The organism is Conyzicola lurida, from assembly GCF_014204935.1.
Taxonomy (GTDB): domain Bacteria; phylum Actinomycetota; class Actinomycetes; order Actinomycetales; family Microbacteriaceae; genus Conyzicola; species Conyzicola lurida.
Window position 1 is genome coordinate 2,221,322 of sequence record NZ_JACHMJ010000001.1, and the last position, 112,478, is coordinate 2,333,799.

The 112,478-nt window shown below is 69.4% G+C and carries 110 protein-coding genes and 1 pseudogene (2 of these 111 running past the window's edge); 27 read left to right on the top strand and 84 right to left on the bottom strand.

Annotated elements, in window-relative coordinates; all coding sequences use genetic code 11:
• From HD599_RS10775 to HD599_RS10800, 6 genes are all read right to left on the bottom strand, one after another.
• Positions 1–465 carry the 5' portion of a signal peptidase I gene (locus HD599_RS10775; RefSeq protein ID WP_184237231.1) on the bottom strand. Its footprint begins 180 nt before the window's first position, so only the first 465 of its 645 coding nucleotides appear in the window; its start codon is at positions 463–465; its stop codon lies beyond the left edge, outside the window.
• Positions 462–1,193, bottom strand: coding sequence for a hypothetical protein (locus HD599_RS10780; protein ID WP_184237234.1), 732 nt, complete (start codon positions 1,191–1,193; stop codon positions 462–464). Before HD599_RS10780 ends, HD599_RS10775 begins: the two co-directional genes overlap by 4 nt.
• Complete coding sequence (locus HD599_RS10785; protein ID WP_184237236.1) at positions 1,193–2,290, bottom strand: RICIN domain-containing protein; 1,098 nt, start codon at positions 2,288–2,290, stop codon at positions 1,193–1,195. The genes HD599_RS10780 and HD599_RS10785 overlap by 1 nt, the downstream gene beginning before the upstream one ends.
• A complete protein-coding gene (locus HD599_RS10790) occupies positions 2,287–2,778 on the bottom strand; it encodes a TasA family protein (RefSeq protein ID WP_184237239.1) in 492 nt (163 codons plus the stop codon). Before HD599_RS10790 ends, HD599_RS10785 begins: the two co-directional genes overlap by 4 nt.
• Before the next feature lie 163 nt (positions 2,779–2,941).
• Positions 2,942–3,541, bottom strand: coding sequence for an alternate-type signal peptide domain-containing protein (locus HD599_RS10795; protein WP_184237242.1), 600 nt, complete (start codon positions 3,539–3,541; stop codon positions 2,942–2,944).
• Between the two features lie 253 nt (positions 3,542–3,794).
• Positions 3,795–4,217 carry a hypothetical protein gene (locus HD599_RS10800; protein WP_184237245.1) on the bottom strand — a complete coding sequence of 141 codons (423 nt, stop codon included), beginning with the start codon at positions 4,215–4,217 and terminating at the stop codon, positions 3,795–3,797.
• Between the two features lie 345 nt (positions 4,218–4,562).
• Between HD599_RS10800 and HD599_RS10805 the strand changes: the two genes are divergently transcribed.
• Together HD599_RS10805 and glgB are read left to right on the top strand one after the other, a co-directional pair.
• On the top strand, positions 4,563–6,596 hold the full coding sequence (locus tag HD599_RS10805) for an alpha-1,4-glucan--maltose-1-phosphate maltosyltransferase (protein WP_425489160.1): 2,034 nt from the start codon (positions 4,563–4,565) through the stop codon (positions 6,594–6,596).
• Positions 6,596–8,767 (top strand): 1,4-alpha-glucan branching protein GlgB, encoded by a 2,172-nt coding sequence (gene glgB, locus HD599_RS10810; protein ID WP_184237251.1) that lies wholly within the window; start codon positions 6,596–6,598, stop codon positions 8,765–8,767. The genes HD599_RS10805 and glgB overlap by 1 nt, the downstream gene beginning before the upstream one ends.
• On the opposite strand, the gene HD599_RS10815 is transcribed toward glgB, so the two are convergent.
• From HD599_RS10815 to HD599_RS18035, 3 genes are read right to left on the bottom strand one after another with little or no spacing between them, the layout of a single operon-like run.
• Positions 8,757–9,176 (bottom strand): hypothetical protein, encoded by a 420-nt coding sequence (locus HD599_RS10815; RefSeq protein ID WP_184237254.1) that lies wholly within the window; start codon positions 9,174–9,176, stop codon positions 8,757–8,759. The genes glgB and HD599_RS10815 overlap by 11 nt on opposite strands.
• A gap of 26 nt (positions 9,177–9,202) precedes the next feature.
• Positions 9,203–10,111 carry a tetratricopeptide repeat protein gene (locus HD599_RS10820; RefSeq protein ID WP_184237257.1) on the bottom strand — a complete coding sequence of 303 codons (909 nt, stop codon included), beginning with the start codon at positions 10,109–10,111 and terminating at the stop codon, positions 9,203–9,205.
• The gene (locus tag HD599_RS18035) at positions 10,108–11,874 is read right to left on the bottom strand and encodes a DUF8094 domain-containing protein (RefSeq protein ID WP_184237260.1); all 1,767 of its coding nucleotides are present in this window, start codon (positions 11,872–11,874) and stop codon (positions 10,108–10,110) included. The genes HD599_RS10820 and HD599_RS18035 overlap by 4 nt, the downstream gene beginning before the upstream one ends.
• Before the next feature lie 283 nt (positions 11,875–12,157).
• On the opposite strand from HD599_RS18035, the gene HD599_RS10830 reads away from it, so the two are divergent.
• On the top strand, positions 12,158–15,040 hold the full coding sequence (locus tag HD599_RS10830; RefSeq protein ID WP_184237263.1) for a coiled-coil domain-containing protein: 2,883 nt from the start codon (positions 12,158–12,160) through the stop codon (positions 15,038–15,040).
• A 19-nt stretch (positions 15,041–15,059) separates the two neighbouring features.
• Positions 15,060–16,112 (top strand): AI-2E family transporter, encoded by a 1,053-nt coding sequence (locus tag HD599_RS10835; RefSeq protein WP_184237266.1) that lies wholly within the window; start codon positions 15,060–15,062, stop codon positions 16,110–16,112.
• Positions 16,113–16,129: 17 nt separating this feature from the next.
• On the opposite strand, the gene HD599_RS10840 is transcribed toward HD599_RS10835, so the two are convergent.
• The 10 genes from HD599_RS10840 to rpsB form a co-directional block, all read right to left on the bottom strand.
• Positions 16,130–16,849, bottom strand: a complete 720-nt coding sequence (locus HD599_RS10840) for an alpha/beta hydrolase (protein WP_184237269.1) — start codon at positions 16,847–16,849, stop codon at positions 16,130–16,132.
• Positions 16,850–16,871: 22 nt separating this feature from the next.
• Complete coding sequence (locus tag HD599_RS10845) at positions 16,872–17,171, bottom strand: hypothetical protein (RefSeq protein WP_184237272.1); 300 nt, start codon at positions 17,169–17,171, stop codon at positions 16,872–16,874.
• 9 nt (positions 17,172–17,180) lie between these two features.
• Positions 17,181–18,923, bottom strand: a complete 1,743-nt coding sequence (locus HD599_RS10850; protein ID WP_184237275.1) for a cation:proton antiporter — start codon at positions 18,921–18,923, stop codon at positions 17,181–17,183.
• A 39-nt stretch (positions 18,924–18,962) separates the two neighbouring features.
• Entirely contained in the window at positions 18,963–19,616 is a 654-nt protein-coding gene (locus HD599_RS10855; protein WP_343062016.1) for an aggregation-promoting factor C-terminal-like domain-containing protein, read from the bottom strand.
• A gap of 47 nt (positions 19,617–19,663) precedes the next feature.
• Complete coding sequence (locus HD599_RS10860) at positions 19,664–20,218, bottom strand: DivIVA domain-containing protein (RefSeq protein ID WP_184237278.1); 555 nt, start codon at positions 20,216–20,218, stop codon at positions 19,664–19,666.
• A gap of 31 nt (positions 20,219–20,249) precedes the next feature.
• On the bottom strand, positions 20,250–21,197 hold the full coding sequence (locus HD599_RS10865; RefSeq protein ID WP_184237281.1) for a phosphatidate cytidylyltransferase: 948 nt from the start codon (positions 21,195–21,197) through the stop codon (positions 20,250–20,252).
• Complete coding sequence (gene frr / locus HD599_RS10870; protein ID WP_184237284.1) at positions 21,198–21,749, bottom strand: ribosome recycling factor; 552 nt, start codon at positions 21,747–21,749, stop codon at positions 21,198–21,200.
• Between the two features lie 87 nt (positions 21,750–21,836).
• Positions 21,837–22,550 (bottom strand): UMP kinase, encoded by a 714-nt coding sequence (gene pyrH, locus HD599_RS10875; RefSeq protein ID WP_184237287.1) that lies wholly within the window; start codon positions 22,548–22,550, stop codon positions 21,837–21,839.
• A gap of 98 nt (positions 22,551–22,648) precedes the next feature.
• A complete protein-coding gene (gene tsf, locus HD599_RS10880) occupies positions 22,649–23,476 on the bottom strand; it encodes a translation elongation factor Ts (protein WP_184237290.1) in 828 nt (275 codons plus the stop codon).
• Positions 23,477–23,505: 29 nt separating this feature from the next.
• Positions 23,506–24,537: a 30S ribosomal protein S2 gene (rpsB, locus tag HD599_RS10885; protein ID WP_184237293.1), complete on the bottom strand. Its 1,032-nt coding sequence runs from the start codon at positions 24,535–24,537 to the stop codon at positions 23,506–23,508.
• 304 nt (positions 24,538–24,841) lie between these two features.
• Here rpsB and HD599_RS18205 point away from each other — a divergent pair.
• Positions 24,842–25,255 (top strand): annotated as a pseudogene (locus HD599_RS18205) (M23 family metallopeptidase); the annotation flags it as partial.
• A gap of 108 nt (positions 25,256–25,363) precedes the next feature.
• On the opposite strand, the gene HD599_RS10895 reads toward HD599_RS18205, so the two are convergent.
• A complete protein-coding gene (locus tag HD599_RS10895; RefSeq protein WP_184237296.1) occupies positions 25,364–26,389 on the bottom strand; it encodes a tyrosine recombinase XerC in 1,026 nt (341 codons plus the stop codon).
• A gap of 176 nt (positions 26,390–26,565) precedes the next feature.
• Positions 26,566–28,668, bottom strand: a complete 2,103-nt coding sequence (locus tag HD599_RS10900; RefSeq protein WP_184237299.1) for an MMPL family transporter — start codon at positions 28,666–28,668, stop codon at positions 26,566–26,568.
• 92 nt (positions 28,669–28,760) lie between these two features.
• On the opposite strand from HD599_RS10900, the gene HD599_RS10905 reads away from it, so the two are divergent.
• A complete protein-coding gene (locus HD599_RS10905) occupies positions 28,761–29,261 on the top strand; it encodes a MarR family winged helix-turn-helix transcriptional regulator (RefSeq protein ID WP_184237302.1) in 501 nt (166 codons plus the stop codon).
• Between the two features lie 15 nt (positions 29,262–29,276).
• Here the strand turns inward: HD599_RS10905 and HD599_RS10910 are convergent, their stop codons facing one another.
• On the bottom strand, positions 29,277–30,206 hold the full coding sequence (locus HD599_RS10910) for a metallophosphoesterase (RefSeq protein ID WP_184237305.1): 930 nt from the start codon (positions 30,204–30,206) through the stop codon (positions 29,277–29,279).
• A 58-nt stretch (positions 30,207–30,264) separates the two neighbouring features.
• The gene (locus tag HD599_RS10915; RefSeq protein ID WP_184237308.1) at positions 30,265–30,660 is read right to left on the bottom strand and encodes a hypothetical protein; all 396 of its coding nucleotides are present in this window, start codon (positions 30,658–30,660) and stop codon (positions 30,265–30,267) included.
• 51 nt (positions 30,661–30,711) lie between these two features.
• On the opposite strand from HD599_RS10915, the gene HD599_RS10920 reads away from it, so the two are divergent.
• Positions 30,712–31,434 (top strand): SOS response-associated peptidase, encoded by a 723-nt coding sequence (locus HD599_RS10920; RefSeq protein WP_184237311.1) that lies wholly within the window; start codon positions 30,712–30,714, stop codon positions 31,432–31,434.
• A gap of 19 nt (positions 31,435–31,453) precedes the next feature.
• Positions 31,454–31,816, top strand: coding sequence for a hypothetical protein (locus HD599_RS10925; protein ID WP_184237314.1), 363 nt, complete (start codon positions 31,454–31,456; stop codon positions 31,814–31,816).
• A gap of 32 nt (positions 31,817–31,848) precedes the next feature.
• Here HD599_RS10925 and dprA read toward each other — a convergent pair whose 3' ends face one another.
• From dprA to HD599_RS10940, 3 genes are read right to left on the bottom strand one after another with little or no spacing between them, the layout of a single operon-like run.
• Positions 31,849–33,069 (bottom strand): DNA-processing protein DprA, encoded by a 1,221-nt coding sequence (gene dprA, locus HD599_RS10930; RefSeq protein WP_184237329.1) that lies wholly within the window; start codon positions 33,067–33,069, stop codon positions 31,849–31,851.
• Positions 33,066–34,604 carry a YifB family Mg chelatase-like AAA ATPase gene (locus HD599_RS10935; RefSeq protein WP_184237332.1) on the bottom strand — a complete coding sequence of 513 codons (1,539 nt, stop codon included), beginning with the start codon at positions 34,602–34,604 and terminating at the stop codon, positions 33,066–33,068. The genes dprA and HD599_RS10935 overlap by 4 nt, the downstream gene beginning before the upstream one ends.
• Positions 34,604–34,960, bottom strand: coding sequence for a YraN family protein (locus tag HD599_RS10940; RefSeq protein WP_184237335.1), 357 nt, complete (start codon positions 34,958–34,960; stop codon positions 34,604–34,606). Before HD599_RS10940 ends, HD599_RS10935 begins: the two co-directional genes overlap by 1 nt.
• 153 nt (positions 34,961–35,113) lie before the next feature.
• Between HD599_RS10940 and HD599_RS10945 the strand changes: the two genes are divergently transcribed.
• Positions 35,114–36,811, top strand: a complete 1,698-nt coding sequence (locus tag HD599_RS10945; RefSeq protein ID WP_343062019.1) for a long-chain-fatty-acid--CoA ligase — start codon at positions 35,114–35,116, stop codon at positions 36,809–36,811.
• Here HD599_RS10945 and HD599_RS10950 read toward each other — a convergent pair.
• The 7 genes from HD599_RS10950 to HD599_RS10980 form a co-directional block, all read right to left on the bottom strand.
• Complete coding sequence (locus HD599_RS10950; RefSeq protein ID WP_184237341.1) at positions 36,749–37,723, bottom strand: Fic family protein; 975 nt, start codon at positions 37,721–37,723, stop codon at positions 36,749–36,751. The two genes, HD599_RS10945 and HD599_RS10950, sit on opposite strands and share 63 nt — an antisense overlap.
• Positions 37,724–37,801: 78 nt before the next feature.
• Complete coding sequence (locus HD599_RS10955; protein ID WP_246376170.1) at positions 37,802–38,413, bottom strand: PadR family transcriptional regulator; 612 nt, start codon at positions 38,411–38,413, stop codon at positions 37,802–37,804.
• A gap of 144 nt (positions 38,414–38,557) precedes the next feature.
• Positions 38,558–38,881, bottom strand: a complete 324-nt coding sequence (locus tag HD599_RS10960; protein WP_184237343.1) for a DUF2469 family protein — start codon at positions 38,879–38,881, stop codon at positions 38,558–38,560.
• A gap of 12 nt (positions 38,882–38,893) precedes the next feature.
• Positions 38,894–39,538, bottom strand: coding sequence for a ribonuclease HII (locus HD599_RS10965; protein WP_184237346.1), 645 nt, complete (start codon positions 39,536–39,538; stop codon positions 38,894–38,896).
• 1 nt (position 39,539) lies between these two features.
• The gene (lepB, locus tag HD599_RS10970) at positions 39,540–40,322 is read right to left on the bottom strand and encodes a signal peptidase I (RefSeq protein WP_184237349.1); all 783 of its coding nucleotides are present in this window, start codon (positions 40,320–40,322) and stop codon (positions 39,540–39,542) included.
• A gap of 88 nt (positions 40,323–40,410) precedes the next feature.
• Positions 40,411–40,758, bottom strand: a complete 348-nt coding sequence (rplS, locus tag HD599_RS10975) for a 50S ribosomal protein L19 (RefSeq protein WP_184237352.1) — start codon at positions 40,756–40,758, stop codon at positions 40,411–40,413.
• A 165-nt stretch (positions 40,759–40,923) separates the two neighbouring features.
• On the bottom strand, positions 40,924–41,328 hold the full coding sequence (locus tag HD599_RS10980) for an MFS transporter (protein ID WP_184237354.1): 405 nt from the start codon (positions 41,326–41,328) through the stop codon (positions 40,924–40,926).
• Between the two features lie 205 nt (positions 41,329–41,533).
• Here HD599_RS10980 and HD599_RS10985 point away from each other — a divergent pair, with 205 nt between their 5' ends.
• The gene (locus HD599_RS10985; protein ID WP_184237357.1) at positions 41,534–42,124 is read left to right on the top strand and encodes a TetR family transcriptional regulator; all 591 of its coding nucleotides are present in this window, start codon (positions 41,534–41,536) and stop codon (positions 42,122–42,124) included.
• Between the two features lie 96 nt (positions 42,125–42,220).
• Positions 42,221–42,988 (top strand): type I methionyl aminopeptidase, encoded by a 768-nt coding sequence (gene map, locus HD599_RS10990; protein ID WP_184237360.1) that lies wholly within the window; start codon positions 42,221–42,223, stop codon positions 42,986–42,988.
• 135 nt (positions 42,989–43,123) lie between these two features.
• Here map and trmD read toward each other — a convergent pair whose 3' ends face one another.
• The 5 genes from trmD to HD599_RS11015 form a co-directional block, all read right to left on the bottom strand.
• Positions 43,124–43,807, bottom strand: coding sequence for a tRNA (guanosine(37)-N1)-methyltransferase TrmD (gene trmD, locus HD599_RS10995; RefSeq protein ID WP_184237364.1), 684 nt, complete (start codon positions 43,805–43,807; stop codon positions 43,124–43,126).
• 4 nt (positions 43,808–43,811) lie between these two features.
• On the bottom strand, positions 43,812–44,462 hold the full coding sequence (gene rimM, locus HD599_RS11000; RefSeq protein ID WP_184237366.1) for a ribosome maturation factor RimM: 651 nt from the start codon (positions 44,460–44,462) through the stop codon (positions 43,812–43,814).
• A 4-nt stretch (positions 44,463–44,466) separates the two neighbouring features.
• Positions 44,467–44,703 carry an RNA-binding protein gene (locus HD599_RS11005; RefSeq protein ID WP_184237369.1) on the bottom strand — a complete coding sequence of 79 codons (237 nt, stop codon included), beginning with the start codon at positions 44,701–44,703 and terminating at the stop codon, positions 44,467–44,469.
• Positions 44,704–44,708: 5 nt separating this feature from the next.
• The gene (gene rpsP, locus HD599_RS11010) at positions 44,709–45,137 is read right to left on the bottom strand and encodes a 30S ribosomal protein S16 (RefSeq protein WP_184237372.1); all 429 of its coding nucleotides are present in this window, start codon (positions 45,135–45,137) and stop codon (positions 44,709–44,711) included.
• 173 nt (positions 45,138–45,310) lie between these two features.
• Positions 45,311–46,237 carry a DMT family transporter gene (locus HD599_RS11015; RefSeq protein ID WP_184237375.1) on the bottom strand — a complete coding sequence of 309 codons (927 nt, stop codon included), beginning with the start codon at positions 46,235–46,237 and terminating at the stop codon, positions 45,311–45,313.
• 119 nt (positions 46,238–46,356) lie between these two features.
• Between HD599_RS11015 and HD599_RS11020 the strand changes: the two genes are divergently transcribed.
• Positions 46,357–47,490 carry a glutamate--cysteine ligase gene (locus HD599_RS11020; protein WP_184237378.1) on the top strand — a complete coding sequence of 378 codons (1,134 nt, stop codon included), beginning with the start codon at positions 46,357–46,359 and terminating at the stop codon, positions 47,488–47,490.
• Positions 47,491–47,503: 13 nt separating this feature from the next.
• On the opposite strand, the gene HD599_RS11025 is transcribed toward HD599_RS11020, so the two are convergent.
• The 3 genes from HD599_RS11025 to ffh form a co-directional block, all read right to left on the bottom strand.
• On the bottom strand, positions 47,504–48,307 hold the full coding sequence (locus HD599_RS11025; RefSeq protein ID WP_184237381.1) for an LLM class F420-dependent oxidoreductase: 804 nt from the start codon (positions 48,305–48,307) through the stop codon (positions 47,504–47,506).
• A gap of 9 nt (positions 48,308–48,316) precedes the next feature.
• Positions 48,317–49,186, bottom strand: coding sequence for an META domain-containing protein (locus tag HD599_RS11030; protein WP_184237384.1), 870 nt, complete (start codon positions 49,184–49,186; stop codon positions 48,317–48,319).
• 152 nt (positions 49,187–49,338) lie between these two features.
• A complete protein-coding gene (gene ffh, locus HD599_RS11035) occupies positions 49,339–50,943 on the bottom strand; it encodes a signal recognition particle protein (protein WP_184237387.1) in 1,605 nt (534 codons plus the stop codon).
• A gap of 99 nt (positions 50,944–51,042) precedes the next feature.
• Between ffh and HD599_RS11040 the strand changes: the two genes are divergently transcribed.
• Positions 51,043–51,564 (top strand): gamma carbonic anhydrase family protein, encoded by a 522-nt coding sequence (locus tag HD599_RS11040; RefSeq protein WP_184237390.1) that lies wholly within the window; start codon positions 51,043–51,045, stop codon positions 51,562–51,564.
• A gap of 71 nt (positions 51,565–51,635) precedes the next feature.
• The gene (locus tag HD599_RS11045; RefSeq protein WP_184237393.1) at positions 51,636–52,502 is read left to right on the top strand and encodes an HAD hydrolase family protein; all 867 of its coding nucleotides are present in this window, start codon (positions 51,636–51,638) and stop codon (positions 52,500–52,502) included.
• Between the two features lie 18 nt (positions 52,503–52,520).
• Here the strand turns inward: HD599_RS11045 and ftsY are convergent, their stop codons facing one another.
• Entirely contained in the window at positions 52,521–53,399 is an 879-nt protein-coding gene (ftsY, locus tag HD599_RS11050; protein ID WP_184237396.1) for a signal recognition particle-docking protein FtsY, read from the bottom strand.
• Positions 53,400–53,476: 77 nt separating this feature from the next.
• Here ftsY and HD599_RS11055 point away from each other — a divergent pair, with 77 nt between their 5' ends.
• The 4 genes from HD599_RS11055 to HD599_RS11070 all read left to right on the top strand — a co-directional run bounded on the left by HD599_RS11055 (position 53,477) and on the right by HD599_RS11070 (position 57,081).
• Positions 53,477–54,106, top strand: a complete 630-nt coding sequence (locus tag HD599_RS11055; RefSeq protein ID WP_184237399.1) for a hypothetical protein — start codon at positions 53,477–53,479, stop codon at positions 54,104–54,106.
• 61 nt (positions 54,107–54,167) lie between these two features.
• Complete coding sequence (locus HD599_RS11060) at positions 54,168–55,841, top strand: alpha-amylase family protein (protein WP_184237401.1); 1,674 nt, start codon at positions 54,168–54,170, stop codon at positions 55,839–55,841.
• A 36-nt stretch (positions 55,842–55,877) separates the two neighbouring features.
• Positions 55,878–56,459, top strand: a complete 582-nt coding sequence (locus HD599_RS11065) for a hypothetical protein (RefSeq protein WP_184237403.1) — start codon at positions 55,878–55,880, stop codon at positions 56,457–56,459.
• Positions 56,460–56,514: 55 nt separating this feature from the next.
• Positions 56,515–57,081 (top strand): histidine phosphatase family protein, encoded by a 567-nt coding sequence (locus HD599_RS11070; protein WP_184237406.1) that lies wholly within the window; start codon positions 56,515–56,517, stop codon positions 57,079–57,081.
• A gap of 7 nt (positions 57,082–57,088) precedes the next feature.
• Here the strand turns inward: HD599_RS11070 and HD599_RS11075 are convergent, their stop codons facing one another.
• The 5 genes from HD599_RS11075 to smc all read right to left on the bottom strand — a co-directional run bounded on the left by HD599_RS11075 (position 57,089) and on the right by smc (position 63,686).
• Positions 57,089–57,850 (bottom strand): ABC transporter permease, encoded by a 762-nt coding sequence (locus tag HD599_RS11075; protein ID WP_184237409.1) that lies wholly within the window; start codon positions 57,848–57,850, stop codon positions 57,089–57,091.
• Complete coding sequence (locus HD599_RS11080; RefSeq protein ID WP_184237411.1) at positions 57,847–58,635, bottom strand: ABC transporter ATP-binding protein; 789 nt, start codon at positions 58,633–58,635, stop codon at positions 57,847–57,849. The genes HD599_RS11075 and HD599_RS11080 overlap by 4 nt, the downstream gene beginning before the upstream one ends.
• Positions 58,636–58,668: 33 nt before the next feature.
• Positions 58,669–59,511, bottom strand: a complete 843-nt coding sequence (locus HD599_RS11085) for a DUF4097 family beta strand repeat-containing protein (RefSeq protein ID WP_184237414.1) — start codon at positions 59,509–59,511, stop codon at positions 58,669–58,671.
• Positions 59,512–59,588: 77 nt separating this feature from the next.
• On the bottom strand, positions 59,589–60,077 hold the full coding sequence (locus HD599_RS11090; protein WP_184237417.1) for a histidine kinase: 489 nt from the start codon (positions 60,075–60,077) through the stop codon (positions 59,589–59,591).
• A gap of 66 nt (positions 60,078–60,143) precedes the next feature.
• The gene (gene smc / locus HD599_RS11095) at positions 60,144–63,686 is read right to left on the bottom strand and encodes a chromosome segregation protein SMC (RefSeq protein ID WP_184237433.1); all 3,543 of its coding nucleotides are present in this window, start codon (positions 63,684–63,686) and stop codon (positions 60,144–60,146) included.
• A 120-nt stretch (positions 63,687–63,806) separates the two neighbouring features.
• Here smc and HD599_RS11100 point away from each other — a divergent pair, with 120 nt between their 5' ends.
• Together HD599_RS11100 and HD599_RS11105 are read left to right on the top strand one after the other, a co-directional pair.
• A complete protein-coding gene (locus tag HD599_RS11100) occupies positions 63,807–64,901 on the top strand; it encodes a GNAT family N-acetyltransferase (protein WP_184237437.1) in 1,095 nt (364 codons plus the stop codon).
• The gene (locus HD599_RS11105; protein ID WP_184237440.1) at positions 64,898–65,968 is read left to right on the top strand and encodes a GNAT family N-acetyltransferase; all 1,071 of its coding nucleotides are present in this window, start codon (positions 64,898–64,900) and stop codon (positions 65,966–65,968) included. Before HD599_RS11100 ends, HD599_RS11105 begins: the two co-directional genes overlap by 4 nt.
• A gap of 12 nt (positions 65,969–65,980) precedes the next feature.
• Here HD599_RS11105 and HD599_RS11110 read toward each other — a convergent pair whose 3' ends face one another.
• From HD599_RS11110 to HD599_RS11175, 14 genes are all read right to left on the bottom strand, one after another.
• Positions 65,981–66,919 carry an aldo/keto reductase gene (locus HD599_RS11110; RefSeq protein WP_184237443.1) on the bottom strand — a complete coding sequence of 313 codons (939 nt, stop codon included), beginning with the start codon at positions 66,917–66,919 and terminating at the stop codon, positions 65,981–65,983.
• A gap of 18 nt (positions 66,920–66,937) precedes the next feature.
• Positions 66,938–68,161 (bottom strand): MFS transporter, encoded by a 1,224-nt coding sequence (locus tag HD599_RS11115; protein ID WP_184237446.1) that lies wholly within the window; start codon positions 68,159–68,161, stop codon positions 66,938–66,940.
• 58 nt (positions 68,162–68,219) lie between these two features.
• Positions 68,220–69,101 (bottom strand): bifunctional DNA-formamidopyrimidine glycosylase/DNA-(apurinic or apyrimidinic site) lyase, encoded by an 882-nt coding sequence (gene mutM / locus HD599_RS11120; protein ID WP_184237449.1) that lies wholly within the window; start codon positions 69,099–69,101, stop codon positions 68,220–68,222.
• Positions 69,101–69,793, bottom strand: a complete 693-nt coding sequence (gene rnc, locus HD599_RS11125) for a ribonuclease III (RefSeq protein WP_184237452.1) — start codon at positions 69,791–69,793, stop codon at positions 69,101–69,103. The genes mutM and rnc overlap by 1 nt, the downstream gene beginning before the upstream one ends.
• 48 nt (positions 69,794–69,841) lie before the next feature.
• Positions 69,842–70,045, bottom strand: coding sequence for a 50S ribosomal protein L32 (gene rpmF / locus HD599_RS11130; protein WP_131415693.1), 204 nt, complete (start codon positions 70,043–70,045; stop codon positions 69,842–69,844).
• Positions 70,045–70,626 carry a YceD family protein gene (locus HD599_RS11135; protein ID WP_343062021.1) on the bottom strand — a complete coding sequence of 194 codons (582 nt, stop codon included), beginning with the start codon at positions 70,624–70,626 and terminating at the stop codon, positions 70,045–70,047. The genes rpmF and HD599_RS11135 overlap by 1 nt, the downstream gene beginning before the upstream one ends.
• 124 nt (positions 70,627–70,750) lie before the next feature.
• Positions 70,751–72,088 carry an aspartate aminotransferase family protein gene (locus HD599_RS11140; protein WP_184237455.1) on the bottom strand — a complete coding sequence of 446 codons (1,338 nt, stop codon included), beginning with the start codon at positions 72,086–72,088 and terminating at the stop codon, positions 70,751–70,753.
• 78 nt (positions 72,089–72,166) lie between these two features.
• The gene (locus HD599_RS11145) at positions 72,167–73,312 is read right to left on the bottom strand and encodes an ABC transporter substrate-binding protein (RefSeq protein WP_184237458.1); all 1,146 of its coding nucleotides are present in this window, start codon (positions 73,310–73,312) and stop codon (positions 72,167–72,169) included.
• A 90-nt stretch (positions 73,313–73,402) separates the two neighbouring features.
• Positions 73,403–74,173: an ABC transporter permease gene (locus HD599_RS11150; protein WP_184237461.1), complete on the bottom strand. Its 771-nt coding sequence runs from the start codon at positions 74,171–74,173 to the stop codon at positions 73,403–73,405.
• Positions 74,170–75,000, bottom strand: a complete 831-nt coding sequence (locus HD599_RS11155) for an ABC transporter ATP-binding protein (RefSeq protein ID WP_184237464.1) — start codon at positions 74,998–75,000, stop codon at positions 74,170–74,172. The genes HD599_RS11150 and HD599_RS11155 overlap by 4 nt, the downstream gene beginning before the upstream one ends.
• Positions 74,997–75,890, bottom strand: a complete 894-nt coding sequence (locus tag HD599_RS11160) for an ABC transporter permease (protein WP_343062023.1) — start codon at positions 75,888–75,890, stop codon at positions 74,997–74,999. The genes HD599_RS11155 and HD599_RS11160 overlap by 4 nt, the downstream gene beginning before the upstream one ends.
• Positions 75,890–76,906, bottom strand: coding sequence for a TIGR03842 family LLM class F420-dependent oxidoreductase (locus HD599_RS11165; RefSeq protein ID WP_184240556.1), 1,017 nt, complete (start codon positions 76,904–76,906; stop codon positions 75,890–75,892). Before HD599_RS11165 ends, HD599_RS11160 begins: the two co-directional genes overlap by 1 nt.
• Positions 76,907–76,935: 29 nt before the next feature.
• Positions 76,936–78,369 (bottom strand): dihydropyrimidinase, encoded by a 1,434-nt coding sequence (gene hydA / locus HD599_RS11170; protein WP_184237467.1) that lies wholly within the window; start codon positions 78,367–78,369, stop codon positions 76,936–76,938.
• Positions 78,370–78,442: 73 nt separating this feature from the next.
• Positions 78,443–79,291, bottom strand: coding sequence for a nitrilase-related carbon-nitrogen hydrolase (locus HD599_RS11175; RefSeq protein WP_184237470.1), 849 nt, complete (start codon positions 79,289–79,291; stop codon positions 78,443–78,445).
• Positions 79,292–79,391: 100 nt separating this feature from the next.
• On the opposite strand from HD599_RS11175, the gene HD599_RS11180 reads away from it, so the two are divergent.
• On the top strand, positions 79,392–80,729 hold the full coding sequence (locus HD599_RS11180; protein WP_184237473.1) for an aminotransferase-like domain-containing protein: 1,338 nt from the start codon (positions 79,392–79,394) through the stop codon (positions 80,727–80,729).
• 6 nt (positions 80,730–80,735) lie between these two features.
• Here HD599_RS11180 and HD599_RS11185 read toward each other — a convergent pair whose 3' ends face one another.
• The 3 genes from HD599_RS11185 to HD599_RS11195 all read right to left on the bottom strand — a co-directional run bounded on the left by HD599_RS11185 (position 80,736) and on the right by HD599_RS11195 (position 85,398).
• Positions 80,736–83,075, bottom strand: a complete 2,340-nt coding sequence (locus tag HD599_RS11185; protein ID WP_184237476.1) for a transglutaminase TgpA family protein — start codon at positions 83,073–83,075, stop codon at positions 80,736–80,738.
• Entirely contained in the window at positions 83,068–84,282 is a 1,215-nt protein-coding gene (locus tag HD599_RS11190; protein WP_184237479.1) for a DUF58 domain-containing protein, read from the bottom strand. The genes HD599_RS11185 and HD599_RS11190 overlap by 8 nt, the downstream gene beginning before the upstream one ends.
• Positions 84,283–84,357: 75 nt before the next feature.
• The gene (locus tag HD599_RS11195; RefSeq protein ID WP_425489161.1) at positions 84,358–85,398 is read right to left on the bottom strand and encodes an AAA family ATPase; all 1,041 of its coding nucleotides are present in this window, start codon (positions 85,396–85,398) and stop codon (positions 84,358–84,360) included.
• A 115-nt stretch (positions 85,399–85,513) separates the two neighbouring features.
• Between HD599_RS11195 and cofD the strand changes: the two genes are divergently transcribed.
• Positions 85,514–86,461, top strand: a complete 948-nt coding sequence (gene cofD / locus HD599_RS11200; RefSeq protein ID WP_184237482.1) for a 2-phospho-L-lactate transferase — start codon at positions 85,514–85,516, stop codon at positions 86,459–86,461.
• A gap of 115 nt (positions 86,462–86,576) precedes the next feature.
• Here cofD and cofC read toward each other — a convergent pair whose 3' ends face one another.
• The 3 genes from cofC to HD599_RS11215 are packed head-to-tail and all read right to left on the bottom strand — an operon-like array spanning position 86,577 to position 89,097.
• Positions 86,577–87,335 carry a 2-phospho-L-lactate guanylyltransferase gene (gene cofC, locus HD599_RS11205; RefSeq protein ID WP_343062024.1) on the bottom strand — a complete coding sequence of 253 codons (759 nt, stop codon included), beginning with the start codon at positions 87,333–87,335 and terminating at the stop codon, positions 86,577–86,579.
• A complete protein-coding gene (gene cofE, locus HD599_RS11210; protein WP_184237485.1) occupies positions 87,332–88,096 on the bottom strand; it encodes a coenzyme F420-0:L-glutamate ligase in 765 nt (254 codons plus the stop codon). The genes cofC and cofE overlap by 4 nt, the downstream gene beginning before the upstream one ends.
• A complete protein-coding gene (locus HD599_RS11215) occupies positions 88,096–89,097 on the bottom strand; it encodes a TIGR03557 family F420-dependent LLM class oxidoreductase (RefSeq protein ID WP_184237488.1) in 1,002 nt (333 codons plus the stop codon). Before HD599_RS11215 ends, cofE begins: the two co-directional genes overlap by 1 nt.
• A gap of 101 nt (positions 89,098–89,198) precedes the next feature.
• Between HD599_RS11215 and HD599_RS11220 the strand changes: the two genes are divergently transcribed.
• Together HD599_RS11220 and HD599_RS11225 are read left to right on the top strand one after the other, a co-directional pair.
• Positions 89,199–89,780 (top strand): TetR/AcrR family transcriptional regulator, encoded by a 582-nt coding sequence (locus tag HD599_RS11220; protein WP_184237491.1) that lies wholly within the window; start codon positions 89,199–89,201, stop codon positions 89,778–89,780.
• 10 nt (positions 89,781–89,790) lie between these two features.
• On the top strand, positions 89,791–90,606 hold the full coding sequence (locus HD599_RS11225) for an endo alpha-1,4 polygalactosaminidase (protein WP_184237493.1): 816 nt from the start codon (positions 89,791–89,793) through the stop codon (positions 90,604–90,606).
• Positions 90,607–90,618: 12 nt separating this feature from the next.
• Here HD599_RS11225 and HD599_RS11230 read toward each other — a convergent pair whose 3' ends face one another.
• From HD599_RS11230 to HD599_RS11240, 3 genes are all read right to left on the bottom strand, one after another.
• Positions 90,619–91,410 carry a hypothetical protein gene (locus HD599_RS11230; protein ID WP_184237496.1) on the bottom strand — a complete coding sequence of 264 codons (792 nt, stop codon included), beginning with the start codon at positions 91,408–91,410 and terminating at the stop codon, positions 90,619–90,621.
• A gap of 119 nt (positions 91,411–91,529) precedes the next feature.
• The gene (gene coaD, locus HD599_RS11235) at positions 91,530–92,018 is read right to left on the bottom strand and encodes a pantetheine-phosphate adenylyltransferase (protein ID WP_184237499.1); all 489 of its coding nucleotides are present in this window, start codon (positions 92,016–92,018) and stop codon (positions 91,530–91,532) included.
• 23 nt (positions 92,019–92,041) lie between these two features.
• Positions 92,042–92,965, bottom strand: coding sequence for a LysR family transcriptional regulator (locus HD599_RS11240; protein WP_184237502.1), 924 nt, complete (start codon positions 92,963–92,965; stop codon positions 92,042–92,044).
• 71 nt (positions 92,966–93,036) lie between these two features.
• On the opposite strand from HD599_RS11240, the gene HD599_RS11245 reads away from it, so the two are divergent.
• On the top strand, positions 93,037–93,948 hold the full coding sequence (locus HD599_RS11245) for an EamA family transporter (RefSeq protein WP_184237505.1): 912 nt from the start codon (positions 93,037–93,039) through the stop codon (positions 93,946–93,948).
• Between the two features lie 4 nt (positions 93,949–93,952).
• Here the strand turns inward: HD599_RS11245 and HD599_RS11250 are convergent, their stop codons facing one another.
• The 3 genes from HD599_RS11250 to HD599_RS11260 form a co-directional block, all read right to left on the bottom strand.
• Positions 93,953–96,130 (bottom strand): DEAD/DEAH box helicase, encoded by a 2,178-nt coding sequence (locus HD599_RS11250; protein WP_184240562.1) that lies wholly within the window; start codon positions 96,128–96,130, stop codon positions 93,953–93,955.
• 79 nt (positions 96,131–96,209) lie between these two features.
• Positions 96,210–97,331 carry a magnesium and cobalt transport protein CorA gene (locus HD599_RS11255; protein ID WP_184237508.1) on the bottom strand — a complete coding sequence of 374 codons (1,122 nt, stop codon included), beginning with the start codon at positions 97,329–97,331 and terminating at the stop codon, positions 96,210–96,212.
• Between the two features lie 79 nt (positions 97,332–97,410).
• Entirely contained in the window at positions 97,411–99,123 is a 1,713-nt protein-coding gene (locus HD599_RS11260) for an acyl-CoA dehydrogenase family protein (RefSeq protein WP_184237511.1), read from the bottom strand.
• Positions 99,124–99,216: 93 nt separating this feature from the next.
• Between HD599_RS11260 and rsmD the strand changes: the two genes are divergently transcribed.
• Positions 99,217–99,792: a 16S rRNA (guanine(966)-N(2))-methyltransferase RsmD gene (rsmD, locus tag HD599_RS11265; protein ID WP_184237514.1), complete on the top strand. Its 576-nt coding sequence runs from the start codon at positions 99,217–99,219 to the stop codon at positions 99,790–99,792.
• A 36-nt stretch (positions 99,793–99,828) separates the two neighbouring features.
• On the opposite strand, the gene thiL is transcribed toward rsmD, so the two are convergent.
• A complete protein-coding gene (gene thiL / locus HD599_RS11270; protein ID WP_184237517.1) occupies positions 99,829–100,803 on the bottom strand; it encodes a thiamine-phosphate kinase in 975 nt (324 codons plus the stop codon).
• 23 nt (positions 100,804–100,826) lie between these two features.
• On the opposite strand from thiL, the gene HD599_RS11275 reads away from it, so the two are divergent.
• Complete coding sequence (locus HD599_RS11275) at positions 100,827–101,354, top strand: DUF3515 family protein (protein ID WP_184237520.1); 528 nt, start codon at positions 100,827–100,829, stop codon at positions 101,352–101,354.
• A gap of 55 nt (positions 101,355–101,409) precedes the next feature.
• On the opposite strand, the gene HD599_RS11280 is transcribed toward HD599_RS11275, so the two are convergent.
• From HD599_RS11280 to HD599_RS18210, 10 genes are all read right to left on the bottom strand, one after another.
• Complete coding sequence (locus HD599_RS11280) at positions 101,410–102,540, bottom strand: D-alanine--D-alanine ligase family protein (protein ID WP_184237522.1); 1,131 nt, start codon at positions 102,538–102,540, stop codon at positions 101,410–101,412.
• 60 nt (positions 102,541–102,600) lie between these two features.
• A complete protein-coding gene (locus HD599_RS11285) occupies positions 102,601–104,148 on the bottom strand; it encodes a Mur ligase family protein (RefSeq protein WP_184237525.1) in 1,548 nt (515 codons plus the stop codon).
• Entirely contained in the window at positions 104,145–104,882 is a 738-nt protein-coding gene (locus HD599_RS11290; protein ID WP_184237528.1) for an alpha/beta fold hydrolase, read from the bottom strand. Before HD599_RS11290 ends, HD599_RS11285 begins: the two co-directional genes overlap by 4 nt.
• 4 nt (positions 104,883–104,886) lie before the next feature.
• Positions 104,887–105,930 carry an NAD(P)H-dependent glycerol-3-phosphate dehydrogenase gene (locus HD599_RS11295; RefSeq protein WP_184237531.1) on the bottom strand — a complete coding sequence of 348 codons (1,044 nt, stop codon included), beginning with the start codon at positions 105,928–105,930 and terminating at the stop codon, positions 104,887–104,889.
• The gene (locus HD599_RS11300) at positions 105,920–106,597 is read right to left on the bottom strand and encodes a lysophospholipid acyltransferase family protein (protein WP_184240564.1); all 678 of its coding nucleotides are present in this window, start codon (positions 106,595–106,597) and stop codon (positions 105,920–105,922) included. The genes HD599_RS11295 and HD599_RS11300 overlap by 11 nt, the downstream gene beginning before the upstream one ends.
• Positions 106,598–106,674: 77 nt before the next feature.
• Positions 106,675–108,042 (bottom strand): UDP-N-acetylglucosamine 1-carboxyvinyltransferase, encoded by a 1,368-nt coding sequence (murA, locus tag HD599_RS11305; RefSeq protein WP_184237534.1) that lies wholly within the window; start codon positions 108,040–108,042, stop codon positions 106,675–106,677.
• Between the two features lie 61 nt (positions 108,043–108,103).
• Positions 108,104–108,715: a 3-isopropylmalate dehydratase small subunit gene (gene leuD / locus HD599_RS11310; RefSeq protein ID WP_184237537.1), complete on the bottom strand. Its 612-nt coding sequence runs from the start codon at positions 108,713–108,715 to the stop codon at positions 108,104–108,106.
• Positions 108,715–110,199 carry a 3-isopropylmalate dehydratase large subunit gene (gene leuC / locus HD599_RS11315; protein WP_184237540.1) on the bottom strand — a complete coding sequence of 495 codons (1,485 nt, stop codon included), beginning with the start codon at positions 110,197–110,199 and terminating at the stop codon, positions 108,715–108,717. The genes leuD and leuC overlap by 1 nt, the downstream gene beginning before the upstream one ends.
• Positions 110,200–110,391: 192 nt before the next feature.
• Positions 110,392–110,997, bottom strand: coding sequence for an FHA domain-containing protein (locus HD599_RS11320; protein ID WP_184237543.1), 606 nt, complete (start codon positions 110,995–110,997; stop codon positions 110,392–110,394).
• Positions 110,994–112,478: the 3' portion of a transglutaminase domain-containing protein gene (locus tag HD599_RS18210; protein WP_184237546.1), read on the bottom strand. It continues 840 nt past the right edge of the window; the window shows 1,485 of its 2,325 coding nt (coding positions 841–2,325); its start codon lies off the right edge, out of view; its stop codon occupies positions 110,994–110,996. The genes HD599_RS11320 and HD599_RS18210 overlap by 4 nt, the downstream gene beginning before the upstream one ends.

Below are 112,478 nucleotides of genomic sequence, written 5' to 3' on the forward strand. Positions count from 1 at the left end.
CACCTCGCGCACCGGTTCCGGGTCGGCGTCGGAGTTGTTGTCGCCCTTGGTGGTGAACGTGGTCTCGCCGTCGGTGCTGATGGTGCGGGTGATCACGCGGTGGGAGATCACCGCGGGGCTGCCCGAGGCGATCTGGTAGGTGAGCACGTCGCCGACCCGGATCTCGTCGACCGGGGTGGGCTTGGTGACGATGAGGGTCCCGGCCGGGTACTTCGGCGCCATCGAGCTCGTCAGCACCGTGAGCGCGGTACCCCCGACGGCGAGCGGCAGCACGATCACCAGGGCGGCGAGGGCGACGACGATGACGAGCACCGCGGCGCTGACGGCCACACCGAGGTACTGCACGAGGGTCTTCTCGGCGGGTGCGCGACGTTCGTGGCGTGCGCCTCCCGCGTGCACGGCGGCGCGTCCGTCGAGCGGCAGCCGTCCGGACGCGGGCGCGACCGCTGTGCTGTGGCGGCTCACGGCCGGTCCTCCGTTCGACGGCGACGGCGACGGCCCGCGACGACGAACAGCGAGCCTGCGGCGAGGGCGGATGCCGCGACAGCGAGGGTCGGATAGACGAGGGCCGCGCCGGTGTACGCGATGATCCCGCTCGCCGGCGCCGCGGGCGCGAACCCGGCGATCACCGTGGGGTCGATCGGACAGCCGTTGGCGGCGACCGGGACACCCGGGTCGGCGAGCGCGATCGCGAGGTCGAAGTTGGCGACGGCGTGCTCGGCCTCGTCCATGCGCAGCGTGGGCGACACCGACACGACGAGCGTGACGGGCAGCGCCTGCCCCGTCTCGAGCACACGCACCGGCACGACGGCGTCGCACGGCGCCAGCGCGGCGATCGGCGTGGCGGGAAGGCCGTCCCCCGCGTCATCCTGCCCCTGCACTGTCAGAGCGCCGGCGAACAGCGAGTCCTCGGTCGAGGCGTTGGAGATGGCGACCATGGCGACCGTCGGCTCGGCACGGGTCGACCGCACGAGCAGGCTCGACTCGAGCGAGTCTCCGGGTACGACCAGGAAGCCGGCCGGGAACAGCGACGTCGGGGCGGTCGGCGACCAGGTCGCGCCTCCGTCGGTGCTGAACTCGACGTCCGCGTCGATCCCGGCGGCGGATGACGTCGTGACCGCGAGGACGGGGGGAACCGCGGCCACGACTAGTGCGGCGATAACCAGTGCGGCACGCCAGTCTCGGGGGCGCACTAGGGCACCTCGGTGAAGTTGAAGTGCTGGGAGTTGTAGACCGTCGTCCCCGGGGTCGCGTTCGTGCCGCAGGCCGTGACGGTGAACCCGGTGACGTCGGTCGACGACGGCATGTTCAGGCACAGCGTGGCGCCGAGGTTCGACGGGTTCTTGAGCACCAGTCGGAAGTCGCCGGCAGTGCCGTGGGCGACCACCATCCACTGCTGGTTGTTCGAGGCGGCGACGTCGCCGAGGGTCACCGGCTGCAGCGAGACGGCGGTGCCGATGACGTTGTTGTTCGCCGCGACGACCGGCCCGCTCGTCGTGCCCGCGCCGATGTAGATGCGGTAGTACGCGGTGGCGCCGACCTGGGCGAACCGGAAGGACTGGTTGCTCGTCGTCGACAGCGCCTTGCACGGGTAGAGGATCAACGTCGTGCCGGTCGCCACGCCGCCGCCGTTGGAGTCCATGCACTTGTCGCTCAGCGCGTGCACGACCTGGTACCAGTTGAAAGCCGTGACCTGCGTGAAGGATGCCGCGGCCGACGCCGTCCAGCTGGTGCCGACGGTCCCGGTGACGGTGACGGTCGGGCTCGTGGTGCCGGTGGTCGTGTACGTGCCCGCGCTCGTCGTCCGCATGCAGAGAGTGAGCGTCGCTCCCGCGGCAGCGGACGCGGCATCCGACGGCATCGCGGGCGGGGCCGCGAGGGTGCCGGACGTCGCGTTCGCGGCGACCGCGGTGGCGGCCGCGCAGGTGGTCCCCGCCGCCTTCCACACCTGGAGCGTGATCTGGCCGTTGAGGGTCGCGTCGCCGCCCGACGAGGTGATCCCGTACGCCAGCGGCGTCGTGCCGGTGTTCGCGACGGTGACGAGCACGGTGTCGGTGAGCGCGGACGCGGTGACGCCGGGCAGGCCGGGCTTGTAGGTCGCCGCGAGGCCGGAGATACCGGAGCTGGTGAGCGCGGTGCTCGCGGCAGTGACGCTCGCCGACTTGGCGGTGGTGCCGGTCCAGGCGGCGAAGCTCGCGGTCGATCCGATGCCGACGACGAGCACGACGGCGGCGATGACCGCGGAAGCCCGGAGGCCCGGGATGCGGGAGAGGCCGCGCTCGCGGGTCACGGCTGCGTCCCCGTGAGAGCGACGGAGAGGGACGAGGTGACGCCCTGCGCCGAGCTCGGCGCGGTCGTGGGCATGGCCACGCTCAGGCACATCGTGCTGGACGCCTGCGCGGCGAGGGTGAGGCCGAGCGATCCGGACGCGAACGCGGGGGCCGCGCTCGCGCAGGTGCCGCGGGCGACGGTGGCGGTGAGGCCGTTGGCGGCGGTGGGGCCCGCGATCGAGTCGACGCTGAGGGCCAGGCTCGTGCTGCCCGTGTTGGTCACGGTGAACTCGGCCGTCTTCGTGATGCCGGGGTAGAGGGCGGTCATGCTGATCGCGTCCCCGTTCACTGCGAGAGTGGCCGTGCCGGCCGAGATGGTGGTGGAGGTCTCGCCGGTCGCGCTGACCAGGGCGATCGACTGGCTCGAGCTCAGAAAGGCGTAGGTACCGCCGACGGCCGAGAGTGAGAGCACCAGCGCGATCGCGGCGACGAGGGTCGCCGTGATCATGCGCGGGATGGAAAAACGCCCGGCGGAGGAGAACGACGGTGCCTCAGCGCGGTGGGCTGCTCTGGCGCGTGGCATGTCGTTCGGTGTCCTTTACCGGGAGGGGAAGTCGGGGAGGGAGTGGCGGGCGCGACGAGACGGGGGGAATCGTCGCGCCCGCGGGTCGTTACTGCTGGTTGAGGGTGACGGCGAGACCGCTGAGGTTCACCGAGCCGAGCTTCGTGTTGTTCTCGAAGCCGGCCGTGGTCGATTTCGGGAAGTTGATCACGACGGTGAGGGTGACGTCGCGCGAGGTGACCCCGGCGGCGCCTGCCGTGACGTTGTAGGTTCCGGCGACGCTTCCGGCGCTGATGCCGGTTCCGGTGGCGGAGATCGACGCGGTCGAGGTGAGGTAGCTGGCCAGCGCGGTGTTCGCGGCGGTCGCGGGAGTGACGGCCGCGATCGATCCGGGGGTCAGAGCGAGGGTCGCGACGAGGTTGTTACCCGTGGCGTTGATCTTCACGGTCTTCGTGTAGGTGAAGCGGTCGCCCGGCGAGGCTACGAAGCTGGCGATCGCGGGCACGGTGGTCGCGGTGCCCGTGCCGTCCTTCTGCACGGTCCAGACGCCGTCCGAGGGCGTCGCGTCGACGACGGACAGGTTTCCGGCGACGATCGTGCCGCCGGTGATGCCCACCGAGTCGTTCCAGTAGGCGAAGGTTCCGGCGCCACCCATGAGCAGGGCTGCTCCGACGGCGGTAGCAACGGCACCCTTGACAAGCTTGTTCATTTTTCGTTCCTTCATCTGAGCATCCGCGGGATGAGTGTGGTCGCAGCAATAGGAGGCGCTCGGGGAGCGCCGTCAGATTCGCGGCCTGAAGGCCCGGTTTCCTGACACATCTGTCTGATGTGAAAGAGATTCGGTGTATTTCGGTAAACGGTTTGGTGTTTTATTGAAAAAGTTTCACCCCCTTTTCGGGGGGGCATTCACGGGTGGAAACGCGGCGGGGCTGGAGCCCCAGCCGCGTCCGCCTCCGTCGCGATCAGTCGCGGCTGACGGCGACCGTCATCTCGTCGTCGTTGATGACGACGGTGGCGCCGAGGGCGTCGGCGGCCCCGACCGGGATCGGCAGCGTCGTCCAGGTCGAGCCGCCGTCGTAGCTCCGGATTCGGCCCAGCGGAGCGCCCAGCGGACCGGAGATCGTGAGGTCGACCGTCGACGACGGGGAGATGTCGCCGTCGACCGCGTCGAGGACGGCGCCGACGACCCGCTGTCCGCCGTACTCGGCGTCGTAGCGGGTCTCCCAGGAGACGGTGACGTCCGTCACCGTGCGCGACACCGTGGCGGCGTTCGCGACGTTCTGCTCGGTGACTTCCATCACGTTGAGCGTGGCGGCGAGCGCGCCCAGTGCGGCGAGCGCCGCGGTGGCCGCCGCGAACGCGAGGGTCTGTTTGCGGGTTGGCATGGTCTTCCTCGTGGTTTTGTACGAATACCGCAACCAGACCGGTACCTCGCGGCGTCGGTCTCGCCATCCTTGGCGTTCTCACACGTTGCAAACCAGGCGCGGTTTCGGGGCCGCGCCGTACTGTCGAAGACCAAGCCACCCCGGGCGACAATGCTAGGCATCTCCCGAAATCACTACAAAGTTCTTCGTTTAAATGACCATATTGCATCTCTATGCAAAATCATCGTCCCAAAAGTGGGGGTACATACCAAGTCCCCCACAGCGCTGACAAGGCTGGGAGTCGAGACCCGGACGCACACCTAAAGGGGTTACTGTCGCAGTGTGGCGACGACAAAAACAGGCAGGGTGGCCGCGACCACCGACGTAGCAACACCGACGCAGTATGTTTCGAAGATCGGCAGGATCCCCATCCGGTTCCTGAACCCGCAGCAGCCCGAGGGCCGCTGGCCGGCCAAGGGTTTCGCCGGGGAGGTCATCCCGTTCTCCGCGACGATCTTCCGCGAGGGCCACGACCAGATCGGTGGCGCTCTCCTGCTCACCGATCCGGCCGGCAGCACCACGCGGTACCCGCTCCACCCAGGAGCTCCGGGCACCGACTCATGGCACACCGACGCGCAGGTCACCTCGGCCGGCGCGTGGTCGTACGTGATCGAGGCGTTCACCGACGACTGGGCAACCTGGTTGCACAACGCAGAGATCAAGATGCGAGCCGGCATCGACGTCGAGGTCATGGCCGCGATGGGGCTCGAGCTACTCGCCCGCCTCGCGTCATCCACCCGTAAGGCCTCGGTACGCTCCGTGGTCGCCACGGCCACCGCTTCCCTTTCCGACACGTCCCTCTCCCCCGCCGACCGCATCGCGGCCGTCGAGAACACGGCACTCGCCGAGGCCATCGCCGCCAGCCCGCTGGTCAGCCTCGTCACCCAGAGCGAGCGGATTCCGCTCCGAGTCGAGCGTCCTCGCGCCGGCCTCGGCAGCTGGTACGAATTCTTCCCCCGCAGCGAGGGCGCGAAGCAGCGCAAGGACGGGTCGTGGGTCTCCGGCACATTCCGCACCGCCGCCAAGCGGCTCCCCGCCGTGGCCGATATGGGCTTCGACGTGGTCTACCTGCCGCCGATCCACCCGATCGGCCGCAGCTTCCGCAAGGGTCCGAACAACACGCTGGTCGCCGGCCCCCACGACCCCGGCTCGCCCTGGGCCATCGGTTCCGCCGACGGCGGCCACGATGCCGTCCACCCCGAGCTCGGCACCGTCAAGGACTTCGGCTACTTCCTCGCCCAGGCGAAGAAGAGCGGCATCGAGGTCGCGATCGACCTCGCGCTGCAGTGCTCGCCCGACCACCCGTGGGTGACCGAGCATCCCGAGTGGTTCACGACGCTTCCCGACGGTTCGATCGCCTACGCCGAGAACCCGCCCAAGAAGTACCAGGACATCTACCCGATCAACTTCGACAACGACTACGAGGGGCTCCGCCAGGAGATCCTGCGCATCGTGAAGTACTGGATCGGCGTCGGCGTCACCATCTTCCGGGTCGACAACCCGCACACCAAGCCGCTCGACTTCTGGGAGTGGCTGCTGCACGAGGTCGCGGTCGACCGGCCCGACGTCGTCTTCTTCGCCGAGGCGTTCACGCGTCCCGCGATGATGCAGTCGCTCGCGGCCGTCGGCTTCCAGCAGTCGTACACCTACTTCACCTGGCGCAACACGAAGGTGGAGCTCGAGGAGTACCTGCACGAGGTGTCGAAGGTGACGAGCGCGACCTTCCGTCCGAACTTCTTCGTCAATACCCCTGACATCCTCACCGAGTACCTGCAGTTCGGCGGGCGACCCGCCTACAAGGTGCGGGCAGCCATCGCCGCGACCGCCAGCCCGAGCTGGGGCGTCTATTCGGGGTACGAGCTGTTCGAGAACGTCGCCCGCCCCGGCGCCGAAGAGAACATCGACAACGAGAAGTTCGAGTTCAAGCCACGCGACTACGCCGCGGCGGAGGCGACCGGCGACTCGCTCGCCCCGTACCTGCGCCGGCTCAACGAGATCCGCGCCCAGCACCCCGCGCTGCGGCAGCTGCGCAACCTCGATGTCCACTGGAGCGACGACGACTCGATGCTCGTCTACTCCAAGTACCTGCCCGCCCGGTTCACCGGCACGGACACGGCCGACGGCATCATCGTCATCGCGAACGTCGACCCGCACTCGGTGCGCGAGACAACCGTGCACCTCGACACCACCCGCTTCGGGATCCCCCTCGGCGAAGAATTCACCGTGACCGACCTGGTCACGCAATCGACATACACCTGGGGAGGGGACAACTACGTGCGGCTCGACGCCTTCACCGAACCCGTCCACATCCTCAGCGTCGAGTACTCGAAAGGCTCCTGATGACCCCGGCTCCCGCCCTCCCCGACCTCCACCCGGGGCTCATCTCGTCCCTGGTCACCGGTTCCCACCCGCAGCCGCACGCCACGCTCGGCCAGCACGCGTTCGCCGACGGCTTCGTCGTGCGTGCCGTGCGCCCCCTCGCCGCCGCCGTCACCGCGGTGCAGGCCGACGGCACGCGCGTGCCGCTCGTGCACGTGGCCGACGGACTCTGGCAGGGCTACGCGGCCGGCCCCGGCCAGGCCTACGTGCTCGAGGCGGAATACGCCGACGGCCCGACCTGGACGGCGGAAGACCCGTACCGCTTCGTTCCCTCGGTGGGCGAGATCGATCTCTACCTCTGGGGCGAGGGCCGCCACGAGCAGCTCTGGCACGTGCTGGGCTCGCATTTCCGCCCGCACGAGAGCGTCGACGGAACCTCGTTCTCGGTCTGGGCACCGCACGCCAAGTCGGTGCGCGTCGTCGGCGACTTCAATGGCTGGTTCGGCAACGGCCACGCGATGCGGCGCCTCGACGACAACGGCGTCTGGGAGATCTTCGTGCCCGGCATCACACCCGGCAACACCTACAAGTTCGAGATCCTCACCCAGCAGGGCGATTGGGTTACCCGCGCCGACCCGATGGCCCGCTTCGCGGAGATCCCGCCGTCGACCGGCACCAAGGTCGTCGAGTCGCTCTACACCTGGCAGGACACCGACTGGCTCGCCACCCGCGCCGGCACCGACGCGCTCAACTCCGCGATGAGCATCTACGAGCTGCACTTCGGTTCCTGGCGTCCCGGCCTCGGCTACCGCGACATGGCCGACCAGCTGATCGAATACGTCACCGAGCTCGGCTTCACGCACGTCGAGTTCATGCCCCTCGCCGAGCACCCGTTCGGCGGCTCGTGGGGCTACCAGGTCACCGGCTACTTCGCCCCGACCAGCCGCTTCGGACACCCCGACGACCTCAAGTACCTCATCGACCGCCTGCACCAGGCCGGCATCGGCGTCATCATGGACTGGGTCCCCGGCCACTTCCCCAAGGACGAGTGGGCGCTCGCCCGGTTCGACGGAGAGCCGCTGTACGAGCACTCCGACCCGCGCCGCGGCGAACAGATGGACTGGGGCACCTACATCTTCAACTTCGGGCAGTCGCAGGTGCGCAACTTCCTCGTCGCCAACGCCCTGTACTGGCTCGAGGAGTTCCACATCGACGGCCTGCGGGTCGACGCGGTGGCCTCGATGCTCTACCTCGACTATTCCCGTAACGAGGGCGAGTGGCTGCCCAACCAGTTCGGCGGCCGCGAGAACCTCGAGGCGATCAGCCTCCTCCAGGAGGTCAATGCCACCGCGTACAAGCGCAACCCCGGCGTCATGATGATCGCCGAGGAGTCGACCTCGTGGCCCGGCGTCACCAAGCCGACCGACGTCAACGGTCTCGGCTTCGGCGTGAAGTGGAACATGGGCTGGATGCACGACTCGCTCCAGTACATGGCGGTCGACCCGATGTACCGTTCGCACCACCACAACGACATCACCTTCAGTTTCATCTACGCGTTCAGCGAGAACTTCCTGCTGCCGATCAGCCACGACGAGGTCGTGCACGGCAAGGGCTCGCTGCTCGCCAAGATGCCCGGCGACCAGTGGCAGAAGCTCGCCAACCTGCGCGCCTACTTCGCCTTCATGTGGGCGCACCCGGGAAAGCAGCTGCTCTTCATGGGCAGCGAGTTCGGGCAGCCCTCCGAGTGGAGCGAGGAGCGCGGCCTCGACTGGTGGATTCTCGACCAGCCGGTGCACCAGGCGCTGTCACGTCTCGTCGGCGCGCTCAACCGTGTCTACCGTGACGAGCCGTCGCTCTGGGCCCGCGACAACGAGCAGGGCGGCTTCGAGTGGCTCGACGCCGGGGACGCGCAGAACAACGTCGTGTCGTTCCTGCGCTGGGACAACGACGGCAACCCGATCGCGGTCATCATGAACTTCTCCGGCGCCCCGGTCGGACCGCACCGCGTCGGCCTGCCGTTCGTCGGCACCTGGGACGAACTGATCAACACGGACGCCACCGAGTTCGGCGGCAGCGGAGTCGGCAACTTCGGCGCCGTGGTCGCGACCGACACCCCGTGGGCGGGCCGCCCGGCATCCGCCGAGATGACCATCCCGCCGCTCGCCGGCCTCTGGCTGAAGCTCAGGAAGTAGGGGCCGCCGGATACCGCTTGGCCCACGCCTTCGGGCGCTCGAAACGCAGCAGGAACTGCGGGCGTGGGGCAGGCGGTGTCTTCCATCCGCGGAACAGATAACCGGTGACGGGATGACGCAGGTCATAGCCCGGCGCATCCGAATACGTGGTGTACCCGGCGACCAGTTCGCGCTGCAACACACGCCCCGCCTTCTGCGCCAGGGCGATCGCGCAGAGCGTCAACACGATCGGCAGCGCGAGAACGGTCAGCCACTCGACGCCGGCCGGCAGCACGCCGACGGCGTACTCGAACACCAGCGCCGCGAGGAACACCGCGATGGCGATCCAGCGCACCACGCCGCTGCGTGCGCGCCAGACACCCGCGCTCGTGCCGGGCAGAAGAGCTGGGTCGCGTTCAGGTTTCGGCACGACCCCAGAATAACGGCGGTCGGCCGCTAGTACAGCAGTGCGGTCAGCCGGCGACGCGCCGCGATCACGCGCGGGTCGTCGATTCCGACGACCTCGAAGTGCTCGAGCAGGCGCGTGCGCACGGCGTTCTTGCCGTCGGCGTCGAGCGTCGGGAACAGCTCGAGCAGGCGCAGGAAGGCGTCTTCGGCGTGACCGCCGGAGATGTCGAGGTCGGCCACGGCGAGCTGGGCGTCGACGTCGGTCGGAGCGGCGGCCGCGGCCGAACGGATGTCCGCGGCGGTCGTGCCGTCGAGGCGGGAGAGCAGGGACACCTGGGCGAGCCCGGCGACCGCGAGGGCGTCGCGGGGGTTCTGGGTGATCGCGAGCTGGTACTCGGCGATCGCGGTGACGTAGTCGCCGGCCGCGATGGCGTCGTACGCCTCTTGGTGGTGCGGGGGCAGCGGCTCTTCGACGGGCTCGGCCTCGGCCGCGTCGCCCTCGGTGACGGGCACCGTTCCGGTGACGTTCTGCTGCTTGGCGACCTCGAGCACCTGGTCGAGCACGGCGCGGATCTCCTCGGGCGAGGGCAGGCCGACGAACAGCTGCAGCGGGCGGCCGGCGATGACCGCGGCGACGGTGGGCACCTCGGTGACCTGGAACGCCTGCACGAGCTGCGGGTTCTTGGTGCCGTCGACGGTCGCGAGCACCATGCGTCCGCCGAATTCGGCGACGAGCGACCCGAGGGCCGGCTCGAGACCCTGACCGTAGAACTCGACCAGCACCGGCACGGAGTTGGACAGTTCGAGGATGCTCGTGAACGTGGCATCCGTCGCCTCGGTGACCAGCGACGACGCGCCGCCGGCCGGGGCGGCCGGACGCGCGGGGGCCGGGTTCACGAGCGACGAGAGGTCGACCGCGCCGCGGAGACTGGCTGCAGATGGGGGAAGGTTGGTCACGGGAGCTCCGATGCGGCGATGGGGTTCTGGGCATAGCCGAGCAGGGTGATGGTCCCGCCCTGCTCGACCGACGGGACGAAGAACAAGAGCTGGAATCCGTAGGTGACGGCGAAGCCCTTGCCGCTGTCGGCCTTTCCGACGACGGCCTTGGTCGCGCCCTTCGGCTTCACGGTGGCTCCGGCCTCGACGACCTTGGCGGTGGTGATCTCGTTGACGTTCACCGAGACGATGGCGCCGGAGTCGTTGGTCGAGAGGGCGACAACGGGTCCGGTTGCCGGGGTGGTCGTCCAGTCGAGAGTGGATGTCGCTTCCAACGCCCCGCGCTCACGCAACTTGAACGGCACTCCGTAGGCCTCTTGCACGGTGTCGGTCGCGTTGTCGAACAACGGGTACGAGGCGCTCGCGTCGGCGCTCAGGAGCACGTCGGCGTAGTCGGCCGCGATCTCACCCGGCGCGATGGTGAGCAGCGGGGAGTCGGAGCGGAAGCGGGTCGCGCCGACAGAGGCGGGGGCGACATCCGGGGTGACGACTCCGGGCTGGAGCCGCATGACGTACTGCGCCTTGTAGTTCGAGCGCGGATCGTCCTGGATGAGCGTTACCGCGACGGGCGCGAGCGCCTGGCCGTTCGCGTCGGTGCCGCTGTCGGAGATGACGGCGAACACCGCCCGGGGCCAGCCGTCGCTCTGCTGCGGGAGGGTGACCTCGATCGGCCCCGAAGGGATGGCGGGGATCGCGGGGACCGTGGCGTCGGCGGTGCGCGCCGTGTAGTTGAAGGTGCGCGCCTCGAGGGCCGGACCGGCGAGGCGGGTGCCCGCGAGCTCGATGTCGAGCGCGGCATCCGCGGCCGTGGTGACCTCGGAGAGGTCGGCGACGATGCGCTTGGCCTGCTCCTCGGTGACGGCGGGCGGGCTGAACTGCTCGGCCTCCTCGGCGTCGGCCAGCGGGTCGGCGGTCGCGGACGGTTCGACGACCGTCTGACGGCCGGCCCAGAAGTCGGCGCTGCAGCCGCTGAGCGCGAGCCCGGTGATCAAAAGCGCGGGGATGATCGCGACGCGCGCCGAGCGACGGCCCTTGGCGTTGGCCTCGAGCTCCCTCGGCTTCGACTTGATCGGCTTGTAGCGCGGCTGCTTCGGGAGCTTCGGCATCTTCTGCGACTTGCGGCGCGGGCCGCGGCCCTTGCGGATGTGCGCGATCGCCCAGAAGAGAAGGAGAAGGCCGACGAGCAGCAGCACGCCCCCGGCGACCACGAAGGTGTTCGCCCATGGTGTGGTGTTGTCGACCGGCCACGTGACGCTGATCTCGGCCGGCGCCGGCTGCACGCCGTCGGTCACGACGAGCAGGGAGATGTCCTCGGGCACGTTGACGGTGAACGAGCTGGTGTTGCTGTAGCTCGCGAGCCAGAGGTCGGAGTCGACCGGGGTCGGAACCTCGGTCTCGGTGCCCTCGACCAGGGTGCTGGTGAGGCCGGCTGTCTCGGCGTCGTAGGTGACGTCGTTGTAGCTCGCCTCCCCGACCCAGGCCAGCACGTCGGTGGTGCGGCCGTACGCGGCGAAGTTGCCGTCGGAGTCGCTCAACTGCACGAACTGGCTGCGCGGGTTCGCATTGAGCGCTTCCCCGCTGATCACCGTGACGGGAGCGTCGGTGGTGATGCTCGTCGCGGCGGTGACCTCGTCGGGCGCCGCCAGAATGGTCTTCTGAGCGATGCCGAGGCCGATAAGCAGGGCCGCGACAACAAAACTGACAATGGCGAGAACAAATCGCACGGGATTACTCCTTTCGTGTCGCCCCAGCCAGACAAATCACGTGGCATCCTCACCCACTAGGCGGGTGCTCGCACTCGGGGGCGAGGGAGGATTTCCTGGAACCGGTGTCCGGGATGGCAACAGCAAAGACGATCAAGATTACCTGATGGGCGGCCCTTCGGCCTAACCACCGCTCTGAGAGTTAACTGGCAAGGCGGTGGGCGTCGGCCGTAACCGTGAACGAAGCTCGGGCACCCTGACCACTAAACTCGTGTCGTCCGGTTAATCGACAAGGAGCATTTTCGTGGCTGCTGACGACACAGACTTCGGTACGGAGATGCGTGGATACCGCAAAGAAGCGGTAGACAAAGCAATCCAAGACCTCCGGCGCGAGCTGATCAAAGCGAACGCCGACAGGGCCGAAGCCACCAAAGAGATCAAGCGTCTCGCGGCGGTGGCGGAAGACCTGCAGGCCGAGCTGGACGAGACCGGTACACCCACCTACAGCGGACTCGGCACCAAGCTCGAGAACACCCTGCGGGTCGCGGAGGAGCAGTCGACCCGGCTCATCAGCCAGGCGGACATCGACGCGGAGAAGCTGCGCAGCAGCGTCAACAACGAGATCCAGAAGCTGTCGGCGGACGCGCGCGAGACCGCCGACCGCCTGGTCTCCGACGCCACAGCACAGTCGAACCAGCTGCTCGACAGCTCGCGGTCCGAGGCCGAGCACGTGCTGGGCCGCGCGAAGACCGAGGCCGAGACGCTCATCAACGACGCGGTGCGCGAAGCCGCGTCGATCCGCGGCGCCGTCGCGACCGAGGCCGCCGAGGCCCGGTCGACCACGAAGCGCGAGGCCGCCGCCATCCGCGCCGCCGGCGAACGCGAAGTCGCCGAACTCACCGTCGTCGCGAGCCGCGAGGCTGCGGAGGCCCGTGAAGCCGCCGCACTTCTGGCGCGCGAGACCGAGCTCGGCCGCGTCGAGTTCGAGACCGAGAACGCCAAGCTGCGCGGCGATCTCGCCCGCGACGTCGAGCAGGGCCGCACCGACCTCGCCCGTGACACCGAGACCGCCCGCGTGCAGCTCGAGAACGAGACCGAGGCCGCACGCACCCAGCTCGCCAACGAGACAGAGGCCGCACGCGCCGCCCTCGCCGCCGAGACCGCGGCCACCCGCGCGCAGCTCGACGCCGACACCACGGCCGCGAAGGAAGCGCTCGACGCCGAAGCGGCCGCCGTGCGCGCCGCTCTCGAGCAGGAGACGACCGCCGCCCGCGCCGAGCTCGAGATCGAGATCACCACGGCCCGCACCGAACTGGCCAACGACCTGGCGTCGGGCCGCGCGACCCTCGACAACGAGCTCGTCACCGGACGCACCGAACTCGCCAACGAGATCGCAGCGGGAACCGCCGCCCTCGCAGCCGACAAGGCCCGCGTGGCAGCGGAACTCGAGAACGAGGTGAAGGCGACCAAGGCCGCCCTCGAGAACGAAGTCACCACGACTCGCGCCGCGCTCGAGAACGAGGTCACTACCACCCGCGCCGACCTCGCCAAAGAGGTCGACAGCAAGCAGACCGCCATCGACAGCGAGATCGTCGCCCGCCGCACCGCCCTCGACAGCGAGATCAGCGCCGCGAAGGCCGCTCTCGACAACGAGGTGACCGCCACCAAGGCCGGGCTCGAGAACGAGGTCATCACGACCCGCGCCGACCTCGAGAACGAGGTCGCTACCACCCGTGCCGAGCTCGACGCCGACGTCATCGCGACCAAGGCAGAACTCGCCGCCGAAGTCCGGAACACCCGGGCAGCGCTCGAGTCCGAGGTCAGCACCACCCGCGCCGCGCTCGAGGCCGAGGTCAGCACCACGCGCGCAGAGCTCGAATCCGAAGTCAGCACCACCAAGGCAGAGCTCGAGGCGGAGGTCATCTCCACCCGCGCCGCTCTCGAGAACGAGGTCACCAGCACGCGGACCGCGCTCGAGAACGAGGTCAGCGTCACGAAGACCGCGCTCGAGAGCGAGGTGAGCGACGGCAAGGCCAAGCTCGAGAACGAGGTCGCTACGACGCTGGCCGCCCTGGAGAACGAGGTCACCACCGCCCGCGCGGAGCTCGCGATCGACATCGCGGCCGCCCGCGCCGCGCTCGAGGCCGACATCACCGAGAAGAACGCCACGCTCGAGTCGGCCCTGACCGCCGCCCGCGCGTCGCTCGAGGCCGAGATCACCACCGCCCGCGCCGAGGTGCACGACGAGACCGTCGCCGCCCGCGCCGCCCTCGATGCCGACACGGCCGCCGAGCGCGCCGCACTCGAGCACGAGATCACCACGGCCCGCAACGCCCTCGCCGCCGACACGGCCGAGGCGCGCACGTCGCTCGAGAACGAGACGGCCGCCGCATGGGCTGCCCTCGAGGCCGACACCGCCGCGGCCCGCACCGCGCTGGACAACGACACCGCGACGACCCGCGCCGCGCTCAACAAAGAGACGACGGCCGCGCGCATCGCGCTCGAACGTGAGACAGCGGCCGCCACTGCCGCTCTCGCCGCCGAGACGGCCGAGGCCTGGACCGCGCTCACCATCGAGACCACCGAGGCGCGTGCGGCACTCGCGGTCGAGGTCGACCAGCAGCGCAGCGACCTCGCCCGCGACATCGCCCGCGAACGCGAGACCGTCGCCGGCGAGGTCGAACTGACCCGCGCGCAGCTCGCCCACGACGTGGAGGAGACCCGCACCGCCATCGCTCGCGACAGCGAGCAGGCCCGCCTCGACCTCGACATCGAACTCAAGTCGCGCCGTGACGAGGGCGAGAAGGAGGCGCTGGCGAAGCAGCAGGAAGCGATCGCCCAGACGAACAAGTACCTGAGCGAGGCACAGGCCCAGCTCGACGAGGCAAACCTCCGCGCCGCCGAGAAGCGCGCCGAGGCCGCCGCCCTCGAGGACGATTCCCGTGCGGCCGCAGCCAAGCTTCGGTCGGAGGCCAATGCCACCGCTGCCGAGGTGCTCGCGAATGCCGAGGCCCGCGCAAAGGCCATCGTCGCCGAGGCCGAAACCCAGAACACGAAACTCGTTACCGACGCCGAGGACCGTCTCGCTAAGATCAGGATCGAACGCGAGGCAGTCGCGGGATACTTCGAGAACCTCCGCGGTCTGCTGTCCCAGGCCGAAACCGTGAACGCGCCCGATCGCGACTGAGTAGCCAGGAGTACCCCGCGTGAAGATCCACAATCCGTTCCGACTCGGTCTTCTCGCGGGACTCGGCGTCCTCGTCGCGATCCTGATCGGTAGCGCCGTCGCGGATCTCGCCACGATCCTCACCTACATCGGTGCGGCGATCTTCCTCGCCCTCGGCCTCGACCCGCTGGTCACCTGGCTCGAGCGGCACAAGGTCAAGCGCCCGGTCGCGATCATCATCACCCTGGTCGGCGTACTCGGTATCTTCGCCGGGCTCGTGTTCGCGCTGATCCCCGTGATCAGCGAACAGGTGCAGAACATCAGCAAGCTCATCACGAAGACGATCATCCCCGGCATTCAGGACGCCTCGATCATCACCGGCATCGACGACGCCCTGCCCTGGCTCGAGGTCAACGACCTGATCGGGCAGGCCGGCGACTTCATCGCCGACCCGACGAACATCGGCACGATCGGCGGCGGAGTACTGCAGGTCGGCATCAACATCGCAACCGGCGTCTTCGGCGGAATCATCATCATGATCCTGATGATCTATTTCGTGTCATCTCTCGGCAGCCTCAAGCGCGGCCTGTACCAGCTGGTGCCCGCCTCGAAGCGTGCTAACTTCATCGACCTCGCCGAGCAGATCAGCGTCTCGGTCGGCCGCTTCGTCATGGGCCAGATCACGCTCGCGCTGGTCAACGGCGTGCTGTCGTTCATCGTCCTCACGGCTCTCGGCGTCAAGTACTCCGCCCTGCTCGCGTTCATCGCCTTCCTCGGCTCCACGATCCCCCTCGTCGGAACCATCTCCTCGTCGGTGATCATCTCGCTCTGCGTGCTGCTCTTCAACGGCGCCGGCTGGCAGGTCATCGTGGTCGCGATCTACTACGTGGTCTACATGCAGGTCGAGGCCTACATCCTCAGCCCGCGCATCATGGCCAGCGCGGTGAAGGTGCCGGGCGTGGTCGTGGTGATCGCCGCCCTCGTCGGAGGCACACTGTTGGGCATCCTCGGCGCGCTCATCGCGATCCCGGTCGCCGCCGCGGTGCAGCTGATCATCAAGGAAGTCGTCGTCCCGCGGCAGAACGCCCTGTAGGGGCCGAGCTGTACGAACTACGGCCAGGTCGTCGGCAGCGGCAGTGCCGCGGGGTTGAGTCGCGCGACGATCTCCGTGAGGACGCGCGTCGTCTGCGTCTCCCCCACCCACAGGTGTTTGCCGCCTTCGACGTTCACCAGTTCCACGTTCGGCGCCCCGGCGAACTTCTCGGCGGCCTCGTCCGGCCGTAGGTAGTCGTCGAGCTCGGGGATGATCGCGACGACACTCGCGTCGGACCCGGACCAGGCGGCGACCTCCGCGGGCGACGCCCGGTGCAGCGGCGGAGACAACAGGATCATGCCGTCGAGCGGGTGGGCGAGACCGTGCTTGAGCGCGACCTCGGTACCGAACGACCAGCCGACGACCCACGGGTGCGGCAGCTGGCGAGCGGCAACGAAGTCCATGGCGGCGGCGAAGTCGTGGCGCTCGTCGACGCCGTCGCCGAAAGCTCCCTGCGAGGTGCCCCGCGCCGACGTCACGCCGCGGAAGTTGAAGCGCAGCACCGCGATATCGGCGATCGCCGGAAGCCGCGCTGCGGCCTTGCGGATGATGTGGGAGTCCATGAACCCGCCGTGGGTGGGCAGGGGGTGTAGCGCGACGATCGTGGCGACAGGGGCGCCCGACAACGGCATCGAGAGTTCGCCGACGAGCGTGAGCCCGTCGGCGGTGTGCAGTTCGATGTCCTCGCGGTCGGCGGGCAGCAGTACCCCGCCCCGGATGTCGACGGCCTCGGTCACGGGAGCTCCTTCTCGCTGGTGGTCACGGTTTGATCTTCCAGCAGTGCAAGTGCCAGTGCCGGCGCGCGGCCAGATCGTTCGCCTCGCCCATCAGGCCGTCGGCGCGCCACGCGACCGTGTGCGGCGTACCGGGCGCGATCTCGAGGCCGCAGCTGGGGCAGGTGTAGTACTTGGTGGCGGATGCCGCGGCGACCGGTTGCACGTTCCACACGCCGTCGCGCTTGTCCTCGGTGCGACGACGTCCGGTGAGAACGCGGCTGATGTCGTACTCGTCGTCATCGTCGCCCGGGCGCTTGCCGCGGGGACGATTGGAACGGGGCATACGGTAAGCCTAGCTGCCGCTCGGATTGTCGATCTGTTCGAGCCGCGTCTCTTCCAGGTCGAGCATCGCCTGCGCCCGACCGAGGATGCGCGACGGGTAGCTGCCGGTCGAGCGCGCCTCGAGCAGCGCCTCGCGTTCGGCCTGGAGCACTTCCTGCCGCAGCGTGCGGTACTGCTGGTGCGGCGATTTCGCGATCCCCGCGGATCCCCCGCCGTAGTTCGCCCGCTCCCACGCCGACTCCGCGCTGAGCAGGGTATCGTGGCGCACGCGCTCGATGACCTGCTCGTCGACGGGTTCGCCCTTCGGCAAGGTGAACGTCGGGTTCTCGAGCACCGCGAGGCCGGCGGCGCTCATCTCGTCGAGCAGCTCGGCGAGTTCCCGCCGGTCGGCGACCCGGTCCGAACCACGGATGCCGCTCACCTTGATCAGCCACGGCAGCGTGCCGCCCTGCACCAACAGGGTGACGACGGCCACGGTGAAGGCGATGAGGATGAGCTGCGACCGGTACGGGATCTCCTCCGGCAGCGACTGGGCGGCCGCGAGCGTTACCACGCCGCGCATGCCGGACCAGCTGAGGATGATCCCGCCGCGCCATCCGAAGCCCTCGGCTTTCAACTGCTTCAGGTCGCCCTGCCGGCGCTGGAAGATGCGCTCGGCCCGGTCCTGACGGCGCCGCAGCTGGGGGTCGCCCTCCGCCCGGCCGCGCAGGCGGTCGAGCATGGCACGGAACTGCGACTGGCGCTCCTCGGCCTGATCGCCGCGGCGGCGCAGCACGAGCAGCAGCGGCCCGATGAAGAGGAAGCGGATGACGACGATCACCAGCGCCATCAGCAGCCCGTATTCGACCGCGGCACGCACGCTGAGGTCTTTGTCGAGCACGTCGGCGATTATCGCGCTGATCTCGACGCCCATCAGCAGGAAGACGCCGTTCTCGAGCATGAACTGCACGGTGCGCCAGTTGAGCTTCTCCGAGATGCGGGCCTGCGCCGAGAAGCGTTTCGCACTGTTGTGGCCGGAATAGAGGCCGGCGGCGACGACCGCGAGCACGCCGCTCGCGCCGAGAGTCTCGGCGGGGATGAACGCGATGAACGGCACGGCGAGTGAGATGGCGGTGTCGAGCACCGGGTCGCGCAGCTTGGAGCGCGCCCAGACCGTGACGAAACCGACCAGCAGCCCGATCACCAACGCGAGCGCGACGGCATAGGCGAAGTCGCCGATGACATCCCAGAAGGAGACGGCGCCGCCGATGGCGACGATCGCCGAGCGAAGCAGCACGAGCGCCGTGGCGTCGTTGACTAGGCTCTCGCCCTCGAGAATGGTGACCAGTCGCGGGGGCAGACCGAGCTTCTTGCCGAGCGCCGTGGCGGCGACCGCGTCGGTGGGGCTGATGACGGCGCCGAGAGCGATGCCGCCGGCCAGCGTCAGGTCGGGGAAGATCAGATACAGGATGACGCCGGTGCCGAATGCGGTGACGAGAACGAGCCCCACGCTGAGCGCCGAAATCGTGCTGAAGTTGCGGCGCAGGTCGACGACCGGCACGTTGATCGCGGCGGCGTAGAGGATCGGCGGCAACAGGCCGAGCAGCACGATCTCGTGAGGTACGACGGTCGGTGCACCCGGGATGTAGCTGAATCCGAAGCCCACCAGGATGAGGATCAGCGGGGCAGCGACGCCGAGTTTCTTGCTGAACAGACCCGCGACAACGATCGTGACGACGGCCACGACACCGAAGACGAGGCCGTTTTCTACCATGTCGTCAGACTACGGCAGCGGGATGTGGGGAGGTGACCCCTAGTACCAGCCCTTGGCCTGCGAGGTACCCCAGGCGCCGCACGGGGTGCCGTAGCGTCCGGAGATGTAGCCGAGGCCCCAGGTGATCTGGGTGGCCGCATTGGTCGCCCAGTCGGCGCCGGCGGAAGCCATCTTCGAACCGGGCAGAGCCTGCGGGATGCCGTAGGCTCCGCTGCCCTTGTTGTGGGCGTACACGTTCCAGCCCGACTCCTTCTTCCAGAGCGAGACGAGGCAGTTGTACTCGGACTCGCCCCAGCCGCGGGAGAGCACCATGCTGTGGGCGATCGCCTGGGCGGACCCGGGATCGGGGGTACCGGCGGCGGGAGCCCCGCTCGACGCCGGAGCGACGACGACGGGGGGAACGTACTTGATGACCTCGAACGCGTCGCGGGCGACGGTGGAGTCGACACCTACGGCGACGACGCTCTGGGTCTCGACCTCTTCGACGGGGGCGATCGTGATCTGGTCGTCGGTCTGCGCGGTCATCGCGAAGGCTGCGGTCGGGTCGGTGATCGCGACCAGGACGAAGCTCATCGTCGCCGCGAAGGCGAGGAACGGCAGCGGCTTGCGCGACCGCGTGCTGGTTCTCCGAGTAGCGTTTCTGGCGCCGACGGGCTGCACGGAAACGTCGAAATCTCTACGTTGGATATCCACAGTTAATCCACCGTAGCCCATCCCCCTCGGGATGTCGCCTCGAAAACTCAGCGGACTGCCAGCATCACGGTGACCACGTCGTCGAGCAACTGGTCGACCTGGGACTCGTTGTAGCCGCGGTGCGTGGCGCGGAACGCGCTCAGGCGCACCTCGTCGATGCTCATCGGCTTGCCGTGCTGGAAGTAGTCGACGAGCCGGTCGGCGAACGCGTCGACCTGCTTCACGTCGTACGCGCGGCTGAACAGGCTGACCCGCGAGAAGCGCTGTCCCTCGGGGCGCGCGAGACGGTCGAGGATGACTTGCGCGGTGCTGCGGGCCTTGCTGTACCACTCCGCGTCGCCGCCGGGAGGGGCGAAGGCGCGGTCGCGCTCACGGCTGGCGAAGGCGTCTTCGAGGCGCTCGAGGGCGGCGTCGACGTGCGTCGTGGAGTAACCGCCCTTCTGCATGGCGAAAGCAGTGGTGCGGATGCTCTCTGCGGTCACGACCGAGGGGCCGGGGAGTTCGGACGAGTAGGCACGACGGGCGTCTTCGAGGAAGTCCTCGACCTGGTCGACGTTGTAGCCGCGGCGCGAGTTACGCGTGCGGGGAAAGGTTGTACTCACGGTGAATATCCTGACACGTTGTTCTGACGAGTTAAGCGAATATGAGGTAGAGCGCGTACGCGGCAGCGGCCGACGGCAGGATCGAGTCCAGACGGTCGAGGAATCCGCCGTGGCCGGGCAGCCAGGTGCTGATGTCCTTGATGCCGAGATCCCGTTTGATCAGGGATTCGGCGAGGTCTCCGCCGGTCGCGGTGACGACCATCGTGGCGCCGAGGATGAGTCCGACCCACCACGGCTGCTGCAGCATGAAGATCGACGCGAGGACTCCGGCGACGAGGGCGGCTACGACGGAACCGGCGAATCCCTCCCAGGTCTTCTTGGGGCTGATCAGCGGGGCCATCGGATGTTTGCCGAAGTTCAATCCGGAGGCGTAGGCACCGACATCCACCGAGACGACGACGATCAGGAAGGCCAGCGTCCACCACTGGCCGCCGTCCTGGGCGGTCAGCAGGACCGTGAAGCCGCCGAGGAAGACCACATAGGACTGGATGAAGGCGCCGGCGCCGATGTCCTTGAGCAGTTCGCGCGGCGAGACCCGGAGTTTCGGAACGGCCAGTTCGGCGATCCGCCAGAGGGTGACCAGCCCGACGCCGGCGATCGTGGCCAGCCAGTGGCCGGTCGCCAGTCCGTAGAACGACGCGGGCACGATCGCCACGGCGGCGATCACCGTGGGGATGCGGGGGACGTCGCGGCCGGCGAAGCGCAGCGCGCTGGCGAGTTCGAACGACGCGAAGATGAGCAGGATGGTGCCGAACACCATGAACAGCTCTTTGACGAAAATGAGACTGATGACCAGTCCCCCGCCGAGGGCCAGACCGATCAGGATCGCCGAGAACAGGTTGCGGCCGCTCCGAGCGTTGATCTTGTCGTTCGTGGCGCGCACCTGCGCCTCGATGTCGGCAACGGTCGCTTCGAACTCGGCACGCGAGTGCGGTGATTTCCTGGATCGGTTTTCTGGACCGCCGGCGGGATCCGACATCTAGACCTCGAGAAGCTCTGCTTCTTTGCGCTTGAGAGCGTCGTCGATGGCGTCCACATGGGTCTTCGTGGTTGCTTCGAGGTCTTTCTCAGCGCGGGCGATCTCGTCTTCGCCGACTTCCTTGAGCGAGTCGAGGTCGTCCTTGGCCTTACGACGGATGTTGCGGATCGAGACCTTCGCCTGCTCGGCCTTCTCGCGGACGAGCTTGACGAACTCCTTACGGCGGTCCTGGGTGAGCTCGGGCAGCGTCACGCGCACGATCTCGCCGTCGTTGCCGACATTGGCTCCGAGGTTCGGGGCGGCGACGATGGCCTTCTCGATCTCCTTGAGCGCGGTCTTGTCGAAGGGCGTCACGATGAGCGTGCGCGCCTCGGGGTTGTTGAGCGATGCGAGCTGGCCCAGCGGCGTGGGGCTGCCGTAGTACTCGACCATGATCTTCTGGAACATGAGCGGGTTGGCGCGGCCGGTGCGCACGGTCGCGAAGTCCTCTTTTGCTGCCTCGAGGGCCTTGGCCATCTTGTCTTTTGTTTCGGCCAGTACGTCGCTAATCACGAGAGCTCCTTTGTGTCTAGTGGAGTTTACCGGCTAACAACCGGGGAATAACCCGACACCCGGGGGTGACGGGGTGCGCGGAGGCGCTTACTTGGAGACCAGGGTGCCGATACGGTCGCCGCGGATGGCCTTGGTGAGGTTGCCGGCGGGAGCCATTCCGAAGACCACCATGGGCATCGCGTTGTCCATGCAGAGGCTGAACGCGGTGGAGTCGACGACCTTGAGGCCCTGCACGAGCGCCTCCTGGTAGGTGATCTCGTCGATCTTCTGAGCGGCCGCGTTGGTGCGGGGGTCGGAGTCGTAGACGCCGTCGACGCCGTTCTTGGCGACGAGCACGACCTGCGCGTCGATCTCGAGGGCGCGCTGGGCGGCCACGGTGTCGGTGGAGAAGTAGGGCAGGCCCGCGCCGGCGCCGAAGATGACGACGCGGCCCTTCTCGAGGTGACGCTCCGCGCGACGCGGGATGTACGGCTCGGCGACCTGGGTCATCGAGATGGCGGACTGGACGCGCGTGGCGGCGCCGGCCTGCTCGAGGAAGTCCTGCAGGGCGAGCGCGTTCATCACGGTGCCGAGCATGCCCATGTAGTCGGCACGGCCGCGGTCCATGCCGCGCTGGCTGAGCTCTGCGCCACGGAAGAAGTTGCCTCCGCCGACGACGATGGCGATTTCCGCGTCAGCGGATGCCTCGGCGATTTCCTTCGCGAGGGCGGACACCACGTCGGGGTTCACGCCGAGCGACCCGCCGCCGAATGCCTCGCCGGACAGTTTGAGAAGGACGCGTCTCTTGCGCTCGGTGGTCATGGCAGCTCCCTGGGTCAGTGATCTAGTAAAGGGTATGGGGTGAGGGCAGAAAAATGGGGTCCGTGACTATTCAGTCACGGACCCCAGTGGCATTTCGGTTAGGCGCCGACCTTGAAGCGAGCGAAACCGCTCACCGTGAGTCCGGCGTCCGACAGGACCTTGCCGACGGACAGCTTGTTGTCCTTGGCGTAGTCCTGGTCGAGCAGCGAAACCTGCTTGAAGAACGCGGAAACGCGGCCTTCGATGATCTTCGGAAGCGCAGCCTCGGGCTTGCCCTCGCCGCGGCTGATCTCCTCGACGATGCGACGCTCGTTCTCGACCGTTTCGGCCGGGACGTCTTCGCGCGTGAGGTACTGCGGGTCAGCGAAGGAGATGTGCTGGGCAACGCTGCGGGCGGTGTCCGCGTCGTCTCCCGTGTAGCCGACGACAACGCCGACCTGCGGAGGCAGGTCCTTGTTGGTGCGGTGCAGGTACACGGCGAAGTTCTCGCCGGTGACGACCGCGAGGCGACGCAGTTCGATCTTCTCACCGAGGATCGCTGCTTCGCCGCCGATGAGGTCTCCGACGGTCTGGCCGTCGACGGGGGCCGCGAGGCCCTCCTCGACGGTCTTCGCGCCAGCGGCCGCAACAGCGTCGATGACCTTGTCACCGAGCGCGACGAACTTGTCGCTCTTGGCGACGAAGTCGGTCTCGCAGGCGAGCTCGATGATGGTCGTGGAACCAGCACCTTCCTTCGCGGCGACGAGGCCCTCGCTCGTGGAGCGGTCGGAGCGCTTGGCGTTGCTCTTGGCACCCTTGAGACGCAGGAGCTCGGTGGCCTTCTCGAGGTCACCGCCCGCCTCAACGAGGGCGTTCTTGCTGTCGACCATGCCGGTGCCGAGGCGCTCGCGCAGGGTCTTGAGGTCTGCGAGGCTGAAATCTGCCATCGTTTTTCCTTACTTAGAGGGTGGGAAGACTACTTCGAGGACTTCTTGGGAGCGGCCGGCTTCTTCTCGGCGGGAGTTGCCTCTGCCTCGATCTTGGCCTCGGTCGCGTCATCCGACTCGACAACGTGCTCGGGGACGATGGTCGCGTCGGCGGCGGCCTCGTTCGCGGCGGCGACTGCGTCGGCGTCGTTCTCCTCGACGGGAACGGCGGCGGCGACGACCTCGGCCACGGCTGCCTCGTCCTTGGCACCGGAGACGAGTCCGTCAACGGACTCGATCTTCTCGGCCTCGGTGGAGGGGGTCTCGGACGCCTGGAGAAGCTCGGCTTCCCACGCGGCGAGGGGCTCGACGGCTTCGCCGTCTTCCGGCTTCTGGTGACGCTGGACGAGGCCCTCGGCTGCGGCGTCCGCGATGATGCGGGTCAGCAGTGCGACGGAACGGATCGCGTCGTCGTTACCCGGGATCGGGTACTGGACCTCGTCGGGGTCGCAGTTGGTGTCGAGGATCGCGATGACCGGGATACCGAGCTTGTGCGCCTCGTCGATCGCGAGGTGCTCCTTCTTGGTGTCGACGATCCAGATCGCGGAAGGCGTCTTCGTCAGGTTGCGGATACCACCAAGGCTCTTCTGCAGCTTGATGAGCTCGCGCTTCTGGATGAGGAGTTCCTTCTTCGTGTAGCCGCGGCTCGTGTCGTCGAAGTCGACCTCTTCGAGCTCCTTCATGCGCGCGAGGCGCTTGGAGACCGTCTGGAAGTTGGTGAGGAGTCCACCGAGCCAGCGCTGGTTGACGTAGGGCTGGCCGACGCGGAGAGCCTGCTCGGCGATGGAGCCCTGAGCCTGCTTCTTGGTACCGACGAAGAGGATGGTGCCGCCGTGTGCGACGGTGTCCTTGACGTAGTCGTAGGTCTTGTCGATGAAGGCGAGCGACTGCTGGAGGTCGATGATGTGGCTTCCCGAACGCTCGGTCAGGATAAAGCGCTTCATCTTCGGGTTCCAACGACGCGTCTGGTGTCCGAAGTGGACGCCGCTGTCGAGCAGCTGGCGGATTGTTACAACGGCCATGGCCGTGCTCCTTTTCTGGCGCGCGCCTATTAAGGCTTCTCGCGCCAACTCAGTTGTTTCCACGGCCGGTCGGCCGTGAACCTGGTGCCCGGCAGGCATCCGCCGCTCCCGCGAGGGAAGGGACTGAGTGGATGCGTTGCGCGACGTGGAAGTCGCAACGGGCACGCGTAGTCGCCGTGCTTACGCACAGCGCTCCAAGAACTATAGCACCGGGCGGATCCTGCACAGGCCGTTGCGTACCCCCGTTCCGCACAATTCCGGCCCGGTACGGCCGCAGGCCACCCGCGGCATTCACTGTGGCTGGATGCGAACCCTCCCCGCGCTGCTGACGGCCCTGCTCGTCACTCCCCTGCTCGTACTGCCCGCCGCCCCCACCGCGGGCAGCTGGTCATGGCCCGTGGCGGCTCCGCACCCCGTCGTGCGCGAGTTCATCGCCCCCGAGACGCGGTACTCGGCCGGCCACCGCGGCCTCGACATCGGCACGGAATCGCCCACGGTCACCGCGCCCGCCGACGGGGTCGTGCACTTCTCCGGCGTCGTGGTCGACCGGCCGGTGCTGTCGATCCGGCACAGCGACGGCGCGCTGTCCAGCTACGAGCCCGTGTCCTCCCCGCTCGCCGCGGGAGACGGCGTCGTCCGCGGCGCCGAGATCGGCATCCTCCAACCCGGGCACTGCTCGTCGCTCTGCCTGCACTTCGGAGTGCGGGTCGACGGCGAGTACGTGTCGCCGCTGCTCTACCTCGGCGGCATGGAACGGTCGGTGCTGCTGCCGACACGGGTCATCGCGTCGGCGGCTCCGGGTGCTGCCGCAGCAGCGGCTGCCTTCTCAGGCGCGGGGGTGCGCGAGCGCGTAGCTCTCTTTGAGCCGCTCGGTGGAGACATGGGTGTAGATCTGCGTCGTGCCGAGGCTCGCGTGCCCGAGCATCTCCTGCACGGCCCGAAGATCCGCTCCCCCGTCGAGCAGGTGGGTCGCCGCGGTGTGGCGTAGTGCGTGCGGACCCGCGGGTCCGCCGCCGGGCACGGTCTCGAGCAGCTCGGCCACGAGCCGGTAGACGGCGCGGGAGCCGACGCGCGCACCACGCGCGCCGACGAACAGCGCGCTGGACGCGGCAGCGCCGGGAACGGTCCCGCGCAGCTCGCGCCAGGCGGCGATCGCGTTCTTCGCGGGCACACCGAACGGCACCACGCGTTCCTTCGAGCCCTTGCCGAGCACCCGCACGGTCAGGCGCCCGAGATCGACGTCGCGGTCGTCGAGCCCGGTGAGCTCGCTGACCCGCAGCGCGGACGCGTAGAGCAGCTCGACCATGGCGAGGTCGCGGGCGGCCAGTGCGCGGGCGGTGGCCGAGGGGCGGTCGGGGTCCGTGGAATCGCTCGCAGCCGCGGGGCTGCCTGTAGCCGCGGGGCTGCCTGTAGCCGCGGGCCTGCCTGTAGCCGCGGGGCTGCGCGGCACCGTCGGTTCGCCGGCAGCGCGACGGGCGAGCCCGCCGAGCAGGTCGTCCATCTGCGCGCGGGTGAGAACCCGGGGCAGGTGGCGGTCGGGTTTCGGGGCGCGGAGGCGGGCAGCCGCATCCGTCGGCGTGTCGCCGGTGCGGGCCAGCCAGGAGGTCAGCGCGCGGGCGGTTGCCGAGCGGCGGGCGAGGGTCGCTTTGGCGAGTCCCGCGGTCGATCCACGCCAGAGCCAGCCCCGCAGCAGTTCGAGGTCGATGTCGCGGGCCGTCGTGGCCCCGGTCTCGGCGGCGAAGCGCAGCAGGTCGGCGAGGTCGGACCGGTACGAGCGCACGGTGTGCTCGCTGAAGCCGCGCTCTGCCGTGAGGTAGAGCGTGAATTCGTCGAGCACCCGGTCGAGCTGCATGCGTCCATCGTGCCCCGTCGTGCGGCCGCCGCGCGCGAGGCGTGCCGTGACGGCGCGCGAGGCGTGCCGCCGTCGGCGCCGGGCATGCGGCCGCGGTGCGCGGGGCTTGTCGCCGCGGCGCGCGGGGCTTGCCGCCGCGGTACGCGGGGCTTGTCGCCGCCGTGCGCGCGCTGCCGCTACGGCCGCGCTGCCTCAACCGCGGTGTCGGAGTTTTCGTCCGGAGTCGCGAGGTGCGCCGGCGCGTGCAGCTTCGACGGCCACCAGAATTTCTCCCCGGCGATGAATGCCAAGGACGGCACGAGCACGGTGCGCACGAGCAGGGTGTCGAGCAGCACACCGATGCAGACGATGATGCCGATCTGGGTGAGCGTGATGAGCGGCAGCACGCCGAGCACAGCGAACACGGCAGCGAGCAGGATTCCCGCGCTGGTGATGACCCCGCCGGTCGACGACAGCGCCCGGATCATCCCGCCGCGGGTGCCGTGCTGCACGGCCTCCTCCCGCGCCCGGGTCACGAGGAAGATGTTGTAGTCCACACCGAGCGCCACCAGGAAGAGGAAGCTGAACAGGATCACATTCGTGTCGATCGCGGGGAAACCGAAAACCGATTCGAACAGCAACCAGCTCGCTCCGAGGCTGCCGAAGAACGACGCGACGACCGTGAGCAGCAACAGCACAGGGGCGACGATCGAGCGCAACAGCAGCACGAGCACCAGGAAGACGAGCGCGAGGATGAGCGGGATCAGCAGATCCTGGTCGGCCTGCTGCGCCGTGGACTCGTCGAGCGTCTGCGCGTCGAGTCCGCCGACGAGGGCGTCCGCCCCGTCGATGGACGACAGCTCGCCGCGCAGTGCCGTGATCGCGGCAAACGACTCGGGAGTCTCCGCGGCCGCGTCGAGGACCACGTCGATCTGGGTGATGTCGCCCGCGGATTCTCCGGGGGTCGCCGAATCGACCCCGTCGACGGTCTCGGCCGCGGCGACGACCTCGTCGACCGAGTCGCTGTTCGCGATCACCACGACGGGCGAGCCGCTGCCGGCGCTGAACGCGTCGGCGATGATCTCCTGGCCAACGACGGCCTCCGGCACCGAGGTGAACTTCTCGGTCTGCGCGAGCCCGACCTTGATCTGCGGCACGCCGGCGAGGGCGAGCCCGCCCAGCAGCAGCACTCCGACCACGGCGATGGCGACGGGCTTGCGCGAGACGGCGGTGCCGAGGCGGAACCACAGACCCGAGTGCGCCTTGTTCTCGGTGCCGAAGCGCGGCACGTACGGCCAGAACAGTCCGCGGCCGAACAGCACGAGCGCGGCCGGCAGCACGAAGAGGGCGAACAGCATCGCGACGACGACGCCGGCGGCGCAGGCGAGGCCGAGCGCGCGGTTGCCCGTGAGCTGGGCAAAAAGAAGGGTCAACAGACTGAGTACGACGGTGCTGCCGCTCGCGATAATGGCGGGCCCGGCACCGCGCAGCGCCTGCGCCATGGCGACGTGCCGGTCCTCGACCAGCCGCAACTCGTCGCGGTAGCGCGCGATCAGGAGCAGCGCGTAGTTGGTGCCGGCACCGAAGACGAGCACCGAGAGGATGCCCGTGACAGAGGCATCGAGCGCGATCCCCGCGGCTGCGGCGATACGTGTGGCGACGATTCCGGCGAGACCGTCGGCGAGACCGACGACCGCGAGCGGCACCAGCCAGAGCCAGGGGCTGCGGTAGGTGATGAGCAGCAGCACCGCGACCACCAGCACCGTGGTGAGCAGCAGGGTGAAGTCGGCGCCCTTGAAGACCGCGGCGACGTCGACCGCAAATCCTTCGGGTCCCGTGAGCAGGGCGGTGAGACCGTCGGGAAGATCGGCACCGGCGATCTCGCGCAGGTCGGCGGCACGCTCGGCCTGCGCCGCGACATCCGCCACATTTTCCAGGGGGACCACGACGATCGCCGCCGTGCCGTCGTCGGACACCGTGGGCGGCGGCACGAATCCGTCGAGCGAATCCGCGGCGAGGGCCGTACCGGCCGCGGTGATCGCCGCGATGTCCTCGTCGGTCAGAGTGTCGCCGTCGCGGCCGAAGACGAAGAGCGCTGTCGTGGAGTCGGCGGCCGGAAGCGTCTCCTGCAGAGCAGCGACACGCGCCGACTCGGCAGAGTCGGGCAGCCCGACACCCGGTGACGTCTCTTCGTCCGAGCCGGACCCCAGCGCGAAGATCGCCGCGGACACGGCGAGCGCAACGAGGAGCACGATCCACGAGGTCTTTTTCGCGGTGATGAAGGTGGAGAGGCGACGCATGCTGTGATCCTCGATCGTTTCTGGAAAACCGGAAGTAGTTAGATCATCTTATTACTCGACGATTTAGCCACCGTAGCGATAAAGTGGGCAGCATGCAACGAGACGATGCGCCGCTCCGCGGCGAACGCGGATCGTTCTCCGTACACCCCGCGACGGCCCTGCTGCGCGAAATCCTCGACCTCACGACGGACTTCGAGCGCCACCTCGGCCGCCAGCTCACGGTCAACCCGACGGACCTCAACGCGATGGAAGAACTCATCCGCGACGGCGCGCTGAGCCCCACCGAACTCGCGCGCCGGCTCGGCGTGAGCACGGCGGCCGTCACCACCGTCGTCGACCGCCTCACCGCCGTCGGCCACGTGACGCGGGAACCGAACCCGAGCGACCGGCGCGGTGTGGTCGTCGTACCGAATCCCGATTCCGTGCGGGCCGCGATGACGACTCTGCTGCCGCTCATCCTCGGCACCGATCAGGCGCTGGGCGACTTCGACGACGCCGAGAAGGCGACGATCACCGCCTACCTCGGGCGGGTGGCCGACGTCTACCGGGAGCAACTGCGGCCCGCGGCATCCGACGACGAACCCGCCGCCTGACCCGTACGCCGGCCGCTACGTACGCGGGTCTTCGCCCAGGTTGAACGGCGACGTCTTCTTCGAGAAGAAAGCGGTGCGCTGGTCGGGGGTCATCTGCTCGATCTGCTCGACGAAATCCGTGGAGAACCCGGTGATCTCGGTGCGCGCCCCGATCGGTACGACGGAGTGGACGAGCCGGTCGTCGTAGACGTGCACGATGTTCATCGCCTGATCGGAATTGATGCCGGAGAGCAGGCGGTCTTTCGCGGTGAGGGCGAGCGTGTAGCAGGTGGCCGCCGCAACCGAGACGGGAACGCCGGCGAACGTGCTGTGTGTCGAGAAGTGCAGGTGGCCACCGAGGATGCCGCGCACGTCGGTGCCGCGCACGACCGCCTCGAGTCGGTCCTGCCCACGCAGTTCGAGCATCTCCATCGCCCAGAGCAGCGGCGTCGGCACCGGCGGGTGGTGCAGCGCGAGCAGCGTGCCGTGCTCGGCCGGGGTAGAGAGTACGTCGGCGAGCCACTCCAGCTGTGCGTCGGTCATCTCGCCGTGGTGATAGCCCGGCACCGTCGTGTCGAAGGCGATGATGCGCAGGCCGTCGATGTCGTAGACGCGGTCCTGCGGGGCGTCGGTCGCCTCGACGTCGAAGAGCAGGCTCGAATACTGCGGCCGCTCGTCGTGGTTGCCCATCACCCAGATCACCTGGGCGCCGAGGCGCGCGGCGGCGGGCTCGACGATCGAGCGCAGCCGCGAATAGGCCTCCGGTTCGCCGAGGTCGGCGAGATCGCCCGTGAAGACGATCGCCTCGGGGCGGATCCCGGACTGCTCGAGCTGCTCGAGCGCCCGGGTCAGGTTGCCGTCGGTATCGACCTGGTCGTAGAGCTTCTTGCCGGCGCCCAGGAAGTGGGTGTCGCTGATATGCACGACGACGTGCTGAGCTGCGGGGTACTGACCGAGAGGTTTCACGCCTTCAGGGTACGCTCATCGGCCGACAATGCGACAAACTATTGCGAACGGATGGCGGTCACTCAGGTTGCAGCACGGCGTACTCACCGCCGCCGCAGTCGCCGTAGCCCTCGCCGTCGTGGCCCCATTCGATCCACCCTCCGCCCGTGGCCGGGAGCGTCTCGCCCAGACCGAACTTCCCGATGCCCTCGAGCGACACGTACTGGCCGTCTTCGGAGATGGTCGATCCCATGGGCGCGACGATCACCGCGCCGTCGAGTGAGACACAGCCGGCCTCGTTCGTTCCGAGTACGCCGGTGAGCACCGACTGCATCCTGTCCGTCGTATCGGGACCCACGACCAGAACGACACCGTCCATCGAGACATCGTCTCCGGCAGCGGCGCAACCGGCCAGCGCGAGCAGGCCCATCGGGAGGATGACGAGGGAAGCGGCGAATCGTGCACGACGGGTCATGGGCGCAGCCTAGCGCTGCGGTTGTCGGTGCCGGGGAGCATGATGGGAGTCATGTGCGGAAGATTCGCTGTCGACAAAGACACCAACGAGTTGATCGAGGAGTTCGTCGCCGCGGGCGGCGACGTGCACGACTGGGCGCCGAGCTGGAACCTGGCGCCGACCCAGCAGGTACCGGTCGTGATCGAGAGCGTCAAGACCGGCGAACTCGTGCGCCGGCTCGAGACCGCGCGCTGGTCGCTCGTGCCGGGCTGGTCGAAGTCGCTCACCATGAAGTTCCCCACGTTCAACGCGCGCTCGGAGACTGCTGCCGAGAAGTCCACCTTCTCCGCATCGGTGAAGTCGAAGCGTGCCATCATCCCGGCGTCGGGCTACTACGAGTGGCACACCGACCCCGTCACCAAAAAGAAGACGCCGTTCTACATCCACTCCGGGAATGACGAGACGCTGGCCTTCGCCGGGTTGTACTCCTGGTGGAAGGACCACAGCAAGGCGGAGGACGACCCGACGTCGTGGAACCTCACCGCCACGATCCTCACCTCCGACGCGGTGGACGACCTGCTCGACATCCACGACCGCAACCCCGTGCCGCTCCCCCGCGAGTGGTGGGGACGCTGGCTCGACCCGGCGACGGTCGGCGACCAGGACTTCGTCGACGCCGCCGTGCAGGCCGCGCTGCCGGTCGCCGGGTCCCTCGAGATCCGCGAGGTGGCACCGCTCCCGTTCCAGGGCGAGGGTCCGGAGCTGATCCGGCCGGTGACCAAGGCGGGCCAGTAGTCCCGGCTATCGTTGGACGATGATCAGCAGACGAGACGCGGCCCAGCGCCTCGACATCCCCGTGGAGATGTTGGTTCGCCACGACTTCCCCTCGAAGATGTCGTCCACCGACTTCGACGACCTCGAACAGAACCCTCCGCCCTGGCTCGTGCAGTCCCGCGCGAACCGCAGCGCCAAGGCCCGCCCGGTGTGGTTCACACTGAAGTGCGACGTCTGCGGCTACACCGAAACCGAGCGCCCGAAGAAGTGGTGGCCCGATTTCACCTACCTGAGCTGCGACGACCACAACATCGGCGACCTCCCCGCGCCCGCCGACGGCCTGCACCGCGAAGAGGTCTACGGTATCGGCAGCCGCTTCATCGGCCTGGTCGACAGCAAATAGTCGTCACCATCGCGTGACGGTCGCCGGCCCCGCTACCCCGGCACCATCACCCACCCCCTCTCCCGCTCGACGACGTCTCCATCGAGCTCGAGCCGTCCGAGCAGCGAACGCACGCGGTCGAGCGGCAGCCCCGACCGCACCGCGATGTCGGCGGCGTCCCGCGGCGAGCGCACACTCATCGCGTCGTACAGCCGCGTGAGATCCGCGGCCCGGGCGCCGTCGCCCAGATCGAACAGCGTGGGCGCGTGGTCGAGAGGGGCGAGCTCGGCCATCTGGTCGGGGTTCGTGACGCAGACCGCACCGAACTCGCGCAGCAGCCGGTGGCAGCCCGCCGACGCGGGACTCGTGACCGGACCGGGCACCGCTCCCAGCGGCCGCCCCAGCTGGGACGCGTGACCCGCCGTGTTCAACGACCCCGACCGCGCCCCGGCCTCGAGCACGACCGTGGCCCGGCTCGCCGCCGCGATCAGCCGGTTGCGCTGAAGGAAGCGCCAGCGCGTCGGCGCAGCGCCACACGGCAGCTCGGCGATCACCGCGCCCGTCTGCGCCATCTCGGCGAGCATGGTCTCGTGCCCGCCCGGGTAGAAGCGGTCGACTCCCCCGGCTAGGAACGCGACCGTGATCCCGCCGCTGCGCAACGCCGCCCGGTGCGCCATGCCGTCGATGCCGTACGCGGCGCCCGACACGATCGCGTACCCGCGGTCCACCAGCCCGGCCGAGGCCTCCCCGGTGACGGTCTCCCCGTAGCCGGTCGCAGCCCGCGCGCCGACGAGCGACATCGACCGCGGCAGCGCGGCAAGCGCCTCGTCGGTTCCGCGCACCCAGAGTGCGAGCGGCGCGTGCTCCTCGAGGTCGTCGACCCCGGCCGGCCAGCGCGGGTCGGACGGCACCAGGAGTCGCGCCCCGACCCGGGCGGCCTGCCGCAGCGGGTGCAGGGTGGCCGCGTCGGCGAGCCGCGGCATCCATCGTTTAAGAGCCGTGTCGAGATCATCGGCCGGCAGGGTGTCGTGGCCGGCGTCGGCCAGCCGTGCGTTCAGTTCGACGGGCGACCAGCCCGCACGGAGCCCGCGCAGCGCGCCACCCGCGCCGAGGGCGTCGACGACGGCAAACGCGAAGCGGTCGCCCGGCTCGGCGATGCCGCTCCACGCCGCTCGCGCGAACACCTCCTCGATGCCCGCCCGGTCGAGGTCGTGCCCGGCCACCGCCGTCACGAGCGGCACAAGATCGTTCTCGCCGAAGCCCAGGATTGTCATGAGTTCATCGCCTTCCGCAGGTAGAGGGCGCGGCCCACGTGGTCGGCGCCCGGGATGTCGCGCCCGTCGAGGTCGGCGAGCGTCCAGCCGAGCCGCAGCACCCGGTCGTAGCCGCGCATGGTGATGCCGCCGCGTTCGAGCGCCCGGTCGATGGAGGCGGTCGTCGACGGGGCGAGCCGCATCCGCGCGCTGCGCAGCCACGGTCCGGGAACGTGCGAGTTGAGCGTCCACGGCGTGCTGGCGAGCCGCGCCGCCGCGGCCTCCCGCGCCGCGAGTACCCGGCCACGCGCGACGGCGGTGGACATGCGCGGGGTGTCGTCGGCCAGGCGCAGCTGCGCGCTGGTGATGCGGTTGACGCGCAGCTGGATGTCGATGCGGTCGAGCAGCGGCCCCGAGATGCGCCCCAGGTAGCGGCGGCGGGCGGTCGGCGTGCAGGTGCAGTCGGAGTCGCGGGCTCCGTACTGGCCGCACGGGCACGGGTTGGCCGCCATGACGAGCTGGAACGCGCCGGGGAAGTGCGCGACCGAGTTGGCGCGGTGGATGCTGATCACCCCGCTCTCGAGCGGCTGCCGCAGCGCGTCGAGCACGCTGGACGGGAACTCGGGCGCCTCGTCGAGGAACAGCACGCCGTGCGACGCCCGCGCCGCCGCGCCCGGACGGATCAGCCCGCTGCCGCCGCCGATCAGCGCTGCCGCGGTCGCCGTGTGGTGCGGGCTCTCCAGCGGAGGACGCGTGGGCAGCGCGGACCCGACCGGCAGGCCGGCGAGCGACCGCAGCGAGCTCACCTCGAGCGCGTCCTCGGGGCTGAGCGCGGGCAGAAGCCCGGGCAGCCGGGCCGCGAGCATCGTTTTGCCGGCGCCCGGCGGCCCGAGCAGGAACACGTGGTGCCCGCCCGCGGCGGCGGCCAGCATCGCCTCGACCGAGTCGGCGCTGCCGATGACGTCGGCGAGGTCGAGCTGATCGTCGTGCTCCGGGGCGACGGGGAGGTGCCCGAGGATCGGTTCGACCGGCACGGGCTCGAACTCGCCGCCGTGCCAGATGACGGCGTCGAGCAGGGATGCCGCGGCGACCACCCGCACCCCGGGCACGAGCGCCGCTTCCTCGGCGTTGCCGGTCGGCACCATGACGGTCGTGAACCCGGCCGCCTGCGCGCCGACCACCGCCGGCAGGATGCCCGCGATCGGCCGCAGCCGCCCGTCGAGACCGAGCTCGCCGAGGTGCACCACCCGGTCGACCGACGCGGGATCGACCGTGCCGGCCGAAGCGAGAATGGCCAGCGCGATGCCGAGGTCGAATCCCGAGCCGTGTTTGGGCAGAGCCGCGGGCGAGAGGTTGACGGTGATCTTGTGCGGGGGCAGGTCGCACCCCGAGTTGGTGGCCGCCGCCCGCACCCGGTCTTTCGCCTCGCCGAGCGCCGCGTCGGGCAGCCCGATGAGCACGAAGAACGGCAGGTTGGCCGAGATGTCGGCCTCGATCTCCACGATCGCCCCGCGCAGCCCCAACAGGGACACCGCGTGCGTGCGGCCCACCGCCATCAGAACACCCGCTTCAGATGCTCGATCACGACGGCTCCGAACACCGGCGCCACGATCGCCACCGCGTCGATGCGCACCAGTCCGTGGTCGCCGGGGTGCGCCGCACACCACGCCGCGGCCAGCCGGCGCAGCCGCGCCAGCTTGGCCATGGTGATCGCCTCGAGGGGGTGCCCGTACTGCGTGCTCGACCGCGTCTTCACCTCGACGAACACCAGCTCGGGCCCGTCGCGCACCACCAGGTCGATCTCGCCCTGCGTGCACCGCCAGTTGCGCTCGACCAGCCGCATGCCCGCCCTCACGAGGAACTCGCACGCGAGCTCTTCGCCCCGCCTGCCGAGCTCGTCTTTCGCCGCCATGACCACCTCCGGCCATAAGACTGGCCCGCGGCATCCGTCAAGAAATGGATGAGAGCCCCATCGGTCGGGTCCGCCGCGCCGAAGCACCCTGTGGAGGAGAAGTCACTCAGCTTTGTGACGGATACTGGAGTTTCGCTCTTGGGGAAGGTCGCTGTGAACGTATACGAGAACAAGCCGTGGTTGAGCTCTTACGCACCGGGGGTTCCCGACGAGATCGACGAGCCCACCGAGTCGCTCATCGACATGCTCGACGCGAGCGTGAAGAAGTACGGACGCCGCACGGCCCTCGAATTCTTCGGCGCCGAGACCAGCTACGACGAGCTCGCCGAGCAGGTCGCCCGCGCCGCCGAGGGTCTCCGCCGTCTCGGTGTGACGAAGGGCGACCGGGTCGCCATCGTGCTGCCGAACTGCCCGCAGCACGTCGCCGCCTTCTACGCGGTGCTGCGTCTCGGCGCCATCGTGATCGAGCACAACCCGCTCTACACCGCGCGCGAGTTGCGCCACCAGTTCGAGGACCACGGCGCCACCGTCGCCATCGTGTGGGACAAGACGCACGACGCGGTCTCCGCTTTCCCGAACGACCTGCCGCTGAAGAAGATCATCTCGGTCGACATGACGACCGCGCTGCCGCTGGGGAAGCGTGTTGCCCTGCGCCTCCCGATCAAGAAAGCCCGCGAGACCCGCGCCTCGATGACCGCGACGCCCGCCGCCCGCCGCGTCTTCACCTGGGAGAAGCTCATCGACGGCCCGCGCATCCTGCGCAAGCGCCCGCGCCCCTCGGTCGACGACGTCGCCGTTCTGCAGTACACCAGCGGCACCACCGGCACCCCCAAGGGCGCCATCCTCACCCACGGCAACCTGCGCGCGAACGCGGCGCAGGGCCAGGCCTGGGTGCCGGGCCTCAAGCTCGGCAAGGAGACGTTCTACGGCGTGCTCCCCCTGTTCCACGCCTACGGCCTCACGCTCTGCCTCACCGTCGCCATGAGCATCGGCGCCAAGCTCGTGCTGTTCCCGAAGTTCGACGTGACGATGGTGTTGGATGCGGCCAAGAAGTCGCCCCCGACCTTCCTGCCCGCCGTGCCGCCCATCTACGACGCCCTCACCCGCGTCTCCAAGCGCCGCCGGGCCGGCCTCTCGCACATCCGTTTCGCGATCTCCGGGGCGATGAGCCTCCCGGTCGCGACCGTCGAGCGCTGGGAGGAAGCCAGCGGCGGCCTCCTCGTCGAGGGCTACGGCATGACCGAGACCAGCCCGCTCGCCGTCGGCAACCCGATGGGCCCGAGCCGCCGCCCCGGTACCGTGGGTGTGCCGTTCCCGAGCACCGAGATCCGCGTCGTCGACCCCGAGAACCCCGAGGTCGACCGCCACGAAGGCGAGGCCGGCGAGCTGCTGCTGCGCGGCCCGCAGGTGTTCCAGGGCTACTGGAACCGCCCCGACGAGACCGCCGCCACCCTTCTCGCCGACGGCTGGCTGCGCACCGGCGACATCGTCACGGTCTCCCCCGACGGCTACGTCTCGGTGATCGACCGCATCAAGGAACTCATCATCACCGGCGGCTTCAACGTCTCACCCTCCGAGGTCGAAGAAGTGCTGACGAGCCACCCGGATGTCGACGCCGCCGCCGTGGTCGGAATCCGCCGCGCGAGCGGAACGGAAGACGTCTCCGCCGCCGTCGTCGCCCGCGAGGGCGCGACCCTCGACACCGAGGCGCTGCGCGAGTTCGCCCGCACCAAGCTCACGGCCTACAAGGTGCCGAAGAAGATCGTCGTGCTCGACGAACTGCCGCGGTCACTCGTCGGCAAGGTCGAGCGACGCAAGGTCCGCGACATCCTCGTGGCCCGGAAGGACTGACCCGGCCCGCTCCACGAACGCGTCGACCGCGTCGAGGATGGCTGGTGCGAACCACGCGCGGTTGCGGCGTTCGGGGCCCCGTGGTTCGAGGATGCCGCGTTCCACCAGCGTCTCGATGGCGGTGTACGCCGCGGCCAGGGTCACCCCGAGGGCCGGCACGGTGAGCTTCGCGTCGATCACCGGGTTGTCGAGCACGACCGCGACGAGGTCGCGCGAGCTGGCGTGCGATCGGACGCCGACCATGCGGTGGTCCCAGTCGTCGCGAGTGATCGCGAGCGCGGAGGCGAGCGCCCGCGCGTTCTCGACCGTCGCCTCGACGGCGCGGGCGAGCACGAGCACGATCGGGTTGGCGTCCCCGGCGGCATACGCAGCGATCGCCGCGCGGTAGGCCTCCTCGTCGGCGAGCAGGCCGCCCGAGATCGGCAACGGCACGACCGGGGTGCTGAGGCGTGCCGCGAGCACGGCGCGCGCGGTCCGGGCGTTGCCGAGGAAGAACGGCCGCCGTGCCACCAGCCAGGCGTGGTCGAGCGCGGCCGGCACCAGCAGGGTGCGTCCGTCGAGCGACAGCTCGGCCGCGACGTCGCCGCCCGGATCGATCGCCTCGTGCACGGCGGCCACGTCGTGGGGCGCGTCGAGCGCGGTCAGTGTGGCCTCGAGGACGGATGCCGCGTCCCGCGCGCCCGCGGAGGCCGCGAGCCCCAGGCGGGCCAGCCCCGTCTCGCGCGCATCCGCCGCGAGGCCGGCGAGGGCCGCGCTGGCCGCGCTCTCTGCCCGCGCGAAAGTGGCGGCGAACACGGCGTCGTCGTCCGTGAATTCGGCACGGAACTCCTCGAGCGCGACGGACGCCCTACCGGAGGCCTCGAGGGTGGCGGGGTCGAGTGTCGCGGCGATGTCCGCGGGGGTGAGCAGCACGCTGTGTCCAATAGGGAAGAGAAAAGGGGAGCAACGCCATGCTAGGCGCTGCTCCCCCGGTTAGCCGCGGCCATCGGATTAGTCGGCGAGGATGCCGTAGAGGGCACGGCGCGCCTCGTCCAGCTTGGTCACTGCCTCGGCACGCTGCGCGTCGGTGGCGGCGAACCGGAACTGGTGCACCACGCCCATGAGCTTCGCGACGCTCTCGTGCAGGCCCGCGTCGGCGTCGGTGCGCTCGGTGACGCTCGCCCAGACGCGGTCGAGTTCCTCGGTGTGGGCCTCGACGTAGGCGCGCCCCTCGGCGGTGAGCTGGAACTCGGTGCGGCGGCCCTCGCCGACGCCCTCGATGAGTTCCTCGTCGACGAGCTGCTGCAGTGTCGGGTACACCGAGCCGGGGCTCGGAGTCCAGGTACCGCCGCTCCTCTCGGCGATGTCCTTGATGAGCGCGTAGCCGTTGTACGGCTTCTCTTTCAGCAGGGAGATGATCGCGAGCCGGACGTCGCCCCGGCGCTTGCGCTGCGGCCCGGGTGGCATAAAGCCGCGCGGTCCGAACCCGCCGAAGCCGGGGCCGAAACCGGGGGCGCCGGCGGCGAAGGCGCGCATGCGCTCTCCGCGTCCGAAGCCGCGAGGCGTGTGGCCCTCTCCGCGCTCGTGGCGGTGATGGTCGTTCGTGTGGAAGTCGCTGTTCATAGCGGTTCCGTCCTTTCGTCAGATTCGCCGACCGTTCGTCGGCGATGTAGTAACGATATATCGGTATCTATCGGAACGCAAGAGCAAACTTAAAAGAAAAACGCCCGGAGGCCGTCAGGCATCCGGGCGTCACTACCACGACGACTATTCGTCGAGAGCGAGTTCCTTGGGCAGCTCGAGCTCCTTCGAGCTCAGCTCTTCGACGTTGACGTCCTTGAAAGTGAGAACGCGTACGCTCTTCACGAAGCGGTCGGAACGGTAGACGTCCCACACCCACACGTCGTTCATCGTCAATTCGAAGTAGAAGTCGTGCTCGGTGTCCTGGCGCACGAGTTCGACCTCGTTCGCGAGGTAGAAGCGGCGTTCCGTCTCCACGACATAGCGGAACTGCCCCACCACGTCACGGTATTCGCGGTACAGGGCTAGCTCGACCTCGCGGTCGTAGTCTTCGAACTCGTCTTCGTCCATCGTCTGACAATCCTAAGCCGAAGTCTTGAGCCACGTGCGCCGGTGCAGATCCGTCGCGCCGAGCTCGTCGATCGCGGCGAAGTGCGCCGCGGAGCCGTAGCCCTTGTTGCCGGCCCAGCCGTAGCCGGGCAGGCGGCCGTCGGCCTCGATCATCAGGGTGTCCCTGTGCACTTTTGCCACGACGGATGCCGCGGCCACCGACGCGCAGTCGCGGTCGGCCTTCACGCGGGTCTGAACCCGCAGTGGTGCCTGCAGCGCCGGATTCAACCAGTCGTGCGACCCGTCCAGCAGGATGACGCTCTCGTTGACGAGCGCCCCGGCCTGGTGCATCGCGACGAGCCCGCGTTTCGCCGCGAGCCCGAGGGCCGCGACGATGCCGATCGCGTCGACCTCGTCGGCCGACGCCAGCCCGACCGCCGTGTGCACCGCCCAGGCGACGGTGAGCGGCTCGAGTTCCACGCGCCGCTTCTCGCTGAGCATCTTCGAGTCGCGCAGTCCGACCGGGTGTGCACCGACCGCCTGGTCGACCAGACAGAGTCCGACCGCGACCGGCCCGGCAATCGCGCCCCGGCCCACCTCGTCGATGCCGATGACGTAGCGCGCCCCGGCCCGGTGCATCGCCGTCTCGACCTCGAGGGTCGGGTCCGTCACCGCCATGTCAGTCCTTCGCGGCGTCGACACCGCGGAAGACGATGGGGTAGTTGTCGAGCCAGGTCCAGCGGTCGAGCGGCCAGGTCACCAGCACCGCGCGCCCCACGACGTTGTCGATCGGCACGAAGGCGGTCTCGGGGTCGAGGGCGTAGTGGTACGAGGAGTCGGCCGAGTCGTAGCGGTTGTCGCCCATCACCCAGAGCGAGTCCTCCGGCACGGTGATCGTGAAGTCGTTCGTCGTGGCCTTGGTGGCGTTGCCCAGCTCGGTGTACGGCTCCTCGAGCGGGACGCCGTTGACGAGCATCTGGCCGAGGTCGTTGCAGCAGGTGACGAGGTCGCCCGGCAGGCCGATGACGCGCTTGATCAGGTGGTCGTCGCTGTCGGGCGCGCTGAGTCCGACGAAACCGAGCACGGCGTCGATCCCGGCGGCCACGGGGTTCTGGTTCTTCGGCACGGGCACCCCCAGCCATCCGCCCGGGTCGGTGAAGACCACGACGTCGCCGTGGTCGATGGGTACGACGTCGGGCTCCAGCAGGTTGACAATGATGCGGTCGTCGACATGCAGCGTGTCCATCATCGATTCCGAGGGGATGTAGAACGAGCGGATCAGGAACGTCTTGATCAGGAACGAGATGAGGAGGGCCGCGAGAAAGATGAAGAGGATGTCGCGGAGGAACAGCTTCACTCCGCGCGTCTTGCGCTGCTTGTCCGTGAGACGGGGCTTCCCCGTCGTGCGCCGGCTGTCTTCGTCGGCGCTCGTCGCGCCAGCCGGCTGTAGTTCGCTTGTCATTAAACCCCTGAGCTCCCTGCCAATTGTATTCGGCAGGGAGCTCAGTAGTTCACCCGGGGGGGTGTGGGTCTCAAGTTAAGAGAGACGCTTACGCGTCGCGCTTCTCCTTGATCTTCGCCTTCTTGCCACGCAGGTTGCGCAGGTAGTACAGCTTCGCGCGACGGACGTCACCGCGGGTGACGACCTCGATGTGGTCGATGACCGGCGAGTGCACGGGGAAGGTGCGCTCTACGCCGACCTGGAAGCTGACCTTGCGGACGCAGAACGTCTCGCGGACGCCCTCGCCCGAGCGGCCGATGACGACACCCTGGAAGACCTGGATACGCGAGCGCGTGCCTTCGATGATGTTGACGTGCACCTTGACGGTGTCACCGGCGCGGAAGGCCGGGATGTTGTCCTTGAGGGAAGCCGCATCAACGGCGTCGAGAATATGCATGGTATTCACTCTCTGCAACCGCCACAGGTCGATCACTTTTTGATAATTCTTGAAGTAAGGAGGCGTGCGTCACGTGACCACGTTTCCCCTGTGGCAGAAACGTGCGGAAGCACAAAGATCAATCATCGCATAAATTGCGCGATTGCCGCCACTTCGCCGGGCGCCTCAGCGGTCGGGCAGCTCCTCGCGGGTGCCGTCCGGGTTCACGATGATAACGCGGCCCGAGGCCGGCCCGGGTTCCGGCGTTTCCGCGCGGTAGGTTCCGACGTCGATCGGATCGAGCGAGAGGGCGGCCTGCACTCGCGTACGGGTCTCGCGGAACAACTGCCAGACGGCGTTCCAAAAGGCGACGAGCGCGATCAGCACGATGACGACGGAGAGGGCGCCCGAGGTGGCGAAGCCGTAAGCGATGATGGCGATGTGCCACGCTCCGAGGACGGCCGCATCCGTCCAGGACACCGCGCGGGCTTCACGCACCGCTTTCCGTGCGGTCGTGAGACCGGCGACAGCCAGCATCACGACGAAAAGCACGGGGCAGAGCACGAGATACAGCAGGAAATCCCAGCCCACGCCGTCGAGGATGATACCACGGCCAATTAGCACCCACGAGGGCAGCACAATTGCTGCGATAAACTGCCAATAGAACAGTGCTCGACGGAGATACATGCTTTAAGGGTAGCCTCATGCTGGGCTCGACCACGAATACGGGGTAATTGCGGCAATGAAAGACCAATCGGCACTCCTCCCGAGTTTGGCGACCATTCGCACGGAACCTGTGCAGCAGCGCAGCAGCGAGCGAATCACCCTCCTCCTCGACACCGCAGCCTCCCTCATCGACGAGAAGGGCATCGACGGACTCACCACGAGCGATGTCGCCGCGCGCTCGCGCTCGTCGGTCGGAGTCGTCTACCGTTATTTCCCCAACATCCAGTCCTTGCTGCGCGCCCTCGCCGCCCGCAACATGGAGCGCTTCCTCTCCGCCACGTTCACCGTGGTCGATGAGAACCCCAGCGAATGGCTCGGCGAACTCGACCTCATCCTCGACGTCTACGCGCAGCTCTCGCGCTCCGAACCGGGCTTCCGCGCCCTGCACTTCGGCGGCGTGATCGACGAGCGGTTCATCGACAGCAACGTCAACTCGAACAAAGAGCTCGCCACCCAGATCCTGCAGTTCATGGGCGAGCGGTACGACCTCCCCACGACCGAGGACTTCGTCGTCGATCTGGATGTCGCCATCGAGATCGCCATGGCGCTGATCAACCGCGCGTTCCGCATCGACCGCGACGGCGACGAGCGGTACCTCGAGAAAGCCCGCGTCGTCGTGCGCGACGTCCTCGAGCCGTACCGCACCAATAGCGCCGCCTGACAGCACTTCTCTAAGTTTTCGGAGCTCTGAGTTTCGCACTCTGGGTTTCTGCAGCTCTGAGCTTCGGCAGCAGGTGCCGTCTAGACTGGCAGCACCATGATTGAACTGCGCACCCCCGCCGAAATCGAACAGATGGCCGTCGCGGGGGCCTTCGTCGCCAGTGTCCTCGAAGCAACCGCGGCCGCCACCGACGTCGGCGTCAACCTGCTCGAGCTCGACAAACTGGCCCACAGCATGATCAGGCAGCGTAAGGCCGAGAGCTGCTACATCGACTACCACCCCTCGTTCGGCGCGTCGCCGTTCGGCAAGGTTCTGTGCACGTCGGTCAACGACGCCGCGCTGCACGGACTCCCCCACGACTACCGGCTGCGCGACGGCGACGTCGTGAGTCTCGACTTCGCGGCATCCGTCGACGGCTGGGTCGCCGACTCCGCGATCACGCTCACCGTGGGCACGCCCCGCGACGAGGACCTCGCGCTCCTCGCCACCGTCGAGCTCGCCCTCGAGGCGGGCATCGCGGCCGCCCAGCCCGGCGGCAAGATGGGCGACGTGTCCGCTGCGATCGGCCAGGTCGCGCACGCGGCCGGCTACGCGGTGAACCTCGACTTCGGCGGACACAGCGTGGGCCGCACCATGCACGGCGACCTGCACGTGCCCAACGACGGTCGCCCGAAGCGCGGATTTCCACTGCGCGAGGGCCTGGTCTTCGCGATCGAGCCGTGGCTCATGCTCGGCACCTCGAAGATCTACACCGACAAAGACGGCTGGACACTGCGCAGCGCCGACGGCTCGCGCGCCGCACACGTGGAGCACACCGTCGCGATCACCGCTGACGGTCCGCGGGTGTTGACGGCGCGCTCCTAGCCCGGGTCCCCGACTGCCGACTGCTCGACTGGTCGACTGGTCGACAGGACGGTTCAGCCCCGTCGCACCTCGAACAGGACGATTCGCGCTCGCAAGAACCGGTCGACCTGTCGGGCGGGTGATCCCGCGGGCCCGCTACTCCCCGAGCAGATCCGGCCGCACGCGTCTCGTGCGCTCGAGCTGCTGCTCGTGACGCCAGGCGGCGATCGCGCCGTGGTTGCCGCTCAGCAGCACCGGCGGAACCTCGAGGTCGCGCCAGACGCCGGGCTTCGTGTAGCTCGGGTATTCGAGTAGCCCGTCTTCGTGGCTCTCCTCGGTGAGGCTCTCGGGGTTGCCGACGACACCGGGGACGAGCCTGCCGATCGCCTCGATCATCGCCATGACGGCGACCTCTCCCCCGTTGAGCACGTAGTCGCCGAGGCTGACCTCGCGCACGCGCGCACGCGTGGACGTGTGGGCGATGACGCGCTGGTCGATTCCCTCGTAGCGGCCGCAGCCGAACACGAGGTGCGGCTCGAGGGCCAGCTCGCGGGCGGTGGCCTGCGTGAACCTCTCGCCGGCGGGCGACGGGAAGATGACGACGGATGACGCGTCCGTGAGCACCTCGTCGAAGGCCTCGCCCCACGGCTCGGGCTTCATCACCATTCCGGCGCCGCCGCCGTAGGGGGTGTCGTCGACCGTGCGGTGCCTGTCGTGCGCGAAGTCCCGCAGGTTGTGCACGCCGAGGTCGATGATGCCCTTCTCGCGCGCCTTGCCGAGCAGCGAGATGTCGAGCACCCCGAAGAACTCGGGGAAGATGCTGATGATGTCGATGCGCATCGGCCTAGCTTTCGGCAGGCGCGGGGGTATCGCTTTCGGGGGCGTCGGACGCGGCATCCGGCTCGATGTATTCGACGAGCTTTTCGGCGCCGGGCTGTTCCTCGTCGGGGAGCTCTTCGAAGAGCCCGACGGGAGGCGTGACGGTGAGGGTGCCGGCCTTGACGTCGACCGCGGTGACGATCGCCTTGACGAACGGCACGAGGACGTTGCCGTTGTCGGTCTTGACCGTGAGCAGGTCCTGCGCCGGGAAGTGATCGATCTCGGCGACGGTGCCGACCTTCACGCCGTCGCGGAGAACCGTGAGTCCGACCAGCTGGTGGTCGAACCAGGCGTCTTCTTCATCGGGGATCTCGGCGAGGTCGTGGTCGATCCAGAGGATCGCCTTGATCAGCGTCTCGGCGACCGAGCGGTCGGGGACGTCCTTGAAGAAGGCGACGGCGTGGCTGTTGTACCACTTGAGCTCGATGAGCTCGATCGTCTTGTTGTGCCAGGCCGAACTCGTCGGGACCTGGAGAGTGAAAACGGATCCCGGGGTGAAACGACCGTCCGGGTCATCCGTGAACATCTCGACTTTGATGCCGCCCTTGAGGCCGTGCGCCTTGGTGAGGCGACCGACTCGCAATTGCGACTTGTTGGACTGTGCTGCTGCTGCCACCGGATTAGAAGTCGGTGTCAACCACGTCGACGCGCACCTTGCGACCGTCGGCGAGAGCCGTGATCAGGGTGCGGAGCGCCTTGGCGGTGCGGCCTGCGCGGCCGATCACACGGCCGAGGTCCTCGGGGTGCACGCGCACCTCGAGGACCTCGCCGCGTGGCGAACTCTTAGCTGCTACCTGCACATCTTCAGGGTGATCGACGATCCCCTTGACGAGGTGTTCAAGAGCGGGAGCGAGCATAGTTGTTAGGCCTCGTCTGCAGTCGCTTCGACGGTCTCGGTGGACTCCTCGGCGGGAGCCTCCGCGACCTTCTCGGCGGGCTTCTCGGTCTTGGGCTTCAGAACCGGCTTCTTCTTCTCGTCGGAGACGAAGGCAACCTTGGGCTCCTTGGTCTTGACGGTCGAGACCGCGTTCTTGTCGCCCTTGAAGATGCCCCAGTCGCCGGTCAGCTTGAGGATCGCCTCAACCTGCGGGCTCGGCTGGGCGCCGACGGACAGCCAGTACTGGGCGCGAGCCGAGTCGACCTCGATGAACGAGGGGTTCTCGGTCGGGTGGTACTTTCCGATCTCCTCGATCGAACGGCCGTCGCGCTTGGTGCGCGAGTCGGCAACGACGATGCGGTAGAACGGTGCACGGATCTTGCCCATGCGCTTCAAACGAATCTTTACAGCCACAATTCTCCTGAGATAAATGTTTTGGTGGCGAACTGCTAGCCGTGAGCGTGGGGGCACACTCGGCACAAAAGCTCTAAGGGATCCCTTCCGCACCTGATTAGAGGGTCGGGCGCGGAGGGCTCAACACACCATTCTGCCAGATAAACGGCCGATGCGGGAACAGCCGGGCGCTCTCAGGCCCGGTCAGCGGCGGCGAGTGCCGGACGGCGACGGCTCACCGCGACGCCGACGAGGCAGACGGCACCGCCGAGGATGGCGGTGAGGGCCGGGATCTCGCCGAAAACGACGAGGCCGAGCAGGATAGCGAGCGGCGGAACGATGTAGGTGGTGACCCCGAGGTGCCCGGCGGGCATGCGCGAGAGGGCGTACGCCCAGGTGCTGAAGGCGAGAGCCGTGGGGACGGCGCCGAGGTACACCACTCCCCCGATCGCGGCGGCGGGAGCGTCGGCGAGCGCGGAGACGAGTTCGCCCGCGAACGGCAGGCACGCGACGAGCCCGATGACACAGCCCAGCCAGGTGACCTGGGCCGCGGGGAGGCGCTTCAACGCCGGTTTCTGCATCAGGACTCCGGCGGCGTAGGTCACGGCCGCGACGAGCGCCCACACGACTCCGACGGGGTCCACACCCGCGGTACCGCCCGTACCGAATCCGATGAGCACGACGCCGAGGAACGCGATGCCCGCGCCGATGGCGAGCCATTTGGGAATGCCCTCGCGCAGGAACACCCCGGCACCGAGCGCGATGAGGATCGGCCCGATGTTCACGATCATGGCCGTGGTGCCGGCGTCGAGCGACTTCTCTGCGATGTTGAGGGCCACGTTGTAGCCGCCGAACCAGACGACGCCGAAACCGGCGATGAGCAGCCACTCCCGGCGGTCGGGCGCTACCCACTTTCGCCCGATGAGCAGCAGGCTCAGCAGCGCGGCACCGACGGCGAGACGGCCGAGAGCGAGGGCTCCCCCGCTGAAGTACGGCGCGGTGCCGCGGATCACGATGAAGGCGCTCGCCCAGGCGAGCACCGTCACCACGATGGCCACGGTCACCGCCGGGGTGAGGCCGGGCGCGCGGCCCGGAACAGGCACGGGGGACGTCGGGGTCATGCGTACGACGCTAGCGGCGGCATCCGACATTTCTTCTCAACCCGTGGATCATGGCAGTTCGTGACGCGGGATTGGCCGTGTTGCGCGCTTCTCGCCCCGAAACTTGCCACAATCGCAGGATGGACATCGAATTCGGCGCCTCGAAACGCTCGACCGTCGGCATCGAATGGGAGCTCGCCTGCGTGGACCACGCCAGCGGCGAGCTCACCCCTGCCGGTCCGGAGGTGCTCGCCCGGCTCGCCGACGACCCGGGCTCGCTGCCCCAGGTCACGGGCGAACTGCTCACCAACACGGTGGAGCTCGTGAGCGCTCCGCACGACCGGGTCGGCGACGCCGTCGACGACCTGCGCCGCATGGTGGAGCGCGTGCGCGAGGTGACCGACCCGCTCGGAGTCGACCTGATGTGCTCCGGCACCCACCCGTTCAGCCAGTGGTTCCAGCAGGAGGTGACGCCCGACAAGGAGCGTTACGCCACCCTCATCGACCGCACCCAGTGGTGGGGCCGCCAGATGATGATCTGGGGCGTGCACATGCACGTCGGCATCGAGGACCACCGCAAGGCGCTGCCGATCATCAACGGACTGCTGCCCTACTACCCGCACTTCCAGGCCATCTCGGCGTCGAGCCCGTTCTGGTCGGGCGAGGCCACCGGCTACGCCTCGAGCCGCACGATGCTGTTCCAGCAGCTGCCCACGGCCGGGCTCCCGCCCCAGCTCGGCAGCTGGGAGGAGTACGAGCGCCTGGTCGCCGACCTCACCCACGTCGGGGTCATCGACGACCACTCCGAACTGCGCTGGGACCTGCGGCCGTCGCCCAAGTGGGGAACGGTCGAGATCCGGTTCTGCGACGGGCTGTCGACCACGACGGAGGTGGCGTCGGTCGCGGCGCTCGCCCAGTGTCTGGTCGAGGAGCTCTCGCAGAAGCTCGACCGCGGCGAAGACCTGCCCACGCTGCAGCCGTGGTTCGTGCGCGAGAACAAGTGGCGCGCGGCCCGGTACGGCATGGAGGCGATCATCATCCTCGACGCCGAGGGCAACGAGACCCTCGTGACCGACGACCTGCGCGCGATCATGGAACGTCTCACCCCGATCGCCGATTCGCTCGGCTGTCTCGAGGAGCTGTGGGGCATCGAGAGAATCCTCGACGGCGGTGCGAGCTACCAGCGCCAGCTCGGGGTCGCCGCCGACACCGGCGGCAGCCTCAAGGCCGTCGTCGCGTCGCTCGTCTCCGAGCTGCGCGAGGGCGGCGCCTGAGGCTGCCCGCCCGCTAGGAGTTCTTCTCGTCGCGCCAGGCCAGCCAGTCGGCCACGCGCGCCGTGTCGTACTTCGGACCGGAGAGTCCCACGGTGAACAGGGTCGCACCGAGCGCGAGCTTCTCCTCGGCCTCGGCGGGGGTCGCCTTGCCGATCTCCGTCGAGATCTCGATCTGCGAGGTGTCCCGTCCCACGGACTCGCCGTGCTCGGCGAGGATGCCGAGCTTGCGCTCGAGGGTCGCGGCGTCGCCGAAGCTGTGCCAGATGTCGGCGTGCTTCGCGACGATGCGCAGCGTCTTCTTCTCGCCGCCGCCGCCGATGAGCACGGGGATCTTGCGGGTGGGTGCCGGGTTGAGCTTGCCCCAGCGGTCCTCGATCACGGGCAGCGCCTCGGCGAGGGCGTCGAGACGCTGGCCGACGGTGCCGAACTCGTAGCCGTACTCGTCGTAGTCACGCTCGAACCAGCCGGAGCCGGTGCCGAAGATGAACCGGCCGACGCCCGTGTCCTTCGCGCTGATGTGGTCGATCGTGCGGGCCATGTCGGCCTGCAGGTTCGCGTTGCGGTAGCTGTTGCAGTTGACGAGCGCGCCGATCTCGACGCGGTTCGTCTGCTCGGCGAGGGCGGCGAGCATGGTCCACGACTCGAAGTGCAGGCCGTCGGGCTCGCCGCTGAGCGGGTAGAAGTGATCCCAGTTGAACAGGATGTCGGCTCCGAGCTCTTCCAGCTCGGCGGCGGTCTCTCGGATGTGGGCGTACTCGGCATGCTGGGGTGCGATCTGCACGCCGATGCGGACGGGACGTGTGGCAGCGGTTGTCATTGCGCCAGCCTATGACGGCGCGACCCTTCCGAGCTCGATTCCCGCTGTGTCGAAGAACACGAGTTGCGAATCCGTGAGACCCGCGGTGGATGCCGCGGCGAGCCAGTTCGGCACGGCGGCGCCGTCGCAGCCGATCAGCGTGCTCGGTCCGGCCGTCGCGAGGATCCGGCCGTCGTCGCCCACCACCCAGCGTCCGCTGCCGCCGTTGCAGCCGTCGGAGCCGGTCCAGCTCCCGTCCTCCGCGAGTTCGACGAAGGGCTGGTCGGGCGAGTAGTCGCCCGCCGGTTCCCAGCGTCCGACGAGCGCGGCGGCATCGGCGGGCTCGACGCCGTCGGGGAGCGGCGCGGCCTCCGCGAAGAGCGCCTCGATCTCGGGCGTGACCTCGGGGGCGCGCAGGTAGTCGTCGCTGATGCTGTCGTTGGCCGGCGGGGCGCCGTCGACGCGGAGCACGGCCACCACGGCACCGTCGCTGTCGAGGAGTTCGACCTCGGCCGCGTCATCCACGAGCCTGAAGCCTCGCGCGGCGTAGAGCCACTCGAGCGACGCCACGGGGATCGCGGGGTTCTCGGTGAGACATCCGGTGCCGAGTCCTCCGGACACGTCGGCGAGGAAGGCGCCGCCCGCCGCCCGCCAGTCGCCGGTCGCGACTCCGCACGCGGTCCAGACCGTGAGGTCGCGCCCGTCGAGCCGCAGGTACGCCTCGTCGCCCGAACCGTCGGCCTCGGTGACGCGCCAGAGGTTGACGAGTGGCAGCGCGGACACGGCACCGGTCGACGCGGGCCCCGACTCGGGCGGAGTGGCGGCCGGTATCGAGGGCGGTGCCGCCACGCACCCGGTGAGCACCAGCACCGCGATCGCGACGGGGAAGACTCGTCTCATGCGGCGAGCCTAGGCGCGGGCGTGCCTGAGCGAAACCCAACGTTTTCGGGGGTTCGGACGTGCCGAGGGCTAAACCCGGCAGCGCGGTGCCCGATCGGCGTCACGCCGCCGGTCAAGCGACAGCGCGGCGCCGAATCAGCGGCGCAGCTTGGCTAGCGCCCGAGGAACTTCTGCAGCGACGCGAGTTCGTCCTCGCTCGGGCCGCCTGCCGGGGGCTTTGCGCCACCGAGGCCGAAGCCCGAGCCCTTGGGGGCGGCCGAGGCGGCGGGTCCGGCCGCGAGCGCGGCGTTCTCCGCGGCACGCTTGGCCGGGTTGCCCGACTTGGAGCCCTTCTTCTTCGGCGCCTGCTGCTTGCCGAACTTCTGGCCGGGGATCGGTCCCATGCCGGGGATGTTGGGCACGCCGCCCTTGGCGACGGTCTTCATCATCTTCGCCGCCTGGTCGAAACGGTTGACGAGGGCGTTGACCTCGGTCACCGTCGTGCCGGAACCGCGCGCGATGCGCACGCGGCGCGAGCCGTTGAGCAGCTTGGGGGTGCGGCGCTCGGCGAGGGTCATCGACTGGATGATCGCCTCGGTGCGGGTGATCTCCGACTCGTCGAAGTTGTCGAGCTGCTCGCGCATTCCCTTGGCGCCCGGCAGCATGCCGAGCATCGCCTTCATCGAGCCCATCTTCTTGAGCTGTTGCATCTGGCTGAGGAAGTCCTCGAGCGTGAAGCTGTCGGTCGCGAATTTCTCCGCGATCTTCATCGACTCTTCTTCGTCGAAGTTCTTCTGCGCCTGCTCGATGAGAGTCAGGATGTCGCCGAGATCGAGGATGCGGCTCGCCATGCGGTCGGGGTAGAAGGGCTCGAAGTCGTCGAGCGATTCACCCGTGGAGGCGAAGATGATGGGGCGACCGGTGACCGAGGCGACGGACAGGGCGGCGCCACCGCGCGCGTCGCCGTCGAGCTTCGTCAGCACGACGGCCGTGAAGTCGACACCGGCCTGGAAGGCCTTGGCCGTGGCGACGGCGTCCTGGCCGATCATGGCGTCGATCACGAAGAAGACCTCGTCGGGGTCGATGGCCTTGCGGATGTCGGAGGCCTGCTTCATCAGCTCGGCGTCGACACCGAGGCGGCCGGCCGTGTCGACGATGACCACGTCGTACTGTTTGTCCTTGGCGTACTTGAGCGCGTCCTTCGCCACCTTGACCGGGTCGCCGCCCTTGCTGCCGCCGAAGAACCCGCGGCTGGGCGTGGGGTCTTCGCCGGAGGTGTTGCCGGCCTCGGGCGCGAAGATCGCGACACCGGCCTGCTCGGCGACGACGGTCAGCTGCGTGACCGCGTTCGGGCGCTGGAGGTCGGCGGCGACGAGCAGCGGCGTGTGGTTCTGGCCGGCGAGCCACTTGGCGAGCTTGCCCGCGAGGGTGGTCTTACCCGCACCCTGCAGGCCGGCGAGCATGATGATCGTCGGTCCGGTCTTGGCGAACTCGATACGGCGCGCCTCGCCGCCGAGGATCGCGACGAGCTCGTCGTTGACGATCTGCACGACCTGCTGCGACGGGTTGAGCGCTTTCGAGACCTCGTCGCCGAGGGCGCGTTCGCGCACCTTGCCGGTGAAGTCCTTGACGACGTCGAGTGCGACGTCGGCGTCGAGCAGGGCGCGACGGATCTCGCGTACCGTGCCGTCGACGTCGGCGGGGCTGAGCTTGCCCTTGCCGCGCAGGTTCTTAAAGGTTTCCGACAGACGGTCGGAGAGATTTCCAAAGGTGGCCATGATCGCACCAGTTTAACCGCGCGCGGGCCGTCTCGCCGCGCGCTGACCGAACCCGAGAAAATTTTCCCCCGCGCGCACCCCGTGTCATACCCTGAAGAGATGCCTCTCATCGTGCCCTTCGGTACCGGATCGCCGTCCATCGACCCCAGCGCGTGGGTCGCCCCGAACGCCACACTCGTCGGCGCCGTCACCGTGGACGCCCACGCGAGCGTCTTCTACGGCGCTGTGCTGCGGGCGGACATCGGCGAGATCCACCTCGGCCCGGGCAGCAACGTGCAGGACAACGTGACGATGCACATCGACGGCGGCGGCCGGGTCGAGATCGGCTCGCGGGTGAGCGTCGGGCACGGCGCCATCCTGCACGGCTGCACCGTCGAAGACGACTGCCTCATCGGTATGGGGTCGACCGTGCTGAACGGCGCCGTGATCGGCGCAGGATCCCTCGTCGCCGCCGGCGCCGTCGTGCTCGAGAACACGGTGATCCCCCCGGGCTCGCTCGTCGTCGGAGTACCCGCCAAGGTCGCCCGCCAGCTCTCCGCGGGGGAACGCGCCGGCCTCGTCGACAACGCGCGCCGCTACGCCGAAATCAGCCCCGCCCACCGAGCGGCGAACGGCGGCTGAACGGGGTCGGCGGTGTGACGTAGCCTGAGCAGGCCGCTTCAGGGCACACCCCGACCCGCAAGGAACCACCCGTGACGTCTCTCGCGCCCGCCGGCCGCTACTCCGACTGGCAGCCCGCCCCCGTGCAACTCGTGGTCTCCGACCTCGACGGCACGTTCCTGGGAACGACGGAGACACCGTCGACGACGGTCACGGATGCCGCGGCCGCCCTAGTCGCAGCCGGTATCCGTTTCTCGTTCGCCACGGGGCGTCTGCCCGCCGGACTCCCCGACCTTGCCGAACTCGCTGCCGGCCCGCACATCGTGCACAACGGTGCCCAGGTCGTCGAACAGTCGCCGGCCGGCCACGCGACCACCTTCTCCCTCGCCCCGGAACAGGCGACGCTGCTGGCCGCGGTCTGCCGCCGGTACGACGTCTACGCCGAGTTCTACACCGAGGCGGGGTTCTACGTCACCAGCCGCGACCCGCTGGCCGACGGCGCGTGGGAGCTGATGATGGGCAGCCCGATCGGCATCGTCACCGACGAGGTCATCGCGGCCACGACGATCCTCAAGGCCACCATCGCCGACTACACCGGAGTGCACACCCCGGCGCTCATGGTCGAGATCGCCGCGATCGGACTCGCCGGCGAGGAGTCGACCGCACCCGCCCTGCCCGACGCCGTGTTCATCAACGCGACGGCGCCCGGCGTCTCGAAGGGCGCCACCCTCCGCTGGCTCTGCGACCGGCTCGGCATCCCTCTTGCCGCGGTCGCCGCGATCGGCGACGGCCGCAACGACTCGTCGATGTTCCAGATCGTCGGCACCGCGATCGCGATGGGCAGCGCCCCCGACGACGTCGTGGCACTCGCGCACTTCGTCGCGCCCGACGTGTTCGACGACGGTGCCGCCGTCGCGATGCGGGCGCTGCTCGAGGCCCGCGCGGACGACGCGGCCTGACTAGACCGCTCGGCCTGGCTAGCCGACCAGGTGCTGCACGAAGACGTGCGGCGTGAAACCGGTGAGGTCGTTGACGCCCTCGCCCTGCCCGATGAGCTTGATCGGGATGCCGGTGCGCTCCTGCACGGCGAGCACGAACCCGCCCTTGGCCGACCCGTCGAGCTTGGTGATGACGAGTCCGGTGACACCGGCGCTCTCGATGAACGCCTCGGCCTGGGCGACGCCGTTCTGCCCGGTGGTCGCGTCGAGCACGAGCAGCACCTCGGCGATCTCGGTCTGCTTCTCGATCACGCGGCGGATCTTGCCGAGCTCGTCCATGAGCCCGCTCTTGGTCTGGAGGCGGCCGGCCGTGTCGATGATGGCGATCTCGATGCCCTCGCGCTGGGCGCGTTCGACTGTTTGGAAGGCGACGGATGCCGGATCCTGGCGCTCCTGCTGCGGTCGCACGATCTCGGCCCCGCCGCGTTTCGCCCAGGTGGCGAGCTGCTCCACGGCAGCCGCGCGGAACGTGTCCGCCGCCCCGACGACGACGGTGCGGCCGAGGGTGGTGAGGAACTTGGCGAACTTGCCGATGGTCGTGGTCTTGCCGACGCCGTTGACGCCGACGACCAGCACCACGGCGGGACGCGCGGAGAGATGGAGCGTGGGATCGTGTTTGGCGAGGCGTTCTTCGAGGCTCTCGCGCAGCATCCGCCGCAGGTCTTCGGGGTCTGTCGTCTTGAATCTGGCGACGCTGGCCCGGAGTTCGTCGACGATCGATTCGGTGATGTCGGGGCCGAAGTCGGCGACGAGCAGGGCGTCCTCGAGCTGCTCCCACGTGGTGTCGTCGATCGTGGGGCGTGCGAACATGCCGCGCAGAGCGTTGCCGAGCGACCAGGGATTCGAGCGTTCAGCCATGTGCCGATTCTACCGACGCGAGCGCGAGGGGCCGCGCCAGCTAGTCTGGCCCACACGACACTCACCCGGGGGAACCGATGACCGTGCAGACTCTCAGGCCTCAAGCGCCGCCGCTCTCGCAGTACGGCGTGGGCGTGCTCGCCCTCGTCGCGATCGTGATCGTCGCCAGCCTGTCGTACGACGACGCCCTGCTCGCCTTCTTCTGGTTCGGCGCGGGGACGCTCGTGCTGATCGCCGTGGTCGCCGTGTTCCTCGCGCTCCACCGGCAGAACTCGTCGATCTCGCTGGAGCCCGGCGCGGTCTGGCACCGCAGCCTGTTCGGGCGCACACGACGCGTCGACGCGACATCCGTGGCGACCGTACTCGTCATCGACAGCTACTCGACCCTGGTCAACCCGATCTCCCGCACGCGTGCCCACGAACCGACGACGTTCTTCCTCGACCACACCGGGGCGACCGTCCTGCGCCTGCGTGGCAGCCTGTGGAGCACCGAGGCGATGAGCGCCGTCGTCGCCTCGGTCACCGCCGTCACGCCCGCCCGGGTCGTGAACGAGATCTCGGCGACGCCGCAGTCGGTGAGTGCCCAGTACCCGCGCGCCATCAGCTTCTTCGAGGCACACCCGATGCTCGTCGCCGTGATCGTCAGCGCGACGGCTCTTGTACTCCTGATCGTTGTGCTCGTCGCCGTCGCCTTCGCCCTCTCCTAGCGAGGCCGCTGTCGAGACCGCTTTCCTAGCGACATTGAGGTCCGCTCGATAGCGTTGCACGATGAGGATCACCGATACCAGCGACCTGTGGTGGAAGACCGCCGTCATCTACTGCCTCGACGTCGAGACGTTCATGGACTGGAACGACGACGGGGTCGGCGACTTCGAGGGCCTGTCGCACCGCATGGACTACCTCGCCGAACTCGGTGTCACCTGCCTCTGGCTGATGCCCTTCTACCCGACGCCCGACCAGGACGACGGCTACGACATCTCCGACTTCTACGGCGTCGACCCGCGGCTCGGCAACCACGGCGACTTCGTCGAGGTCGTCCGCACCGCCCGCGACCGGGGTATGCGCGTCATCATCGACCTCGTCGTCAACCACACCTCCGACAAGCACCCGTGGTTCCAGGCCGCGCGGTCGAGTAAGAGCTCCCCGTACCGCGACTACTACGTCTGGCGTGACGAGCCGCCGGCCAACCCCGCCGCCTCGGTTTTCCCCGGCGAGGAGTCGGGCGTCTGGAACTTCGACGAGCGCACCGGCCAGTACTATCTGCACAGCTTCTACAGCCACCAGCCCGATCTCAACGTCGCGAACCCCAAGGTGCGCGAGGAACTCGAGAAGATCATCGGCTTCTGGCTGCAACTCGGTGTGTCCGGCTTCCGCGTCGACGCCGTGCCGTTCCTGCTCGACCCCAGCGGCGTGATGCCGGGCAAGGGCGAGCTGACCGACCCGATGGGGTTCCTCCGCTCGCTCCGTGCCTTCCTCGGCCGCCGCTCGGGCGAGGCGATCCTGCTCGGCGAGGCGAACCTGCCGCACGAGGACCAGGTCGACTACTTCGGCGGCGAGGACGGCGACGCTCTGACCATGCAATTCGACTTCGTGGTGATGGCGAACCTCTACCTGTCGCTCGCCCGCGCCGACGCGCGGCCGCTCGCGGCGGCGCTGGCCGACCGTCCCCCGATCGCCATCGGGTCGCAGTGGGCGAACTTCGTGCGCAACCACGACGAACTCACCCTCGACAAACTGAGCGACGACGAGCGCGAGGAGGTCTTCGCCGCGTTCGCCCCCGAGCAGAGGATGCGCGTCTACGACCGCGGCATCGTGCGACGTCTGCCGCCCATGCTCGACGGCGATCCCCGCCGCATCCGCATGGTGTACAGCCTGCTCTTCTCGCTCCCGGGCACCCCGGTTCTGTTCTACGGCGAGGAGCTCGGCATGGGCGAGAACCTCGACATCCCCGGGCGGCAGTCGGTGCGCAGCCCGATGCAGTGGACCGCCGAGAAGAACGGCGGCTTCTCGAACGCCCGACCCTCCCGGCTCGCGGCCCCGGTCACCGGCGGCGGCTACTCCCCCGAGCACGTCAACGCCTCGGTGCAGCGTCACGACCCCGATTCGATGCTGCGGTTCATGCGCACCCTCATCGAGCGATACCGGGCGTCGGCGGAGATCGGCTGGGGCGATTTCACCCTGCTCGAGCAGGACGACCCCGCCGTGCTCGCGCACCGGGTGACGGGAGCCGAGGGCACCATGGTCGCGGTGCACAACCTCGGCCCCGAACCGACGACGGTCACACTCGCCCTCGATCTCGACGACGACCACCGTCTGGTGGACCTGCTCCTCGACGGCAGCATCACCACCCCCTCGCCGAAAGGGCGGGTCGAACTCGCCCTCGAGGGCTACGGCTATCGCTGGCTGCGGGTACTCGCGCCGGGAGAGAAGCGCCTGAGCTGACGCGCCGGAATGTGCCCGCGGCGTAGTCTTGTCGGCATGCAGACGGTCACGCCCTCGAGGGCGAACTACGCACGGTCGGTCCTCGCGACTTCCGGCATCGCGGTGCTGTTCGTGGTGATCGCGTTCGGCCGGCTCCGGGGCGAATCGCTCATGGTCGGCGTCGCCGTGATCGCCGTGACGTTCGCGGTCATGTTGCTCGGCGTCTTCCTGTTCTTCCACAACACGAAAATCGTCTGCGCGCCGGGGCGCATCGTCCGTTCAAACCTGTTCGGCGCGAAAACCGAGATCGGCACATCGGATGTCGGAACCGTCGTCCTGGTCGAACGTCTCACGGGCGCCACCCAGCAACCGGCCCCGTCGCTCCTCCTGCTCGACGAGGGCGGCAAGCCGCTCCTCCGGCTGCGCGGGGAGCTCTGGTCGATCGACGCCATGGGCGCCGTGGGCGGGTCGATGCTGCAGACGCCCGAGGTCATCTCGGAACCGATCACGACCGGCGAGCTGCGCCGGCGCCACCCGCTCTCGATCCCCCTGTGGGAGGCGCACCCCGTCGTCACGAGCCTGCTCGTCGCGCTCGCGATCGTCGTCGCGGTCGCCGTCATCGCCTTCGTGATCGCCTAGCGCCTCCCGGCGTCACTCGCGGACACCGTTCACCCGGGTGCGGCAGGATAGAAGCATGACTCTCGCCTTCATCCGCCACGGACAGACCAATTGGAACTTCGAGAAGCGGCTGCAGGGGTCCACCGATATCCCGCTCAACGACACCGGACGCGAGCAGGCCCGCGCCGCCGTCGCCGTGCTCGACGGCGTGGACTGGGAAGTGATCGTGAGCTCGCCGCTCAGCCGCGCCCGCGAGACCGCGGCCATCATCGCCGCCGGCCTCGACATCGAACTCGGCCCGGCCTACGACGAGCTGGTCGAGCGAGACTACGGCGAGGGAGAGGGCGCGACCGCCGAGATCATCGCCGAGCGCTGGCCGGACAAGGCGTACCCCGGCCTCGAGTCGCTCGACTCTGTCGTGGCGCGCGGAATCGCCGCACTCGAACGTATCGACGCCGAGTACGGCGACCGCAACACCCTCATCGTCTGCCACGGCACGATCATCCGCTACACGCTCGCCGCCCTGGCCGGCCGCGAGTTCGACCAGATCCTCAACGGGTCGGTCGCGACCTTCGAGCGTCAGGGCGAGGAGTGGCGCGTGCTGAGCGTCAACGACGAGCCGCTGACGGAGATCGTCAACTGAGGCGCGCCTAGGCGACCTTGCGCCGGTACGCCGCCATCGCGAACACGTAGGCGACCACGAGGATCCCGGCGCACCAGGCGAGCGCGACCCACAGGTCGCCGCCGACCGGTTGCCCGCCGAACAGGTCCTGGATCGAGTTGACGATCGACGTCACGGGCTGGTTCTCCGCGAACATGCGGACCGGTCCCGGCATCGACTCCGTGGGCACGAACGCCGAGCTGATGAACGGCAGGAAGATCAGCGGGTAGGAGAACCCCGTCGCCCCGTCCATCGTCTTCGCCGAGAGGCCGGCGACGATCGCGAGCCAGGTCAGCGCGAGCGTGAACAGCGCCAGGATGCCGAACACGGCGAGCCAGTCGAGCACGCCCGCCGATGTGCGGAACCCCATCAGCAGCCCGACGAGCACGATGATCACGACCGTGATGCCGTTCGCCACGAGCGACGTGAGCACGTGCGCCCAGAGTACCGACGACCGCGCGATCGGCATCGAGTGGAACCGCTCGAAAATGCCGCTCTGAAGGTCGGTGAACAGCCGCAGGCTCGTATAGGCGATGCCCGAGGCGATGGCGATCAGCAGCACACCCGGCAGGATGTAGTCGATGTACTCCTGCGAACCCGTGTCGATCGCCCCGCCGAAGACGTAGACGAACAGCACCATGATGGCGATCGGCGTGATCGCGGTGGTGATGATGGTGTCGGCACTGCGGAAGATGTGCCGCAGCGACCGGCCGAGCAGCACCGACGTGTCGGTGAAGAAGTGCGTGTTCATGACCTGTTCTCCCGTGTCTCGTCTGTTGCGTCGCTCCCCACGAGTGTGAGGAAGATGTCTTCCAGGGTGGGCTGCTTCTCGACGTACTCGACCGTCGCCGGCGGGAGCAGCCGCTTCAGCTCGTCGAGCGTCCCGTTCGCGATGATGCGCCCCTGGTGCAGGATCGCGATGCGGTCGGCGAGCTGCTCTGCCTCGTCGAGGTACTGCGTGGTGAGCAGCACCGTGGTGCCCCGGGTCGCGAGTTCGCGGATCACCCGCCACACCTCGAGTCGCGCTTCCGGGTCGAGCCCGGTGGTCGGCTCGTCGAGGAAGATCACCGACGGCTGACCGATCAGGCTCATGGCGATGTCGAGCCGGCGGCGCATGCCTCCCGAGTACGCAGAGACCTTCCGGGATGCCGCATCGGCCAGGTCGAAGCGTTCCAGAAGCTCGTCCGCGATCTGTCCGGCAGCGTCGAGGTGCCGCAGCTTGGCCACCAGCACGAGGTTCTCGCGTCCGCTCAGCACGTCGTCGACGGCCGCGAACTGCCCGGTCAGGCTGATCGACTCGCGCACCCGCTGGGGGTCGGCCGCGACATCCACACCGTTGACGGCGGCAACGCCGGCGTCGGGCTTCAGCAGTGTCGACAGGATGCGGATGATCGTGGTCTTGCCCGCCCCGTTCGAGCCGAGGAGCGCGAAGACGCTGCCGGGTGCGACGTCGAAGTCCACCCCGCGCAGCACGCTCAATTCTTTGTATGACTTTTCCAGGCCCCGCAACCGGATCGCGGGTTCCGTTGTGTTCATGGTTCGTCCTTTCTCTTCTCGGTGCGCCCGCGGTCAGCGGGCGCGGGTGATGGTGATGTCGCCGCGCGTGCGCACGCGCACCGCGACGGCCGTTTCGGGAGCGTCGGGCGCGCGGTCGCCGTCGAGCTCGTTGCGCACCCGGCCGTCTTTCGACGCGAGGTCGAGCCAGGCCGGCACACCGGGCAGCACGCCGACCTCGACGTTGCCGAAGCCGCCCTCGACCCGCACGGAACCACTCGCGACCTCGGCCAGCCGCACGCTGCCGTACGCCGACTTCACCGCGACCGAGGCGGCCGCGCGGTCGATACCGATGTCGCCGTAGGAGAGCTTCGCGTCGAGCTCGCCGCCGCTAGCCCCCACCGCGATCGAGCCGTACGAGGCTTTGAGGACCGCGTCGCCGGCGACGCTGCCGACCCGGATCTGGCCGTGGTCGGCGGTGACGGTGAGCCCGCCGGCGACGGCGTCCGCGGTGACGTTGCCGTGCCCGGCCCGCACCCACAGGTCACCGGCGGACGCGACATCCACCGCCCCCATCGATGCCTTGATGCGTGTCGCGCCAAGGGTGCCGATCGTGCGCACGTTGCCCATCGCGAGCTCTGCGGAGAGCCGGGAGCCGGTCGGGAGCTCGATTCTCAGGTCGACCGATTCACTCGGGCCGATCCAGCTGATGCGGGGGCGCGGGCCGATGACGGTGAGCCGCTGGCCGTCGAATTCGACCTTCGTCTCGGCGGCGCCGCGGCGGTCGACGGCCTTGGCGGGGTTGGTCGGCTCGACGGACACGACGGTCGTATCGCGGTCGGTCGCGACGACCTCGATGATGCCGACGGGCAGGTTGACGGCGAGGTCGATGGGGGTGGGTGTGTTGAATTCAGGCATGCTGGCGCTTCCCTTCCTGAGGGCATGACGGTGAGACCGCGCGGTCGCGCGGACGGTTGAACGAGGGACGGGGCTGTCTAGCGCGCCCAGCCCGCGAAATTGTCGCCGGTGCGCAGGGTGCGCTGCGCCGACCGGCGTTGTCTCGGTTCGAGTGCGGCGGCGACGGCCCGCACGAGCCAGGTGTTCACGGAGAGACCGTCGGCGGCCGCCGCGTCGTCGACCCGGGCCTTGAGGGCGTCGGGCAGACGGAGCGTCGTGCGTGAGGTGCTCTGGTCGTCGAGATCGACGGATGCCGCGGGCTGGTCGTCCCCGTCGGCATCCACGTGCGGCGCGGAAACCACGAACTCGACCTCGCGGCCGCGCAGCCGCAGGTCGACCGATCCCGGAGCGAGTTCGCGGGTGATCTCGCCGACCGCGGCCGAGAGCACGTCGAGCAGCACGAGCCGGGTGGCGGAATCCAGTCCGCCGGCGAGCCGTTCAGCGACGGCACGGGTGTCGTCCGTACCGTTCTCCGCGGTGCTCACCAGCTGACGCTGCAGGTCGTTGACGTACTGTCCGAGTTCCATGTCACCATAGTGACACCACAGTGGTGTCACGTCAAGCACCAATGGTGTCAGATCGTGGTGTCAGCCCTAGCTGGCGACTTCGACCACCGTCTCGGGCTCCTCGCGCACCACACGCTGACCGATGACGGCGCTGATGCCGTCGGCGCGCATCGACACCCCGTAGAGCGCGTCGGCGATCTCCATGGTGCGCTTCTGGTGCGTGATGACGATGAGCTGGGAGGTCTCGCGCAGGTCTTCGAAGATGGCGAGCAGGCGGCCGAGGTTGGCGTCGTCGAGCGCCGCCTCCACCTCGTCCATGATGTAGAACGGGCTGGGGCGCGCCTTGAAGATCGCGATGAGCAGGGCGACGGCGGCCAGCGACCGCTCTCCGCCGCTGAGCAGCGACAGGCGCTCGATCTTCTTGCCGGCGGGACGCACCGAGACCTCGATGCCCGTGGTGAGCAGGTTCTCGGGGTCGGTGAGGTGGATGCTGCCGGTGCCGCCCGGGAACAGCACGGGGAACACCGTGTCGAACGCGGCGCGGGTGTCTTCGAAGGCCGCCGCGAAGATGTCCTGCATCTTCTCGTCGATCTCCTCGATGATCGTGATGAGGTCTTTCCGCGTGTTGGTGAGGTCGGTGAGCTGCTCTGTCAGGAACTTGTGGCGCTGCTCGAGCGCCGCGAACTCCTCGAGGGCGAGCGGGTTGACCCGGCCGAGCTGGGCGAGCTTACGCTCGGCCCGGGCGAGGCGGGCCTGCTGCTCCTCTCGGACGAAGGGCATTCCGTCGCCCTGCTCGTCGCCGCTCGTCGCGTCGTCGGGGATCAGCTGCTCGGGACCGTACTCGGCCACCAGCACGTCCTCGACCAGACCGAGTTCTTCGCCGGCGCGTTCGAGCAGGGTGGAGAGCTGCAGCTTCTTCTCGTAGATCTGCATCTCGAGGCCGTGCACGTTCTCGCTCACCGTGGTGAGGCGTTCGCGCAGCGCGCGTTCCTGCGACCGGATCTCGGCGAGCTCGGCGTTCTGCTGGGCGCGCTCGGACTCGGCCGTCGCGAGTTCGAGGCGGGCGGCCGACACCGAGCGGTCGACGGAGTCGAGTACGGCGGGAAGCGCGGCGATGACGCCCTGCGCGGCCTGCACCTGGCGGCGGCGGATGACGGCGCGGCGGGCGGCCTCCTCGGCGGCCGCGCGCTCGGCATCGAGCTGGTCGGCGAGCTGCTTGGCCCGCAGTTCCTGGGCGCGCACGCGCTCGCGCGCGGTCTCGACCTGCAGGCGGGCCTCGATCTCCCGCTCGCGGGCGGCGTCGAGTTCGGCGTCGATGCCGTCTCGGGCGGCGACGTCGAGGATCGGACGCGGGCGCGACTGGGCGGTCTCGAGTTCGGACTGGGCGCGGGCGGCGCCGGCGACGGCGTCCGCGACGGTCTCGGCCGCGAGGCCCAGCCCGCGTTCGAGGCGCTCGGCTTCCGCCTCGGCCGCTTCGACCTGCACGCGGGCGCGGTTGAGCTTCTCGGTCTGCGCCGCCAGCTGCGAGTCGAACTCGCGCAGGCTGGCGAGGGCGCGCACCGACTGCTCTTTGGCGACCTTGACGGTTCCGCGCTGCTCGGCGAGGGCGAACTGGGCGCGCTCGATGAGCGAGGTGACCTCGGTGAGTCGGTGCTTCGCGGCGTCGCGGTCGGCGACGAGTTCGAGGCGGGAGCGCTTGGCACCCGAGCCGCCCTTGAGCACGTACCGGCTGAGCACGTCGCCCGCCTTGGTGATGACGGTGAGGGTGTCGGATGCCGCGGCGGACTCCCACACGGAGCGTGCGACGGCGAGATCGTCGGCGACCACGACGTCGGCGAGCAGTCCGAGCACGCCGTCGGGCGCGGTGACCACGCTCGGAGCGGAGACGGCGCCCGCGGGCAGGTCCACCGTGCGCGGGGCGACGGTTCCGGCGTCGGCGAGCAGCAACTCGACCCGGCCGAGTTCGTGCGACGCGGCGTGCGCGAGGGCGTCGGCCCCCGCGGAGCGGTCGTCGGCGAGCACGGCGTCGGCGAGGGAGCCCAGCGCGGCCGCGATCGCCGCCTCGAACCCGGGCTGCACCTGGATGTGTTCGGCGACCAGTCCGCGCACCCCGGCGAGCTTGGAAGCGACGAGAGCGCTCGAGCCGTCCTTCTGGTCGAGCGCGAGGGAGAGCGCGCCGACGCGGGCGCTCAGGGCGTCGCGTTCGCGCTCGTGGTCGTGCAGTTCTTCGCGCAGGCGGTCGATGTCGGACTCGGCCGCCACCACCTCGGCCTGCGCTGTCTGGTACAGGGCGTCGAGGTCGGTCTCGCTCGCGTCGGTGAGAGACGCGGTGTTCTCGATCTCGACGAGGTTGGCCGCGGCGGCCGCACCGCGGTCGCGGGCGGCGTCGAGGGCGTTCTGCTGGCGCAGGACCTCGCCGCGCACGGCGGCGAGCCGGGAGGCGGCGGTCGCGGCCTGCCCGGTGAGCTTGGAGATCTCGAGGTCGTGGCGTGAGACGAGCGAGCTCTGGTGCGCGATCTCCTCGTCGAGTGCGTCGAGGTTCGCGCGCGCCTCGACCGTCGCGGCCTGCGCCTCGCGCCAGGCCGTCTCGGCGTCGGCGATGGTGTCGGCGAGGCGCTCGGCCTCGTCGCGGGCATCGGCGACCATCGACGGCGTCACACCGGGCGCCTGGTCGGCGACCTCCGACTGCTGGCCGAGCAGCGCGAGCCGCTGGTTGGCGAGCGAGTAGAGGTTGCGCAGCCTCTCCTGCACCGATTCGAGGCCGAAGGCGGTGCGGCGGGCGAGGTCGACCGCGTCGCCGACCTGCTGCTGTTCGAGACGGTGCTCGCGCAGCTTGGCCTGGTCGAGCTGCTCCTGCAGCACGATGCGCTCGGTCTTGCGCTCCGACTCGCTGCGGCTCGAGGCGGTGATCGCGGCGCGCAGGTCGACGACCTCGTCGGCGAGCAGGCGGGCACGGGCGTCGCGAACGATGCTGGCGATCGACTGCGCCTCTTTGGCGATCTCGGCCTGATGGCCGAGCGGCTTGAGCTGGCGGCGGATCTCCCCGGCGAGGTCGCTCAGGCGGGTGAGGTTGGCCTGCATCGCGTCGAGCTTGCGGAGGGTCTTCTCTTTGCGGCGACGGTGCTTGAGGATTCCGGCGGCCTCTTCGATGAACCCGCGGCGTTCCTCGGGGCTCGCGCGCAGCACGGCGTCGAGCTGGCCCTGCCCGACGATGACGTGCATCTCGCGGCCGAGGCCGGAGTCGCTCAGCAGTTCCTGCACGTCGAGCAGCCGGCAGCTGTCGCCGTTGATCGCATACTCGCTGCCGCCGTTGCGGAACAGGGTGCGGCTGATCGTCACTTCCGCGTACTCGATCGGGAGAGCGCCATCCGCGTTATCGATCGTCAGGATGACTTCGGCACGGCCGAGCGGGCCCTTGGTCGAGGTGCCGGCGAAGATGACGTCTTCCATCTTGCCGCCGCGCAGCGACTTCGCACCCTGCTCGCCCATCACCCAGGCGAGGGCGTCGACGACGTTGCTCTTGCCCGAACCGTTGGGACCGACGACGCACGTGACGCCGCGCTCGAAGGCGAAGGTCGTCGGCTGAGCGAAGGACTTGAAACCTTTGAGGGTCAGGCTCTTCAGGTACACGAACCCACCTCTCCCCTCGGCCTAAAGTCTGGGTCAACGGTACCGGATTCGCGGGGCCGGACCGGTTGTACGCGCGGGCGGGCCGTTGTGCTGCCACCGCCACCCCGCGAGACTGGATCGATGACCAGCTTCAACGTTGAAGAACTGACCATCCCGTCTACCGTGTACGACGACGACGCGGCCGACTTCGTCGAGTCGGTCGTCGTACGCAACGCCGTCGAGACGGCGGGCTACGGTACCCCCGACCTCGCCTACACCCCGGCCGAGGTACTGCCCGGCTGGCTCGACACCGAGCACTCCCCGCGGCGCCTGTTCGGCGTGCGGGTCGACGGGAAGATCGTCTCCCGAGGCATGTACGAGAGGGGCACCGCCGCCGACGCGCGGGTGGCGTGGGCGGTCGTCGAGGTGCTGCCCGAGTACCGCGGACGCGGCATCGGCAGCGCCGTCGCCGACCGCATCGAGCAGATCGCCCGGCTGGACCGACGGCAGCGCCTGCTCGTCTACGTGGTGTCGCCCGGTTCCGACGGAGGGCCCGACGGCCCCGGCGAGCGCCTCGTGCCGCCGACCGGGTTCGGCTCGCTGCCCGCCGCAAACCCCGAGGTGCGGTTCCTCACCGCGCGGGGTTTCCGCCTCGAGCAGATCGAGCGGGCGAGCCGCCTGGCCCTGCCGCTGGACGAGCACGAGCTGCGGGGGCTGGTCGCCGCGGCATCCATCGCCTCTGGCCTCGACTACGTCGTGCACTCCTGGATCGACCACACGCCCGAGGAATGGCGCGACGACGTCGCCCGTATGTACACGCGGATGAGCACTGACGCTCCCTCGGCCGGGCTCGACGAACCGGAGGACGTCTGGACGACCGAGCGGCTCCTCGAGAGCGAACGACGCAACGAGGCCGACCCGCGCTCGATGCTCACCGTGGCGGCGGAGCATCGGCCGAGCGGCCGGCTCGTCGGCTATTCGCAGCTGTCGGTGCCGCCCGAGCCCGACCGGGCCGTGATCCAAGACGACACGCTCGTGCTGCGCGAGCACCGCGGACACCGGCTCGGCATGCTCCTCAAGGTCGCCAACCTCGCCGCGCTGCAGCACAAGCGGCCGGGACACCCGTCGGTGATCACCTTCAACGCGGAGGAGAACCGGCACATGCTGCGGGTGAACGAGGAGCTCGGCTTCGTGCCCATCGGCTACGAGGGCGCGTGGAGGAAAGACCTCCTGTGACTCTCGTCTCGGTCGACGACCTCGCCATCCCCGCCTCGGTCGAGGAGCCGGGTGCCGAGGCGTTCATCGAGATGACCCGCGTGCGCAACCGCATCTCGGTCGAGGCCACGGGCGGCTACGACCTCGCCGTGACTCCGGACGAGCTGCTGCCGGGCTGGCTCGACCAGCGGTTCGCGCCCAAGCGGATGCTCGTCGCCCGCATCGAGGGACGCATCGTCGGCAGGGCCGTCGCCGAGCTGCCCGTGCCCGGCTCCCCCGCCGCGTGGATCACCGTTGAGGTGCTGCCGGAGCTGCGGCATCGGGGAATCGGCGGAGCCCTGTACTCCGCGGTCGAGCGGCTGGCGGTGGATGCCGGGGCCACCGTGCTGCAGTCGTCGGTGCTGCAGGGCGAGAGCGGGTCGGTGGAACGCATCACCGCGCCGACCGGGTTCGGTTCGGTGCCGCGTGACAGCGAGACCACCCGCTTCCTCGTCGCCCGCGGGTACGGGCTGGAGCAGGTGACCCGGCTCAGCCGGCTCGAGCTGCCGGCCGACCGCGCAGACCTGCGGCGGCGCTTCGTGCGCGCCACCGCGATGTCGCGCGACTACCACCTCGCCTACTGGGCGGGTGCGACGCCCGACGAGTGGCTCGCGCACGTGGCGCGGCTGCGCGGCCGCCTCGCGACCGACGCCCCGCAGGCCGGCCTGGAGCCCGACCTGTCGCCGTGGACGCCCGAGCGGGTGCGCGACACCGACCGGGTCGCAGCGGCGAGCCCGGCGACGTCGCTCACCGTGCTCGCCGTGCACTCGCCGTCCGGCAACGCCGCCGGCTACACCACGCTCACGGTTCCCCGGCAGACCGCCCGCCCGGTCACGCAGGGCGACACGATCGTGCTGCAAGAGCACCGCGGGCACCGGCTCGGTCTGACCCTCAAGGTCGCGAACCTTCTGCGGCTCGGCGAGGTGGCGCCGGGCCACCCTCGCGTCGTGACCTTCACCGCCGAGGAGAACCGTCACATGCTCGCCGTCAACGAGTCCCTCGGCTTCCTGCCGTGGGGCTACGAGGGAGCGTGGAAGCGCGTGCTCTAGCTACCCCTCGGGCTACTTCGCCGACGCCGCGTCGAGCGCCGCGATCTCGTCGGCGGTCAGCTCGAGCGTCGCCGAGGCGAGCAGGTCGGGCAACTGCTCGGTCGTACGCGCGCTGGCGAGCGGGGCGACGATGCCCTGGCGGGTGCGGAGCCAGGCGAGGGCGACGGATGCCACGGCCACGCCGTGCGCGGACGCCGCGTCTTCGAGGGCCGCCAGCACGCCGAGGCCGGTCTCGTTCAGGTAGGCGGCGGCGCCCTGGCCGCGGGGCGACTTGCCGTAGTCGTCGGCGGAGCGGTACTTGCCGGTGAGGAAGCCGCTCGCGAGGGCGTAGTACGGCACGACGCCGAGCTGCTTCTCGGCGACGATCGGGCCGAACTCGCTCTCGAACGGCTCGCGGTGCACGAGGTTGTAGTGCGGCTGGAGGGCCACCGGAAGGGCGAAGCCGTTCTTCTCGGCGATCGCGAACCACTCGGCGACGCGGTCGGCCGTGTAGTTCGACACGGCGATGTAGCGCACCTTGCCCGCGACGACGAGGTCGTTGAACGCGGACGCGGTCTCTTCGAGCGGCGTCTCGGCGTCGTCGAAGTGCGCGTAGTAGAGGTCGATGTAGTCGGTGCCGAGGCGGGCGAGCGAGGCGTCGGCCGCCGCGGCGACGGTTGCCGCGGAGAGGCCGCGGAAGTCGGGGTGCTGGCTCACCTTGGTGCCGAGCACGACCGCGTCGCGGTTGCCGTTCTTGGCGAACCAGCTGCCGATGATCGTCTCCGACTCGCCGCCGGAGTTGCCGGGCACCCAGGAGGAGTAGCCGTCGGCGGTGTCGACGAAGTTGCCGCCGGCCGCGGTGAACGCGTCGAGCACGGCGTGCGATTCGGCCGCGTCCGAGGTCCAGCCGAAGGTGTTACCACCCAGCGCGAGGGGGAAGACGTCGAGGTCCGAGGTTCCGATTCTTGTCATTGTGTTGCCTTTCTTCGCTTACGGATTCTGTGGAAGAGGGAGGGAGCCGGTCGAGGTGACCCGGCCGGGAGCGGTGAACCAGGCGAGCGCCCAGACCAGGGCGGCGACGGTGACGAAGCCCACGCCCACCGTGGCGACGAGCGGTACTCCGCCGGCGGTGAAGGCGAGCGGGCCGACGGTGGCGCCGGCCGCGCCGCCGAGGAACATGCCGACCATGAACAGCGTGTTCGCACCGGCCGTGGCGCCGGGGTTGGCGGCGAGGGCACGGCTCTGGTTCGCCGACTGGATGAGCTGGTTGGCGAGGGTGACCACGAAGATCGTCGCGCCGAAGAGCCAGATGCTGTCGGAGTCGACGATCGCCGACGCGGTCGCGGCGAGCAGCACGACGAACAGCACCCCGGCGAAACGCAGCGGGCCGAAGCGGTCGATGAAGCGGCCGCCCTGTGTCGTGGCGAACCCCGCGGCGAGGCCGACGAGGCTGAACAGGCCGGCGCCGAGCACGCTCCAGCCGTAGTTGCCGCCGGTGAGGTGCAGCACCATCGACGACCAGAACAGGTTGAAGGTGCCGAAGACGAAGAACTGCATCACGGCGGACTGCACGAGCACGGGGCTCGTGCGGGCGAGCCGCAGGGTGGAGGCGAGCAGCGAGGCGTGGCTGCGGCCGGCACCCGAGAGGTGAAGGTCGGCGGTGAGCGACCGGCGCACGAGGGGAACGGCGGCGAGCACGAGCAGCGCGAACACCGCGACGACCCAGCGCCAGCCGATCGCGTCGATGAGCAGGCTCGCGAGGATGCGTCCGCCGAAGACGCCGACCAGCAGCGCGCCGACGAGCGTGCTCGTGGTGGCGCCGCCCTGGCCCGCGGGCGAGAGCTTCGCCGCGGTCGGGATGATCAGCTGGGCGATGTTCGCGACCAGTCCGACGACGAAGAAGCCGACGGCGATGCAGACGACGGTGGGCAGGATGGCGCTCAGGAGCAGCGCCGCGGCGAGCAGCGACGCCTGCACGGTGATCTGCCGACGCGGTTGCACACGGTCGCCGAGCGGCACGAGGAAGAAGATGCCGACCGCGTAGCCCACCTGCACCATCGTCGCGACGATGCCCGCGGCGACCGGTTCGACGCCGAGCGAGGAGGCGATGCCGGTGAGCAGCGACTGCGGCAGGTAGAGCACGCTCACCGAGACCGCGGACACCACGGCGAGGGAGAACAGACGTGTGCGCCACGTCCAGCTGTCAGTACCCACGCATCCCCCAGTAACTATCTCTGGGGGCAACCGGGGCGGGGCCGTGATTATTTCCGGCTCAGCGCACCCGCTGGCAGAACGCGCAGAAGTGCGACCCGCGGTTCATAAACGACTCGCGCGTGATCGGGCGGCCGCAGCGCGGGCACGGTTTGCCCTGCTGGCCGTAGGCGTTGAGCGAGTGCGAGAAATAGCCGGAGGCGCCGTTGACGTTGACGTACTGCGCGTCGAAGCTGGTGCCGCCCTCCCCGAGCGCTTTCTCGAGGACGAGACGCACCTCGGCGAGCAGCAGCTTCGCGCGCGGCCGCGACAGCGTCGACGTCGGCTGGTCGTAGTGCACCCGGGAGGCCCAGAGCGCCTCGTCGGCGTAGATGTTGCCGACGCCGCTGAGCAGGGTCTGGTCGAGCAGCGCGCGCTTCACGCCGGTGGTGCGACGGGCGAGCCGCTCGAAGAACAGCCGGTCGTCGAACAGCGGGTCGAGCGGGTCGCGGGCGATGTGCGCGACCTGGCTCGGCACGAGGCCGTCGGGGGCGTCCGCGGTCGGGAGCAACCGGTCGACCGCCATCGAGCCGAAGATGCGCTGGTCGACGAAGTTCAAGCGCAGCGGACCGTGCTGCGGGTGGTCGAGCTCGAGCCGGATGCGCGTGAGCCGATCGTCGGTCGACCGGTCGCGCAGCAGCACCTGGCCGCTCATGCCGAGGTGTACGACGAGCGCCTCGGGCTCCTCCGCGAGCGTCGCCGCCAGCGGCATCCATAAAAATTTGCCCCGCCGTTCGGCCGAGAGGATGCCGCGGCCGACGAGCCGGTCGACGAAGTCCTCGCCGGGACCGTCGTGGCGGCGCAGCGAGCGTTCGTCGAAGACGGTGACGCCCGCGATCGTGGCGTCGGTGACGGCGGGTTCGAGGCCGGCGCGGACGACCTCGACCTCTGGCAGCTCCGGCACTAGGCGGAGGTGCGGGTGAGACGCGTCCAGGCCTCGAGCGCCGCGGCGACCTCGGCCTGCTTCTTGCTCGAGCCGGTGCCCGTGGCGATCTCGTCGCCGCCGACGATGACCGTGGCGTGGAAACGCTTGAGGTGGTCGGGCCCGCTGTCGACGATGACGTAGCTGGGCGCGCCGAGGCTGCGGCGAGCGGAGAGCTCCTGCAGGCTCGTCTTCGGGTCCATGGTGGCGCCGAAGCGTTCGGGGTCGGCGAGCAGCGGTGCGATCAGCCGGTGCACGAGCGCCGTGGCCTCGTCGCCGCCGCGGGAGAGATACGCGGCCCCGATGATGGCTTCGACGGTGTCGGCGAGCATCGACGACTTGTCCCGGCCGCCGGTGAGCTCTTCGCCGCGGCCCACGCGGAGGTACTGGCCGAGCCCGATCGAGCGGGCGATCTCGGCCAGCGCGACCGTCGACACGAGGCTCGCGCGACGCTTGGCCAGCTCGCCCTCGTCGAGGTCGGGGTGCTCGGTGAAGAGCATGACCGTGACGGCCTGGCCCAAAATCGAGTCGCCGAGGAACTCGAGGCGCTCGTTGTTCGATCCGCCGTTTTCGTACGCGAAAGACCGGTGCGTCAGGGCGAGCTCGAGCAGCTCGGGGGCGATTTCGACCTCGAGCAGGGACGACAAATCGGCCCGGCTGGCCCCGTCAGTCATTGTGACCGAGGTTCCACGCACGAGCCGACTCGCAGTAGTTCAAGTGGACTATACGTCCGCGACCTTGCGGCCCTTGTACTCCATGTACAGGGGCGTGCCGGTGGAGTCTTCGACAACCTTCGCGCGGTGCGGGAGGCTGTAGGTGGTCTTGCCGTTCTCGACGGTCTTGACCAGGGTGGGGGCGGTTGCCTTCCACTGTGCGCGGCGCATGCGGGTGCTCGCGCGCGACATCTTGCGCTTCGGTACAGCCATTAGCTTCTCTTCTCTCTCTCGGCGCGATCGGCATCGCCTGCCGCCTCGCCTGCAACATCTGATTCGGATGACTGGAACCCGGCGAGCGCAGACCAGCGTGGATCTACGATCTCTTTGGGTTTCCTGTCCGGAAAATCGGCCAGCCTTTCGCCCGTTTCCGGGTCGAGGCCTGGGCAATCCGGACGACATACCGGTTGAAACGGCAGTGACAGCACTACCGCATCCCTGACGGACGGTTCGAGGTCAATATGGTCCTCGACAACCGTGTAGTCAAAAGCTTCGTCAACAGAGTACGCGAAAAGCTCCTGAATATCGACTTCGACAGGCAGTTCGATCTCGTCGAGGCAGCGTCCGCACTCGCCCTTGGCGAGCGTCTGCACGTCTGCGGAGACCAGGATGCCGTCGTGGAGCGCTTCGAGGCGCACGTCGACGTGCATGGAGGCACCCTCGGGGATGCCGATCAGGGCATTGCCGAAGGCCTCGGGAACGGTGATGTCGAGCTCATGCTCGCGCATCTCGCCCGAGCGGTGCATGAGGTCGTACACCGGGACGGTGAACGGGGTGGGGGTGAAGTTCGACACAACCGAGAATTCTACGCTGAACGGCGTGGATGTCGCAGGCTCGGGTAGGCCGAGGCTGCGACATCCGGGATTTCGACAGGCTCGATCCGCCAGGTGCCAGGCCGGTCGGGCCTGTCGAGACCCGCTAGAGCGTCGCCTCGACCGCGGTGAACGCCTCGTCGTAGATCGCCAGCGCCGTGGCGACCTCCTCGGGCGTCACGATGCAGGGCGGTACGACGTGGATGCGGTTGTCCGCGGAGAAGGGCAGCAGGCCGCGGGAGAGCAGCTCCTTCTTGAGCTGGCCGATGACGACGCCGGAGACCGGTTCGCGGGTCTCCGGGTCGGAGACCAGGTCGAGCGCCCAGAAGACGCCGAGACCGCGCACCTCGCCGATGAGCGGGTGCTTCGCGGCCAAGGCCGCGAGCCCGGGCGCGAGGTGGTCGGTGCCGATGGTGCGGGCGTTGTCGATGATGCCGTCGTCCTCCATGGCGTCGAGCGCCGCGACGATGGACGCCATCGCGAGCGGATGCCCGGAGTAGGTGAGACCGCCCGGGAACACCTGCGTCTCGAACGCGTTGGCGATCGACTCGGAGATGATGACGCCGCCGGTCGGCACGTAGCCCGAGTTGACGCCCTTGGCGAAGGTGATCAGGTCGGGCACGACGGGGCCGTCGTCGTCGGGGAACGCCTGCCAGGCGAACCATTCCCCGGTGCGCCCGAAGCCGCACATGACCTCGTCGAAGATGAGTACGATGCCGTATTTGTCGGCGAGGCGGCGCACACCGCGCAGGTAGCCGGGCGGCGGCACGAGCACGCCGGCGGTGCCGGGCACGGTCTCGATGAGGATGGCCGCGATGCCCGACTGCCCCTCCGACTGGATGACGCGTTCCAGGTGCTGCAGGGCGCGTTCCGACTCCTGCTCGGGCGAGTCGGCCCAGAATTCGGAGCGGTAGGCGAAGGGGCCGAAGAAGTGCGCGTGGCCGCGGGCGAACTCGTTCGGCACTCGACGCCAGTCTCCGGTGGCCACGATGGCCGCGCCGGTGTTGCCGTGGTACGACCGGTACATCGAGAGCACCTTGTCACGGCCGGTGGTCAGCCGCGCCATCCGGATGGCATTTTCGTTGGCATCGGCACCGCCGTTGGTGAAGAAGACCTTGCCGAAGCTGCTGCCGGCCCGCGCGAGGATGCGCTTGGCCGCCTCGCCGCGCGCGAGATTGGCGTGCGCGGGGGCGACGGTGGTGAGGATGTCGGCCTGGGCCTTGATCGCGCCGACGACGGCCGGGTGCTGGTGGCCGATGTTGGTGTTGACGAGCTGGCTGGAGAAGTCGAGGTAGCGGGTGCCGTCGAAGTCCCAGACGGTGCTGCCCGCTCCCCCGGCGATCACGAAGGGCGTCAGTGCCCCCTGTGCGCTCCAGGAGTGGAAGACGTGCGCGCGGTCGAGGTCGTAGGCGAGTTCGCCGTCGGCGGGATTCAGGTCGTTCATGGTGCTGTTCCTTCGGGGTTAGGCGGTCCCTGAGCTTGTCGAAGCCCTTCGACGAGCTCAGGGACCGTTGGGGGGATGCTACTCGCCGCCCTCCTTGAGTTCGACCTCGAGGGGCTCGAACGACGCGCCTTCCACGTCTACGCCTTCGTCGGTCAGTTCGGCGAGCGCCTGCTCGACGTACTCGTTGCTGTACGCGGTGGCGGGCGGCTCCTCGGTGATGATGGTCGCGCCGGTCTCGTTGCTTGTCTCGAGCGCCATGGCCACGGTCGCGTCCCACGCGTCGGTGTCGATCATGCCGATGCCTCCGGCGGTCGACGGCCAGATCAGCTTGTTGACCTCGTTGGTCATCCACAGCTGGTGCGAGAGGCCGAGGGTCGAGCCGGCGGCGGTCACCTCGTCGGCGGCCTCCTGCGCGTTGTCGCGGGCGAAGACCCAGCCCTTGATCGAGGCCTTGATGAACTTGACGGTGGTCTCGGCGTACTCGTCGTCTTCGAGGCGCGACGTGTCGGCCCAGATCGCGTCCTGCAGCATCGAGGTGCCCTCCTCGTTCCAGTCGATGACGGAGAAGTCGTCGGCCGTGTAGAGCTCGCCGGTCTCGGGGTCGACCGTCTCGAGCAGCTGCGCGTACTCGTTGTAGGTCATCGCCTGTGCGGCGTCGATGTCGCCGGAGAGCAGCGCGTTCATGTCGAAGTTCTGCGACACGACCGAGACCTCGTCGGTCACGCCCGCCTTGTTGAGGCCGGCGTAGAGCTCCCACTCGTTGCCGTAGCCCCAGCTGCCGATGGTCTTGCCGGCCAGGTCGGCCGCGGTCTCGATGCCGGAGTCGGCGAACGCGACCTGCAGCGTGGCCGAGCGCTCGAAGATCTGCGCGACGTTGGTGATGTTCGCGCCGTTCTCGATCGAGCCGAGCACCTTGGGCACCCAGGAGATCGCGTAGTCGACGTCGCCGCTCGCGAGGGCGTCCTGCGGCACGATGTCGCCGCCGCCCTGGATGATCTCGACGTCGAGCCCCTCGTCTTCGTAGTAGCCCTCGGCGGCGGCCGCGTAGTAGCCGGCGAACTGCGCCTGCGTGAGCCACTGGAGCTGGAGCTTGACCGGGGTGAGGTCCGAATCGCCGGAGGCCGTCTCCTCGGCAGGTTCGCTGGCGCTGCAACCGGACAGGACGAGTGCGCTGACTGCCGCGGCAGCGGCGAGCCCGTAGGTAAAACGCTTACTGTGCTTCACGTGGTGCCTCCTTGTGTGGGTGCTGTCTCTTGGTGCGGTTCTTTGTTCGGCCTCCTCGGCGCCGTCGGCGAGTGGTCGTCTGTGGGGCCCTCAGGCCGGTCGGTGCCGGGTGAAGACGCGTTCGATCGCCAGGGTGGCGCCGAAGAAGATCAGGCCGACGATGATGGCGCCGACCACGAAAGCCCAGGCCCGGGCGTAGTTGCTGCCGGATGCCGCGGTCGTGATGAACGACCCGATACCCGAGCGCGGTCCCCCGAAATACTCCGAGACGATGGCGGAGATCACCGCGAGCGACGACGCGATGCGGAGCCCGGTGAAGACGAACGGGAGGGCGTTCGGGATGGTGACGGTGCGCGCTGTCTGCCAGCCGGTCGCGGCGTAGGCGCGCATGAGGTCGCGCTGCACGGGCCGCACCTGGCGGAGGCCGCGCAGGCTGTTGATGAACACCGGCACGAACACGGCGATCGCGGCGACGATGACCCGGGCGATCTCGATGCTCGCGCCGAACATCGTGTAGAGCACGGGCGCGAGGGCGACGATCGGCACGACCGCGATGGCCGCCACCACGGGGGCGAACATCTCGTCGAGCACGCGCACGAACGCGGCGACGACGGCTGCGACGACGCCGAGCAGCGATCCGATCAGCAGACCGAGGAGGGCGTTCGTGCCGGTGACGAGGCTGGCGGCTACGATGCTCGGCAGCAGGGCTCCGAACTCCTCGAGGATGGCGAGCGGGCTGGGAAGCAGGAACGCCGGGATGTCGCCGACGACGACGGCCAGCTGCCAGACGACGAGCAGCGCGACGAACAGGGCGACCGGCGGGAGCACGCGCGTGACGAAGGAGTTGCCCACCGTGATCATCGGAGATCCACCCCCACGGTGGGCGCTTCGGCTCCGTGCAGCGCCTCGCGCACCTTCGTGACCGCCTCGAAGAAGTCCCTCTCTTCGCGCAGGTCTTCTCCGCGGTCGGCGGCGGCGCCGAGCCTCACGTCGACGATGTCGCGGATGCGCCCGGGCCGCGGCGACATCACGACGACACGGTCGGAGAGGAACACGGCCTCGGGGATCGAGTGCGTGACGAAGACGACCGCGGCACCCGTCTCGGCGGTGATACGCACGAGCTCGAGCTGCATGTGCTCGCGCGTCATCTCGTCGAGGGCGCCGAACGGTTCGTCCATCAGCAGCAGCCGCGGCTGCTCGGCGATGGAGCGCGCGATCGCGACGCGCTGCTGCATGCCGCCCGAGAGCTGGTCGGGGAAGTGCCCGGCGAAGTCGCTGAGCCCGACGAGGGCGATGAGCTCCGCGGCTCGCTTCGCGCGGGCCGCCTTGCCGACGCCGTGCAGCTCGAGCGGCAGTTCGATGTTGGCGGTCACCGTGCGCCACGGCAGCAGGCCGGCCTGCTGGAAGGCGATGCCGTACTCCTGGTCGATGCGCGCCTGCCGCGCGGTCTTGCCGAAGACCTCGATGGTGCCGGCGGTCGGGGTGTCAAGGTCGGCGATGAGCCGCAGCAGTGTGCTCTTACCGCAGCCCGACGGGCCGATGAGCGAGACGAACTCGCCGGGCGCCACCGTGAGGCTCACGTCGCTGAGCGCGGTGACCGTGTTCTTCTTGGCCGTGAAGACGCGGTCGACCGAGGTGACCTGGACCGCGGCGGGCCCTTCGACGAGCTCTGGGACCGAAACACTCATGCGTGTACCTCCGCGCGACGGTACCGGCCGAAAGCCAGTCCGAGTAGGGCGACGAGACCGGCGGCCACGAGGCCGAGCACGATCGCGCCGAAGATGGGCGCCCACGGCTTTGCCGGGTCGCTGGATGCGAAGTTTGCGAATTCGAGGATCATGCGCCCGATGCCGCCGGGCAGCCCGATCGACACCTCGGCGACGACCGTGCCGACGACCGCGTTCGCCGCGCCGAGCCGCAGGGCGGGCAGCAGGTAGGGAACGCTCGCCGGCAGCCGCAGGTGGATGAGCGTGCGGAACCGGCTGGCGGCGTACGAGTGCATGAGTTCGGTGTGGATGACGTCGGGTGACTGCAGACCGCGCAGGGCGCCGACGGCGATGGGGAAGAACGCGAGGTAGGAGGCGATCACGGCCACCGACATCCAGTTCTCCCATTCGAACGACCCGAACTCGAGCTTCGACCCCCAGCCCTTCACGAGCGGGGCGAGCGCGATGAGAGGCACGGTCTGGCTCAGGATGACGAGCGGCAGCACCGCGGACTCGGCGATGCGGAAGCGCTGCATCAGCAGGGCGAGCGCGAAGCCGACGACGAGGGCGATGAGTAGCCCGGCCGCCGCCACGCCGAGGCTGAACAGGGCGGCGAGGGTGACGGCGAGCCAGAGCGGCTGGGCGTTCGTCGCGCCGGTGATCGGGTCGGCCAGCCGGGCGAACATCTCCCAGACGTGCGGCATGGCGAGGTCGCTCGTGCGCGGCAGGAGGCGCAGCCCCGAGTTGCGCACGCCCTCCTCGGCGCCGACGACCCAGCCGTCGACCGGGCCGAGCGCCTTGTACAGCTCCCAGACCACGGCGACCAGCAGCACGGCGAGCGCGCCGAGCAGGAAGGGACGGAGCCTGGTCACTATGCCTTCGCCACGATGTGCTCGCGGAGGGCCGGGATGACCGTCTCCCCGTAGACGCGCATCGTCTCCTCTTTGTTGTCGTGCTGCAGGTATCCGGCGAACTGGTCGACGCCGAGCTCCTTGAGCGCCTTGAGCTTCTCGATGTGTTGGTCGGCCGTGCCGAGCAGGCAGAACCGGTCGACGATCTCGTCGGGCACGAAGTTCGCGTGGCTGTTGCCCGCGCGGCCGTGCTCGTTGTAGTCGTAGCCCTCGCGGCCCTTGATGTAGTCGGTGAGCGCCTTGGGAACCGCCGAGCCCTCGCCGTACTTCGCGACGATGTCGGCCACGTGGTTGCCGACCATGCCTCCGAACCAGCGGTTCTGGTCGCGCATGTGCGTCCAGTCGTCGCCCACGTACATGGGGGCGGCGACGCAGAACTTGACGGCGAGCGGGTCACGGCCGGCGGCATCGGCCGCTCTACGCACCGTCGCGATCATCCACTCCGCGACATCCAGATCGGCCATCTGGAGAATGAAGCCGTCGCCCACCTCGCCCGTGAGTTTGAGCGCGAGCGGTCCGTAGGCGGCCACCCAGACGTCGAGCGTCGAGCCGGTGCTCCACGGGAACTGCAGCGTCGCGCCGTTGTACTCGACCGACCGCGAGTTCGCGAGCTCGCGGATGACATGGATGGACTCGCGCAGGTCCTTCAGGGTGGTCGGCTTGCCGTTGGTCACCCGCACGGCCGAGTCGCCGCGGCCGATCCCGCAGATGGTGCGGTTGCCGTACATCTCGTTGAGAGTGGCATAGGTGGATGCCGTGACCGTCCAGTCGCGAGTGGCGGGGTTCGTCACCATGGGGCCGACGATCACGCGCCGGGTCTCGGCGAGGATCTGGCTGTAGATCACGTAGGGCTCCTGCCAGAGCAGGTGCGAGTCGAAGGTCCAGACGTGGCTGAACCCGTGCTGCTCGGCCAGCTTGGCGAGCGCGACCGTGCGCGAGGCCGGCGGGTTGGTCTGCAGTACTGCTCCGAAGTCCATGGTGCTCTTTCTTGTCATTCCCGATGCTCTTAGATCAGGTACTGCGACAGCCCGCGCTTGAAGTACTTGCCGTCGCCCTTGGTGCCGATGTACTGGTTGTCGTCGACGATGACCTTGCCGCGGGAGATCACGGTGTCGACGTGGCCGTCGATCTCGTAGCCCTCCCAGGCGGAGTAGTCCATGTTCATGTGGTGCGTCTTGCCGACGCCGATCGACGTGTGGCCGTTCGGGTCGTAGACGACGACGTCGCCGTCGGCCCCCGGCTGGATGACGCCCTTCTTGCCGTAGAACCCGAACATGCGGGCCGGAGTGGTCGAGGTGAGCTCGACCCAGCGCGACAGCGAGATGTGGCCGTCGACGACGCCCTGGTACATCAGGTCCATGCGGTGTTCCACCGAGCCGATGCCGTTCGGGATCTTGGAGAAGTCGGTCAGACCCATGTCCTTCTGGCCCTTCATGCAGAACGGGCAGTGGTCGGTGGAGACCATCTGGATGTCGTTGGTGCGCAGCGCCTGCCACATGTGGTGCTGGTGGCCCTCGCCGCGCGACCGCAGCGGCGTCGAACACACCCACTTGGCGCCCTCGAAGTCGCCCCATTCCTCGCTCGACGCGCCGAGGTTGTCCTCGAGCGAGAGGTAGAGGTACTGGGGGCAGGTCTCGCCGAAGACGTTCTGCCCGTTGTCGCGGGCGACCGCGATCTGGTCGACGGCCTGCTTCGCGCTCACGTGCACGACGTACAGCGGGGCGCCGGTGAGGTTGGCGAGCATGATCGCGCGGTGCGTCGCCTCCTCCTCGGCCTGCCACGGACGGGTCAGCCCGTGGTTGTACGGCGAGGTGTTGCCGGCCGCGATGGCCTGGGCCACGAGCAGGTCGATGACGCTGCCGTTCTCGGCGTGCATCATCATGAGCGCGCCGTTCGACGCGCCCTTCTGCATCGCCTTCACGATCTGGCCGTCGTCGGAGAGGAAGACGCCCTTGTAGGCCATGAACATCTTGAAGCTCGTGACGCCCTCGTCGATGAGCTCGTCCATCGCGACCAGCGACTCGTCCTGCACGTCGGAGAGAATCTGGTGGAAGCCGTAGTCGATGGCGCAGTTGCCCGCGGCCTTCGCCTGCCAGGCGTTGTAGCGCTCGACCGGGTTGTCGCCCGGGTACTGCACGACGAAGTCGACGATGCTCGTGGTGCCGCCCCACGCCGCGGCACGGGTGCCGGTCTCGAAGGTGTCGGACGCGAAGGTGCCGCCGAAGGGCATCTCCATGTGCGTGTGGGCGTCGATGCCGCCCGGGATGACGTACTTGCCGGTCGCGTCGATGACGGTGTCGACGTTCGCCTCGAGGTCGTAGCCCAGCAGGGTGGATCCGGGGGCGAGCACCGCGGCGATGGTCTCGCCGTCGATGAGCACGTCGGCCATCCCGGTGCCGGTCGCATTGACGACGAGGCCGTTCTTGATGAGAGTCTTCATTGGCTGTCCTTCCTCGGGTCGCTGAGCCTGTCGAAGCGGCGGTGCCCTTCGACAGGCTCAGGGAACGCTGGTGCTACGGCTTGGGAATGCTCGTGTACGAGTCCGGGCGACGGTCGCGGTAGAACTGCCAGTCGTCGCGCATCTCCTGCACCATGTCGAGCTCGAGGTCGCGGATCAGCAGCTCTTCCTCGCTGCCCGACCCCCGCTCGCCGACGAAGTTGCCGCGCGGGTCGATCACCTGGCTGGTGCCGTAGAAGTCGACGGCGAGCTCGCCGTACTCGTTGTCCTCGCGGCCGACCCGGTTGGGCTGCAGCACGAAGTAGCCGTTGGCGACGGCCGCCGCGGGACCCTCGACCTCCCACAGTCGGTTCGACAGCCCGGGCTTGGTGGCGTTCGGGTTGAAGACGATGTGGGCTCCGTTCAGCCCCAGCTCGCGCCATCCCTCGGGAAAATGACGGTCGTAACAGATGTACATGCCGATCTTGCCGACCGAGGTGTCGAAGACGGGGTAGCCGAGGTTGCCGGGGCGGAAGTAGAACTTCTCCCAGAACCGGTCGAGGTGCGGGAGGTGGTGCTTGCGGTACTTGCCGAGGATGGTGCCGTCGACTTCGACCAGCACGGTGGTGTTGTAGTACACGCCCGTGATGTCTTCCTCGTAGATCGGGAGGACCATCACGATACCCAGCTCTTTGGCGAGCGCCGCGAACCGCTGCACGATGGGGCCGTCGGCCTGCTCGGCGTAGCGGTAGTACTTCTTGTCTTCGGTGATGCCGAAGTACGGGCCGTAGAAGAGTTCCTGGAAGCAGATGACCTGGGCGCCGGCGGCCGCTGCATCGCGGGCGAACTGCTCGTGCTTGGCGAGCATCGACTCCTTGTCGCCGGTCCACGTGGTCTGGGTGATTGCTGCGCGTACGACTGTCATGCGATACCTCCAGAAGGGCTTACGTTTTGTTATTATTCGCGGTAAACATTTCTCTTACGTTTCGGTTTGTGACGCTGGCGTAAAACCTACGGGGGTTCGTATGAAGTCGGTAGCCCTGGCCGTGGACGAGGCCACGCCGAGCGGTATCGCCGGTGCGATCGCCCGTCTGATCAACTCCGGAGACCTCGCTCCGGGCGACCGGCTGCCCACCGTGCGGGAGCTCGCGATCGATCTCGGCGTGAGCCCGGCGACCGTGAGCCACGCCTGGCAGGCCCTCGCCGGCGTGGGCCTCATCGTCTCGCGCGGCCGCAGCGGCACCTTCGTGCGCGCCGAGCGCACCGCGTGGCTGCCGCCGCGGTCGCGGGGTCTCGCCGAGCCCAGGCACACCGTCGCCCGCCTCGACCTCTCCACGGGCACGCCCGACACCGCGCTGCTGCCCGACATCGGACCGGCGCTCTCGCGCGTGCCCAGCCACGCCAGCACCGCGAACTACTACGACCTGCCCGTGCTGCCCGAGCTCGAGCGCGTGCTGCGCGCCTCCTGGCCGTACCCGGTCGACACCATCACGGTCGTCGACGGGGCGATGGACGCGATCTCGCGCACCCTCGACCTCGTGCTGCGCTACGGCGACCGTGTCGTCGTCGAGAACCCGGGCTTCCCGCCGCTGTTCGACTTGCTCGAGCACTACGGCGTCGAGCGCCTGCCGGTCGAGGTGGACGAGTTCGGCATCCGTCCCGAGTCGCTCGCCGAGGCGCTCAAATCCTCCCCCGCCGCCATCGTGCTGCAGCCCCGCACCCACAACCCCGCCGGTGTCTCGCTCTCCGACGGGCGGGCGCGCGAACTGTCGCGGCTGATCGGCTCGATGCGCACGGCCGACGCGACCGTGGTCATCGAGGACGACCACTCGGGCGAGATCTCGACGAGCGACGACGTCAGCCTCGGCAGCTACCTTCCCGAGCGGGTCGTGCACATCCGCAGCTTCTCCAAGTCGCACGGCCCCGACCTGCGCATCGCCGCGGTCGGCGGCCCGCGCGAGCTGATCGACCGGCTCGTCGCCCGCCGTATCCTCGGCCCCGGCTGGACCTCGCGCATGCTGCAGACCGTGCTGCACGACCTGCTCACCAACGACCAGACCGTCGCCGCGGTGCACGCCGCCCGCGCCGCCTACCGCTCGCGGCAGGTCGCGCTCGTCGCCTCTCTGGCCGACCACGGTGTCGTGATGCCGGTGCCCGACGGCATCAACCTGTGGCTACGGGTCGAGGACGAGCGCAACGCGGTCGTGCAGCTGGCCGCCGCGGGAATCAGGGTGGCCGCGGGCACCCCGTTCGTCGCGGGACCGACGCCCGAGGGCGGCCAGTTCGTGCGCGTCACCGCCGGCCTCGTGCGTGACGAGGTCGACTCGGTCGGCGCACTGCTGGCGTCGGCCACGCGGGCCTGACCGTCCTCAGGGCTGCTTGCGCCAGCGGGCACCCACCGCGAACCAGCTGGCAAGAATGGATGTCGGAGCCAGCGCCGCCCGCACCCGCACCCCGCGCCCGACGCCGTCGCGGAGCGCGTCCAGCACGCCGCGCACCTCGGCCACGGTGACCGGCTCCTCCGCGCGCACGGTGGCAGCGCCGCCCCCGGCCCGCGCGTAGGACTCGCGTTCGACCGCCTCGCGCAGCCGCTCGAGCACGGCGAGCGCGGCCGGGTCCTCCACCGGCGACCCGCCGATGGGGCCGGTCGCGGCGAATGCCGGGTCGTCGCGTGAGGCGGCAAGGCGGGCGGCGAACTCGCGCGGCGTCTCCGCGTCGGTGAGCGTCCAGCCGAGATCGAGCGCGGTGTCGCGCAGCTCGTCCCAGGCCCCCAGCACCGATGCCCCGCCGTCGACGGTGCGCAGCCGCGACCGCCGGCGCAGCACGCGGGCGAACGCGGGTACGAGCAGCAGCACGAGCAGGGCGAGGCCCGTCGCGCCGAGCACGACCGCGTTCCAGTTGACCCCCGCCTGCGTCTGGCCGGTGGGAACGCTGCCGCTGTCGAGCCGGTCGTCCCCGAGGTCCTGGGCCGCGTCGGTGGGGGCCGGCGTCGCCACCGACTCGTCGATGTCGGGCGTCGCCGGGTCGTCGACCGCGGCCGACGAATACTCGGGGATGTTGTTGCGGCTCACCGTGGGTTCGAACCGCGTCCAGCCGACGCCCGCGAAGTAGAGCTCGGGCCAGGCGTGCAGCTCGTCGGTGGTGACCCGGAACGTCTGGCCGCCGGTGGACGCGTTGTCGACCTCCGCGCCCGTCGTGAAGCCGACCGCGATGCGGGCCGGGATGCCGAGGGTGCGGGCCATGGCTGCCATCGCCGACGAGAAGTGCACGCAGTAGCCGCTCTTGGCCTCGAGGAATTCGGCGATGATCTCCGCGCCCGTGCCGTCGTAGCCCTCGTCGACCGGCGCCTCCTCCGAGTAGACGAAGTCGCCGCCGCGGAAGTAGCTCTGCAGCGCCATCGCCCGGTCGTAGTTGTTGGTCGCGCCCGCCGTCACGGCGAGCGCGGTCTCCGCCACGACCGCGGGCAGAGTGGGCGGCACCGCGAGGTAGCGCTCGAGTTCGGGGGTCACGACGGGGTCGGCCGCGCGCAGCTGGTCGCTCGTGGGGTCGGCCGTCTCTGTCGTGACCGTGTACACCTGTCCGCGCACGGTCGCGCGTTCGGAGCGCACGTTGAGCGTCTCTTCGTCCCACACCCAGCGTCCGACGAGACCCTCGACGGCCCGGGGCGCGTAGGGCACGGGCAGCCAGCGGCCGCGCACGTTGCCCACGGTGATCGTCGCCTCGCTCTCCACCACGGCGACGTCGGGGCTCCGGCCCGGCGCCGCGGGGATCGCTTCCGGGTCGTTGTCGCCCGAGCCGGTCACCACGGTGGGCGCCCACGCGTCGTCGCCGAACTCCTCGAGCGTCGTCATGCGCAGGTACTGCCGGTCGGCCGCGGTGGTCGTGTAGGTGAGCGCCACGACGGGGGCGTCGCGCCGCAGGTCGTCGCCGAGGTCGATAATCGGGTTCAGCCCGGTGGCGTAGCCGTCACCCAGCGCCGCGGATTCCACGGGCAGCACGGGCGGCAGGGCCAGCGGCAGCACGAGACCGGCGACGAGCGCGCCCGCGGCGATGCCGAATGCCACGCCCGGCTGGCTGCGCGGCGAGGTCACGTAGACGATGACCAGCCAGGCCGCCGCCGCGAAGAGGAAGTAGAGCGGGTCGCTGAACGCGGGGTCGATGAATCCCGGCACGGCCACGATGGCCAGGAGCGGCACGCCCGTGAGCGCGGGGGTGTGCGCCGGGAACGAGAACGTGTCGGCGGCGATGGCGACGACCCCTGCCCCGAGCGCGAGCAGGAAGAGGATGCCGGGCACGGCTTCGGCGGGCACTCCCTGCTCCTGGATGGAGATGCTCCCCCGCGTGATCAGCTGCCCGAACGCGCCGACCGTGTCGAAGGTCGGGATGATGCCGACGATCGCGGTCTCGGAGGCGAAGAACAGGGTGAGCAGAACGAGCAGCGCCGCGGCCCCCACCGCGGTGGGCAGCAGGGTGCGGCGGGTGACCGCGCGCACGGCGGCGATGGTCGCGAGCACGATGAGGGCGATGCCTCCCGAGACGAGCCACCAGTAGGTGCCGTCGAGCAGCTGGTGCAGCCCGCCGAGGGCGATCAGCACCGCTCCCGCGATGGCCGCGCTCGTGCGCACACTCCCGGTGCTGTCACGCTGCACCCGGGTGGGCGGGGGCGTGCGCGGGCCGACGCGGGGCGGCGCGACGAGGGTGTCAACCATGACCGCGCTCCGACCTCGCGAAGAGGGAGCGCCCGTAGGACTCGCCGCCCGCACCCTCGTCGTCGAGCGCCGCCGCCCAGACCTCGGCGGCGTCGTCCGTCGAGTGTGCCGCGACGCAGTGCCAGCCCGCGCGGGACAGGGTCTCGAACGCGGCCGAGCCGGGTTCGTCGACGAGGATGGCGACGCCGTGCTCGTTGGGGGCACGTTGGCCGACGATCCAGCGCAGCGTGTCGGCGGTCGGCGCGGAGACGACGGCGAAGATCGGGCCGTGCTGGTCGAGCTCGGCGACCGACGGCGGGGCGTCGTGCCGGCCGACCACGAGCGCGACGCGGGCGAGGCTGGTGAGGAATTCCACGTCGTGCCCGGTGCCACCGCCGGCCTCGAGCGGGGCGACGAGCTGGGCGGGCGCGGTCTCGCGCAGGTGAAGCTGGAACCCGGCGCTGACCAGGTGCACGCCGAGCGAGGCCACCATGCCGAGAGCCCATTCGAAGGCGTCGGATGTCGCATACCCGTCGTCGCGCGTGTCGACGACGAGCCGCGCGGTCGGAAAGCTGCTCTCCTCCTCCTGCCTCACCATGAGGTCGCCGTGCCGGGCCGTGGCGCGCCAGTGCACCCGGCGCAGCGCGTCGCCCCGCCGGTACTCGCGCGTCATCAGGTCGTCGTTGTTGCCGGCCGTGTTGCGGCGGCTCGCCCGCACGGATCCGTCGCCCCCGGCGAGCGAGAACCCGCTGCCCGCGAGCGGCGTGATTCGCGGCGCGACGATGAGCTGTCGTGAGTCGCCGAGCACGGTCTGCCGGGTGGAGAGGCCGAAGGGGTCGGCCCGCTCGACCGCGACCGGGCCGATCTCGACGATCCCCCGACGCGGCGGGTGCAACACGTACTCGAGCCGGGCGGTGCCGCGGGAGGAATAGCGGGCGGAGGGAAGCCCCGCGAGCCGCGCGGGCTCGGTGGCTCCGGGTTCCCACGGCAGCCGGTCGCTCCACTCGGCGGCGGAACTGCGCCCGACGGTGCCGTTCGTCACGTCGATCGTGACGGTGACAGGGCTGCCGACCGAGACGACGTCGACCGAGAACCGCCGCGCGGCCGTCAACCGCGGCGCACGGTAGCGCACGAGCAGCAGGCAGAGCCCGACGAGCGCCGCCAGCAGGCAGGCGACGAAGCGGAACTGCTCGTTACCCAGCGAGTACGCCGCGATCACCAGCACCACGGCGCTGCCGAGGATCGCCCACCCTCTCGCGGTGATCCTCGTAGCCCGCCGACGTGTGCCGCGCCGCGCCATCCGTCAGCCCGCGTGCCCCGCGAGCCCGCCGGCGCCGAGCGGAACCGGGGTCTGCGCCACGATCCGGGCGATGATCTCCGCGACGCTCGCCCGCGCGACCCCGCCGGAACGGTTGGCGGCGATGAGGCGGTGGGCGAGCACGGGGGCGACGATCGCGTTGATGTCGTCGGGCAGCACGAACTCGCGGCCGTCGAGGGCGGCGCGTACCTTGGCGGCACGCACGAGCTGCAGGGTGGCGCGGGGGCTGGCGCCGAGTCGCAGTTCGGGGTCGGTGCGGGTGGCCTGCGAGAGACGCACGACGTACTGCTCGACGGCCTGGCTGACGAACACGTTGCGCGCGGTGTGGATCATGGCGGAGAGCTGCTGGCCGGAGACGACCGGCACGACGTCTTCGAGCGGGCTGCGGGTCTCGCGCGAGCGCAGCATCGCGATCTCGGCTGAGGAGTCGGGGTAGCCCATCGAGATGCGCGCCATAAAGCGGTCGCGCTGCGCCTCGGGCAGGGCGTAGGTGCCCTCCATCTCGATGGGGTTCTGCGTGGCGACGACGGTGAACGGCGAGGCCAGCGCGTAGGTCGTGCCATCGACCGTGACCTGCTTCTCCTCCATGCACTCGAGCAGGGCGGACTGGGTCTTCGGGCTGGCCCGGTTGATCTCGTCGCCGATGACGAGGTTGGCGAACACGGGGCCGGGCTTGAACTCGAACTCCCGGTCGGCCTGGTTGTAGATCGAGACACCGGTGATGTCGGAGGGCAGCAGGTCGGGGGTGAACTGGATGCGCGAGACCGAGCAGTCGAGGCTCTTGGCCAGCGCGCGGGCCAGCATGGTCTTGCCGACCCCGGGAACGTCTTCGATGAGCAGGTGGCCCTCGGCGAGGATGACGGTGAGCGCCATCTCGACGGCCTCGCGCTTGCCGTCGATCACCGTCTCGACGGAACCGATGATCGCGCGGCTCGAGCGGAAGAACTCCTCGATCGAGAGCGTCTCGTGATCGACGTCGGAGGCCGCTTCGTGCCCGGGTTCGAACCTCGCCGCAATGCTGTTCACGCTACGAGTGTGGCAGAACTTCACTACCGGTCGTACTGGGAGTTGACCCCATCTATGAACCTCCGATGAATGCTAGGGTGGGGCCCCGTCAGCCACGGCGACGTATCGTGGACCGGTGAAGATAACCGTGCTTTCCGGCGGCGTCGGCGGCGCCCGTTTCCTCCGCGGTGTGCGTGAGCACGCGCGCGGCATCCCCGAGGCCGAGATCACCGCTGTGGTCAACACCGGCGACGACATGTGGCTCACGAGCCTGCGCATCGCGCCCGACCTCGACTCGATCATGTACACGCTCGCGGGCGAGAACGACGAGGAGCGCGGCTGGGGCCGGGTCGGCGAGACCGAGCGGGTGAGCGGCGAACTGCGCGCGTACGGCATCGGCTGGCCGTGGTTCACCCTCGGCGACCTCGACATCGGCACCCACCTCGCCCGCACCGACCTGCTGCGGTCGGGCATGCCGCTGAGCGCGGTCACCGACCGCATCACCTCGCGCTGGGACCTCGGCGTGCACCTCATCCCCGCAACCGACGACGAGGTGGAGACGCACGTCACGGTCGAGGGCGGCGAGCTGCACTTCCAGGAATGGTGGACGAAGCACCGCGCCACCGTTCCCGCGCTCGGCTTCGTGCAGCACTACGTCGAGAACTCGACCCCCGCGCCCGGCGTGCTCGCGGCGATCGCCGACGCCGACGTGGTGCTGATCGCCCCGTCGAACCCCGTCGTCTCGATCGGCACGATCCTCGGCATCCCCGGCATCCGCGCGGCGGTCGCCGCGACCTCCGCCCGCGTCGTCGGCGTCTCGCCGATCATCGCCGGGGCGGTCGTGCGCGGCATGGCCGACGCCTGCCTGACCGCCATCGGTGTGGAGACCTCCGCCGAGGCGGTCGGCCTGCACTACGGCGCCCGGTCGGCCGGCGGCATCCTCGATGCCTGGCTCATCGACGAGACGGATGCTGCGGCTGTCCCGGCGCTCGAGGCCGCGGGCATCGCGGCCCGCGCCGTACCGCTTTGGATGCGTGACCCCGCGACGAGCGCGCAGCTCGCCGCCGACGCCCTGGCCCTGTAGCCCCGGCGCTCGCCACCGTCGCCCGACAGGACCGATCGGGCCCGACGCCCGCTCGACAGGACGGATCGGCGTGTCGGGCGGGCCGCATCCTGTCGACCGCAGGGGGCGCGCGAACCTAGCCCAGAACCTCGGCCGTGAACCGTCCCACGCGCGGCGCGAGGTCGGCGAGCTGCTGCGGGGTGTCGACGTCGCGGCGCAGGCCGGAATCGGCGTCGACCGCCAGCTCGACGTAGCCCGCGGCGGCGTGCGCTGCCCGTGAGCCGGCGCCGAACGCGGTCGCGTGCACGGCCCCGTCGGCCGCCGCGATGAGCGCCGTGCCGGTGCCGTCGGCGTCGGGCACCATCGAGAGCTCGTGCGCGGTGGCCGCGGCGAGCGCGGCGGCGAGTTCCGCGGGCTGCAGCGCGGGCAGGTCGCCGAGCAGCACGGCCACTCCCCTGCCCGGGGCGCCGAGGTCGGTGGCGACGTCGAGCCCGTCGGCGATCGCGGCGGCGAGCCCCGACGGCTGCTCCTCGATCACGACGAACGCGCCGAGGTCGTCGAACGCCGGCGCCGCTTCCGCGGTCGTCACGACGAGCACCAGGACGACGGATGCCGCGGCGAGCGCAGCCGCGACCGTGTCGAGCGCGAGCGCCTGGGCCAGGGCAGCGCGGTCGGGGTGGCCGTCGCCGAGACGCGACTTCGCCTCCCCGGTTCCCTTCACGGGGATGACGACGATCCACTCGCGCGTGGGTTCCGCGACGTGGGTCTCGCGGACGGGCTTGCCGGTGCGGCGGATACCGGTATCGCGGGGCCGCGACTCGAACTGCTCGACGGCCGCGCGCTCGATCTCCGAGCGGGCGGACTGGCGGGAGGTGGGGAAGTGCGATTCGGTCACTGCGCCTCCTCCGGCGCCGCCGCGAGCCCCGCCGCGTACCCTTCGGCGAACGCCTCCGCGGCACCGAGCCGGAACATGTCGGCTTCCGCGCGACGGATGAGCACGCGGGCGCCGGGCGCATCCGCGTCGAGGAGCCGGCCCAGCCCGCGGACGACCGCGACGGGCAGCCCGCCGCTCTTGCCCTTGACCAGGTCGGCCGCCGCGGCGATCTCGTCGCCGACGGCGGGAAGGGTGACGTCGAGCCGGCGACCGTGCGAGTCGAGGGTGCCGCGCAGGTCGTCGAGCAGGCGCACGCCGCTCGAGCCGATCGTGACGTCGGTCTGCCCCTCGCGCCAGGCGCGGCCGAGCGTGTCGGTGATGACGATGCCGATGCGGATGCCGAAGCGCTCCTGGAGCGCGGCGCGCAGCCGGGCGGCGCTCGCGTCGGGGTCGACCGGCAGCAGGAGCACGGTGCCGTCGGCGGTGTTGCTCGAGTCGACGCCCGCCGCCGCGGCGACCATGCCGAGACGGTTCTCGACGATGCGCGTGACCCCGCCCGGGTGCGCCCGGGTCGCGACGACGCGCACGGTCTCGTCGGTGATCGCCTGCTCGCGGTCGGCGGCCTGCACGATGCGGCCCTCGGCCTTCGAGATGATCTTGCTGGTGACCGCGAGGATGTCGCCGTCGGCGAGCAGCCCGTCGAGGGCGTCGCCGAGGATCTGCGCGAGGTCGCTGGTCGGAGAGATTTCGGGGATGCCCGCCGCGGCGTAGACGGAGAGCATCAGCGCACGAGTTTCGGGAGGACGTCGCGGCCGAACACGTCGATCCACTCGCGCTGGTTGCGTCCGACGTTGTGCAGGTAGATGCGGTCGAAGCCGAGGTCGACGTAGCGCTGGATGTGCGCGCGGTGCACCTCGGGGTCGGAGTCGACGATCATGCGTCCGTCGAAGTCCTCGGGGCGCACGAGTTTGGCGAGCTGTTCGAGTTCGAAGGGCGAGCGGATGTCGCTCTTGGGGAACCGCATCCCGCCGTTGGGCCACTCGACCAAGGCGTTGCGCATGGCTTCCTCGGTGGTCGGCGCCCAGCTGAGGTGCAGCTGCAGCACGCGCGGCATCGTCGACGGGTCCTTGCCGGCGTCGCGGGCGCCCTCGTCGAACTTCGCGAACAGTCCGGCGATCTTCTCGATCGGCGCTCCCACGGTGATGAGGCCGTCGACGGTGCGTCCGGCGCGCTTGGCCGTGACCGGTCCCGCGGTAGCCACGAGGATCTCCGGCGCGACATCCGGCATCGTCCACAGCCGGGTCGACTCGAGCTTGAAGAATTGACCGCTGTGTTTGACGTCTTTGCCGGCGAGGGACGCGGCGAAGAGCTTCTTGATCACGTCGACCGCCTCGAACATACGGTTGATGCGCTCGGGCGCCTCCGGCCAGTACTGCCCGACGATGTGCTCGTTGAGGGCCTCGCCGGAGCCGATGCCCAACCAGTGACGGCCCGGGAACATCGCGGCCAGGGTCGCGCTCGCCTGGGCGACCATCGCCGGGTGGTACCGGAACGTCGGCGCGGTGACACCGGGACCCATGTCGCCCGTAGTGCGTTCGCCGATCGCGGAGAGCACGTTCCAGACGAACGAGCTCTGACCCTGCTGCGGCACCCAGGGCTGGAAGTGGTCGGCGGCCATCACGCCCGAGAAACCGTGCGCTTCAGCGTAGACGGCGAGATCGACGGCTTCCCTCGGGTGGAACTGCTCGAGCATCGCGGCGTAGCCGACCTGCAAACCTGTCATCCATCGATTCTCGCACCTCTGTATTTCGTCCGGATCTCACCGGGCACAAACCGCGACGAAGTGTAACGTGGGGAGAACGAGCGTTCCGGTAGTCTGAGCGGATGTCCAGTGAGTTGCTCGTCGAGAAGCGCCCGTCCCAGGCGCGGCAGCGGCTTTTGGCCACGGCGTCCGACCTGTTCTACCGCGAGGGAATCCACGCGGTCGGCGTCGACCGCGTCGTCGTCACCGCCGCGGTCACCCGGGCGACGTTCTACCGGCACTTCCCGAGCAAAGAGGACCTCGTGCTGGCCTACCTCGCCCGTGAGGACGCCGACATGCGGGCCGCCGTCGCCCCCATCCTCGCCGAAGACACCGCCGACGACGCACTGCTCGAGATCCTGATCCAGATCGTCGCCGACGACATCACCCTGCACCACACCCGCGGCTGCCCGTTCATCAACGCGGCCGCCGAGTACCCCGACCCGCAGAGCCCGGTGCGCGTCTTGATCGCCGGCCACCGCGAGTGGACCCGCGCGACCCTGAGCTTCGCGCTCGAGACCGCCGGTCGAGCCGACTACGAGACGCGCGCCGGCACCCTCGTGTTGCTGCGCGACGCCGCGTTCGTGGGCAGCTATCTCGATACGCCCGAAACCGTGCGCGAGACCTTCGTCGCCACCGCGCGCGCGGTCGCGGGCCTCGGCTAGCGGGCACACCGTGCGCACCGCCCCGGCAGCGTTCCTCGCCGCCGCGCTCGTGCTGCTCGCCGGCTGTTCCGCGTCGCCGCAGTCGAGCACCGACGTCTCTCTTCCGCCGGCTGGCGCTGTCGTCGACTACCAGCTCGGCGGCGGCTACGAACCGGCCGACGGCGTCGGCGGTGTCGCTCGCGACAGCACCGACATCCCCGCTCCCGGGCTGTACTCGGTCTGCTACATCAACGGCTTCCAGACGCAGCCCGCCGACCGCGACCTCTGGCTCGACGACCGCGCAGACCTCGTGCTCACCGGTACGGGCGGCGAACCGGTCATCGACGAGAACTGGCCCGACGAACTGATTCTCGACACCTCGTCCGACGACAAGCGCGATCGCATCGCCGGCTTCACGACCGAGGTCTTCGCCGGCTGCGCCGATGCGGGCTTCGACGCCGTCGAGATCGACAACCTCGACTCGTACACGCGCTCCGACGGCGCGCTCACCGACGACGACGCGATCGCCCTCGCCACGCTCTACGCCGAGAGCGCCCACGCCCTGGGTCTGGCCATCGCGCAGAAGAACGCGGTCGAACTCGGGACCCGCGGGCGCGACGACGCGGGCTTCGACTTCGCCGTCGCCGAGGAGTGCCAGCGCTTCGACGAGTGCGACCGCTACACCGAGGTGTACGGCGAGCACGTCATCGACATCGAGTACACCGACGACCTGCTCGGCGAGTTCGCCGACGTCTGCGCCGATCCGCAGGTGCCGGCCTCGACGATCCTGCGCGACCGCGACCTCACGACACCGGACAGCCCCGAGTACGTGTTCGAGAGCTGCTAGCCGGGCGAACGGCTAGTCGAGCGAGTCGATCCCGCGCAGTTTGGCGAGCAGGTCGGCCTTGTTCAACCGCGAGTAGCCCGTGACACCGGTCGCGCCCGCGTGGCTGCGCAGCGCGACCATGGTCCACGACTCCGACGGCTCGGTACTCGCGCGCACGGCCGAGGTGCCGGTGCGGCGGGGCGTGCGGGCGGATGACGCGGGAGCACGCTTCGCGACCGGGATGCTCGGCAGCGCCGCTGCCTTCTTCGCGGTGGACTTCTTCGCCCCGACGGTCTGTGCGGCGGCGGGCTTCTTCGCGGCAACCGGCTTCGCCACGACCTCGGTCGCGACAACCGGCGTCTTCGCGGCAGCCGTTTTCTTGGAGACCACAGCCGGCTTCGCGGCCTTCAGCTTCGCGGTCGCATCGGCGGCGGCAGCGGCGAGTTCCGCCGCGAGCTCCCGCTCTTTCGCCACCGCCTTCTCGGCGCGCCTGGCTTCCTTCGCCGCGAGCTTCTCGGCGATCTCCTTCGCCTTGGTCAGCTGCTTCTTCACGAGCGCGCGCTCCTGCTTCAGCTCCTTCTTCGCCTTCGCCGCGGCCTTCTCGGCCTCTTTGCGCTCGGCCTTTTTCGCGGCCTTCTTGGCCAGGGCGGTGTCCTCGGCGATCGCCTTCTTCAGGAACTTGGCCTCGGCCTTGCGGTCGGCCTTCTCCTGAGCCTTCTTGACGGCCTTGAGCGCGGCCTTCTCGGCGGCGGCCTTCTGCGCTTTTTCGAGAGCCTTCTTCTCGGCCTTCTTGTCGGGCTTGGTTGACGGGGTCTTCGACGACACGGTGCGCTCCTTGTCCACGGCGCGGTCCAGCGCCTGAATCGCTCCATTATCTCGCGACGTGCGCGGAGGACGGTGGACGTAGGTTGCGCGTCGCGTAAACGACGGCTGAACTCAGCGGCCTACTCGACGCGCTGCTGCAGGTAGTTGGCGACGGCCGGCGGCACGTACGGCGCCACGTCTCCGCCGAGCGCCGACACCTGGCGGACGAGCGAGCTCGACACGTGGGTGTGCGCGGGGTTCGGCAGCATAAAGATCGTCTCGACGCCGGCGAGGTCGCGGTTGACGATCGCCATCGGCGTCTCGTAGGCGACGTCGATCTGCGAACGGATTCCCTTGACCAGGACGCTGGCTCCGACATCCGTGCAGTAGTCGACGAGCAGTCCGACGCTCCAGCTGGTGACGATGATGTTCGACGGCAGGTCGGCCTCGGCAACCGATTTCTCGATCAGCGAGACGCGCTGCGCGATCGGCAGCAGCGCGGTCTTGCCCGGGTTGTGCACCACGAGCACGTGCAACTCGTCGAAGAGGCGGGCGGCCCGCCCGATGACGTCGAGGTGGCCCAGCGTGACGGGGTCGAACGATCCAGGAACAACGGCGATCCTCTTCATCCCCTCACCCTAGCCGGTGAACGTTACCGTCCCGTTACCGGCGCGGAAGTCTGCAGCGCCGCCTCGGCCACGTAGGCGTCGAGCACGACCCGCACCGCGAGCCGCGCCGCCCGGTCCGGACGCAGCAGCGCCTCGATGTGCCGCCCGGCGCGCACGTCGGTGAGCGGCAGCAGCCGGTACCGCCCCGCGGCCCGGCCGAGCGAGGTGTGCCGTGGCAGCAGCGCGACGCCGTGCCCGGTTGCCACCAAGTTCTCGATGAGCGGGAGGTGCGTCGAACGGTGGATGACGCGGGCCGGCGTCCCGGCCGCGACGGCCATCGCGGCGAGCACCCGGTCGATCGGGTAGTCGACCGGCACCCCGATCCAGTCCTCGCCGATGACGTCGGCGACCGTCACCCTCTCGCGCCCGGCAAGCCGGTGCCCGAGCGAGACGCCCACGTCGAGCGGCTCGCGCACGAGCGGAACGACGCGCAGCACCGACGGTGCGGGCGGCAGTACGTCGTCGGAGCGGTGCGCGATCACGATGTCGTAGTCGGCGGTGAGGTCGGCGAAGTCGTCCTGCGAGACGTCCTGGTCGTCGAACTCGACCCGGATCCCGGGGTACTCCGTGATGCGGGTGAGCATGCCGGGCACGAACAACTCGGACGCGGACTGGAACGACGCCACGCGCACCACTCCTGTGGCGCCGCCGCGGTAGGCGTCCCAGGTCGCCTCGGCCTCGGCGATCGCGGTCGAGATGCGCACGGAACTCTCGGCGAGGGCGGTGCCGGCGTCGGTCAGCCGCACGCCGCGACCGACCCGTTCCACCAGCACGACGCCGACCTGCCGCTGCAGCGTCCGGAGCTGTTGGGAGACGGCGCTCGGCGATTTGCCGAGGGCGAGGGCCACCTCCGTGATGCTGCCGCGGTCGGCCAGTTCCCGGAGAAGAGCGAGCTGTGCGACATCCATGAAGGGAGTCTACAAAGTCGATGCATCATCCGGGCGTAGACCTTCATCGTGATCTGGGCGAGCATGGGGACATGCTGCTCCGCCACCGCCTCCTCGCCGTCCTCGTCGCCGTCCTCTGGGGCGTCAACTTCCCGGCGACGGCCCTCGCGCTCGAACACTTCCCGCCGTTGTTCATGGTGGCGCTGCGGTTCGCGATCATCGCCGTGCCGACGATCATCTTCATCCCGCGGCCGAAGATCCCGCTGCGCTGGCTCATCGCCGTCGGATTCGGCATCGGCACCATGCAGTTCGCGTTCCTCTACCTCGGAATGGCCGCCGGTATGCCGAGCGGTCTCGCCTCGATCGTGCTGCAGGCCTCCGCGCCGTTCACCGTGATCATCGCCGGCATCTGGCTGCGCGAGCGCATCACGTCGCGGCAGGCGGTCGGCATCGCGATCGCGGTGCTCGGCCTCGCCGCGATCGCCGTGCACCGCTCGCAGGTCGCCGCGCTGCTGCCGGTCGTGCTCACCCTCTGCGGCGCGCTCGGCTGGGCGATCGGCAACGTCTCGACCCGCCGCGCCCAGGCGCCGAACGCGCTGCACCTGACCCTGTGGATGTCGGTGGTGCCGGTCGTGCCGATGCTGATCCTGTCGCTGTTGATCGAGGGTCCCGCCCGGATCGGCGACAGTCTCGCGACATCCTTCACTCCCGAGGCTCTGCCGGCCGTTCTCGGACTGCTCTACGTGATCCTGATCGCCACTGTGGTCGGCTACAGCATCTGGAACAACCTGCTGTCGGTCTACCCGTCGAGCACGGTCGCGCCGTTCTCGATGCTCGTGCCCGTGGTGGGCGTGCTCGCCTCGTGGATCGCGTTCGGCCAGCTCATCGACGGCGTCGAACTCGTCGCGGGCGGCGCGGTCGTGGCCGGGGTGCTCGTCGCGAGCTACCGGCGGCGGGTGCGCGAGGCGTCTGCCGAGCTGGCGCTCACGGTTCCCGCCGCCTGAACGCTCAGCTCTTCGAGAGGAAGGCTTCCGCTTCGGCGTCGAGCCGGCGGGCGAGCGCCTCGGCCAGGTCGGGGTAGTCGACGAGCTGCGGGTCGACCTCGAGCACCGCGGACGCGAGCTCTCTCGCCTCGGCGATGAGCGCGCCATCCTTCACCACCCGCAGCAGCCGCAGGCTGGAGCGGCCGCCCGACTGAGTGGTGCCGAGCACGTCGCCCTCCTGGCGCAGTTCGAGGTCCTTCTGGGCGAGCTCGAAACCGTCGAGAGTGGATGCCACGGCCTCGACGCGTTCTCTGGCCAGCGTGCCGTCTTCGGCGTGGGTCACGAACAGGCAGACGCTCGGCACGCCACCGCGACCGACACGGCCGCGCAGCTGGTGCAGCTGGGAGACGCCGAAGCGGTCGGCGTCGAGGATCACCATGGTGCTCGCGTTCGGCACGTCGACGCCGACCTCGATCACCGTGGTGGCGACGAGGATGTCGATGCGGCCGGCGGCGAAGGCCTGCATCACGCCGTCCTTCTCCTCGCTCGGCATACGGCCGTGCAGCACCTCGAGGCGGAGACCGGCGAGCGCCGGGTGGGCTCGCAGTTCGGCGGCGGTCTCGGTGACGTTGGCGATCTTCTGCGCCTGCTTCGAACCCGGGGCGCCGGCGGCCGAAGGCTCGGCGACCTCGGCGCCCGGCTCCACCTCCTCCACCTCTTTCGCGTCGATCGCGGGGCAGACCACGAAGACCTGGCGGCCCTGGGCGATCTCCTCGGCGGCGCGCGACCAGACCCGGTCGTAGAGCGGTTTGTTCCAGACCACGAAGCTCTTGATCGGCACGCGGCCGCCGGGCAGCTCGGCGATCGTGGAGATGTCGAGGTCGCCGAACACCGTCATCGCCACGGTGCGCGGGATCGGCGTCGCGGTCAGCACGAGCACGTGCGGCGGGGTCGTGCCTTTGAGCCGGAGGGCCTCGCGCTGGTCGACGCCGAAGCGGTGCTGCTCGTCGACCACGACGAGACCGAGGTCGAAGAAGCCGACGTTGTCGCTGAGCAGGGCGTGGGTACCGACCACGATGCGGGCCGAACCCGAGACAGCGGCGAGCAGCGCCTTGCGCTTCTCGGCGACGGGGAGCTGCCCGGTGATGAGCACGGGCCGCAGCCGCGCGGCGAGATCGGGCCCGAGCGTCTTGACGATCGAGCGGAAGTGCTGCTGCGCGAGCACCTCGGTGGGCGCGAGCAGCGCGGACTGGCCGCCCGACTCGGCGACGGCGAGCATGGCCCGCAGAGCGACGAGCGTCTTGCCGGAACCCACCTCGCCCTGCACGAGCCGGTTCATCGGCGTGCCGGACTGCAGGTCGCCCGCGACCTCCTGGCCGACGCGCTGTTGGTCGCCGGTCAGGGTGAACGGCAGGGCCGCGTCGAACCCGGCGAGCAGGCCGCCGGCCGCGCGCGGGGTCGAGGCGACCGACCGCAGCTTGGCGCGCTGCTGCAGCAGCGCAGCCTGCAGCACAAATGCCTCCTGGAAGCGCAGCGCTTTGCGCGCGCCGGCCCACTCGGCGTCGGTCGACGGCCGGTGGATGCTCTGCACCGCGCGCTCGTAGCTCATCAGCTTGCGGCGCGTGCGGATGGCGGCGGGCACCGGGTCGGTGAGCGGCGGCAGGGTGTCGAGCACCACGGAGACCGCCTTCTGGATCTGCCAGCTGGTCATCGACGCGGTCGCCGGGTAGACCGGCACGAGGGTCTCGAGGAACGCGCGCGTCGCCTCTCCCCCGTCGCCGAGGTCGGCGGCGTCGAACAGCTCGTAGTCGGGGTGGGTGAGCTGCAGCGCTCCGCGGTACTCGCCGATCTTGCCGGCGAAGATGCCGCGCACGCCGGGCACGAGCTCCTCTTTGCGGAACGCCTGGTTGAAGAAGGTGAGCGACAGTATGCCCTTGCCGTCGCTGATCTTGACCTCGAGGATCGACCCCTTGCGCGCCTGCATCGACCGCTGGCTCACTGACAGCACCTCGGCGACGATCGTGACGTTCTCGTCGAGCGGCAGGTGGGTGAGTTCGGTCAGTTCTCCCCGCCGGATGTAGCGGCGCGGGTAGTGGCTGAGGAGATCGCCCACGGTCTGGAGCTTGAGGCCCTTCGCGAGGGCGGCGCTCGTGCGGGGACCGAGCGCTTTCTTGAGCGGCTCGTCGAGCGGGGAGGTCACGATTCCAGATTACGCGGATTGAGCCTGTCGGAATCAGGGTCGGAGGGGTTGGTGGATTTCGACACGCTCGATCCGCCGGCTGCTACAGCCAGTGCCGCTTGCGGAACACCGCGAACAACGTGCCGCCCACCGCGACCATCAGCAGCAACGCAGCCGGGTAGCCGAACGCCCAGTCGAGCTCGGGCATCAACGCGAAGTTCATGCCGTAGATGCCGGTGACGAGCGTCGGCGCGAAGAAGATGGCCGCCCAGGCCGAGATCTTGCGCGCCTCCTCCGCCTGCCGGTTGCTCGACTCGGTGATCTTCTGCATGTCGTCGTTCTGCCGCTGGGCCACGAGGGTGGCGTTCACGGTGAGGATGTCGCGCAGCAGGATGCGGAACTCCTCGATGCGCTCCGTCACATGCGTCACGTGGTCGGCGACGTCGCGCAGGTACTGCTGCAGGTCGACCGCGATCGAGTACTTGTCGAAGCCGCTGGAAATCTGGTCGAGGATGCCGATGAGCGGCTGGGCGGCGCGCTGGAAGTCGATGACCTCGCGGGAGAGCTCGTAGATGCGCCGGGAGACCCGCGGGTCCCCGTCGAACACCTGCGTCTCGATCTCGTCGATGTCCTTCGCGATGCCCGCGACGACGGGCGCGTAGCCGTCGACCACGGCGTCGAGGATCGCGTAGAGCACCGCTTCGGTGCCTCGCGCGAGCAGGTCGGGCGATTCCTCGAGCCGGGACCGCACGAGCGACAGGTCGGGCGATTCCGAGTGGCGCACCGTGATGACGAAGTTCGGGCCGATGAAGATGTGGAGTTCGCCGAATTCGACCTCTTCCGCGTCGTCGAGGTAGCGCGCCGCGCGCAGCACGACGAACAGCGTCTCGCCGTAGCGCTCGAGTTTGGGGCGCTGGTGGGCGAGAACCGCGTCCTCGACCGCGAGCTCGTGCAACCCGAACTGGCCGGCGAGCGAGGTGAGTTCGTCGATCGACGGCCGGTACAGGCCGATCCACGCCATCGAGTCGGCGTGGTGGTCGAGGGCGAGGTACGTGGTGTCGAGGGAGGTGGGCGTCTCGACGCGGCATCCGTCTCTGTAGATGGCGTTATTGACCAGGCTGGAGCGTGCGGAAGCCGGTTCGTCGGCGAACAGCTCGGGCTCGGCGGCCGGCGTCGGCTTGCTGCGCGAGAGCCCGCGGAACGGCTTGCGGAAATCGGGGGACATGCGTCACACGGTACGCCGTCCGGTCGCTGAGCTTGTCGAAGCGCGCGGTGGCCCTTCGACAAGCTCAGGGACCGACTACCTACAGCTCGAACGCGTACCCGTTCGACTCGCGCACCGCCGCGCCGATCTTCTTCGTGACGGCGTCGGCGTTCACCTCGAGCGAGCGCAGGTCGCGGCCCACCTGGCGCGCCGAGCTGTCGCAGAACTCGGCGGCGACCGTGATCTCCGCGGCCGTCGCGGGGGCGCCGTCACGGGCACGCGTCGCGGTGGCCCGGCTGATGACCGCCACCTGCGCGTAGATCCCGGATGCGGCATCCGCCAGTCTCTTCTGCATGAGTTGTTTCTCCTGCACCTTCTTGCCGTGCTTGCGCAGCGACCACTCGGCGCGGTCGCGCAGGCGCGCCACCTGCTCGGCGACGGCGGAGACCTGCTTGGCGAGCACGGGATCCGCGCCGGCGAGCTTCTCGGGGCGCAGCGCACGGTTGACCCGCTCGGCGACGTAGGGCGCGAGCACGCCGATCGCCTTGCCGGGGGCGCCCACGGTGAGCGAGCGCACGTCGGGCAGACCGTCGCTCAGCGCCTTGATGCCGTTGAGAGCCACGTAGGCGCGCATCACGTCGTTGGCGCCCTCGAAGATCGGGAAGATACGGAAGTCGCGGAGTGCCTTGGAGAGCGGGTGGTCGTTCATAAACGCGGTGCCGCCGTGCACCTGGAACGCCTTGTTGAGCGCCTTCCAGCCGACGTCGCTCGCGACCACCTTGGTCATCGCGGACTCGAGCGAGAAGTCGGCGACGCCGCGGTCGACGAGGCCGGTGGTGAGGTACGACATCGATTCGAGGCCGTAGATCTGCGTGTTCATCCACGCGGCCTTCTCTTCGACCATCTCGAAATCGATGAGCTTGCGGTCGAACTGCGTGCGCTCGTTCGCGTGGTCGAGGGTGTAGCCGAGGAAGGCTTTCATGCCGCCTGCGATCGAGGTACCCATCGACATCCGGCCGTTGTTGAGCGTGTTCATCGCAATGCGGAACCCGTCGCCCGGCTCGCCGAGCAGGTTCTCGGCCGGCACGCGCACGTTGTCGAAGTGCACGCGCTGCAGGTTGTTGGCGCGAAGGCCGAGGGTGTCGAAGCGGGGCCCGGTGCTGAGGCCCTCCGTGCCCTTCTCGACCACGAGCGCGACGTGGCCGAGGTCGCTGCGGGCGAAGACCGTGAGCACGTCCTTCGAGCCATTGCCGATCCAGCGCTTCTCGCCGTTGAGAATCCAGCTGCCGTCGCTCTGACGCTCGGCCCAGGTCTCGAGGTTGTAGGCGTCGCTGCCCACGTTCGGTTCGGTGAGCACGAAGGCGGCGAGCTTGCGGCCCGCGGCGAGGTCGGGCAGCCAACGGGCCTTCTGGTCGTCGGTGCCGTAGAGGTAGATCGGCTTCGTGCCGATGGACTGGTGCACGCCCATCACCACGGCGAGGGCGCCGTCGGCGCGGCCGAACTCCTCCATCACCCGGCAGTACCCGGTCTGGCTGAGGCCCTGTCCGCCATACTGCTCGTCGACGAACAGCCCGAGCAGGCCGCGTTCGCCGAGGTCGCGGATCGTGTCGTCGCCGACCCAGCGCTGTTCCTCGGCCTTCCACGGGTCGTAGGTCCCGGTCAGGTACTCGCGCGCGCTCGCGGCGAGTGAGTGCACCTTGACCCGCTCCTCGCCGTCCAGGAGGGGGTACGGCATCACGAGCTCGGAGTGCGTGTTGCCGAGGAAGAGCGCTTTGGTGAAGGAGGGCTTGGGGGTTCGATCAACGCTGGCCATGCATCCGATTGTGTGGAACGTGCGGCCCCTGCGCCAACGGTTTGTCGAATGCCTACTACGGATGCCGCGTGGAATCCCGGTACCGTTGGGGCAATGACCCGCATCATCTCCGGTTTCGCCGGCTCCCTCACGCTCGCCGTGCCCGCCACCGGCACCCGTCCCACGAGCGACCGGGTCCGCGAAGCGATCTTCTCCGCGCTCGACGCCCGCGGCGCTCTCGACGGCTCCCGGGTGCTCGACCTGTACGCGGGCACCGGGTCGCTCGGGCTCGAGGCCGCATCACGCGGCGCCGCCTCTGTCGTGCTGGTGGAAAAGGGGCAGGCGGCGGTGAAGGCCTGCCGGGCCAACGCGTCGCTGCTGCTCCGCGCCGCGCCGCGCACCGGCGCCCCGCGCATCGACGTCTCGGGCCAGTCGGTCGACGGGTTCCTCGCGCCGTCGCGCGACAGCTGGGACGTGGTCTTCATCGACCCGCCGTACGACCTCGGCGAGACCGAGCTGGCTGGGATGCTGGCGCTGCTCGCTCCGCGTCTCGCGCCGGACGCGACCGTCGTGCTCGAACGCAGCTCGCGGAGCCCCGAGCCGGTGCTGCCCGAGGGCCTCGAGATCGACCGCCGCAAGGACTACGGCGACACGACGCTGTGGTGGTTGGGTACCCCGTCGGCCGACTAGCGGATTGAGCTTGTCGAAATCAGGGTTTCGACCAGCTCAACCCGCCTGGCCGCTCCACTGCTCGTACGGGTCCCAGCCGCCGCGCTTCTCGTAGTGCAGGCCGTCGACCAGTACGCCCTCACCCGCCACGACCGTGCCGATCTGGCGGAATCCCCCGGGCAGCGCGGTGCCGGGCGGGAAGGTCGCGAGCAGCGAGTGGTCCTCTCCCCCGTCGAGCGCCTCCCGGGAGCCGACCGCCACGGACGAGAGCGCGAGCGCGACACCGCTGGCCGCGGCGAGGCGTCGGGCGTCGAGCGCGAGTCCGTCGCTGAGGTCGAGCATGGCGGTGGCCCCGGCGACAGCGGCGAGGACGCCGTCGGAGATCGGAGGCGACGGCGCGAGCTGCGCGGCCACGAGAGCCGCGTCGGTGCCGCGGAGCGCGGCGGCGGCCGCGGCATCCGGACGCCCGTCGACGACGGCACGCTCGAACAGCAGCCGGAGCCCGGCAGCGGCGGCGCCGAGCACGCCGGAAACCGCGACGACGTCGCCGACGCGCGCGCCCGAGCGCAGGACGGGTCCGCGGGTGGCGAGGTCGCCGAACGCCGTGACCGCGATCGTGAGGGTGTCGGAGACCGAGAGGTCGCCGCCGACGACGCCGCAGCCGGGGGCGAGCGCGAGGCAGGCGTCGCGCAGTCCGTCGGCGATGCCCTCGAGCAGCGAGACCGGCGAGTCCGCGGGTGCCGCGATCGCGACGACGAGCGCGGTCGGGGTCGCGCCCATGGCGGCCACGTCGGCGAGGTTGGAGGCCGCGGCCTTCCAGCCGAGGTCGTGCGGGGTCGACCAGGCGAGCCGGAAGTCGGGGCCGTGGATCATCATGTCCGTCGTGACGACGAAGCGGCCGTCGGGCGCGGACATCACGGCGGAGTCGTCGCCGGGCCCGACGAGGGCGTAGTCGGAGGCGGGGAGGCGCGGGAAGATGCGCGCGAGGGTGGCGGACTCCCCGATGCCGCGCAGAGTATCGGGTTGCGTCATGCTTCACACGGTAGCCTGAACCGGTGAAAACCCCGCTCCGCCGTTCCGTCCTCCAGCTCGCCGCCGTCAGCCTGATCGCCCTCGGCGCCCTGACGGGATGCGCGCAGACGGTGGCGCTCGAACCGGCGAAGTTCGCAAGCGACGAGGGGTGCGCCGAGGTCATGGTGCGCCTGCCCGACACGGTGAGCGACCTGGCACTGCGCGAGACCAACGCGCAGGGAACCGGCGCGTGGGGTAGCCCGGCCTCGGTGCTGCTGCGCTGCGGCGTGGAGGTGCCCGACCCGACCTCGACCCTGCCGTGCGTGCTGGTCGACGACGTCTACTGGCTGCGGGACGACTCCGAGGCACCGAACTACATCTTCACGACCTACGGGCGCGAGCCGGCCACCGAGGTGATCGTCAACCGCGATGTCACCTCGCCCGGCCCGGCGCTGTTCGACCTGGTCGGTGCGGTCGGCGCGACCACCGAGGTGGGTGCCTGCACCGAGATCGAGGACAGCCTGGGCGCCGACACGGTGACGCCCGAGGCGACGCCGACGCCCGCGGGTTGAGCTTGTCGAGACCGGACTAGGCCGGGTTTCGACAGGCTCAACCCGCCGGGGCTAGCTAGCCGCGCGGCCCGTCGAGCCCGACGAGCTTGCCGGCGATGCCACCGGCTGCACGGAGCGCCGCGCCCGAGCCGAAACCGGACGCGGGCGTCACGACACGGCGGTCACGGGCCTCGACGAGCGCGTCCTTGAGCACGGTGGCGGCGGGCGCCTGCGGTGCCCAGAGGTAGAGCGACATGGCGCCGGGGATCGAGTTGACCTCGTTGACGAACAGTTCGCCGTTCGACTCGTCGAGCAGCAGGTCGACGCGCACGACGCCGGTGAGTCCGGTGACCTCGGCGACGCGCGTCGCGAGCTCGGCGGCGAGGGTCGCCACGGCGTCGGGCACGTTGGCCGGGAACTCGCGCGGCGCGCTCGTGAGCCCGACCTCGCTGCCGGCACCGCCGGAGAGGTATTTGTCGGCGTAGGAGTAGAGCCCGTTCTCCGCGTTGACGCGGATCGGCTTCTCCAGCGCCGTCACCGCGAGCTGCGGGAAGGTACGGAAGCCGATGTTCAGGTCGACGAGTTCGGGACGGTACGGCTCGACGACGGCTCCCGCGCGGAGGTGTGCCGATGCGCTGGCGACGGCCCTGGCGGCATCCACGTCTTCGACGATCTCGATACCGATCGACGAACCGCCGAAACGCGGCTTCACGATGTACGGGCCGGGGAACGACGGCGCGTGCGTGGCGGAGAGCAGTTCGCGACGCAGCGTCGGGATGCCGGCGACCTCCATGAGCCCGCCGAACGCGAGCTTGTCCATGCCGACGGCGCCCGCGAAGAGTGTCGAGCCGGTGGCGGGGATGCCGAGCAGCGTGAACAGGGCGGCAGCTCCGCCACCCTCGCCGAGACCGCCGTGCAGCGTGAGCAGCACCGCGGAGATGTCCAGCGCGCGCTTCTTGACGTAGAGCCCGGTGTCGCCGGAGACGCGCACGTCGACGGCCTTCGAGCCCTTGGGCACGCCCGTCAGGTAGTCCTTGGCCTCGGTGCCGGCCGGCACGAGCCACCATTCGCCGTTCGGCGCCCAGTAGATCGGCAGCACGGCCTCGCCGCTCGCGGTGAGAACACGCTCCGACTGCAGACCGGTGAGAATCGAAATCTCATGCTCGGGCGACGGCCCGCCAAACAGCACTGCCCAGGGAGAACTCACGCGTGACCATCCAAAAGATCGAGTCAGCCGCAACTAGTTACTGCTGGCCCGTGCGGCTGGTTACGGGTAGTGGTCCGGCAGATCGTTCTCATAGAGGATAACGCCTCGGTCGCCGGCCTGATCGAGCGCCGCAGCGACGGCCTCGGTTCTGGTATCGAAAGTTCTCACCGGGTTCGGCCCGCCGGCGGCTCCCTTGACGAGGGCGGCACGGTTCACCCGGGCGATGGCGAAGAGATGGCCGCCGAGGGCAGCGACGGATGCCGCGAACGCCTCGTTCCGCGCCGCCTGCACGTGTCCCAGCTCGACCATGCCGGGCGTCACGACGACGAGCGGGCCGCCGCGTTCCGCGGCGATCACGGCCGCACCCTGGAGTGCGCGCTCCGATCCGACGGGGTTCGAGTTGTAGGTGTCGTCGATGACCACGACGCCGCTCGCGGCCTGCTGCACCTCGGCGCGGTGCGGCGAGTCGGGCAGCGCCGACAGCCGGTCGGCGATCTTCGCGAGCGGGATGTCGAGGGCGCGGGCGATGCCGATCGCGACCGCGAGGTTGACGGCGTGGCCGACTCCGGGCACGTGGATCGGCGCCGTGGCGACGGTGGTGCCCTCGATGACGGTGACCGTGCCGGCGTCCGCGTCGACCATGACGTCGGCGTCGGTGCCGGGACGCGTCGACACGGTGATGACGGTCTTGCCCTCGACGCGGCAGCGCTCGGCGAGACCGGCGAGTTCGACCTCGTCGATCGGCAGCACGACGATGCGGGCCTTCTCGGTGATCTCGGACTTGGCCTGGAAGATGACCTCGCGGCTGCCCATGCGGGCCAGGTGCGCCTCGCCGATGGTGGTGATCGCGGCGATGTCGGGCGGGAAGCTCTCGCTCAGCTCGCGGATCTCGCCGCGGCCGTAGACGCCCATCTCGGCGATGAAAACTTCGGTTCCCGGGATGACGCGGTTGTTGACCGCGCTCGAGAGACCCATCAGGTTGTTGAAGCTCGCGGGGCTCGCGACGACGGCGAAGCTCGACGCGAGCACGTGCGCGACGTAGCCCTTGGTCGAGGTCTTGCCGTAGGAACCGGTGATTGCGACGATCGTCGGCCTGACCTGCTGCAGGCGTTTGCGGGCGCTCAGCATGTACTTGCGCGACAGCCGCTTCTCGACGGGCTTCATGATGACGAGTGCCAGGTCGGTGATCGGGGCCAGCGCGAGCACGGTGAGCGCGATGCCGGCGGGGCCGACGAGCAGCGTCAGCGCCGCACCGACGACGAGCACCAGCGCCGCCCAGACGCCGGTGAGGCGCTTGAGGCGGTCGGTCCAGGCGAGCTTCGCGCTCGTGCCGCGGATCCCGAGGCCGATCGGCAGGAAGCTCAGCAGCAGCACGACGAGGGGCGCGAGGAACTGCACGGCCGGCACGAGGATGGCGACCGCGATGAGGACCACCGCGACGGCGAGCAGCACGGCGTTGGTGACGCGCACGGTCACCCAGAGCCAGGCGAGGCGGGTGACCCACGGCGCGATGTAGTGTTCGCGCTGCGCGACGCGCAGCCACTTGGCTGCGCCGACGACGGCCGCGTAGACCCCGACGACGATCGAGGCGATGAGGACGATGGTCATGACTGGATCTCCGTGCTGAGTTCGAGGAGTTCGGCGCGCACCGCGTCGCGCAGGGCGCCCTCCATGAGATGGCCGGCACCGGCGACGGTGCGGAAGCGTGCGCCTCTGATGAGCTGGCTGGCGGCGAGGCCGGCGTCGGCGGGAGCTGCCGTGTCGTTCTCCCCCCACACCATGCGCACGGGCGCGGTGATGCGCGCGAGGTCGTCGTCGTAGTTCTCGCCGACGACGCGCACGAGGATGTCGCGCATCACGCCCTGGGCGGCGAGGTAGTCGGCCGACCCGCGCTTCTGGCGCTGCTTCTCGAGCACCGACTTCGGCAGCAGGCCCTTTTTCGCGAGCGAACGCACGATGCGGAAGGACAGGGCGGGCGTCGGCGCGGCGGTGAGTCGCACGAGCGGCACACCGGTGAGCACGAGACCGCTCACGTATTGCGGGTACTTGGCCGCGAGGCGTACGGCGACGCGTCCGCCGAACGAGTGGCCGACGAGGATGACGGGACCGAACGACGAGATCGCGGCGGCGACCTCCTCCGCGTAGTCCTCGCTCCCCCACGCCGTCGGCGGCTCGGCGGTGACCCCGAAGCCGGGGAAGTGGATCGACACGGCGTCCTGGCCGTCGACGATGGCGGAGAAGTCGGCGGCGGAACGCATCCAGCCGGGCAGGGCCACGACGGTCGGCGGGGTCGCTCCGGTCTTCTCGGCGAGGAGTCGCCCGTCGGCGAGAGCGGTGATCACGGGTCTACTCTCCCTGGGGCATCGGATCGGTGGTGAGGTGCGGAGCAATGTCGCGCGGGTTCAGCGTACCGGCGAGCACGCCGGCGACCTGCGACACGATCGGCATTTCGACACCCTTGGCGAGGGCGAGTTCGAGCACCGGTCCGACGGAGGACAGGCCCTCGGCGGTCTGGTTCATCTGCTTCACGACGTCGGTAAAGGTGTAGCCCTGGCCGAGCAGGCGTCCGGCCGTGTTGTTGCGCGACAGCGACGACTCGCAGGTGGCGATGAGGTCGCCGAGGCCCGCGAGGCCGGAGAGCGTCTCGGGACGGGCGCCGTACGCGACGGCGAAGTCGGTCATCTCGACGAGACCGCGGGTGATGATCGAGGCCTTGGTGTTCTCGCCGTAGCCGACACCGTCGACGATGCCGATCGCGACGGCGATGAGGTTCTTCAGCACGCCGCCGAACTCGGTGCCGATGACGTCGGTGTTGACGAACGACCGGAAGTACGGGTTGGTCGCGGTCATCGCGACCAGCGTGGCATTCTCGAGGCTGCGCGACGAGACGACGGCCGCGGTGGGCTGTTCCTTCGCGATCTCGAGCGCGAGATTGGGGCCGGAGACCACGGCGATGCGGTCGGCGTCGATGCCGAGCACCTGCTCGATAACCTCGCTCATGCGCAGGCCGGTGCCCTTCTCGACACCCTTCATCAGCGAGACGACGATGGCGTCGGCGGGGATCAGCTCGCGCACGGCCTCGAGGTTGGCGCGCAGCGACTGGCTCGGCACCGAGAGGAAGACCTGCTCGGCGCCCTCCAGAACGAGGGGCAGGCTCGCGCTCGCGGTGACCCGCTCGGGCAGGTTGATGCCCGGCAGGTAGTCGCTGTTGCGGTTCGACTCGGTGATCTCGCGGGCGAGCTCGGGGCGACGGGCCCAGACCGCGACATCCGCACCGCCGTCGGCGAGGATCTTGGAAAAGGTGGTTCCCCACGAACCCGCGCCGAGGACGGCGACTTTACGGGCCTTCGCATCGAGGGTGAGGGTGTCGAGCGCGTCGCTACTGTTCAAAACGGCCGGTGTCTTTCTGGTTGTGTTTCGCAGGATCCCAGCGTTCGGCCGGGGCCTTCTCGCCGCGCAACTGTTCGAAGAGTTCGGTGATGGCGGTCATGAGGATGTCGGTGGCCTCGGCCATCGCGACGGAATCGTGAACGCGGCCGGCGTACGCCGAGAGGTCGACGGGCTCGCCGAAGCGCACGTGGATGGTCTTGCGGGGGAAGACGCTGATCTTCTTCGCGTACCGCGGCATCACCAGCTGGGTGCCCCAGTGGGCGGCCGGGATGACGGGGATGCCCTGCTCGAGCGCCGTGCGCACGGCGCCGGTCTTGCCGCGCATCGGCCACAGGTCGGGGTCGCGCGTGAGCGATCCCTCGGGGTAGATGACGACGGCGAGGCCCTGGTCGGCGATCTGCTTGGCCGCGGCGAGCGGGTTCGAGCGCTTGCCCGACCCGGCACGCTCGACCGGCACCTGGCCGGACGCGCGCAGCAGCGCGCCCACGACGGGCACCTCGAACAGCGACGCCTTCGCGAGGTACCGGGGCATACGCCCGATCTTCCACATCGCGACGCCGATCACCAGCGGGTCGATCTCGCTGTAGTGGTTCGGTGCGAGCACGAACGCGCCGGACCCCGGCACGTTCTCCACACCGGTGAGCTTGAACTTCGCGATCGCGCTCATCGGAGGCACGGCAATGCCGGCGAGGAGCCGGAAGATGGGTGTCTTCTCGTTCTCCGCCGGTCGATCAGCGGCCACGCTTAGCCCTCGTAGACGAAGTCGGCTCCGAGCGCGTCAAGCTTGTCGATGAAGTGCTCGTAGCCGCGGCTGATGATGCCCACATTGCTGATGGTCGACTGACCCTCCGCGGTGAGGGCGGCGATCAGGTGACTGAAGCCACCCCGCAGGTCGGGAACGCGGATGTCGGCGCCGTGCAGTTTCGTCGGGCCCGTGATCACCGCCGCCTGCTCGAGCGGGCGACGGGGAACGCGGCGCGTGACGGACTCGAGGCCGTCCTTGTGCACGACGATGTCAGCGCCCATCTCGATGAGCGCGTCGGTGAAGCCGAAGCGGTTCTCGTAGACGGTCTCGTGCACGACGGAGATGCCGTGCGCCTTGGTCAGCGCGACGATGAGCGGCTGCTGCCAGTCGGTCATGAAGCCGGGGTGCACGTCGGTCTCGACGACGACGGGCTTGAGGTCTCCACCGGGGTGGTAGAACCGGATGCCGTCTTCGTGGATGTCGAACGCGCCGCCGACCTTGCGGAAGATGTTGAGGAAGTTCATCAGCTCGGCCTGCTTGGCGCCGCCGACGAAGATGTCGCCTTCGGTGGCGAGTGCGGCCGAAGCCCAGCTCGCTGCCTCGTTGCGGTCGAACAGAGCGCGGTGGTTGTAGCCCTCGAGCTTGTCGACACCCTCGATGAAGATCACGCGGTTGGGCTCGACGTTGATGATCGCGCCCATCTTCTGCAGGATCGCGATGAGGTCCATGATCTCGGGCTCGATGGCCGCGTTCTTGAGCTCGGTGACTCCCGACGCGCGCACGGCGGTGAGCAGGACCTGCTCGGTCGCGCCGACGCTCGGGTAGGGCAGCTCGATCTCGGCACCCTTGAGGCCGTTCGGTGCGGTGAGGCGGATGCCCTCGTAGCTCTTGTCGACGATGGCACCGAAGGCGCGCAGGGCGTCGAGGTGGAAGTCGATCGGGCGGTCGCCGATGCGGCAGCCGCCGAGGTCGGGGATGAGCGCTTCGCCGAGACGGTGCAGCAGCGGTCCGCAGAACAAGATGGGGATGCGGCTGGAACCGGCGAGGGCGTCGATCTTGGAGAAGTGCGCGCGCTCGACGTTGCTCGGGTCGAACGTGAGCTCGCCCTCTGCCGTCTTCGTGACCGAGACGCCGTACGCCTCGAGCATTCCCGTGACGACTCCGACATCGCTGATGTCGGGGACGTCCTTGAGGACCGAGGGGCTCTCCGCGAGGAGGGCGGCGACCATGGCCTTCGTCGCGAGGTTCTTCGCGCCGCGGACCTCGATGCGACCACGCAGCGGTTTTCCGCCGTTGATCACGATTTTGTCGGACTTGAGTCCGACCCTCTCACCTGCCTTATGGGCATCCTGCACAAGAGAATTCATTCACGCACCTTCACTGCTAATAACGCGCCGTTCGCGCGGGCTGTGCTTATTTGGCGGGCTTTTATTTGGCGGGGAGGGTCAGTGGTCGCCAGCTTTCGCGGCGAGCTTCGAACTCCGTTATGCGCGCTTCGTCGCGCAACGTCAACCCAATGTCATCCAGGCCTTCGAGCAAGCGCCACCGAGTATAGTCATCGATCTCGAAAGCGACGGTCAGGTCCGCGATGCGGATCTCACGCGCCACGAGATCGACGGCAATCTCGATTCCGGGCTGGGCGTCGATGAGCGCCCAGATCTTTTCCACGTCCGGCTCGCCCACCTGGGCCGCGAGCAGCCCCTGCTTGCCGGAGTTGCCGCGGAAGATGTCTCCGAAGCGGGAGCTGATGACGGCCTGGAACCCGTAGTCGCGCAGCGCCCAGACGGCGTGCTCGCGGCTGGATCCGGTGCCGAAGTCGGGGCCGGCGATGAGCACGCGGGCTCCGGTGACGGGTTCCGCCGCGAACGGCGGTGTGTTCAGGACGAACTCGGGGTCTTGGCGCCATCCATAGAACAGGGCGTCGTCGAAGCCCGTCTTGGTGACGCGCTTGAGGAAGACGGCCGGGATGATCTGGTCGGTGTCGATGTTCGACCGCTTGATCGGCACGGCGATGCCGGTGACGGTGGTGATCTTGTCCATTACGCCGTGACCTCCGTGCTCGTCGCTTCGACGGGCTCGGCGACCGTCTCGTCGTTCTCCAGATCCCAGGGCGACGACAGCGTGCCGCGCACCGCGGTGGCGGCGGCGACGAGCGGCGACACGAGGTGTGTGCGGCCGCCCTTGCCCTGGCGTCCCTCGAAGTTGCGGTTCGAGGTGGAGGCGCAGCGTTCGCCGGGGGCGAGCTGGTCGGGGTTCATTCCGAGACACATCGAGCAGCCGGCGAAACGCCACTCGGCGCCGAACTCCTTGACGATCTGGTCGATGCCCTCGGCCTCGGCCTCGATGCGCACGCGGGCGCTGCCCGGCACGACCATGACGCGAACGCCGTCGGCCTTCTTTTTGCCCTTGATGATCGAGGCGAAGGCGCGCAGGTCTTCGATGCGGCTGTTGGTGCAGGAACCCATGAACACCGCATCGACCTTGATGTCTTTCATGGGGGTGCCGGCGGCGATGTCCATGTACTCGAGCGCGCGCTCGGCGGCCGAACGCTCGTTCGGGTCGTCGATGTCGAGCGGGTTCGGTACCGGCTCGCTCAGCGACACGCCCTGCCCCGGGTTGGTGCCCCAGGTGACGAACGGCTCGAGGGTGTCGGCGTCGAGGAAGACCTCGGCGTCGAACACGGCGTCGTCGTCGGTCGCCAGGGTGTCCCAGTAGGCGACGGCGTCGTCCCAGTCCTGGCCGGTCGGGGCGTGCGGGCGGCCGAACAGGTAGTCGTACGTGGTCTGGTCGGGCGCGACCATTCCGGCGCGGGCGCCGGCCTCGATCGACATGTTGCAGATCGTCATGCGCCCCTCCATGGAGAGGGCGCGGATGGCGCTGCCGCGGAATTCGAGCACGTAGCCCTGTCCGCCGCCGGTGCCGATCTGCGCGATCACCGCGAGGATGATGTCTTTCGCGGTCACGCCGGGACGCAGGGTGCCCTCGACCGTGATGGCCATCGTCTTGAATGCCTTGAGCGGCAGCGTCTGCGTGGCGAGCACGTGCTCGACCTCGCTCGTGCCGATGCCGAACGCCATCGCGCCGAAGGCTCCGTGGGTCGAGGTGTGCGAGTCGCCGCAGACCACGGTGATGCCGGGCATGGTCAGACCGAGCTGCGGGCCGACGACGTGCACGATGCCCTGCTCGATGTCGCCGAGCGAGTGCAGGCGCACACCGAACTCCGCGGCGTTGTTGCGCAGGGTCTGGATCTGGGTGCGGCTCGTCAGGTCGGCGATCGGCTTGTCGATGGCGAGCGTCGGGGTGTTGTGGTCCTCGGTGGCGATCGTCAGGTCGAGACGCCGTACCGGGCGGCCGGCCTGGCGCAGTCCGTCGAAGGCCTGCGGGCTGGTGACCTCGTGCACGAGGTGCAGGTCGATGTAGATGAGGTCGGGGGTGCCGTCCTCGCCCTTGACGACCAGGTGGTCGTCCCAGACCTTTTCGGCCAGCGTTCGAGGCCGCACGGCCTCGGGAGTTTGTGTTGTCATTTGAGCGGTCCTTCAGGTTTTCGAGTGATCAGCCAACGAAAGAACTCCGCGACGAGGAGGGCCGTAAGACTAGGCCTCGTCGCGGCAACGAAGGAGAACGAGCCGCTCGAAATGCATTCCCCGAGAGTACCACCCGATCGGGGCCGCCGCCGGTAGGCGACGTGCCGCGACATCGCGCCGCGGAGCGTGCTATTACCTCTCGAGGCGGAGCACGTAGTCGCCGAGTTCGACGGCTGCGCCATCCCGGATCTGCACTCTTTCGCCGGGGACGACCTCGACGGGCGCGCCCTCGGTGACGACGTACACGCCGTTCGTGGAGTCGAGGTCGCTCACCCAGACCGCGTCGTCGTCGAGCTCGAGCAGCGCGTGCGTCTTCGACACCGAGCGGGTCTCGTCGGCGAGTGCGACGAGCCCGGCGTCGGGCCAGCGGTCGGATGCCGCGGGGTTGCGTCCCAGGAGCAGGGTACCGGTGACCGGGATCGCGTCGCCGGTCGGGGGTACCAGTCGCCAGGGCTGTGGCAACGTGACCGGGTTGGTCTCGGCGGCGGACGCTTCGACGGGCTCAGCGACCGGCTCGGGGACCGGCTCGACGGCCGGCAGCACCGGCGCCGCCCCGATCACCGTCGGCACGAAGACCACGTCGTCGAGCGGGCGCTCCACGGGCGCCGTGACCGTCACCGGTTCCACGGTGATGCCCGGCGGCAGGTCGATGAACCCGGCCTCCTCCTCGTCGAGAGGCGAGGGCACCGGCGCCGCGGGGATCCCGGGCGGCGGCATCGCGATGAAGTCGTCGCTCACGTCGACCGCTTCCGTCGGCGGATGCGGTACCGGCTCGCGATGCGGCGCAGGCGCGTGGCCGAGCCGCGGGCGACCGCGACGGCGGCGAGGGCCTCGTTCCAGACCAGGTCGGTGCGTTCCGGCTCGACCTCGGCGCCGCCGAAGACCGCTTCGTCGGTCTGCGCGGCGAGCGCCGTGAGCCCGGTCGGCTGTCCGGCGGGCAGCTGCGCCTCGAGGCCGCGCGCCACCACGAGCCGGGTGCCGCGGCCGCCCACCGCGTAGCCGAGTTCGGCGTAGCGGTCGACGAGCTCTTCCCAGGCCCCGGCCACGCGGTCGTGGACCGCGCCGTCGGTGCGGCGCTTGCGGGCTCGCCGTCCCTTGATCAGCGCGACGACGAGCAGAGGGATGAAGATGATCAGCGCCGGGATGAGCACGCTGTAGCCGACGACCCACACCCAGCCCGGGATCACGAACGCGTCGCCGTTGTCGTCCTCGTCGGTCTCGTCGAGTTCGACCGGCGTCAGCAGGTCGTCTTCCTCGTTGTCGGCACGCGGCGGCTGGCGCACCTGCGGCTGTGGTTCGCTCTGCGGCTTGGGGACCTGCGCCTGCGGGATGTCGGTCTCCTCGGGCGTCGGGTTGAACGCCACCCAGCCGACGTCGTCGAACGCGACCTCGACCCAGGCGGTGACGTCGTCGCCGGTGACCGTGACAGCCCCGCCGTCTTCCGGGATTTCGGGAGCGAAGCCCATCACGACGCGGGCCGGGTAGCCGAAGCTGCGCGCCATCAGCGCGAACGCCGACGCGTACTGCTCTTGGTCGCCGATGAGCTGCACGCGCGTGAGCAGCTCGGTGACGCGGTCGGCACCGTGCCCGGCGCGTGACGGCTGCGAGTCGGACTCCCGGCCGTGGCTGAGGAATCCGTTCTCGGTGAGCGCCAGCTGGATCGCCTGCAGCTGGGCCATCGGGGTGGCCGCGTCGGCCGCGAACTCCTGGGCCTTGGACGTCACGATGTCGGGCGACCCGGTCACGGGCGGCAGCTCGACCGCGGCGACGCTGGTCTCGTCCAGGTCGGCCGGCGTGAGCACCTTCTGTTCCACGGCGTCGAGCTCGTACGAGTCGCCCGCGCTCAGCCCCGTGGTCAGCACGGCGGTGCCCGTCGAGCGGTTGTAGCGCACGCTGTCCGCTTCCGACACGGCGTCGCCGCCGGTGAACGCGAGGTCCGTCAGGTAACCGACGCTCGGCACCCACACGTCGTCGTAGGCGCCGATCGTGATGGTGACGTTGTCGCGTTCCTCGGGGGTGATGAAGGTCTGCGCCGGGATCCGGCGGCCGACGAGCGCGAAGGAGCCCGACCCGTCGGTGGCGGTCTCGGGGCCGGTGACGGTCCACAGTTTGCCGGTGAACGAGTCGAGCGTGGCGAGGCGGACGACATCGCCGGGCTTGAGCCCGCTGACGGTGAAGAGCTCGTCGTCGGTGACCTGTTTCGTGTAGTGCCGGAACCC

Excerpts from the sequence above, each read along its gene's own strand:
- HD599_RS10790 (WP_184237239.1), bottom strand. The coding sequence starts at position 2,778 with ATGATCACGGCGACCCTCGTCGCCGCGATCGCGCTGGTGCTCTCACTC.
- HD599_RS10795 (WP_184237242.1), bottom strand. The coding sequence starts at position 3,541 with ATGAACAAGCTTGTCAAGGGTGCCGTTGCTACCGCCGTCGGAGCAGCC.
- HD599_RS10800 (WP_184237245.1), bottom strand. The coding sequence starts at position 4,217 with ATGCCAACCCGCAAACAGACCCTCGCGTTCGCGGCGGCCACCGCGGCG.
- glgB (WP_184237251.1), top strand. The coding sequence starts at position 6,596 with ATGACCCCGGCTCCCGCCCTCCCCGACCTCCACCCGGGGCTCATCTCG.
- HD599_RS10845 (WP_184237272.1), bottom strand. The coding sequence starts at position 17,171 with ATGCCCCGTTCCAATCGTCCCCGCGGCAAGCGCCCGGGCGACGATGAC.
- HD599_RS10850 (WP_184237275.1), bottom strand. The coding sequence starts at position 18,923 with ATGGTAGAAAACGGCCTCGTCTTCGGTGTCGTGGCCGTCGTCACGATC.
- HD599_RS10865 (WP_184237281.1), bottom strand. The coding sequence starts at position 21,197 with ATGTCGGATCCCGCCGGCGGTCCAGAAAACCGATCCAGGAAATCACCG.
- pyrH (WP_184237287.1), bottom strand. The coding sequence starts at position 22,550 with ATGACCACCGAGCGCAAGAGACGCGTCCTTCTCAAACTGTCCGGCGAG.
- tsf (WP_184237290.1), bottom strand. The coding sequence starts at position 23,476 with ATGGCAGATTTCAGCCTCGCAGACCTCAAGACCCTGCGCGAGCGCCTC.
- rpsB (WP_184237293.1), bottom strand. The coding sequence starts at position 24,537 with ATGGCCGTTGTAACAATCCGCCAGCTGCTCGACAGCGGCGTCCACTTC.
- HD599_RS10895 (WP_184237296.1), bottom strand. The coding sequence starts at position 26,389 with ATGCAGCTCGACCGGGTGCTCGACGAATTCACGCTCTACCTCACGGCA.
- HD599_RS10900 (WP_184237299.1), bottom strand. The coding sequence starts at position 28,668 with ATGCGTCGCCTCTCCACCTTCATCACCGCGAAAAAGACCTCGTGGATC.
- HD599_RS10905 (WP_184237302.1), top strand. The coding sequence starts at position 28,761 with ATGCAACGAGACGATGCGCCGCTCCGCGGCGAACGCGGATCGTTCTCC.
- HD599_RS10915 (WP_184237308.1), bottom strand. The coding sequence starts at position 30,660 with ATGACCCGTCGTGCACGATTCGCCGCTTCCCTCGTCATCCTCCCGATG.
- HD599_RS10920 (WP_184237311.1), top strand. The coding sequence starts at position 30,712 with ATGTGCGGAAGATTCGCTGTCGACAAAGACACCAACGAGTTGATCGAG.
- HD599_RS10925 (WP_184237314.1), top strand. The coding sequence starts at position 31,454 with ATGATCAGCAGACGAGACGCGGCCCAGCGCCTCGACATCCCCGTGGAG.
- dprA (WP_184237329.1), bottom strand. The coding sequence starts at position 33,069 with ATGACAATCCTGGGCTTCGGCGAGAACGATCTTGTGCCGCTCGTGACG.
- HD599_RS10935 (WP_184237332.1), bottom strand. The coding sequence starts at position 34,604 with ATGGCGGTGGGCCGCACGCACGCGGTGTCCCTGTTGGGGCTGCGCGGG.
- HD599_RS10940 (WP_184237335.1), bottom strand. The coding sequence starts at position 34,960 with ATGGCGGCGAAAGACGAGCTCGGCAGGCGGGGCGAAGAGCTCGCGTGC.
- HD599_RS10955 (WP_246376170.1), bottom strand. The coding sequence starts at position 38,413 with ATGAACAGCGACTTCCACACGAACGACCATCACCGCCACGAGCGCGGA.
- HD599_RS10960 (WP_184237343.1), bottom strand. The coding sequence starts at position 38,881 with ATGGACGAAGACGAGTTCGAAGACTACGACCGCGAGGTCGAGCTAGCC.
- HD599_RS10965 (WP_184237346.1), bottom strand. The coding sequence starts at position 39,538 with ATGGCGGTGACGGACCCGACCCTCGAGGTCGAGACGGCGATGCACCGG.
- lepB (WP_184237349.1), bottom strand. The coding sequence starts at position 40,322 with ATGACAAGCGAACTACAGCCGGCTGGCGCGACGAGCGCCGACGAAGAC.
- rplS (WP_184237352.1), bottom strand. The coding sequence starts at position 40,758 with ATGCATATTCTCGACGCCGTTGATGCGGCTTCCCTCAAGGACAACATC.
- map (WP_184237360.1), top strand. The coding sequence starts at position 42,221 with ATGATTGAACTGCGCACCCCCGCCGAAATCGAACAGATGGCCGTCGCG.
- trmD (WP_184237364.1), bottom strand. The coding sequence starts at position 43,807 with ATGCGCATCGACATCATCAGCATCTTCCCCGAGTTCTTCGGGGTGCTC.
- HD599_RS11005 (WP_184237369.1), bottom strand. The coding sequence starts at position 44,703 with ATGCTCGCTCCCGCTCTTGAACACCTCGTCAAGGGGATCGTCGATCAC.
- HD599_RS11015 (WP_184237375.1), bottom strand. The coding sequence starts at position 46,237 with ATGACCCCGACGTCCCCCGTGCCTGTTCCGGGCCGCGCGCCCGGCCTC.
- HD599_RS11020 (WP_184237378.1), top strand. The coding sequence starts at position 46,357 with ATGGACATCGAATTCGGCGCCTCGAAACGCTCGACCGTCGGCATCGAA.
- HD599_RS11025 (WP_184237381.1), bottom strand. The coding sequence starts at position 48,307 with ATGACAACCGCTGCCACACGTCCCGTCCGCATCGGCGTGCAGATCGCA.
- HD599_RS11030 (WP_184237384.1), bottom strand. The coding sequence starts at position 49,186 with ATGAGACGAGTCTTCCCCGTCGCGATCGCGGTGCTGGTGCTCACCGGG.
- ffh (WP_184237387.1), bottom strand. The coding sequence starts at position 50,943 with ATGGCCACCTTTGGAAATCTCTCCGACCGTCTGTCGGAAACCTTTAAG.
- HD599_RS11040 (WP_184237390.1), top strand. The coding sequence starts at position 51,043 with ATGCCTCTCATCGTGCCCTTCGGTACCGGATCGCCGTCCATCGACCCC.
- ftsY (WP_184237396.1), bottom strand. The coding sequence starts at position 53,399 with ATGGCTGAACGCTCGAATCCCTGGTCGCTCGGCAACGCTCTGCGCGGC.
- HD599_RS11055 (WP_184237399.1), top strand. The coding sequence starts at position 53,477 with ATGACCGTGCAGACTCTCAGGCCTCAAGCGCCGCCGCTCTCGCAGTAC.
- HD599_RS11060 (WP_184237401.1), top strand. The coding sequence starts at position 54,168 with ATGAGGATCACCGATACCAGCGACCTGTGGTGGAAGACCGCCGTCATC.
- HD599_RS11065 (WP_184237403.1), top strand. The coding sequence starts at position 55,878 with ATGCAGACGGTCACGCCCTCGAGGGCGAACTACGCACGGTCGGTCCTC.
- HD599_RS11070 (WP_184237406.1), top strand. The coding sequence starts at position 56,515 with ATGACTCTCGCCTTCATCCGCCACGGACAGACCAATTGGAACTTCGAG.
- HD599_RS11075 (WP_184237409.1), bottom strand. The coding sequence starts at position 57,850 with ATGAACACGCACTTCTTCACCGACACGTCGGTGCTGCTCGGCCGGTCG.
- HD599_RS11080 (WP_184237411.1), bottom strand. The coding sequence starts at position 58,635 with ATGAACACAACGGAACCCGCGATCCGGTTGCGGGGCCTGGAAAAGTCA.
- HD599_RS11085 (WP_184237414.1), bottom strand. The coding sequence starts at position 59,511 with ATGCCTGAATTCAACACACCCACCCCCATCGACCTCGCCGTCAACCTG.
- HD599_RS11090 (WP_184237417.1), bottom strand. The coding sequence starts at position 60,077 with ATGGAACTCGGACAGTACGTCAACGACCTGCAGCGTCAGCTGGTGAGC.
- HD599_RS11100 (WP_184237437.1), top strand. The coding sequence starts at position 63,807 with ATGACCAGCTTCAACGTTGAAGAACTGACCATCCCGTCTACCGTGTAC.
- HD599_RS11110 (WP_184237443.1), bottom strand. The coding sequence starts at position 66,919 with ATGACAAGAATCGGAACCTCGGACCTCGACGTCTTCCCCCTCGCGCTG.
- rnc (WP_184237452.1), bottom strand. The coding sequence starts at position 69,793 with ATGACTGACGGGGCCAGCCGGGCCGATTTGTCGTCCCTGCTCGAGGTC.
- rpmF (WP_131415693.1), bottom strand. The coding sequence starts at position 70,045 with ATGGCTGTACCGAAGCGCAAGATGTCGCGCGCGAGCACCCGCATGCGC.
- HD599_RS11140 (WP_184237455.1), bottom strand. The coding sequence starts at position 72,088 with ATGAACGACCTGAATCCCGCCGACGGCGAACTCGCCTACGACCTCGAC.
- HD599_RS11150 (WP_184237461.1), bottom strand. The coding sequence starts at position 74,173 with ATGATCACGGTGGGCAACTCCTTCGTCACGCGCGTGCTCCCGCCGGTC.
- HD599_RS11155 (WP_184237464.1), bottom strand. The coding sequence starts at position 75,000 with ATGAGTGTTTCGGTCCCAGAGCTCGTCGAAGGGCCCGCCGCGGTCCAG.
- HD599_RS11165 (WP_184240556.1), bottom strand. The coding sequence starts at position 76,906 with ATGGACTTCGGAGCAGTACTGCAGACCAACCCGCCGGCCTCGCGCACG.
- hydA (WP_184237467.1), bottom strand. The coding sequence starts at position 78,369 with ATGAAGACTCTCATCAAGAACGGCCTCGTCGTCAATGCGACCGGCACC.
- HD599_RS11175 (WP_184237470.1), bottom strand. The coding sequence starts at position 79,291 with ATGACAGTCGTACGCGCAGCAATCACCCAGACCACGTGGACCGGCGAC.
- HD599_RS11180 (WP_184237473.1), top strand. The coding sequence starts at position 79,392 with ATGAAGTCGGTAGCCCTGGCCGTGGACGAGGCCACGCCGAGCGGTATC.
- HD599_RS11185 (WP_184237476.1), bottom strand. The coding sequence starts at position 83,075 with ATGGTTGACACCCTCGTCGCGCCGCCCCGCGTCGGCCCGCGCACGCCC.
- cofE (WP_184237485.1), bottom strand. The coding sequence starts at position 88,096 with ATGCTCTCCGTCTACGCCGCGGCGGGCATCCCCGAAATCTCTCCGACC.
- HD599_RS11215 (WP_184237488.1), bottom strand. The coding sequence starts at position 89,097 with ATGACAGGTTTGCAGGTCGGCTACGCCGCGATGCTCGAGCAGTTCCAC.
- HD599_RS11220 (WP_184237491.1), top strand. The coding sequence starts at position 89,199 with ATGTCCAGTGAGTTGCTCGTCGAGAAGCGCCCGTCCCAGGCGCGGCAG.
- coaD (WP_184237499.1), bottom strand. The coding sequence starts at position 92,018 with ATGAAGAGGATCGCCGTTGTTCCTGGATCGTTCGACCCCGTCACGCTG.
- HD599_RS11240 (WP_184237502.1), bottom strand. The coding sequence starts at position 92,965 with ATGGATGTCGCACAGCTCGCTCTTCTCCGGGAACTGGCCGACCGCGGC.
- HD599_RS11245 (WP_184237505.1), top strand. The coding sequence starts at position 93,037 with ATGCTGCTCCGCCACCGCCTCCTCGCCGTCCTCGTCGCCGTCCTCTGG.
- HD599_RS11255 (WP_184237508.1), bottom strand. The coding sequence starts at position 97,331 with ATGTCCCCCGATTTCCGCAAGCCGTTCCGCGGGCTCTCGCGCAGCAAG.
- HD599_RS11260 (WP_184237511.1), bottom strand. The coding sequence starts at position 99,123 with ATGGCCAGCGTTGATCGAACCCCCAAGCCCTCCTTCACCAAAGCGCTC.
- rsmD (WP_184237514.1), top strand. The coding sequence starts at position 99,217 with ATGACCCGCATCATCTCCGGTTTCGCCGGCTCCCTCACGCTCGCCGTG.
- thiL (WP_184237517.1), bottom strand. The coding sequence starts at position 100,803 with ATGACGCAACCCGATACTCTGCGCGGCATCGGGGAGTCCGCCACCCTC.
- HD599_RS11285 (WP_184237525.1), bottom strand. The coding sequence starts at position 104,148 with ATGACCATCGTCCTCATCGCCTCGATCGTCGTCGGGGTCTACGCGGCC.
- HD599_RS11300 (WP_184240564.1), bottom strand. The coding sequence starts at position 106,597 with ATGAGCGCGATCGCGAAGTTCAAGCTCACCGGTGTGGAGAACGTGCCG.
- murA (WP_184237534.1), bottom strand. The coding sequence starts at position 108,042 with ATGAATTCTCTTGTGCAGGATGCCCATAAGGCAGGTGAGAGGGTCGGA.
- leuD (WP_184237537.1), bottom strand. The coding sequence starts at position 108,715 with ATGGACAAGATCACCACCGTCACCGGCATCGCCGTGCCGATCAAGCGG.
- leuC (WP_184237540.1), bottom strand. The coding sequence starts at position 110,199 with ATGACAACACAAACTCCCGAGGCCGTGCGGCCTCGAACGCTGGCCGAA.